Here is a 108,996-nt window from a genome sequence, read left to right on the forward strand (position 1 = left end):
CGGCGGGGTCGGCCGGTAGACCGGGGGCGGCGGAGGCGGCGGAGGCGGCGCGGGCCTGTAGGCCGGCTCGGGCGGCGGCGGCGCATAGGCCGGCTGCGGCATCGGCTCGGGCGGCGGCGCGAAGTCCTGCTGCGGCGCCTCGGCGAACCGGTCGTACGGCCCGGCCCGCTCCAGCTTCACGAACGCCGGATTGGGCACGAGGTCCTGGGTGGCGCCGGTCGAGGAGTCGACGACGACCCCGATCAGGCCGCCGACCAGGACATTGCCGGCCATGCCGGCGGCGCCGGCCTTGGCGGTCTTGTGGGTGACCGAGATGGTGGCCGGCCGGTAGCCCGGCTTGGTCACCGTCGCGACGAACTCGCTCTTGCGCTTCATGCGGATCGCGCAAGGCGTGGCGTCGCATTGGAAGCCGTTGGTGGTCTCGACCCGCGCGCCGATGGGGTCGCTGTTGACCTCCCAGGCGTCGGTCGAGCCGCGCGTCACCGACGCGCAGGCGCTGAGCAGGACGCAAGCCGACACTGTCGCGACCAAACCGAGCTTCATGATCTTCCCCCGCCTGACAGGCTCCCCGGCGTCGCTTATGACGCCTAGGAGTTGAGCAACGGTGAAGGCAGCTCGACCCAGTAGAGCGGGACGGCTATGCAGCCTCCATGACCCAGACCCTTGGCCTGATCGCCGCCCTCGCCTGGCCGCTGCCGATGATCGTGGCGCTGTTGATGACGGTCCGCGAGCGCGGGCTACGATTCCGCGTCATGTGGGCGCTGATGTGCTTCGTCGGGGTCGGCGCCTTCTGGATGCAGGCGTCGACCGGCAAGTGGGGCTTCATCCCCGCCGCGATCAACATCCTGGGTCCCGGCTTCCAGGCCGGGTTCTACAAGGCCACCGTGCCGGCGGGCGCGTTCGTGGTCATCGCCCTGCTGTTGCTGCGGGCCCACAAACGCGCTCAGGCCGGCAAGCAGGCCTAGAACAACACCCGCGGATTCATGATCCGCTTGGGGTCCAGCGCGCCTCGGATCGCGCGCAGGGCCGCGACCTCGATCGGGTCCTTGTAGGTCAGGGCCTCGGCCGTCTTCATCGCCCCCAGGCCGTGCTCGGCGCTGATCGAGCCCGAGAAGCCGGCGGTGATGTCGTGGACGATCTTGGCCCCCTGCTCGCGCATCGCATCATGGGCGTCGTCGTCGGCGCCGACGGGTTTCAGCACATCGTAGTGGACATTGCCGTCGCCGACATGGCCGAAGGCGATGATCCGCACGCCGGGGAAAGCCTCCTCCAGCGCCGCATCGGCCTGCTCGATGAAGGCGGGGATCTTCGAGACCGGCACCGAAATGTCGTGCTTCCACACCGCGCCCTCGGGCTTCTGGCCGGCCGAGTGGCCCTCGCGGATGTGCCAGAAGGTCTTGATCTGGGTTTCGGTCTGGGCGACCGCGGCGTCGGCGATCAGGCCATCGCCCAGGGCCTTGGCCAGCAGCCGCTCCAGCGCCGCCTCGGCCGCGCCCGGCTCGCCGCTGGCGATCTCGATCAGCACGTACCAGGGATGCTCGCTGGGCAACGGATCGCGCAGGCCCGGCACGTTGCGGATGGTGAGAGCGAAGCCCAGCAGGCCCATCAGCTCGAAGGCCTCGACCGCGCCGCCGGTCTCGTCCTTGGCCCGGGCCAGAAGCTGGATGGCGTCGGCCGGCGAGTTCAGGCCCACGACCGCCACGGCCCGCGAGGCCAGAGGCGCATGCAGCTTCAGCGAGGCGGCGGTGACGATCCCCAGCGTGCCCTCGGCGCCGATCAAGAGCTGCTTGAGGTCGTAGCCGGTGTTGTCCTTGCGCAGCCGCTTGAGGCCGTTCCAGATCTCGCCATTGGGCAAGACGGCCTCGATGCCCAGCACCTGCTCGCGCATCATGCCGTAGCGCAGCACGGCCGTGCCGCCGGCGTTGGTCGAGATCAGCCCGCCTATCGTGCACGAGCCTTCCGAGGCCACGCCGACCGTGAAGCGGCGACCCACGCGAGCGGCCTGCTGATGGGCTTCGTAGAGGGTCACGCCCGCCTCCAGCACCATGGCGTCGTCCAGCGGATCGACGTCGCGGACCGCCTTCAGCTTCTGGGTGGAGAGCAGGATTTCGCCGTGCGGGATTTGGCCGGCGACGAGGCCGGTATTGCCGCCTTGAGGCGTGATCGCCACGCCCTCGGCCGCGCAGATGCCGACCACGGCGGCGACCTCGGCGGTCGTGCGCGGCGTCACCAGCAGCGGCGTCTCGCCCCGCCAGCGGCCACGCCATTCGACGAGGTGCGGGGCCAGCACGTCCGGGTCCTGGCTCCAGCCACCCTCGCCGAGCACGGCCTTGATCCGGGAGACGACATCGGCGGGAACGGGCTTGGTCATGGCGTGGGACGATACGCTTCCAAGGGGGCGGCTGTCAGTATATACTGCGGTATATATGGAGGCGCGCATGGGCATCCTGATAAAGAACCCGGAGGCCGAGCGCGCTGTGCGCGAACTGGCCGAGCTGACCGGCGAAAGCCTGACGACGGCGATCGAGATCGCCGTGAAGGAACGACTGGCGGCCAAGCGGCAGGAGAAACCGAAGCATGCGCCGCGCAGTCCCGAGGTCATGAAGGCGCTTACGCGTCACCTCTTCACCCCAAAGGCGCGCGCTGGTCTGATCTCGCCGCCTACACAGGCGGACTACGACGAGATCAACTTCATCCCCGGCCTGGATGACTATAAACCGTGACGGTGGTGGTCGACACCTCGGCGCTGGTGGCCATCGCCCTTGATGAACCGGAATGCGACGCCTTCATCGATGCGCTTGAAAAGGCCGATGAAGCCGTGATGTCGCCGATGACCTACGTCGAACTGGGCATCGTGCTTCTCGGACGCGACCTCATCCTGTCTCGTGACGATCTGGATGACTGGCTCGGCATGTATCGCATCGTGATCGCCAGAAACCCCATCATCGACACCGCCGCGCTCGACGCTTATCTGCGCTACGGCAAGGGCCAGCATCCCGCGCGGCTGAACCTGTCCGACTGCTTCGCCTACGCCCTGGCCAAGACCCTCGACGCGCCCCTGCTCTACAAGGGCGACGACTTCAGCCGCACTGACATCCGCTCGGCGCTAGCCTAGCTCGCCGCCGGGTCGGGGATGCCGCGGATGTCGCGCCAATATTCCTCGCGGACATTGTCGTCGATCACGGCCGGATCGCCCGCGCCCTTGAACAGTCGGTCGGCGCCGTCCTTGCGCGCCCGGGCGATCCAGTAGGGATGGCCGGTGACGCTGTCCTGGAAGTTGGCCTTCAGGCCCGAGTGGCGCAGCGCGAAGAAGGTCTGGCCGGCATAGTGCAGGGTCTCGCCGCTCTTGGACGAGGCGACCAGCCCGATCCGCGCCGGCCCGTTGACGCCCTTGGACTTGTCCTCGACGTACATGATCCGGGACTTGCTCTTCATCGGTCTATCCTACGAAGCCGGCGGCGCGACGCAGCCGGTCATTGATCGCTTCGCCCAGGCCGTCTTCCGGGATCGGCGCGACGGCGATGGCCGAGGGGCGCAGACGGTCGGCGGCGCGCAGGTACGCGAAAAGGTTGGCGGCGGCTTCGGCGAGATCGCCGGCCGGGCTGAGGTTGAAAACGCGCGGACTTTCCGGCCAGGTCCCGAAAGCCAGATAGGCCTCGCCGGCCTCGGGCGTCTTGGCGTTGATCCGCACGGGGGCGTCGGGGGCGTAGTGCAAGGCTAGACGACCCGGCGAGCGCTTGGCGTCGTCCTCGGCTTCGGCCAGCGGCCCGACGATCCGTTGCAGCTGGAAGCGGGTGACGGCGCCGGGCCGCAGCAGGCGCGCTTCACCGCCCAGGACCGAGACCACAGTCGATTCCAGGCCCACGGCGCACGGCCCGCCGTCCAGGGCGGCGGCGGCCTGGTCGCCGGTCTCGGCGATGGCGTCGGCATAGGTGGTCGGGCTGGGCCGGCCCGAGCGGTTGGCCGAGGGCGCGACGACCGCGCCGCCGAACGCCTCCAGCACGGCTCGTGAGACCGGATGGCCCGGCACGCGGATGGCCACGGTGTCGAGGCCGGCGCGGGCCAGGTCGCAGACGGCGGCGCTGTCCTTGATCGGCGCGACGATGGTCAGCGGGCCCGGCCAGAACTCGCGGGCCAGGGCCCAGGCGCGGTCGTCGAAGTCGGCGATCCGCGCGGCGGTCTCCAAATCGGCGACGTGGGCGATCAGCGGGTTGAAGCGCGGACGGCCCTTGGCCTCGAAGATCGCCGCCACGGCCGCCGGGTTCGAGGCGTCGGCCCCGAGCCCATAGACCGTCTCGGTCGGCAGGATGATCAGCCCGCCGGCGCGCAGGGCGCCAGCGGCGGCCTCTACTTCTTCTTGGCGGTCAGGCTGAAGCTGACCTTCACCTTCGCCGCGATTTCGTCCGTCGACGCCCATTCGCCCTGCCCAACTCCAAACGTCGTCCGGTCCAGGGTCGTTACACCCCGCGCGGTCGCCGTGTCGCCGTCGATCTTCAGAGAGAACGGTAGGCTGAGCGGCTTTTTCACGCCGCGCAGGTCCAGGGTCCCGTCGGCGACGAACTTGCCCTCGCCGGTCTTGCGGAACTTCGTGGCGGTGAAGGTCGCCTTCGGATGCTCGGCGGTGTCGAAGAAGTCGCCGCTGGGCAGGCTCTGGTCGCGCTGGGCGTCGCCGGTGTCGACCGAGGCGGTGTCGATGGCCACGGTCAGCTTCGAGCGATCCAGGGCGTCCGGCGAGAACAGGATGTCGGCGGTCCAGGTCTTGAAGCGGCCTTCGATGGCGTTCTCCGACCAGGTGGCGGAGAAGCCCAGGGTCGAGCCCTTCTGGACGGTCCAGGCGACGGGGTCCTTCAGTTCGGCGACCGGCGCGGGAGCCTCGACGGCGGGCGGGGCGGCTTCAGCCGACCGGGCGGCGACGGGGGCTGGCGCTTCGACAGGCGCGGGTTCAGCGGCCGGGGCCGGCGCGGCGGGCTTGGCCTTGGTCGCGGGCATGTAGAGGTAGCCGGCGGCGATCACGGCGACCAGACCGGCGGCGGCGAGCCAGGCGCGCGGCTCCTTCAGGCCCGGCTTGGCGCCGGGGGCCATGTTTCCGAGCACTTCGTCCTTGTCGAGGATCTGGTGCTTGGCGACCGCGCCCAGGTGCAGGGCCAGCAGCAGATAGGTGACCTTGACCAGCACGCCGTGGCCCAGTTCGCCGATCTCGTGCCACAGGTGCTTGGGACCGGCGGCCAGCTCGGGCAGGCCCGGAATGTGCGGCCACGGAATCGCGCCGTAGAGCAGGGTCGGGATCGGCACGCGGCTGGTCGACACCAGGATCCAGCCCGTCAGCGGCAGGCCGATCATGATCACGTAGAAGCCGACATGGACCAGCGTGGACGCCGTCCGCTCCCACTTCGGCTGGCCCTCGGGCGGGGCCGGCGGTTTGTTGAACAGCCGCCAGGCCAGCCGCGCCAGGCTGAGCAGCAGGATGGTGATGCCGATCGACTTGTGCAGCTGGAACAGGGCGTAGGTCGTCGGGCCCTTGGGCCCGTCACCCATCCGCCAGCCCAGGATGATCTGGAAGATGATGGCCGCGGCGATCAGCCAGTGAATGACGATCGCCACCGTCGTGTAGCGCGTACGGCTCGCGGCCATGGACATCTCCCAGATCCCTTGGTGGATTTCTTACTTCTTTTCGAATTCGACTTCGATGTTCAGGGTCACGTCGTCGCCGACCAGCGGCACGTACTTGCTGACGCCGAAGTCCGAACGCTTGATCGTGGTGCTGGCCGAGAAGCCCGTGCGGGTCTGCAGCGGGATCATGCCCGAGCCGACGCCGTTGAAGGTGACGTCCAGGGTGACCGGCTTGGTCACGCCGTGCAGGGTCAGGTCGCCCGTCACCGTGCCGTGCTGGCCGTCGCCGACGTTCACGGCGGTCGAGACGAAGGTCACGGTCGGATACTTGGCGGCTTCCAGCCAGCCGTCGCCGGCCAGTTCCTTGTTGAACTTCAGACCGAAGGCGTCGCCGCCGGTGGCGGTGTCGACCGAGGCCGGATCGATCGTGACGTTGATCTTGGCGGCTTCCGGGGTCTTCGGGTCATAGTGGAACTCGGCGTCCACCTTGGTGAAGCGGAACTGGTAGTTCGAGAAACCCATGTGCTTGAGCTTGGCCACGACCGAGGCGTGGGTCTTGTCCAGCACGTAGTGGCCGGCCGGCAGGTCGGTTGGCTTCACCGACGAGACGCCCGGCGCGGCCAGCGCGGCGGGGGCCGTGAAAAGGGCCACGGCGAGCGCGGCATAGGCGTAGGGACGATACATCGGGGAGGGCTCCAGGAAAGGAATTACAACAGCACTAGTTGCAGTTCCCCGATCTAGGCACTCCAACACGGCTTTAAAGGTCCAGCTGATCACGAGCCCGTGATCTCCCCCACAAAGACGCCTTGGCGACGTTGCGTCACCCCGCCTAAACAGGTCGCCGTCCCTTTGGAGTATCGGCCATGACCTATCGCGCCCCCGTTCGCGACCTCGCCTTCTCGCTGCGACATGCGGCGGATTTCGGGCGGCTGGCCGATGTCTTCCCCGAGGCCGACGCCGACACAGTCGCCGCCGTGCTGGAAGCGGCCGGCGCCTTCGCCGCCGATGTGCTGGCCCCGCTGAACCGCCAGGGCGACCTGGTCGGCGCCAAGCTGGAGAACGGCGTGGTCCGCAGCGCGCCCGGCTTCGCCGACGCCTACAAGCAATTTGCCGAAGGCGGCTGGGCCAGCCTGGCCGCGCCGGTCGAGCACGGCGGCCAGGGCCTGCCCAAGACGCTGGAAGTGGCGGTGCTGGAGATGATCCAGGCCTCCAACATGGCCTTCGGCCTGTGCCCCATGCTGAGCCTGGGGGCGATCGAGGCGCTGGAGCTTTGCGGCTCCGATCATCAGAAGCATGTCTACCTGCCGAAACTGGTGTCCGGCGAATGGACCGGCACTATGAATCTCACTGAACCGCAGGCTGGTTCAGATCTGGCCGCTCTGACCACCATGGCCACCCCCGATGGCGACGGCGGCTGGAAGATCACCGGCCAGAAGATCTTCATCACCTGGGGCGACCACGACGCGACCGACAACATCGTCCACCTGATCCTGGCCCGCACGCCCGACGCGCCTCCCGGCGTGAAGGGCGTCTCGCTGTTCCTGGCGCCGAAGGTGCTGGTCGACGCCGACGGCAAGCTGGGCGAGGCCAACGCCGTGCGCGTCGGCGGGCTGGAGCACAAGCTGGGCATTCACGGCTCGCCCACCTGCGTGATGCTGTTCGAGGGCGCCAAGGCCGAACTGGTCGGCGGTCTGGGCCAGGGCCTGCCCAACATGTTCGTGATGATGAACGCCGCCCGCCTGCAGGTGGGGGCGCAAGGCGTGGCCATCGCCGAGCGCGCCTACCAGCAGGCCCTGAACTTCAGCCAGGAGCGTGTCCAGGGCCGCTCGGCCTGGACCGGCGCCAGCCCGACCCGCATCTTCGACCATCCGGACGTGCGCCGCTCGCTGGTGCTGATGAAGGCCCATATCGAGGCCGCGCGCGGCATCTGCCTGTCGACCGCCGTCGCCGCCGACCTGTCGCGCGCCGCGACGGATGAGGCGACCCGCGCAACCGCCAAGCTGCGCGAGGAGCTGCTGACGCCGATCGCCAAGGCCTGGTCGACCGATGTCGGCGTCTGGGTCGCCTCGCAAGGCGTGCAGATCCACGGCGGCATGGGCTTCATCGAGGAGACCGGCGCGGCCCAGCACTATCGCGACGCCCGTATCGCCCCGATCTACGAAGGCACCAACGGCATCCAGGCGATCGACCTGGTGGGCCGCAAGCTGATGATGGGCGAAGGCCAGGCCATGGCCGACCTGATGGACGACATCCGCGACACCATCGACGCCCTCAACGCCTCGGACCTCAAGGCCGTCGGCCTGCGCCTGGGCGCCGCTCTCGACGCCGCCGCCTCGGCGACGGCCTGGCTGGTCGAGCGCCGCGCCAAGTCGATGCCGGACGCCCTGTCGGGCGCCACGGCCTATTTGAAGCTGCTCGGCGATGTGGTCGGCGGCTGGATGCTGGCCAAGGGCGCTCTGGCGGCTTCGGGCGAGGCCGATGCGGCCTGGGCCGAGAGCAAGCGGGCCCTGGCTCGTGTCTTCGCCGAAAGCGTGCTGGCCCAGGTCCCGGGCGCGGCGGCCGGCGTCATGCTGGGCGCGGCCGACCTGGAGGCGATGACGCCGGAAGTGCTGGGGGCTTAAGGCCCACAAGCTCAAAAACACCTGTCATCCCGGAAGCCTCGCAGAGGCTGTCCGGGACCCAGGGGCCGACGCAGTGCGGTTGACCCTGGGTCCCGGCTCTCCGCTTCGCTACGGCCGGGACGACAAGCTTTGTGTGAGCCTTAGGCCTTGAAGAAGGCCAGCAGGTCGGCGTTGATGATTTCCGGGTGGGTGGACGCCATGCCGTGCGGCAGGCCCGGATAGGTCTTCAGCGTGCCCTTCTTGACCAGCTTGATGGCCAGGTGGGCGCTGTCGGCGATCGGGACGATCTGGTCGTCCTCGCCGTGCATGATCAGGACCGGGACATCGACCTTCTTCAGGTCGTCGGTGAAGTCCGTCTCCGAGAAGGCCGTGACACAGTCGTAGTGGGCCTTGATCGAACCCATCATGCCCTGGCGCCACCAGTTGTCGACCAGGCCCTGGCTGACCTTGGCGCCGGGACGGTTGAAGCCGAAGAACGGCCCGGCGGGGATCTGACGATAGAACTCGGCGCGGTCGGCCAGCAGGGCCGAGCGGAAGCCGTCGAACACCTCGATCGGCAGGCCGCCCGGGTTCTTGGCGGTCTTCAGCATGGTCGGCGGCACGGCGCCGATCAGCACGACCTTGCCCAGCCGGCCCGGCTTGGCGCGGGCGGCGTAGTGGATGGCTTCACCGCCGCCGGTCGAGTGACCGACGTGGATGGCGTTCTTCAGGTCCAGATGGTCGGCCAGGGCGATGACGTCGGCGGCGTAGGTGTCCATCTCGTTGCCGGTGTCGGTCTGGGTCGAGCGGCCGTGGCCGCGGCGGTCGTGGGCGATGACGCGATAGCCCTTCAGCAGGAAGAACATCATCTGGGCGTCCCAGTCGTCGGCGCTGAGCGGCCAGCCGTGGTGGAAGACGATCGGCTGGGCGTCCTTGGGACCCCAGTCCTTGTAGAAGATCTGGACGCCGTCCTGGACGGTGACGAAGCCGCTCTGGGCGCGGTTCGCGGCGTGCGGCGTAGCGGCAGCCTTCGGGGTCGCGGCCTGGGCGCTCTGGCCCAGCGAGGCGGCCGCCACGGCGGCGAGACCGAAGCCGGCGGTCATCACGCCGCGACGGGAAGCTTGGTTCGACTGGCTCATGGATCAACCCTCATTTCCTATTCGCGATAATCATTATCGCGATATGTAGATTGATCTAGGCCGTCGCCGCGACGCTGTCCAGCATTTTATTTATCGCGATATTCTTTTTTGTGATAAGAAGGATCCATGACAACGAAGAGCCCCTCCCCGCACCCGCTGGACCAGCAGATCTGCTTCACGCTGTACGCCACCAGCATGGCGATCACCCGCGCCTACAAGCCCCTGCTGGACGCGCTGGGCCTGACCTATCCGCAGTACCTGGTGCTGAACGTGCTGGGTGAAGCCGGTGAAGGGATCACTATCGGCGGCATCGCCGCGCGACTGGACCTGGAGTCCAGCACCGTGACCCCTCTGGTCAAGCGCCTGGAGGCCGCCGGCCTGGTCGCGCGGCGGCGCGGGCTCGAGGACGAGCGCAAGGTCGATGTGACGCTGACGGAAGCCGGGCGCGCCCTGCTGGGCCGCTCGGGATGCCTGAACGACGCGCTGCTGGAGCGGTCCGGCATGGAAGGCGAGGACCTGGGGGCGCTCAACAAGCGGATCCAGGCGCTGCACGAAGCGATTACTGCTCCCCCCTCTGGGGGAGCTGTCGGCGAAGCCGACTGAGGGGCCATCTGGGCCTAGGCCGAGCTGCCCCCTCCGGCCCTCTGGGCCACCTCCCCCCAGAGGGGGAGGAGACTTCAGAGGAAGCTTAAAGCTGTTCCAGCAGGTACTCGGCCGACGAGACCTTGAACTGGCCGGCTTCCTCGACGTGCAGCTGGGTCACGACGCCGTCCTTGGCGATCAGCGAGTAGCGCTGCGAGCGCGGGCCCATGCCGAACTTCGAACCATCGAAGTCCAGGCCGATGGTCTTGGTGAAGTCGCCGTTGCCGTCGGCCAGCAGCAGCACTTCGCCGTCGATGCCCTGGTCCTTGCCCCAGGCCTTCATCACGAAGACGTCGTTGACCGAGACGCAGGCGATCGTGTCGACACCCTTGGCCTTCAGCTCGCCGGCCTTCTCCTTGAAGCCCGGCAGGTGCTTGGCCGAGCAGGTCGGGGTGAAGGCGCCGGGGACGGCGAACAGGGCGACGGTCTTGCCCTTGAAGATGTCGTCGGTGCTGATCGGCGCCGGCCCTTCGGCCGTGCTGGTCATGAAAGTCGCCGCGGGCAGCGTGTCGCCAACCTTGATCGCCATGGGCGGTGTGTCCTCTGTGCGCATGAATTGCGCCTGCTCGAATATCCCTCGCGGGGGCGGTCGCCAAGCACGCTTTAAAACGTTCTGCGACTTGAAACCGTCACACCTCGCGCCAATGCTCTGATGATGGACAGCACCATCGAAGACGAAGACCCCAACCTTGAAGAGGGGGAGTTCCTGATCGGGCGGCTGCTGGTGGCCATGCCCGGCATCGAGGACCCGCGCTTCGAGCGCACCGTGCTCTATCTGTGCGCCCACGACGAGGAGCAGGCCATGGGCCTGGCCGTCAATCGCCCGGTCGAGGGCCTGACGGTGTTCGAGCTGCTGGAGCGGCTGGGCGTGAAGTCCGAGATCCAGGCGCCCAGCGATCTGGTCCTGCTAGGCGGCCCGCTGGAGCGCGAGCGCGGCTTCGTGCTGCACACCGACGACTTCACCTCGCCGGATTCGACCCTGCCGGTGGCCGACGGCGTCGGCCTGACCGCCACCCGCGACGCGCTGGACGCCATGGCCAGCCTAAACCGCCCGCGCAAGGCGATGCTGGCCCTGGGCTATGCCGGCTGGGGTCCGGGACAGCTGGAGCAGGAGCTGCGCGAGAACGTCTGGCTGATCTGCGACGCCGACGAAGGCCTGCTGTTCGACGAGGACCACGCGCACAAATGGACCCGGGCGCTGGCCAAGCTGGGAATCACCGCCGACCACCTGTCGGCGACGGCGGGCAGAGCTTGATGCTCCCCCTCTGGGGGAGCTGTCACGGAGTGACTGAGGGGGCCATCTCGGCGTAGGCCGCGCTGCCCCCTCCGGCCCTCTGCCCCCCCAAAAAAAGGGAGGATCTTTAGCCGCGCGCCTTCACCGGGGCCGCGCCGTCGACATAGGCCTCGTTCAGATAGACCTCGGCCTCCTGCGGCGACAGCGCCGGCGCGTAGCCGAAGCCCTGGCCGTAGTCGCAGCCCAGCGACTGCAGGGCGTGGGCCATCTCGGCGTTCTCGACGCCCTCGGCCACGACTTCCAGGTCCAGGTCCTGGCCCAGCTTGACGACCGAGCGGACGATCTTGGCCGAGCCGGCGTTGCTGCCCATGGTGCGGACGAAATAGCGGTCGATCTTCAGCGTGTCGAACGGCAGGCGCGTCAGGTACGACAGCGACGAGAAGCCGGTGCCGAAGTCGTCGAGCGCGAGGCCTGCGCCGGCTTCGCGCAGGGTCTTGAGGATCACGGCGGCCCGCTCGGGGTCGCGCATGATGTCGCTTTCGGTGACTTCCAGCTTCAGGGCGCCGCGCGGCAGGCGGTTGACGCGCAGGGTCTCGGCCACGTCGGCCACCAGGCCGGGACGGTCGATCTCGCCGGTCGAGAGGTTCACCGAAACGGTCAGGGCGCCCATCGCCGGGTGCGCGTCGCGCCAGGTGGCCAGCTGCTTGGCGGCGGTGTGCATCATGTGCGCCCCCAGCTCGCTCATCAGCCCCATCTCTTCGATCAGCGGCAGGAACTCGTCGGGCGGCAGCATGCCCCGGCGCGGGTGGATCCAGCGGGCCAGGGCCTCGAAACCCGACAGGGCGCCCGTCGATAGGCGGACGACCGGCTGGAAGTAGGGCTTGATCTCGCCGCGGGCGATGGCGCCGCGCAGGTCGGCTTCCAGGGCCAGGCGCGACAGGCCGTCGGTCTCCATCGAGCGGCCATAGGCGGCGGCTCCGCCACGGCCGGCGGCGGCGGCGGCCTCGACGGCCAGCTCGGCGCGGCGCAGCAGCTCGGCGGCGTCGGGAGCGTCCAGCCCGCCTTCGGCCGAGACCGCGCCGATCGACAGGGTCGGGTGGATGTCGAAGCCGGCCACGCGCAGCGGCTGCTCCAGAGCCTGGCGCAGCAGCTCGGCCGGCTCATAGCCCTTGGGTTCGCACAGCACGGCGAACTCGTCCTCGCCGATGCGGCCCAGGATGGCGTCGGCCGGGAAGGCGGCGGCCAGGCGCGAGCCGAGGGCGGCCAGCACCAGATCGGCGCGCTCGTGGCCCAGGGCCTCGTTCAGGCGGCGCAGGCGATCCAGGTCCGCGACGACCAGTTCGTGCACGCTGTCCTGATGCAGGCGTTCGCGGGCGCGGGCGATAAAGCTGCGGCGATCCAGCAGGCCGGTCAGCTCGCAGCGCTCGGACGCGGTGAACTTGGTCTCGGGGGCGACGACGCCGGCGGCGCGCACGCCCTCCTCCAGCCACACGCCCCGCCACAGGCAGGTCTCGCCGCCACGCACGCGGAAGCGGGCGACGACTTCCGTGCCCGGCTCGCGCATCTTCAGGACTTCCTCGGCCTGGGCGCGGTCCTGCGGCAGGGCCAGGGCCCGGAAGGCGGCGGAAGAACATTCGGGGGCCAGCGGCCCCAGGCCCAGGGCGCGCGCCGCGCCGTTCAGGCGCAAGCGGTCGGCTTCGGGCTCCCAGATCCACAGCGCGACATCGGCTCCGCCCAACGCTTCAAGCGTGGCGGTCGTGTCCCAGATCCGTCGTTCACTCGTCTTGAAAGACATGCCCGTCCCAAAAACTCGTCGGTCGGGCCGCGGCGCCTACTCGGGCGCGACCATGCCGAACAGACGATGATCTCGCCAACCGCCGTTAATTTTCAAATAAGCGGGCGCATATCCTTCCTCAGAAAACCCACATTTCAGTAATAGGGCGGCCGAAGCGGCGTTCTGCGGCATGCACGCGGCTTCAAGTCTGTGGAGGCCCAGACCCATGAAAGCAAAGCGGATCAAGGTCTGGACGGCGTCGCTCATCAAGCCTTGCCGTGTAAAAGGCTGGCCGACCCAGTATCCAATCGATCCGGTCTGAGCGACGCCACGTCGCACGTGGAAAAGTCGCACGGCGCCGACCAGGGCGTCGTCTTCCCGACGGAAAATGAAGAACGGATAGGCCTCGCCCAGCTCAAGTTCGCGGGCATAGGCCCCGAGTCGGGCGCGAAACGCGGCCCGGGTCAGGTCGTGTTCGGGCCAGGTGGGCTCCCAAGGCTCCAGGAACGGACGCGACTTGGCGCGCAGGGCGGCCCAAGCGCGATGGTCCTGCGGGCGCGGCGGCCGCAGATAGACGGCGCGGCCCTCCAGCTGGAGACGAGGGCGGGTCTTCAGGAACGGCAGCAAAGCATTCACGGCCGCATCTTCCGATTTCAGTGCTTGGACGACAACGCTTTGCTGAACGCCTCGCCGGCCTTCAGGGACGACTTGGCGCCGAGCACGGCGGTGGCGGCCTGGCCGCTCAGCAGGCGCTGGCCGAGGCGCGCGACGTCAGCGGGGGTCACCGCGTCGACCTCGGCGGCCAGCTCGGTCGTCGGATAGAGGCGGTCGAACAGCAGCACCTGCCCGGCCCCCTGCTCGGCGCGCGACAGCGGCTGCTCGCGGGCCATGAACATGTGGGCCTTCAGCTGCGCCTTGGCCCGGGCCAGTTCGGCGTCGTCGATGCGCTGGGCCAGCTTGACCAGCTCCTCGGCGCAGACCTTGGCGGTCTCGACCGCGTCGCCGGCCGCGCAGCCGGCATAGATGCCCAGCGCGCCATGGTCGGCATAGGTGTCGGCATAGGCGTCGATGTTGTAGGCGAGGCCGCGCTTTTCGCGGGCTTCCTGGAACAGGCGCGAGGACATGCCGCCGCCCAGGGTCTCGGCGAAGATGCGCAGGGCGAAATAGTCCCGCTCGCGCGCGCCGCAGGCGGGAAGCATGAACACCAGATGGGCCTGCTCCAGCTTGCGGGTCTCGGCCTGCGGGCCGCCGATGAAGGCGGCCGGCTGCGGCACGGCCGCGCCGGGCGTGGCGGGCAGGTCGCCGAAGGCCCGCTCGGCGGCGGCCATCAGCTCGGCCTCATCGACCGCGCCGGTGGCGGCCACCACCAGGCGGTCGGCCGCGTAGAGCTGGCCGCGCCAGTCTGACAATGCCTCGACCGTGGCGGCCTCGACCGTGGCGTCGCTGCCCAGGATCGGACGGCCCACCGGGTGGTCGCCCCAGGCGGCGCGCTGGATCAGGTCGAAGACATAGTCGTCGGGCGCGTCGGCGGCCTCGGCGATCTCCTGCCTCACCACCTGCTTTTCGCGGGTCAGGTCGGCGGGGTCGAAGGTCGGACGGCGCACCAGGTCGGCGATGACGTCCATGCCCAGATCGAGGCCGCCCTTGAGGGCGCGGACCTGGAAGCTGGTGCGCTCATAGCCGGTGGCGGCGTTGATCGAGCCGCCCTGGTTCTCGATGACCTCGACGATATCGCGCGAGGAACGCTCGCCCGCGCCCTTGAACACCATGTGCTCCAGGAGGTGCGACCAGCCCGACCGCGCCGGATCCTCATAGGCCGCTCCACGCCCCGCCACGACGGAAAGAGCGAGGGTTTCGAGGCCCGGCATCGGGTCGCAGACGACGCGGACGCCATTGGGCAGGGTGCGGAGGATCGTGGTCATGAGCCGCGGTATCTAGGCGCTCGCGCGCCTAAACACCAGTGTCGGCTCAGGTATTGGCCGCGAAGGTCCGCACGAAGGCCTTCACCGACGAGCCGTCGGCGGGCAAGCGCTCGAACTTCTCCGGCTTCTTGGAGAGGTCGGGCGTGGCGCGCGGCGTCGAGGGCAGCAGGCCCGTGGCGGCCTGGACCGCTTCGGGGAACTTGGCCGGGTGGGCGGTCGACAGCACCACCACCGGGACCGAGGCCGGCACGTCCACGCCCGTCGCGGCGGCCAGGCCGACGGCGGTGTGGGGGTCGATGACCTCGCCGGTCTCGTTTAGGGTCGAGAGCATGGTCTTGGCGGTGTCGGCCTCGCTGACCGAAGCGCCCCGGAACAGCTCGCGCATCCAGGCGTGGGCGCCCGGCGGGATGTCCAGCAGGCCGGTGTCGGCGAAGGCGCGGAAGGCGCGGCCCGTCTCGGTGCCGTCGCGGCGCACGGCTTCGAAGTACAGACGCTCGAAGTTCGACGCGACCTGGATGTCCATGGCCGGGCTCTGGGTCGCGGCCAGGGACCCGCGCGAATAGCGGCCGGTCTCGATGGCGCGAGCCAGGATGTCGTTGGAATTGGTGGCGGCGGTCACCGAATGGATCGGCAGGCCCAGCTTCTTGGCCACGAAGGCGGCGTAGGCGTCGCCGAAATTGCCGGTCGGGACCACGAAGGCCACTTCGCGGTTCGGCGCGCCCAGGGCGACGGCCGAGGTGAAGTAGTAGACGCTCTGGGCCGCGATCCGCGCCCAGTTGATCGAGTTGACCCCCGACAGGTCCACGGCGTGGCGGAACTGGTCGTCCTGGAAGGCCTGCTTGACGATGTGCTGGCAGTCGTCGAACGAACCCAGCACCGAGATGCAGGCGACATTGGCGTCGGTCGCCGTGGTCATGAACCGGCGCTGCACCTCGCTGATGCGGCCTTCGGGGAAGAGGGCGACGATGCGGGCGTTCTTGCGGCCCCGGAACGCCTCGACGGCCGCGCCGCCGGTGTCGCCCGAGGTGGCGCAGATGATGGTCATCTTCCGCGACTGGCGTTCCAGCACATAGTCGTACAGGCGGCCCAGCAGCTGCATGGCGACGTCCTTGAACGCCAGGGTCGGGCCGTGGAACAGCTCCAGCAGGTAGCGGTTGGCGGTCAGTTGCTTGACCGGGACGACGGCCGTGTGGGCGAAGGTGGCGTAGGCCTCCTCGCACATGTGCAGCAGGTCGTCCTTGGGGATGTCGTCGCCGACGAACTTGCCGACCACGGCTGCGGCGACCTGCGCATAGGACTTGCCCGCGAAGCCCGCGATCTCGGCGGCCGAGAAGCTGGGCCACTCGCTGGGCACATACAGGCCGCCGTCGGGGGCCAGGCCGGCCAGCACCGCATCCAGGAAGCCGATCGGTGCGGACTGGCCGCGGGTCGACACATAGCGCATCAGGGTCTCAATCTCCGCCAGAGCATGGCGGCATAGATAAACAGCAGGGTTACGGCAAGACCGAACCACGTAAGAGCGTATTCCATGTGCCGATTGGAAATTTCTGCCGGCAGCGGGGCAGGCGCGATTCCGGCGGGCGCGGGGGCTTCGCGCTCGGCCATCAGCACCAGCGGCGCGGGCTTGCGGCCGGGATAGCGCTTGAGCACCTCGGCGCGGTCGCCGCCCAGCTGCTTGATCGGCGTCAGCACGCCGACGACCTGACGCGGCGCCTCGAAGCTCTTGGCCGGAGCCGAGACCTGGCCGGTCAGGCTGGGGACGACGCCCCGGTCGATCAGGATCATGTCGTAGGGGCCGGCGGCGATCCCGCAGGCCGTCTGGGCGCGCCAGACCATGTCGCCGTCGCGAACGCCATAGACCAGTGGCAAGGGCTGGCCGGGGACATCGACACAGGTCGTGCTGACGCGCTCCCACGCCAGGTCCTCGGGCTTGGCCCCAGCGGTCAACACGCTGGTCAGCGGGACGGCGGGCGCGGTCTTCAGCCTCTCGATCCGCGCCAGCAGGTCTTCCTTCCAGTGCAGGCGCTGGAGCTGCCAGGTCCCCAGGCCGCAGAGGATGGCGAACGAGATCGCCGTGGCGATCGTCAGGCCGATCGGAAAGCCGGGCTTCTTCGGGGCGGGTTCAGACATGGTCGCGACCGGCCTCCGAGGCCTTGTGGGCGATCTGCGCGGCGACCATCAGGCCCTTGGCCGGACGCATCAGGCCCAGGGTGAGGACCAGCACCGCCGGCAGCCAGATGATCAGCAGCAGCCACACCGGCCAGTTCCAGGCGAACATCGAGAACAGCGCCCCGAACGCGCAGACCGCGCCAGCGATCAGGATCACGAAGGTCGCCGCCCCGTCGCCGGTCTCGAACTTGCCGAGATCGAAGCCGCAGGCCTCGCAGGAGCGGGCCACCTTCAGGAAGCCCTCGAACAGATGGCCCTCGCCGCAGTTGGGGCAGAGGCCGCGCGCGCCGGCGGCGTAGGGATTGGTCTTGGTCATAGGCTAAGCCTTGAAACGAAAAAGGCCCGGAACGCTGCGTGCGTTCCGGGCCCCTTGGATCCTTGGGATCTTAGTGGGGCGAGGCCCCGAAGATCACGTAGATGAACGCGAACAGGAACAGCCAGACCACGTCCACGAAGTGCCAGTACCAGGCGGCCGCTTCGAAGCCGAAGTGCTGCTTGGGCGTGAAGGCGCCGTTCAGCAGGCGGATCAGGCAGACGATCAGGAACAGGGTGCCGACGAACACGTGGAAGCCGTGGAAGCCGGTGGCCAGGAAGAAGGTCGAACCGTACAGACCCGAGTTCACGGCGGCTTCCGAGTAGAACAGCTGCTCGTGGTTGATGTGGCTGTACTCGTAGATCTGGATGGTCGTGAACAGCGCGCCCAGCAGCACGGTCAGGATCAGACCCCACTTGGCGCCCTTGCGGTCACCGACCTGCAGCGCGTGGTGAGCCCAGGTGACGGTGGTGCCCGAGAGCAGCAGGGTCAGGGTGTTGACCAGCGGCAGGTGCCACGGCGAGACGGTCTCGACGCCGGCGGGCGGCCAGGTGGCCCAGGCGGTGCGGACTTCCTCGATCGCCGACAGGGTGCGGTGATGATGGAACAGGGCCATCTCGAAGAAGATCCAGAACCACGCCACGAAGAACATGACTTCCGAGGCGATGAACAGGATCATGCCGTAGCGCAGGCCGATCGAGACGACCGGGGTGTGGTCGCCGGCCTTGGCTTCCTTGGCCACGTCCGACCACCAGCCGAACATGGTGTAGAGCACGCCCGCGAAGCCGGCGGCGAAAATGGCCCAGTTGCCCTTTTCGATGCCGAAGACGCCACCCTTGATCCAGCCGATCAGGCCAATGGCCATGACGGTGGCTGCGGCCGAGCCCACGAAGGGCCACGGGCTGGGCGGAAGGATGTGGTAGTCGTGTTTGACGGCGCCGGCCATGTTGCTGCTAACCCTTATATCCCTCTGATCACGTCGCCGGTTCCCCCCGCGACATGGTCGTTGTGAACGCTATAGCCCTCTCGACGGTGCGCCGCCAAGGGGTTCCACGATACGAGGCGGCGCCGAAGCGGCCACTTTATTGCTCTTGCCGTCATCGACGGCGGGGAAGAACGTATAGCTGAGCGTGATCTCGTTCTTCCCGACGGTCTCGGGATCCTTCACGTAGGCGGGATCCACGAAGTAGACGACCGGGAATTCCACCGTCTGGTGAGGCTGGATCGTCTGGCTGGAGAAGCAGAAGCACTCCAGCTTCTGGAAGTACGGACCCGCCGATTCCGGCACCACGTTGTAGAGCGCCCGGCCGGTCTGCGGCTTGTCGGTGGGGTTGGTGACCTTGAAGAAGGCCAGGCCCGTCTCGCCGATGCGGATGTCCTGGCTGGCCTGCAGGGTCTGGAACCGCCACGGCAGCTCGCGGATGTTGGCGTCGAAGCGGATCGTGACCTTTCGGTCCAGGATCTTGTCCGGCTTGGCCTCGGCCTTGCGGACCGTGCCGTCGAAGCCGGTCGCCTGGCAGAACAGCTTGTACAGCGGCACGGCGGCATAGGCCGCGCCGACCATGCCGAAGAAGGCGGCCGCGCAGATCAGCGCCACCTTGCCGTTGCGGCGGGCGGCCTGCTCTTGCGGGGTGAGGTCCTTACGGGTGGGGGTGGGCGACATTGGCGCCGAGCCTCACGAGGGTGACCACGAACACCAGGACCACGAAGGCCACCAGGCCCAGGCCCAGCGCGATGTTGCGACCGTTGCGGGCCTTCTGGGCCGCGTCCCTCGTCGCTTGGGTGTCTACGGGTTCATTCACTTGAGCAGCTCCAGGGCGTGGACGCCCGACACGGCTTCGCCCAGCAGGGCGGCGAACATCGCGAAGAGATAGAGGATCGAGAACGCGAACAGGTTACGCGCGGCTTTCGCGCCGGCGGCCTTCTCGTCCTCGGTGACGTCGTAGAGGGCTCGGTCGGCCACGCGCGGGTCGGAGGCGTCGCCGGCCTTGCTGGCGAACACCCGCCAGGCCAGGATCAGGAACACCACGCCGCCCAGGCCGGCCACGGCCAGGTAGATCGGGCCGCCCAGGCCCGTCAGCACCGGCGACAGGCAGATCGGGATCAGCAGCAGGCTGTAGAGCAGGATCTGCTTGCGGGTCTCCTTGGCGCCCTTGACCACCGGCAGCATCGGCACGCCAGCCTTGGCGTAGTCGGTGGTGACATACAGCGACAGCGCCCAGAAGTGCGGCGGGGTCCAGAAGAAGATGATGGCGACCATCAGCCAGGCGTTCAGCGGAGCCGAACCCGTGGCCGCGGCCCAGCCGATGGCGGGCGGCAAGGCGCCGGCCAAGCCGCCGATGACGATGTTCTGCGCCGTCCAGCGCTTGAGCCACATCGTGTAGACGACGGCGTAGAAGACGATGGTGAAGGCCAGCAGGGCGGCCGCGAACCAGTTGATCGCGAAGCCGAGGAACATCACCGACAGGATCGAGAGCACCACGCCCAGCGAAGCGGCCTCCTCGCCCTTGACCTTGCCGGCCGGGACGGGGCGGCCACGCGTGCGGCGCATCTGCTGGTCGATGTCGGCGTCGTACCACATGTTCAGCGCGCCCGAGGCGCCGGCCCCGACGGCGATGCACAGCACCGCGATCGCGCCCAGCACGGGGTGGATCGGGGCGCGCGCGGCCAAGAGGCCCGTCAGGCCGGTGAAGACCACCAGCGACATGACGCGCGGCTTCATCAGCTGGAAATAGTCCTTCCAGCTGGCGGTCTGCGTCGTATCCGGCTGAGCCGTTTCCGAGGTCATGGCGAGGGTCTTCGACATCCAGGAGAATATATCGGTCTTGAATGGGCGAAGGGCGCGGCCTGGACCCTTAAGGATCCCGGCCGCGCCCCCGCTTTAGGTCCGGTTACGGACGACAGCTACCTAGTGGTGGCTGTCTTCCTTGATCACCGGCGGTTCGCTGAACTGGTGGAACGGCGGCGGCGAGGACAGCGTCCATTCCAGCGTCGTGGCGCCTTCGCCCCACGGGTTGGCTTCCGCCGGACGGCGACGGATCGCGGCTTCCAGCAGCAGGATCAGGAACACGCCCACGCCAGCGGCGGTGATCATGTAGCCGACCGACGACACGTGGTTCCACTTCGCGAAGGCTTCCGGATAGTCGACGTAGCGACGCGGCATGCCTTGCAGGCCCAGGAAGTGCTGCGGGAAGAACACCAGGTTCACGCCGACGAACATGATCCAGAACTGCAGGCAGCCCAGGAACTCGTTGTACTTCACGCCCCACATCTTCTCGAACCAGTAGAAGAAGCCGGCGAAGATCGCGAACACGGCGCCCAGCGACAGCACGTAGTGGAAGTGGGCGACGACGTAGTAGGTGTCGTGCAGGCTGTAGTCGATGCCGGCGTTCGACAGGACCACGCCGGTCACGCCGCCGACGGTGAACAGGAAGATGAAGCCGATCGCCCACAGCATGGGCGTCTTGAAGCTGAGCGAACCGCCCCACATCGTGGCGATCCACGAGAAGATCTTCACGCCCGTCGGGACGGCGATGATCATCGTCGCGGCCACGAAGTAGGCGCGCAGGTTGATGCTCATGCCGACGGTGTACATGTGGTGAGCCCACACGACGAAGCCGACGAAGCCGATGGCGACCATGGCGTAGGCCATCGCTAGATAGCCGAAGACCGGCTTCTTGGAGAAGGTCGAGACGATGTGGCTGATGATGCCGAACCCGGGCAGGATCAGGATGTACACTTCCGGGTGACCGAAGAACCAGAACAGGTGCTGGAACATGACGGGGTCGCCGCCGGCGGCCGGGTCGAAGAAGTGGGTGCCGAAGTTACGGTCGGTCAGCAGCATGGTGATGGCGCCGGCCAGGACGGGCAGCGACAGCAGCAGCAGGAAGGCGGTGATCAGCACCGACCAGGCGAACAGCGGCATGCGGTGCAGGGTCATGCCCGGCGCGCGCATGTTGAAGATCGTGGTGATGAAGTTGATCGCGCCCAGGATCGACGAAGCGCCGGCCAGGTGGAGGGCCAGGATGGCCAGGTCCATGGCCGGACCCTTGTGACCGATGGTCGAGAGCGGCGGATAGATCGTCCAGCCGCCGCCGAAGCCTTGGCCCGGGCCGCCGCCGACGAACATCGAGCTGACCAGCAGGACCCAGGCGGCCATCAGCAGCCAGAACGAGATGTTGTTCATCCGCGGGAAGGCCATGTCCGGCGCGCCGATCATGATCGGAACGAACCAGTTGCCGAAGCCGCCGATCATCGCCGGCATGACCATGAAGAAGATCATGATCAGGGCGTGGGCGGTGACGACGGCGTTGTAGCCGTGCTTGCTCTGCTCGACGAGGCCCAGCAGGTGGACCGACGAGTTCGGCGTGAAAATCTGGATGCCGGGCTCCATCAGCTCCCAGCGGATCAGGCCCGACAGGGCGCCGCCGACGATGCCCGCCATGATGGCGAACAGGATGTAGAGCGTGCCGATGTCCTTGTGGTTCGTGGAGAAGAACCAGCGGGCGATGAAGGGCGGCTTGTGGTCGGCGTCGTCGTGACCGCCGTGCGCGTCGTGAGTGTCTGCGGCGTGAGCCATCGGACTTCTATCCTACGATCGTATCTTAGGCCGCCGGCGCGGCGGGAGCCGCGGCCGGAGCGGAAGCGGGGGCGGCGGCAGGAGCCGAGGCGGGGGTCGCGGCGGCTTCAGCCGGAGCAGCCGGAGCGGCGGCCGGCGGAGCGACCTTTTCCTTGACCCAGGCGTCGAACTCGCCTTGCGAGACCACGTGGATCTCGATCGGCATGTTCGAGTGGTCGACGCCGCAGAGTTCCGAGCACTGGCCGTAGTACACGCCGATCTTCTCGGCCTTGAACCAGGTTTCGTTCAGGCGGCCCGGGATGGCGTCGATCTTCAGACCGAAGGCCGGCAGGGCGAAGGCGTGGATGACGTCGGCGCCGGTGACCTGGACGCGGACGACCTGGTTCACGGGAACGACCATCGCCTTGTCGGCCGCCAGCAGGTACGGGACCTTCTTGGCGTCGGCCTGTTCCTTGGTGAGCGGCAGCGAGACGATTTCGCTGATCTTCTGGTCCGGGTACTCGTAGCCCCAGTACCACTGATAGCCCGTGGCCTTCACGGTCATGTAGGGCTTGGGCATGTTGTTGTAGGCGAACAGCAGGCGGAACGAGAAGATCGCGATCAGCATCAGGATCAGCACCGGGACGACCGTCCAGATGATCTCGACCGTGGTGTTGTGGCTGAACTTCGCCGGAACCGGGTTCGCTTTCTTATTGTAGCGAACGACGATCCAGATCAGCAGGCCCAGAACCAGCAGCGTGATGGCCGTGATGATCGGCATCAGGATCAGGTTGTGGAAGCGGATCGCGTCGTGCTTCAGCACCGAGGCGGCCGGCTGCAGATCGATCGCGCCAGGCGTCGGTTGCCCCAGCAGATCCTCGGCGAGGGCGTTCCCCGCGAACATCATCGTGGCGGCGAGGGCGGACGCGCCCGTCATGAACCGCTTAATCCCCGAAAATTGCGCCTTCATATCCCTCACGGCCCGTTTCGGCGGCGGTTTGAGCCCGATCAAGGCCGCCCCGCGCCGACTTGCACATTACGATCCCGGCGCGTCCGCAATCGACTTCGCGCTCATAGAATCGCGCATCGACGGCAGCCCGCCCCAAGGACCGGTCCGGAGGCTGCATACGCGCATCCCCAGCGGTTGCCAAGCACCAGAGACCACGCTGGCGGCATGGGATTGCCCGTTATCCCCGGCCTGGGGCGCTCCAGTCGCGAACCGTTCTCATCAAGCCCCAAAACGTCCGTCCGCATCATTACGTATCGTTCATGAGTAGGTACCTTGCGTTACTCAGTACCTGGCGATAGAAGAGAGCATCAACGGAGGCAAGGACGCCGTGCCGGAAACGATTGAAATCCAACTGAAGAAAGGCGTGCTGGCGTTGTGCGTGCTGGCCCTGCTCTCGCACGCCGACAGCTACGCCTACGAGATCGCCAGCAGGCTGACGAAGGACATCGATATGGGGGAAGGGACGATCTATCCGCTGATGCGCCGCATGCAGTCGGATGGGCTGGTCGAGACCTATCTGGTGGAGAGCCAGAGTGGTCCGCCGCGCAAATACTACCGCCTGACGGCCGCTGGCCGTCGCAGCTTCGAGCAGCAGAAGACCGAATGGTCGACGTTCTCGAACGCGGTCAACGCCATCGTGGGAGCCGCCGCATGACCCGCGCCGAGTTCATCACCCGCCTGCGCCGGGGCCTCGCCGGCCTGCCGGTGACCACCATCGCCGACATCGTCGCCGATCACGAGGCCCACTTCGCCGACGCCGCCGCCGCCGGTCGCAGCGAGGCCGAGACGGCGGCCGCCCTGGGCGATCCCGATCGCCTGGCCCGCGAGATGCGCGCCGAGGCCGGCCTGAAGCAGTGGGAGGAACGCAAGAACCCCTCCAACGCCATGGGCGCGGTCCTGGCCCTGCTGGGCCTGGGGGCCCTGGACGTGATGTTCCTGCTGCCCCTGCTGATGGGCGTGCTGGGGGCGCTGTTCGGGATCCTGGTCGCCGTGGTGACCATCTTCGTGGCGGGCGGCTTCGTCTTCGCCGCCGGACCTCTGACCGGACCGCCCGGCGGCCCGATCACCGCCTTCCTGGCGGGCCTGGGCCTGATGGGCCTGGCCACCTGCCTCGGCGCCCTGCTGACGCTGGCCACCGTCGGGGTCTTCAACGCGGTCGTCTGGTACGCCCGTCTTCACTTCCGGCTGTTGAAGCCGGCCATGGACCAAGCCTGAGCGGCATTAGGAGGGGACAATGTTGATCCGCAATACGCTCATCGTCGCCGGGGCCAGCTTCGTGCTCGCGATCGGCTGCTTCGCCGGGGTGGCCGCGCTGGCCGGCCCCGACATCCTGAAGAACGGCTGGACCCTGCCGCTGGACCATGACGAGACCATCGTCATCCGCGACAACGGCAAGGTCATCCGCACCGGACGCCACTTCGTCCAGGGCCGGCAGTCCGAGCCCAGCGTCGACCGCACCTTCAACTGGTCCGGCAAGGACCAGCTGATCATCGACCTGCCGGTCGACGTGGTCTTCGTCCAGGGCGCCGAGGCCAAGATCGTCGCCTCGGGTCCCAAGAGCTATATCGACCGCCTGCGCGTCGATGGCGGCCACATCACCCTGGCCGACAATGACGGCGTCGACCACGACAGCATCACGATCAACGCGTTCGGCGTGCATGTCGAAAGCGACTCCGATCGGATGAAGATCACGGTCATCGCCCCGGACGTCACCAAGTTCGACGTGCGCGGCTCGGGCGACCTGCAGATCCGCCGCTTCGACCACCCGGCCTTCGCCGTGCAGGTCAGCGGCAGCGGCGACGTCGAGGCCGCCGGCCGGGTCGACAGCATCGCGGTCGACAATTCGGGCTCGGGCTACGTCAACCTGACCGAGCTGAAGGCCAAGGACGCCGTCTTCGACGTCTCCGGCAGCGGTGGCGGCGCGGTGTTCGCCACCAACAAGGCCAAGATCGACATCTCCGGCAGCGGCGACGTCGAGCTGCGCACCGAACCCAAGACGGTCAGCAGCGAGATCACCGGCTCGGGCGAGATCCGCCGCGAGTACTGATCCCGACACAGACCAAAGCGCCTGTGACAAAGGGGGCGGGGTGACGGACGCGTTCGGAAAGCCTACCTGTAGGCCCATGAACGCTCCCATCTCCGCCCCTTCCCTTCTGGACGCCGCCGGCGTCGATCGTGACCGCGCCCAGTCGATCCTCGGCGAAGCCCTAGCGGGCGCCGACGATGGCGAACTGTTCCTCGAGCGCTCCGAGAGCGAGGCCTTCGTCTTCGACGACGGACGCCTCAAGAGCGCCTCCTACGACAGCGGCGAAGGCTTCGGCCTCCGCGTCGTGGCCGGCGAGACGGCGGGCTACGCCCACGCCGCCGAGATTTCCGAAGCCGCCATCGGCCGCGCCGCCGATTCGGCCAAGCTGGCCAAGCGCGGCTATGCCGGCGTCTCGGCCGAGGGCCCGCGCTCCACGAACGAACGGCTCTATGGCGAGGACAACCCCGTCAGCGCCCCCGACTTCTCCGACAAGGTCAGCCTCCTCCAGGAGATCGACGCCTTCGCCCGCGCCCGCGATCCGCGCGTCGTGCAGGTGATGGCCTCGCTGGCCGGCGAGCGCCGCGTGGTCGAGATCCTGCGCGCCGACGGCAAGCTGATCCGCGACGTGCGCCCGCTGGTGCGGGTCAATGTCCAGGTCACCGTCGAGAAGGACGGCCGCCGCGAGAGCGGGTCGTCCGGCGCCGGCGGCCGCGCCGGCTTCGCCGCGTGGATCAGCCCCGACAAGTGGCAGGACCAGGTCGACGAGGCCCTGCGCATGGCCATGGTCAATCTGGACGCCGTCGCCTGCCCGGCCGGCGAGATGGACGTGGTCCTGGGCCCGGGCTGGAACGGCGTGCTGCTGCACGAAGCCGTCGGCCACGGCCTGGAAGGCGACTTCAACCGCAAGGGCATCAGCGCCTTCTCGGGCCGCATCGGCGAGCGCGTGGCGGCCAAGGGCGTCACCGTGTTCGACGACGGCTCGCTGCCGGGCCGCCGAGGCTCGCTCACCATCGACGACGAAGGCACGCCCACCGAGCGCACCATCCTGATCGAGGACGGCATCCTGGTCGGCTACATGCACGACCGCATGAGCGCGCGCCTGATGGGCATGAAGGCCACCGGCAACGGTCGCCGCCAGTCCTACGCCCACATGCCGATGCCGCGCATGACCAACACCGGCATGCTGGCCGGCAATGACGATCCGCAGGAGATGATCGCCTCGCTGAAGCGCGGCCTCTACTGCGCCAATTTCGGCGGCGGCCAGGTCGACATCACCAACGGCAAGTTCGTCTTCCAGTGCACCGAGGCCTACCTCGTCGAGGACGGCAAGATCACCGCCCCCGTGAAGGGCGCGACCCTGATCGGCGACGGCCCCTCGGCCCTGACCCGGGTGACGATGATCGGCAACGACTTCGACTTCGACCCCGGCATCGGCGTCTGCGGCAAGGCCGGCCAGGGCGTGCCTGTGGGCGTGGGCCAGCCGTCGCTCAAGATTACGGGGCTGACCGTGGGCGGGACGGCGGTCTAGAGCCTAGCCTCAAAGCCAACCAACCTTGTCATCCCGGAAGCGCCGTAGGCGCTGTCCGGGACCCAGGGGGTGCGTGAACTCAGTGCCGGCCGCCCCTGGGTCCCGGCTCTACGCTACGCTTCGGCCGGGATGACAAGGATTTGGGAGCACTGAGGGGGCGCTAGAGCACCCGCTCCAGATACGTCACCGTCTTCTTCCCCCCGTGGATCTCGGCGCTACCGACCTCCACGAACCCCAGCGCCGCGTGGAACTTGTCCGACGCCGGGTTCGGCGGGTCGGAATTGACCTCGCACACGATCCGCTGATGGCCCGCCGCCCGCGCGGCCGCGAACAGGTCGTCATAGAGCGCCCGCGCCAGGCCCCTGCCCCGCGCGCTGTCGGCGACCACCACGCGGTCGACATAGACGAAGGCGCCGTAGCGCTCGCGGAACCACAGGTAGTTGACGCTGTCGTAGTCGGCCGCCTGATCGAAGGTCAGCAGCAACGCGTCGGCCACGCCCACGCGGCGCGCCACGAAGGCCTGATCCACCAGATGCGCCAACCGCTCTGGCTCCAGCCAGGACAGCTCGACGGCGTGGTCATTGTTCAGGGCCAGCAGGGCCTCGCCGTCCACGCCGGTCAGATCGTCGGTCGTCAGCGGCTTCACGAGATCGGTCATCAGGGCCCCTCCGTCAGGAGCCCCGCACCTAGGGTGGCAGGCGATCCCGCGCAACCTTTCAAAGGTTTAATGCACCTGTCGCGCTTGTAACTTCCCCCGAAGGCCCGCCAACGGCACCGTGCGAGGCAGGTTTTACCAATCGCTTCGGGTAGGAGCGGAAAGCGGTCTGCGGGGTTTGAGCCACCGCGCAGACCGTTCCCACCCGTTAGGCGAGGCGCGGCCCCTCCGCGCCTCGTTGAAGGGCCCCAGTTCGCGCTGGGGCCCTTCTTTCGTTTCGACCTAGGCCTGGCCGGTGACGGTGGAGTCGGCGATCGGCTGGTCGGTGGTCTCGTCGGCGCCGTGCGACCACTTCTTCAGAACCGGCGACAGAGCCAGGAACACCACGCCCAGGCCGATGGCGGCCAGGCCGATGATCTTGAAGACCAGCAGGGACTGGGCCATGGCCGCGCCCGGGTCCAGGACCTGGCCGGCGACGGTCTCGGTCGAGGCGATGGCCGCGATCCAGCTGCCGAACAGGTTGGCCATGGCCAGGGCCATGTACCAGACGGCCATCACGAACGAGACCATCTGCACGGGCGACAGCTTGGTCATCTGCGACAGGCCGACCGGCGACATGCACATCTCGCCGGTGGTGTGCAGCATGTACATCAGCACCAGGAAGATCAGCGGGATCTTGAAAGCCCCGTCGGCGAACTGCGCCCCGACCAGCAGGATCAGGAAGCCCGCGCCGACCTGGATCAGCGACAGGCCGAACTTGATCATCGGGTTGGGGTTCATCTTGCGCGCGGTCAGCACCGTCCACAGGGCGGCGAAGACCGGGGCGAAGATCAGGATCCAGCCGGCGTTGATGGCCTGGGTCTGGGCGGCGTTGAAGGCCGTGTTGACCCAGAACTTGCCCTCGGTCGAGATGCCGGCCTTGGCCAGCTGCTCGGGATCGCCCAGCACCACCGAACCGCCGAACCACTCGACCGGCTTGGACAGCAGGCGCAGGTCGATATTGGTCGCCGCGAACAGGTTCAGCGACGAGCCGGCCTGCTCGAACAGGGTCCAGAACACCACCGCGCCCAGCACCAGCACCGTGGCCAGCAGCAGGCGTTCGCGATCGACTTTGTCGCATTTCACGAAGGCGAACCACAGGATGTAGCCCAGCGAGCCGAACATGCCGGCCAGCAGGGTGACATTGACGACCGGGGTGTGCTGCACGACCAGGAACACCGCCAGCACGGCCAGCATCGACACGCCGTAGATCACCACCTCGCGGGTGATCGGACCGGCGACCTTCTCCTTCAGCTTGGCGTCCTCCGGCGGCTCGCCACGACCCAGCAGCCAGGGCTTGCCGAGCACGAAGACGATGAAGCCGGCCAGCATCCCCAGGCCAGCCGCGCCGAAGCCGGCCCACCAGCCGACGTTCACACCCAGGATGCCGCACAGGATCGAGGCCCAGAACGAGCCCAGGTTGATGCCGAAATAGTAGAGGGTGAAGCCCGGGTCGCGGCGCGGATCGCCCTGCGGATAGAGCTGGCCGACCAGGGCGGCGACGTTCGACTTCATGAAGCCCACGCCGACGATGATCAGCGACAGGGCCAGCCAGAAGATGTTGAGGTACATCGGGTCACGACCCTCGACGTCCAGCTTGTACTGGCCCTTGGGCATGACGGCGGGCAGGCCGGCGTCAGCCGGCAGGTTCTTGACCTCCAGGTCGCCCTTCTCGCTGGCGGTGACGTCGTACGGCTTGCCGGCCACGATCAGCTTGGCGACGCGCTGCTCGCCACGGCCGTCGGACTGGAAGGTGTAGACGTGGTCGCCATAGGTCAGGGTCTGGACGGCCGGCTTGCCCTCGACCGCCATGGCCAGGTGGCCGGCGACCAGCAGGATGGCGCCGAACGCCACGGCCTTGCGGGTGCCCAGATAGCGGTCGGCCAGGAAGCCGCCCAGCAGAGGCACGATATAGACCAGCGAGGTGTAGGAGCCGTAGTGGCCGCTGGCGACCTTGGGATCGAACAGGAAATGCTGGGTCAGGTAGAAGATCAGCAGGCCCCGCATGCCGTAGTAGGAGAAGCGCTCCCACATCTCGGCCAGGAAGCAGATGATCAGGCCGCGCGGGTGGCCCCGCAGCAGCTGGACCAGGACGGGAATGCCGGTCACGAGCGTGACCAGGATGCCCGCGGCGATAACGATATTCATACGCTAGCCTTGAAACGTGACGAGAGGCGGACCCTGACCCCCCGGTCAAATCATCCCCGCCGACCCCAATTTGGCGGGGAGAAGATCACGCGGCCGAACGTTTCACAAGCAACGGCTTGCCGCTGACGTAAACGGACCCATGTTTGCTTCGGGGAGCCTCGCGGGCGCCCCGCGCGTTTACCTAGCGAACCCTTTTTACGGACGGGAGCCCGACATGAAGATCCCCGACGCAAACCACCCGATCACCCTCGAGCGCGCGCCGACCACGGTGCGGGTGCTCTTCGAGGGCCACGAGATCGCCGACAGCGACGATGTGCTGGTCCTCAAGGAGGCCAGCTATCCGCCGGTCTACTACTTCCCGCGCGAAGACGTGCAGATGCTGTTCCTGCGCCGGACCGACAAGGTGACGCACTGCCCCTACAAGGGCGACGCCAGCTATTTCACGCTCTATCGCGACGCCAAGGTGGTCGAGAACGCTGTCTGGACCTACGAGGACCCGTATCCCTCGGTCGGCCAGATCGGCAACCGCGTGGCCTTCTATCCCGAGCATGTCGAGTTCCAGCTGGGCGCGCCTACGGCAGCCCTGACGGAAAGCGCGGATATCGCCGAGGTGGTCCGCCACACCGACAGCGGCTCCGGCCGCAGCCAGGCCGAGCACTGGCCGCCGAACGTGGACATCCCCGAATCCGCCACCGACCAGCCCTACAAGGGCGCGGGTGCGTTGTAATGCCGCTGCGACCTTAAGCCAGCGTTAACCATTGGGAGCGTGAGCATAGGGTTCATAGCTCCCGTCAGAGGGGCGTGGAGGAAACCATGGCCTACATCTCCTATAACACCGCCGTTCACGCGACCAACCCCACCCGCCGCCTCGCCTGGGGCAGGCTCCTGGCCATCGCCGGGACCGTCGGCCTGTGGGTCGGCATCATCGCCAGCGTGCGCGCGATTTTCTAAGGCGCGACAGCCAGAAGTGGACGCCGGTTTCGGCGTCCGTCGCGCGACAAATATCAAAGCGCCGCCGCGGCGGCCTCGCATGAGGCCTTCGGCAGCGCGAAGCGCGGATCGGCGACGAAGCGGTCGTCGGTCAGGGTGCGCAGGAACGCCGCGAGGTCCTCGACCTCGCCGTCCTTCAGCCGCGTGGCGTCGCGGTGCCGGCGGATCGCGCCGGACAGGGTGCGCGCCGAGCCGTCGTGTAGATACGGCGCGCTGATCGCCACGTTGCGCAGCGATGGCGTGCGGAAGCGGCCATTGTCGCCGGCCTTGCCTGTGATCTCGCCCAGCCCCTGATCACCGGAGAACGGCAGGTCGATGCGGTGGAAAGCATCAGGGCGGGTCGCGTCCGTGAAGTCCGGGGCCGCGTGGCAGCTGGCGCAGGCCGCTTTGCCGAAAAAGAGCTTCTCACCCCGCAGCGCCGCGATCGACGTCTCCACGGCCTCGCCCCGCTTCTTGCGGTCATAGGGCGCGTCGCGTGACACCATGGTCCGCTGGAACGCGGCCAAGGCCTTGGTGATGGTCGCCATGCTGACGGCTTCGCCCGGAAACGCGGCGGCGAACAGCTTGCGATAGCAGGCGCGACCGCCGATGCGGTCTTCCAACACCTTCTCCTGGCCGCCGAAGCCCATCTCGACCGGGGTCTTGCCGGCGATCGGGATCAGGGCCTGTTCCTCCAGCCGGGTCACGCGCGGATCGCCCCAGGTCAGGCTGGCGAAGGTCCCGACATTGGCCAGGGTCTGGATGTTGCGCCGGCCCGGATCACCGTGGACGCCGGGACGCGTGGCGTTGCCGTCGGTGAAGCCGTGATGCTGCTCATGGCAGGTGGCGCAGGCCATGGTCCCGTCGATCGACAGGTCAGCGTCGTAGAACAACCGCCGGCCCAGCTCGACGCGGACGTCGGAGGCCGGCCGCTCGGCCAGGCCCGGCGTGAAGGCGGCGGCCAGATACAGGGCCGCGATGGCCCCCAGCACCTTGCTCGCCGCCCCCAGGTTCATCTTAGGGCTTGGGCGCGATCATGATCGGCAGGGTCGGCTCGGCATTGGCCGAGATCTGCACGACATAGCGGCCCGGCTGCAGGTCGAAGGTCACCATCTTGCGCAGCGTGGTGCAGGCCGCCCCCCGGCCATGGCCGGTCGAGCGCTGGGCGGCGTCGCCCTTCAAGAGATCGATCCAGGCGCCGGTCCCCAGGGCGATCACGTAGGAGCCCGCCGTGGCGATATCGACCGCGAAGATTCCGCCCTTGCTGACGGTGCCGCCCGGCTTCTCAGGCTGGACGACATAGGTCACGTCCGGCGTTGCGGCCAAGGTCGCGACATAAGCCTGACCGGGGACCAGCAGCGCCTTGTCGAGACCCGACACGCCGGTGGCGGCGGCCAGCTCGGTCTTCTTGGGCCAGCCAGCCAGTTCGGCCGGCAGGGCCTCGTCCATGGCGGCGCAGGCCGGCGCCGGCGTGGCGGCCGGGGCCATCTGGGCGTGGGCGGCGACCGGCAGGGCCAGGGCGGCGAGGAGAACGGGCAGACGCATGACGGACGCTCCTAGAACTTGACCCGCAGGTCGGTGCGGAAGCTGCGGCCTTCCTCGGGGAAACCATCGACCAGCTGGTACTTCTGGTCCAGCAGGTTACGCGCCCCGACGATGACGTCGATCTTCGGCGTCACCTCGACCCGCGCCGTCAGCCCGACCAGGACGTAGGCGCCGGTGCGATAGTAGCGGATCGGCGTGATCAGGCTGCTCGAGGTCACCGTCCAGCGCTTGGACGCGGCCTCGACGCTGGGCGTCAGGGTCAGGCGGTCCACGACCCGCCAGTCGGCATAGGCGAAGACCTTGTGGGTCGGCACGCCCTGCGGCCGGAACGCGGCGTTGGTCGGGTCGGTGAAGTCGCGGTGCAGATAGGTGTAGTTACCGCCCAGGGTCAGCCCCGACGTGATCTTGGCCGTCACCGAGGCCTCGGCCCCGTAATATTCGCCGTCGCCGACATTGCGGGTCTGGCTGACCGTGCCGAACGGCGCGCCCAGGGCGACCGGAATCGAGATCAGGGCGTCGCGGACGTCGCTGTAGAACACCGCCCCCTCGACCGAGACGGCCGGCGTGACATCGAAACGGCCGCCGACCTCGTAGTTCACCGCCCGCTCGGGGCCGATGTTCGGATTGGGGATCGCCGTCCCGAACCGCGAGGAGAAGCGCTCGAACAGGGTCGGGAAGCGCATCCGCGACGAGACGCTGGCGTGCAGCTGGCTGGTCGCGGTCGGCCGCCAGATCAGCGCCGCCTGGCCGTTCCAGGCGCTGTCGCTGGTCAGCGGATAGGACACCAGGACATTGGTGTTGAAGTCCTGGGCCATCGACAGGTCGCGATGGTCGCGCGAGACGCCGACCACTAGGTCAACGTTCGGACCGAACCGCTGGGTGTCCTCGATGGCGATCGAGGTGGTGTCCTCGGTCGTGGTCTGCTTCGGCTCGGTCAGCGGCGGGGCGTAGCTGGTCTGCCACTCGACATGCTCGTCGCGACGATAGAAGGCCGAGGCCTTCAGGGTGTTGCTGGCGTTCAGCTCGAAGCCCAGCTCGACGTTCCCGCCATAGGCGACGTCATCGTAATAGGACCGGAAGGCCCGCCCGAGGGTCTGGGTGTTCTGGCGGGCGTTGTCCCACGAGAACAGGCCGTTCTCGAAGGTGTTCCGGTAGAAGCGGGTCTTTAAGTAAGCGTGCTCGGCGATCTGGGTGCGGGTCAGCAGGGCGATGCTGTCGATGTTCCAATAGGGCCAGGTCCAGTAGCGGGTGCTGGCCGTGTCGGTGACGTGGAACGGCGCGTTCTTCGAACCCTCCTGGCGGGTGAAGGTCAGCGAATAGTCGTCGCCCTCGCGCGGCGTGAAGCCGACCTTGGCGTTGACCCGCCAGTCCTCGCTGTCGGAGTGATCGCGATAGCCGCCGTTCTCCAGCGTGGTGGGGCGATAGCCGTCCGGCAGCGCCCAGTGGGTACGCTCGTTCCGCGCGCCGGACAGCTGGGCGTAGAAGTGCTCGGTCCGCCCGCCGATCCGGCCCGAGACCGACGTGCTGTTCAGCGAACCGTCGGCGTCGAAGCCGCCGCCCAGCCGCACCTCGCCCTCGAACGGGGCCGAGGGCGTGCGGGTCACGAGGTTGATCGCCCCGCCGATGCCGCCCGGGCCGTCCAGCACCGAGACATAGCCCTTCGACACCTGCACTTCGGACAGATCGGCGGTGAGGAAACGCGCGAAGTCGATGCGGTTGTCGGCCGGCAGGAACACCCGCACGCCGTCGATCGACAGGGTGGTCTGGAAGCGGTCGAAGCCCCGGATGAACACCAGGCGCTCGTTGCGCGAGCCGCCGCTGTTGCCGGCGTTTGCGCCGGGGATCAGGTCCAGCGCCTGGTCGACGCTGACCTTGTCGAACTTGCGCAGGTCCTCGCCCTTGACCACCGCCCCGCCGACCAGGCCGCCGTCGCTGGTCCGCGCCGTGACCCGCACCTCGCCCAGCGCGTAGACGTCATTGTCGCTGGCGGAAGCTTGGGCATGGGCGACGCCGGCCAGGAGAGAACCGGCCAGCAGCATGGATCGGAACAGCATTCGAAACCCCGTTATGTATGCCAGCTACATAACGGGGAGGGTTGGCCAGGGCGAGGTTTTTCCAGACCCTTGGGTTGAAACGCTCTATTCCGCTAAATGAGCGTTCAGTAGGCGCAGTCGGTGAAAACGCGGCTGATGTCGCCTTGCCATTCGCCGTTGTACAGCGACAGCAGCTTCTCGGCCGGGGTGATCCCGCTGTCGGCGATCTGCTCCAGTTCGCCGAGATAGATGGTCTCGTCCAGGAAGCCGCCGTTCAGATGGGCGCGGTTCTTCAGGCCCGACTTGGCGATGGCCACGAAGTCCTTGGCGACGTCCTGGACGGACCGGCCAGCGACCTGGGCCTTCAGGCCCAGCTTCGGCACGTCGCGGCGCAGGCCTTCGCGGTCCTCGAGCGACCAGTCCTTGCAGAGGTCCCAGGCGGCCGCCAGCGCGGCGTCGTCATAGAACACGCCGGTCCACAGCGCCGGCAGGGCGCAGAGACGGCTCCAGGGCCCGGCGTCGGCGCCGCGCATTTCCAGATAGGTCTTCAGACGCACCTCCGGGAAGGCGGTCGTCGTATGGTCGGCGAAGTCCTTGATCGTGGCGATCTCGCCCGGCAGCTCGGGCAGCTTGCCTTCGATGAAGTCGCGGAACGACCGGCCGGCGACGTCGATATATTTGTCGCCGCGCTTGACGAAATACATCGGCACGTCGAGCGAATAGCGGGCGTAGCGCTCGAAGTCGAAGCCGTCCTCGAACACGAAATCCAGCAGGCCCGTACGGTTCGGGTCGGTGTCGGTCCAGACATTGGCCCGCGCCGACAGGAAGCCGTTCGGCTTGCCTTCCGTGAACGGAGAATTGGCGAACAGCGCCGTGGCGATCGGCTGCAGGGCCAGGCTCATGCGGAACTTGGCGACCATGTCGGCTTCGCTGGAGAAGTCGAGATTGGCCTGCACCGTGCAGGTGCGCAGCATCATGTCCAGGCCCAGGCCGCCGACCTTGGGCATGTAGTTGCGCATGATCACGTACCGGCCCTTGGGCATGACCGGCACCTCCTCGCGCTTCCACAGCGGCGAGAAGCCCAGGCCCACGAAACCCAGGCCCAGCTCGTCGGCGACGGTCTTGACCTCGTCCAGGTGCTGGCCGGTCTCCTCGCAGATGTCGTGCATGGTCGCCAGCGGCGCGCCCGACAGCTCGAACTGACCGCCCGGCTCCAGGCTGACATTGGCGCCGTTACGCTCCAGGCCGATGATCACCTCGCCTTCCATGACGGGCTTCCAGCCGAAGCGCTGCAGGCCGGTCAACAGGGCGTGGACGCCCTTGTCGCCCTCGTACGGAACAGGCGTGTTCGCGCCGAGATAGAAGCCGAACTTTTCGTGCTCGGCGCCGACGCGGAACGCTTCCTTGGGCTTGCTGCCCTTGGCGAAATAGTCGGTCAGGTCAGCGAGCGTCAGTTGACGCTCTTGGACGCTAGCGGTGTCGGCCATGCAAGCCGCCCCTCCCCAGGGAATGATGCTGCGGAAGGAGAGAGACTCAAAACCTCTCCGACGACGGCGATACTAATCGGTCACGCCCAGTTGGGCGTTTTCTTTGCGAACCTCAAGGGGTCACCTTGAGCATAAATGTTCTAGCGCCAATCCCCAACGGCGGCCTGCCACAGCGTCATGGCCGAGATCGCCGCCGTGTCAGCCCGCAGGATGCGCGGGCCGAGAGACACCGGCGTGACGAAGGAAAGCCCGCGCAGGCGCTCGCGTTCCTCGGGGGCGAAGCCGCCTTCCGGGCCGATCAGGATGGCGGCCGGACCGCCCGTTCCCGCCAGCGCCTCGATCGCGGGCTTGGCGTCGCCGCCCTCGTCGCAGAACACCAGGCGCCGCGCCGGGTCCCAGGCGTCGAGGATCTTGTCCAGCTTCTCCGGGTCAGCGACCTCGGGCACGTCCAGGCGGCCAGTCTGTTCGGCGGCCTCCATGGCGATGGCGTCCAGACGGCCCAGCTTGACGAAATCGACGTTCGTGCGGCGGGTCATGGTCAGCCGCACCCGGCGCGCGCCCAGCTCGGCGGCCTTCTCGACGATGGTCTCGACCCGGCTGCGCTTGACCATGGCGATGATGAGATCAAGGTCGGGGCCGAACGCCATCGGCCGGACCTGTTCTTCCGTCTTCAACAGGCAGCCGCGCTTGGTCGACTCGATGATGGTCGTCCGCCACTCGCCGTCGCGGCCGTTGAACAGGAAGAGCTCGGCTCCGACGCCCAGGCGCATGACCTGGGTCAGGTAGCGCGACTGGTCGACGGTGGGCACGACGCCGGCGCCGGCGGAGAGGTCGTTGGGGACGAAGAGACGGATCATGTCGTCCTTCTAGCGCAACTCGCATTTCCGGGGGTAGGCTCGGCTTATGAGCAAGTCAGACGACTACGACAACGAACTGATGCAGCTTCAGCTGGCGCTGATCGAACTGCAGAAGAAGGCCATCAAGAACGGCGACAAGATCCTGGTCGTGTTCGAGGGCCGCGACAGCGCCGGCAAGGACGGCACGATCGCCCGGGTCACCGAGCACCTGTCCAAGCGCGCCACCACGGTCGTCGCCCTGCCCAAGCCCAGCGAGCGCGAACGCACCGAGTGGTACTTCCAGCGCTATGTCGACTATCTGCCGGCGGCCGGCGAGGCGGTGATCTTCAACCGCTCCTGGTACAACCGGGCCGGGGTCGAGCGGGTGATGGGCTTCTCGACGCCCGAGCAGCAGGAGCAGTTCCTGAAGGACGTCCCCGCCTTCGAGCGGATGCTGGTCGAGAACGGCCTGCGCTACGTCAAGTTCTGGCTCGACATCGGCCGCGAGGAGCAGGCCGAGCGCCTGAAGGCCCGCCGCGACGATCCGCTGAAGGCCTTCAAGACCAGCGATCTCGACAAGGTCGCCCAGGACAAGTGGGACGACTACACCAAGGCCCGCGACGAGATGTTCATGCGCACCCACAGCGACGTCTCGCCATGGATCTGCGTCCGAGCCGACCACAAGAAGGCCGCCCGCCTCAACGTCATCCGCTGGCTGCTGCACGCGGCCGGCGACAAGAAGCTGGTCAAGGGCGTGGCCAGGCCCGATCCCAGCGTGATCTTCTCGTTCGAACCGGCGGCGCTGGAGGACGGGCGGCTGGCGCGCTAGACCCGTCGCGCACGCCTGGCGAAGGCGACGAAGGCCGCAAGGCCCGCCGACGGCAGCCGCTGGCGGGGATAATAGAGGACAAGCCCGGCGAACGGCGGGGTCCAGTCCTCCAGCACCGGAACCAGCCGCCCGGCGGCGAGATCCGCCTCCACCTCCCGGCGCACGACATAGGCCACGCTGGCGCCGGCCAGGGCCGCCCGCACGGCCAGGACCGGGGTCCCGACGCTCAACCGCCCCGGCGGATCCAGGCGGGAGACCTCGCCATGCCGCTCGAACTCCCAGGTCCATAGCGCGCCGCTGGGCAGTCGCACCCGGGCGCAGTCGTGGCGCAACAGATCGGCGGGCGCCTGGGGCGCGCCATGCCGGCTCCAATAGTCCGGACTGGCGACGACCAGGAACTGTTCCTCTTCGCCCAACGGCAGGGCGACCATGTCCTGGGGAACCGCCTCGGCCAGGCGCAGGCCCGCGTCGAAGCCGTCGGCCACGATATCGACCAGCCGCCCCTCGGTGACCAGGTCCACCCGCATGTCCGGATAGGCGGCCATGAAGTCCAGGACGATGGGCATGATCCGCTCGGCGCCGTCCGCCGAGGCGTTGATCCGCAGCAGCCCCGCGGGCGTATCCCGGAAACGGTTCACGCCCTCGACCGCCTGGGCGATCTCGCGCAGGGCCGGACCGACCCTGGCCAGGAACTGCTCGCCCGCCTCGGTCAACGCGACGCTGCGGGTGGTGCGGTTGAAGAGCCGCACGCCCAGCCGGCGCTCCAGCCCGGCGATGGCGTGACTGAGCGCCGAGGGCGAGACGCCCAGATCGTCCGCCGCCGCGCGGAAGCTGCGCCGCTCAGCCACGGCCTTCAGCAGGGTCAGATCATGTAGCGACGGTATTGATGAGCTCATGCTCATTACTTCATGCCAATCATAGCGGATTATCGCAACATCCGCCGCGGCCTAAATCCTGGTCATCAACCCAGGAGACACTCCCATGACCACCAAGACCGTCCTGATCACCGGCTGCTCGACCGGCTTCGGCGCCGCGCTCACCCGGCTGTTCGCCGAACGCGGCTGGAACGTCGTCGCCACCATGCGTACTCCGGCCGCCGGCGCGGACCTGGCCAAGCTCGACAACGTGCTGGTCACGCGCCTGGACGTGCAGGACCGGGCCAGCATCGACACGGCCATCGCCGCCGGGATCAACCGCTTCGGCCGCATCGACGCCCTGATCAACAACGCCGGCTTTGGCCTCTTCGGCGTGTTCGAGACCACCCCGCGCGACAAGGTGCTGGAACAGTTCGAGGTCAATGTCTTCGGCGTGATGGACGTGACCCGCGCCCTGCTGCCCCACTTCCGCGCCAATCGCTCGGGCGCGATCGTCAACATCAGCTCGGGCGCCGGCGCCTTCGCCCTGCCGACCATGTCGCTCTACAGCGCCAGCAAGTTCGCGCTGGAGGGCTTCTCGGAATCCCTCTGGTACGAACTGAGGGGCCTGGGCGTCGCCGTGAAGATCGTCGAGCCGGGCGGCGTGATGGAGACCGACTTCAGCAAGCGCATGGCCTCCGAAGCCGGCGGCGAGGTCATCGCCGACTACGGCCCGTTCCTGGCCGAAGCCGGAGAGATCTTCGCGGGCCTGAGCACGGCGCCCAACATGCGGACCACGCGCGACGTGGCCGAGGTCATCTTCGACGCGACGACGGATGGGCGTGACCAGCTGCGCTACCTGGCGGCCGACGACGTCCTGCCTTTGATCAAGGCGCGGCGCGAGACCTCGGAGGAACGGTACATGGCCTTCATGCGCGAGCGCTTCGCCCGCTAGCGCTTGCGGCGGCTCGCCCTCTCGGCCGCGATCTCCAGGTTGCGCGCCACGCAGTGCGAGACGATGTCGTGGATCAGGTCCGGCGGCAGCGGGGCGTCCGGCTGGAAGCGGATCGTGCCCTTGGCGGTCTCGAAGCCCGCCAGCCGGTCGGCGAACTGGCTGACCACTGCGCCCGGATAGAAGGCGCAGTGTTTGGCTGCCGCGCCGAAGTGCACGAGGTTGCCGCTGAGCTTGAAGGTCGGCAGGCCGTAGCTGATCGCCTCTTCGACTTGCGGGACCACCGCGCGGATCTGGCCTCGGAGGGTCTCCAGGGCCACCCGCTGGTCGGCGGGCAGCTTGGAGAGGTAGTCGTCGATGGACGCGGCGGGAGGCTTCATCATCGGTCGTTCCTCGCTCGAATGAACCGAGGACGTCCGGGACGGCCTCCCGCCGACATCGTGGTCTGTTATTTCGCGCCGTACAGCGCCATGACGTCCTTGCGGAACGCGGCGCCGCTGTCGGGGCGGCTGTAGAACATGTGGCCGCCCGGATAGTTGGACAGCGTCACGCGGCCGCCCGCCGTCGCCGGGATGGCGTCGACGATCAGGCGCGAGGCGAAGAACGGGCACGACAGGTCGTTGTAGCCGTGCACGATCAGCACCTTCAGCTTCGGGTCGACCGAGACGACCTTGCGCAGGTCGGTGACCGACTCGGTGTCCTGGCCGCGACCGCGATCCCACAGGCGGTTGACGCTGTTCGAAAGCGCTTCGTAGCGCGCCTCGGGCTTCCAACCGACGATGCGGGTGGTGAAGTCGACGATGGCGCTGGTCGTCGGCGCGATGATCGCGTCGAGGATCGGGTCGTTGACCTCCTGCTCCGGCGCGTTGGGGAAGGGGTCCAGCGAGGTGACGTTGCTGTCGTAGCGGCTGCCCAGGCGGCCCTTGTCACGGAACACCTCACGCAGGAACGACTGGGTCTCCAGGCGGCCGCCGGCCCGACGGACATAGTCCGGCGACAGGCCGGTCATGGCCGAGACCTTGGTCGTCAGGCGCTCCAGGGCGGCGGGGTCGGAACCCTTCATCAGGTCGACCATGTATTCGCCGCGCGTATAGTCCTCGACGGCCTTCATGTTGTCGGCCGACAGCTTGCCGTCGCGCTCCAGCTTGGCGGCGGCGATGGACGGCAAGGTCCACATGGCCGGCAGGGGCGAGACCTCCTGGCTGGCGCGGCCGGCGCTGGACAGCAGCGGCGAGACCAGCACGACGCCCTTCACGGCGACGCCGAGGTCCGTCTGCAGCTCATAGGCCAGGCGCGGGCCGCGGAAACCGCCGTAGCTTTCGCCGACCAGGTACTTGGGCGAGGCCAGGCGCTCGGTCTTGACCAGGTAGTCGAAGACGATGCGCGACAGGTAGTCGATGTCCTGCTTCACGCCATAGAAGCGCTTCTTGGTCTCCTCCTCGCTGACCAGCGAGCGCGAGAAGCCGGTGCCGACCGGGTCGATGAACACCATGTCGGTGAAGTCCAGCCAGCTGGACGGATTGTCTTCCAGCTTGGTGAAGGACGAGGGGCTGTCGCCTTCGGCGCCGAACTGCACGCGCTTGGGGCCCAGGGCGAAGTTCAGATAGACGCTGGCCGCGCCGGGGCCGCCGTTGAAGGCCACCGTGATCGGACGGTTCGGATCGCGCGGGCCGTTGACGATGTACGAGGTGTAGACCACCTCGGCGACCTTCTTGCCCTTTTCGTCACGCACCGGCAGCACGCCGACGGTCGCGGTGTAGTTGACGACCTTGCCGCCGATCGTCGCCGACTGCTGCACCGACTTGTCGGCCGGCAGCGGCGGCAGGTCGGACTTGGCCTCGGCGGCCGGCTTCTCGCCCCCGCCATTGGGGCCCTTTTCCTGCGCCAGGGCCGGGACGCCGCTCAGCGTCGCCGCGAAAATGAGAGCCGCAACGCTGGCCCGGATAAGCTGTTTCATTACTACCCCTCCAAAGAGGGTGAAATTGCTAAGCCAAGCGGGGAAGCTTCACAACCACATGCGGGCGTGATGCTGTACCCGCGACTGGGGGAGACGCCGATGAGCACGACCGACGCCACGACGGCCCGCAAGACGGCCGCGACGCGCCTGGCCATCGGCCTGGCCCAGGGCATCGCGCTGTTCCTGCTGCAGAAGGCCGACGAGTCCAAGGCCTGGCCGGCGACGCAGCCGATGCTCTACGCGCCGCTGCTGGTCTGCGCCCTGATGGTCCCGCTGCTGCCGCTGGCGGCGCTGTCGGCCATGCGGCGCGGGTCGCTGATCGCCTGGACCGCCGTCGCGGCCGCCCTGGCGGCGATCCTGGCCGTCCACGCCGCCTGGACCGGGGCCGAGCCCGACCGCCTGGGCGCGGGGCCGCTGTCGCCGCCGACCTTCATCGCCGTGGCGGCCCTGCTGTTCATCGCCCACCACCTGGTCCAGCCGGCCGATGCGGCCCGGAGGCCCGTCGCGCCCTATGCCGACTATTTCGACCTGGCCTTCACCAACCTGATCCGGCTGTTCCTGTCGCTGGCCTTCACCGGCGCGTTCTGGCTGCTGCTGTTCCTGGCCGGGGCGCTGTTCAAGCTGATCGGGATCGAGGCGATCCAGAAGCTGATCGGCGAGACCGCCTTCGCCTTCCCGGCCACCGGCCTGATGTTCGCCGTCGCCGTCCACACCGCCGTGCAGCTGACCGAGGCCCGCGCCGGCCTGGTGCGCGGCGTCCGCACCGTCGGCCTGACCCTGCTGGCCTGGCTGTCGCCGCTGATGGTGGTGATCGCCGGCGGCTTCCTGGCCACCCTGCCCTTCACGGGCCTGGCCCCGCTGTGGGGCACCAAGGCCGCCACCGCGCTGCTGCTGGCCGCCGCCGCCGCCCTGATCATCCTGGTCAACGCCGCCTATCAGGATGGCGTCGAGCCGCCGCACGCCGTGCCCCGCCTGGCCGCCCGCGCGGCGGGTCTGCTGCTGATCCCGATCGTCATCCTGGCCGCCTACGCCCTGTGGCTGCGGGTGGATCAGTACGGCCTGACGCCGGATCGGGTGTTCGCCAGCGCCTACCTCGTCGTCGCGATCGGCTTCACCATCGGCTACGCGCTCGCCGCCTTTAAGCCGGGCCCGTGGATGAAGCCGCTGGAGCCGACCAACCTGATCATGGCGGCGGTGTCGGTCCTGCTGCTGATCGCTCTGTTCACCCCGATCGCCGACCCGGCGCGGCTGTCGGTGAGCAGCCAGGTCAAGCGCCTGGAGGCGGGCAAGGTCACGGCGGAAAAGTTCGACTTCCAGTTCCTGCGCTTCGACAGCGGGCGCTATGGCCGCGATGCGCTGGAGCGGCTGAAGGTCAGCGCCCACAAAGGCGTGGCGCGACGAGCACGCGAAGCGATCGCCGCCAAGGACAAGGCTCCAGTCTTCGCTCGATCGGGTCCGGATCTATCGAAGGTGCCGGTCTATCCGGTCGGCAAGGCCTTGCCTGAGAGTTTCCTGAGCCAGAATCCAACGTCACATGACAGCGGCTCGGTCTGCGCCTTCGCGGAAACCAACTGCTCGATCCTTCTGCTGGACGTCGACGGGGACGGCCAGGACGAAGTAATGCTGACCACGGGCGCGACGTTCGATGTGATGAAGCTGAAGGACGGCCGCTGGCGCAGGATCGCGATGGCGACCCCTTCCTGCGGAAACGTCGATATCGGCGCTGCGCTGAAATCCGGCTCGGTGCGGATGGACGCGCCTACCCCGCGCCAGGACTTGATGGTCGGCGATCAACGCTTGCTGATGCGCCCCTCGGATGGCGACTGCACCACCACGGCGCCGCCGTTGACGGCCGGGATCGTCACCCTGGACAAGAAGTAGCCCTAGACCACGCCCGCGCTGATCGCGTTCAGCCGGGCATAGACCCCGCCGGCCGCGGTCAGCTCGGCATGGCGGCCTTCCTCGACGACACGACCCTTCTGGAACACCAGGATGCGGTCGGCGCCGCGCACGGTCGACAGACGGTGGGCGATGACGATCGTGGTCCGCCCCTCCATCAGCGCCTCGGCGGCTTCCTGGACCTGGCCTTCGGTCTCGACGTCCAGCGACGAGGTCGCTTCGTCCAGCACCAGGATCGGTGCGTCGGTCAGGAAGGCGCGGGCGATGGCCACGCGCTGGCGTTCGCCGCCCGACAGCTTGATGCCCCGCTCGCCGACCAGGGTGTCGTAGCCCTTGGGCAGGCGCAGGATGAAGTCGTGGGCGCGCGCCTTCCTGGCCGCCGCCTCGACCTCCTCGCGGGTCGCGCCGGGCTTGCCGTAGGCGATGTTCTCATAGAGCGAGCGGTGGAACAGGGCCGGGTCCTGCGGCACCACCGCGATGGCGCGGCGCAGGGACGCCTGGGTGACCTCCGAGACGTCCTGGCCGTCGATGACGATCGCCCCGTCCTGCAGGTCGTGCAGCCGCTGGACCAGCTTGACGAAGGTCGATTTGCCCGAGCCCGTCGGCCCGACCAGCGCCACCCGCTCGCCGGGCGAGATCTTCAGCGAGAAGTGGTCGTAAAGCGGCGCGCCGGCCGCCTTGTAGCGGAAGGTCACGTCCTTGAACTCGATCGAACCCGCGCGCCCCTTCTCGGTATTGGGCTGGAAGTCCGGCGCGCCGGGCGCGTCGGCGATCTGCGGGGCCAGGGTGGTCCAGGCCGCGACGTCCTCGGTGTCGTCGATGCCCTTCTGCAGCATGCGGATGTTCTCGCCCAGGTTCCGCAGGTAGCCGCTCATCAGCATGAAGGCGGTGATGGCGAAGGCGACGTCGCCAGGCGTGGCCGTGCCCTGTGCCCAGCCCCAGACCATCGAGCCGGTCAGGCCCGCTTGCAGCAGGACGAGCAGCAGGTTCTGGCCCAGCCACACGTCGGTGAAGCGGTTCCAGGTGACCATGACCGCGTCGCGCCAGGCGGCGGTGACCTGCGCCAGCCGCGCGGCCTCGCGCTGCTCGGCGCCGAAGCTTTTCACGGTCGGGTTCGAGGTCACCGCATCGGCCAAGGCCCCGCCGATCTGCGAGTCCAGGGCGTTGGAGCGCAGGTTGCTGGGACGGACGTAGCGCTCGGTGACCCACAGGTTCACCGACAGATAGGCCACCACCACGACCAGCGACACCGCGCCGGCCAGGGGCTGACGCAACAGCATGGCGATGGACAGCCCGACCAGCACGATGATCCCCGGCCCCAGCCAGATGGTCACCGCGTCGGTGACGCTGTCATAGCCCCACATGGCCCGGGTCAGCTTGCGCACCGTCGCGCCGGCGAAGCTGTCGGCGTGCCAGTCCGACGAGAAGGCCTGCACTTTCGCGAAACCCTCGTTGGTCATCTCCTCCATGTTCCGGGCCGCCAGCGGGATCCAGAACCGGTGGGCGATGTTGCGGATCACCGAGAAGGCCAGATAGACGCCGATGAACATCGCCAGCGCCTGCCAGGCGCCGACATCGCCGCGCGGCTTGCTGGTGACGGTGTCCACGAGGTGGCCCGAGGCGTAGGGCAAGGCCAGGTCGAAGGCGATCGCCACCAGGGTCAGGCCGACCCCGAAGCCGAACAGCACCGGCCGCCGCTTCCAGAACCGGGCCACGAAGCCCAGCACCTGGCGGTTCGACAGCGCGCGCTTGCGGGCGCCGATCTCGTCTTCATCCTCGAAAGCGTCGGTCATGGCGACGGGTAGATAGGGATTTTCGGCCCTCGCGTCAGCCCCGCTTCGAGCCCCCTTGGCGCCGCTTGCGCCCGCCGCCGAACGGCCGCCAGCGCAGGAACCAGCGGATCGCCGGCCCGACCACCGGCACGCGCAGCATCGGCCTCACGGCGTGGGGGCGGGTCTTCAGGAAGCACAGCACAGCGCCGATCCAGAACACCGTGGTCGGCATCCCCGGCGTGACGATGCCCACCGCCCCGGTCGCCAGCAGCGCGCCGCCCAGCCCGTCCAGCGCCCAGCGCTCGAAGCGGGTCAGCTTGCGGCGCGGCTTGCGGACGGGTTCTGAACTCATGCGGCGACGCTAGCGCGCCTGCGAGCGGGTCGCAAAGGCCCCATTGGCGTTTCTAGAAGGCTTCCGCCACCCCGCCGACACGACGCGGCGGACGGGTGTTCAGCCCCCGCCGGATCTTCGGCCCGAACTTGGTGGCCGAGGTCAGGCGCGCGACCATGCCGTGGTCGCCGGACAGGGCGAACAGCTTGCCGGCGGCGGTCCACAGACGGGTGGTCACCGGGTGCGGCAGGACGATCCCGGCCCCGACGCCGGCGATCAGCAGGCTCCAGCCGGAGAGACGAATGGCGGCGGTGGTCATGACGGTCGCTCCTGCGAATGGCTTGCAGGAAGACCTTGACTGCTCAGGCCCCACAAATCCAATTGATCGTTTTTCTCGACAGGATCGATCTTCCCTATAGGACGCCTTTCGCCTCGCGGGTTAAGCCTCGCCGCATGACCGCCACGACCATCCTCCCCGACGCCGTCGCCACCAACTGGGTCGACCGCCATGCGCCCGAGCGCCTGCGGCCATGGCTGAAGCTGGGCCGGTTCGACCGGCCGGCGGGGATCTGGCTGCTGATGCTGCCCGGCTGGCAAGGCATAGCTCTCGCCGCCGCCGAGCAGGGCCGCTGGCCCAATCCGCTGCTGCTGCTGGCGGTGTTCGTCGGCGCGGCCCTGATGCGGGCGGCCGGCTGCGCGTTCAACGACATCGTCGACCGCGACTTCGACGCCCAGGTCGCGCGCACCGCCATGCGCCCGATCCCGGCCGGGCTGATCACCGTCAAGCAGGCCTGGCTGTTCCTGGTCGTCTGCAGCCTGGTCAGCCTGCTGATCCTGCTGTGCCTGGGCTGGATGGCGATCGGGCTGGGCGTGCTGTCGCTGGGCCTGGTGGCCGGCTATCCGTTCATGAAGCGGATCACCTGGTGGCCGCAGGCGTGGCTGGGCCTGACCTTCAACTGGGGCGCCCTGCTGGGCTACGCCGCCGCCACGGGTCACCTGTCGTGGTCGGCCGCCCTGCTCTACGCGGCGGGGATTTTCTGGACCCTGGGCTACGACACGATCTACGCGATCCAGGACATCGAGGACGACGCCCTGGCCGGCATCAAGTCCTCGACCCGCCGCCTGGGCGACCACGTCCAGATCGGCGTGGCGGGGTTCTATCTGGCCAGCTTCGCCTGCGTGGTCGCGGCCGGCTGGGTCGGCAATATCGGGCCGCTGTTCCTGCCGCTGGCGGCGTTCTTCGCCCTGCACCTGTCGCGCCAGGCGGCCGCCGTCCGCATCGACGACGGCCCCGGCGCGCTGAAGCTCTTCAAGTCCAACGCCATCGCCGGACTGATCGTCTTCGCGGGGCTGGTGGCGGGGCTGTGGAAGCCGGGCGTGCGCTTCTAGAACGGACCCTGGCTGTAGACGCGGTCCATCACCGTGTTCAACTGGCGGATGCGATTGTCGTAGCTGCGCGTCAGGCACGCTTGGTTGCCACCGCAGTTCTTACGCGCCTGTAGCCATGCGCGCTGGTCATCCATGATCGCGCCGCGACCGCCCATCGGCACCAGGTGACGGGTGATGCCGTACAGCTGGTCCATCCGCACATCCTGGTCGTTGAGGTCCCGGTTGGCGCAGATCGCCTTCTCGTCCGAGCTCCGGGCCTTGCGGCAGTCGAAGCTGGCGGCGGCGGCCGGCATCGCGGCAGCGGCGCAGACGGCGGTCAGAACGAGAGCGGGGATCAGTCGGCGCATGGGCGGCCTCCAAATGTGACGTCGGGTCATCCTGTCAGCCCTAAGCTGAATGTGCGATGATCGTTCCATGGCCGTAGCCCCCCGCGTCAAACCGCAGGACCTGTTCACGCCCGACGAGTGGACGAAGATTTCCGCCCGCTCGTCCTGGCGCGGCATTGCGATGGTGGCCCACGCCTGGGCGGTGATCATCGCCGCCGGGGCGCTGTTCGTCGTCTTCCCGAACCCGCTGACCTATCTCCTCGCTGTTATGCTAATCGGCGCGCGGCAGCTGGGCCTGGCGATCCTGATGCACGAGGCCGCGCACGGGGGCTTGCATCCGAACCTCAAGGTCAATGACTGGATCGGCGAATGGCTGTGCGCCGCCCCGACGGGCGCGTCGCTGGCCAGCTATCGGCCCTATCACCTGACCCACCACAAATACGCCCAGCAGGCCGAGGACCCGGACCTGGTCCTGTCGGCGCCGTTCCCGACCACGCGGGCTTCGCTGCGACGGAAGATCATCCGAGACCTGACCGGGCAGACCTTCTTCAAGCAGCGCTTCGGGCCGCTGCTGGGCAAGATGAAGGGCTCGAAGTCCATTGGGCAGCCGAAAGGCGCGATCTTCGTCGGCGAAATCGCGCGGCAGAAGCCGTTCCTGCTGTGGAACCTGGGCATCCTGGTCGTGCTGTCGGCGCTGGGCCTGTGGTGGGCTTGGCTGGCGCTGTGGATCGTGCCGATGGCGACCTGGTTCCCGCTGGTCACCCGCCTGCGCAACATCGCCGAGCACGCCCTGGTCGCCCGCGACGAGCCCGACCCGTTCCGCCACGCCCGCACGACGAACGCCAACTGGATCGAGCGCGCCCTGATCGCGCCCTACCACGTCAATTTCCACGCCGAGCACCACATGTTCATGCACACCCCGTGCTGGAACCTGCCGATGGCCCACCGGCTGCTGGAGCAGAAGGGCCTGACGTCCGGCATGCTGACCGCGCCGGGCTATCTGACCGTGCTGAAGGCCGCGTCGAGCAAACCGGTCGCCGCCTGACGAGCCGCGTGGTCTAAGGCGGCCATGATCGTCCAGACCCTCGAAGGCCGCCGGGCCTTCATCCGCGACAACACGCGCTTCCAGCCGACGCCGCACGCGCCGGAACTGTCGCTGCATCTGGCAGACGAGATCACGCCGATCTGGAAACTGACCGAGGAAGCGCTGGAGGCCATCGGCCTGCCGCCGCCGTTCTGGGCCTTCGCCTGGGCCGGCGGCCAGGCCCTGGCGCGCTACATCCTCGACAACCCGCAGACCGTCGCCGGCAAGCGGGTGATCGACTTCGCCACCGGCTCGGGCATCGTCGCCATCGCGGCCATGAAGGCCGGCGCGGCCAGCGTACTGGCGGCCGACATCGACGTGTTCTGCGAGGCCGCCGTCGGCCTGAACGCCGAGGCCAACGGCGTTGAGGTCGCCTTCACCGACATCAACCTGCTGGACGCCCCGCCGCCCAGCGCCGACGTCCTGCTGGCCGGCGACATCTGCTACGAGAAGCCCATGGCCGAGGCGGTGATGGACTGGCTGCGGCAGGGTCGGGCCGCCGGCGCCAGCGTGTTCATCGGCGATCCGGGCCGCACCTATTTCCGCAAGGACGACCTGGTGAAGCTGGCCGAATACCAGGTCGAGACCACCCGCGAGCTCGAGGATTTCGCCGTCAAGCGCACGAGCGTCTGGACTCTGCCGTGAGCGCCAACTAGAACATTTGCAGAACATAGTTATCGGAGACCGCCATGCGCGAGGACGGCAAGATCGACTACATCGAGTGGCCGGGCGGCGACCTGCCGGCGACCAAGAGCTTCTATTCGGCCGCCTTCGGCTGGAGCTTCGTCGATTACGGTCCCGACTACGTCGCCTTCGAAGGCCAGGGCGCGGACGGCGGTTTCACCAAGCCGCAGGAGGGCGCGACCGACCGCCCGCTGGTCATCCTCTACGCCAATGACCTGGAAGCCATGCTGGACAAGGTGACCAAGGCCGGCGGCGTCATCACCGCCCCGATCTTCAGCTTCCCCGGCGGCCGCCGCTTCCACTTCACCGACCCGTCGGGCAACGAGCTGGGCGTCTGGAGCGCGACGGGGGTCGAATAGGACCCCATCAAACCGTCACACACCGTCGGCAACCTCCGCCTCCTGACGATTGAGCCAATTCGGACGGGGCGGATGGGCGACAGGAGCTGCGGCGGCTGTGGCATGTGCTGCAAGCTGATGGGCGTGGAGGCTTTGCAGAAGCCGCCGCACGCCTGGTGCGACCATTTCAAGAAGGGCGCGGGCTGCGCGATCTACATCGAGCGCCCGACCGCCTGCGCCGACTTCGCCTGCTACTGGCTGAAGAGCGAAGGCCTGGGCGAAGACTGGCGGCCCGACCGGGCGCGCTTCATCCTGCACCGTGAAGACCAGGGCCGGCGGATGGTGGTCGAGGTCGATCCGGCCAGCCCCGAGGCCTGGCGCAAGGCGCCCTACCACGCCACCCTGCGAGCCTGGGCCGCGCGGGGCGCCGCCGACGGCCTGACCCTGAACGTGCTGGTCGGCCAGCGCGGCTATGAAATCCTGCCCGATCGCGACATCGACCTTGGCCTGGTCCGGACCTTCGCCGCATGACCGAGACAGCGCTCTACGCCCAGGCCGCGCCCGGCAAGACCTGCGGGTCGTGCGGCCTGTGCTGCAAGGTGCTGGCCATCGAGGCCCTGGACAAGGCCGACGGCGTCTGGTGCTCCCACTTCCGGAAGGGCGGCGGCTGCGGGAACTACGAACTGCGCCCCACGGCCTGTCGGGGCTTCATGTGCCTGTGGATCACGTCCGAGAAGCTGGGCGACGCCTGGCGGCCCGACAAGGCCGGCTTCGTGATGTACACCGACCGCGACGGCAAGCGCCTGAACGTGGTGGTCGACGCCGGCAAGCCGGCCAGTTGGCGACGCGAGCCGTACTATTCCTACATCAAGAACATGTCGCGCCGGGCCCTGGACGGCTACGAGCTGGTGATCTGCATCGGCGACCGCCGCATCGTGGTGTTCCCGACCGAGGAGATCGACCTGGGCGTCCTGGCGCCCGACCGCAAGCTGGTCAGCGGCTATGCCGAGCGCGACGGCGGCCTGGTGCCGTTCGCCATGGTGTTGGCCGACGCGGACTAGAAGCCGCCCCCCCGTGTCATCCCGGAAAGTCCGCAGGGCTTGTCCGGGACCCAGGCGCCAAGCCCAGTGCGGTTGCCCCTGGGTCCCGGCTCTCCGCTGCGCTGCGGCCGGGATGACCAGAATTAGGTGCGTTGGAAGTTTGGCCTGAACGCCCGCGGCTTCCACCCGAAGTCGCGCATCGCCGCCGAGCTGTCGAAGGTCAGGTCCTGGCCCATTCGCGCGCCCATGGCCACGGTCGCGCCGGGATAGAACGGCTTGGCCAGGCGCATGATCAGGCCAAACAGCCAGGTCGGCATCGCCAGGCTGCGCGGAGCCTTGCCTAGCCCCTCGAACACCCGGTCGACCATGACCCGGTAGGTCACGGTCTCGCCGCCGACCAGGTCGTAGGCCTGATTGCGGGTGGCCGGCGCATGAGCCGCCGCCAGCGCCCCGGCGGCGAGATCGGCGGCATGGACCGGCTGGCGCAGGCCCTCGCCAGCGCCCGACAGCGGCATGACGTGGAAGCGGCGGATCAGGCGGGCGATGCGGCTGACGTTCTCGTCGTGGCCCTCGTCATAGATCAGGGTCGGCCGCAGGATGGTCCAAGCGACGCCGTGCTCGGCGCACCAGCGCTCGACGGCGTCCTCGGCGGTCGCCAGCTCCAGCGCCACGGCCCGCTCGCCGGCGTCCGGGGAGTCGGTCTTGGTGAAGCGGCTGGTCGAGGAGAAGGCGATCAGCCGCTCCATGCCCCGGGCCTTCAAGCTCGGCAGCACCGACGGCAGCAGCCAGATCGGCGACAGCGAGAACACGGTCGCGGCCACCGGCAGGCGCTCGTCAAGGTCGGCGTCCTTCAGGTCGCCGCCGATCCAGCAGGTCTCCTCGGTCGGCGGCCGGCGACTGAACGCCGTCGGGTCTAGGTCCTCGGCCTTGAGCAGGGCCAGCAGGTGGCCGCCGATCAGGCTGGTCGCGCCCAGCACGAGAACCGGCGTCTTCAGGGTGTTCTCAGCGTCCATAGCCAACATATAGTCGTGCTTACGGGAGGTTGCCCATGACTTACGAAGACGTGAGAAGCTTCGCCTTTCGCCTGCCCGGCGTCGAGGACGGGACCGCCTACGGCCGGCCCTGCCTGAAGGCGCACGGCAAGTTCCTGACCCGCCTGTTCGAGGACGGCGAGAGCCTGGTCTGCCCGGCCGTGCCGTTCGACGAGCGCGAGATGCTGATCGAGGCCGAGCCGGACGTCTTCCACTTCACCGATCACTTCCGGAACTATCCCTACGTCCTGGTCCGCCTGCCCCACGCCCACCCCGGCACGGTCGAGCGGCTCGTCACTCGTCAGTGGCGCGCGACCGCGCCGAAGAAGATCCTGAAAGCCTGGGACGAGACACACGCATGAAAGCTTGGCGCATCCTGATCGCCGCCCTCGCCTGCCTGGGCCCCGCCCTGCAATACGGCCTGATGGTCTACGACGAGACCCTGGTCTCGGCCGCCGTGAAGTCGGTCGAGTTCTTCAGCTACTTCACGATCCTGTCGAACATGCTGGCGGCCGCCGCGCTCACCGCGCCGCTGGTCGCGCCCGCCAGCCGGTTCGCCATCTGGGCCGAGCAGAGCGGCCCGCGCGCCTCGATCGCCACCTATCTGACCATCACCGCCGTGGTCTACCACACCCTGCTGGCCTGGCAGTGGAACCCGCAAGGCCTGCGCTATGTCTCCAACGCCATCCTGCACACGGTCACGCCGCTGGCCTATCTGGCCGACGTCGCCCTGCGCGGCGGCCAGGGCCCGGCGCGGTGGATCGCGGCGGCCAAGGCCATGGCCTTCCCGGCCCTGTTCGGCGCCTGGACCCTGGTCCACGGCGCGCTGTCAGGCTTCTATCCGTACCCGTTCATGAACGTCGCCAAGCGCGGCTATCCCGCCGTGATCCTGACCATGGTCGAGATGAGCCTGGCCTTTGCCGTGGTCGCCGTGGTCTTCGTGTGGCTCTTACGCGTTCGCACCAAGGTGGCGCTGGCTAGGCCCACCCCCATATCCGCCTGATCGCTATTTCCGGAGTCCCCATGTCCAAGCTCGTTCCCGCCATCCGCTCGGGCGACGTCCTGATGCCCGCCCTCGGTTTCGGCACCTGGCAGCTGGAGAACGGCACGGCCGTCCCGCTGGTCGAGAAGGCGCTGGAGGTCGGCTACCGCCACATCGACACCGCCCAGATCTACGGCAACGAGCGCGACGTCGGCGCCGCCATCAAGAACAGCGCCGTCAAGCGCGACGAGATCTTCCTGACCACCAAGGTCTGGATCGACCAGTTCCACGACGGCGACCTGCAGCGCTCGGCCGAGAAGAGCCTGGAGAAGCTGGGCGTCGACCATGTCGACCTGCTCCTCCTGCACTGGCCCAAGCCCGACGTGCCGCTGGCGCAGACCCTGAAGGCCTTGAACGAGGTCCAGGCCAAGGGCCTGACCCGCGCCATCGGCCTCTCCAACTTTCCCTCGACCCTGCTGGCCGAGGCCGCCGAACTGTCGGACGCCCCGATCGCCAACGACCAGGTCGAGTATCACCCCTACCTGTCGCTGAAGACCCTGAAGGCCAAGGCCGACGCGCTCGGGACCTCGATCACCGCCTGGTCGCCGCTGGCCCAGGGCAAGGTCGCCGACGACGCGACCCTGGTCGAGATCGGCCGCGCCCACGGCAAGACCCCGGGCCAGGTCACCCTCCGCTGGATCATCCAGCAGGGGATCATCGCCATCCCGCGCACCAAGAACCCGGAGCGTATCGAGGAGAACTTCGACATCCTCGACTTCGAGCTGTCGGCCGACGAGATGGCCCAGATCCACGCCCTGGCGCGTCCGGACGGCCGCCTGGGCGACTGGCTGGACAAGAAGTACGCCTGGGACGCGGAATAGGACGACCTCAGCTCCGGCCGGCGATCGCCACGGCGTCCTCGCCGGCCGGGGTGATGATCGGGCAGGCGGGATCGGTCGCCGCCCGCCACACCGCCTCGGCCACGTCGCGCGAGTGGGTGACCTCGGTCGACTGCGCCCAGCCGGCGAAGACGCTCTGGGCCAGCTCGGCATAGGCCTCGTGGAAGCCGTTCGGGAGGCGCGAGCGGGCGTTCTCGCCGAAGGCGGTTTCCGGCGCTCGGCCTGGCAGCACGACCCGCACCCGGATGCCGAACGGCTCCAGCTCCAAAGCCAGCGAGGTCGAGAAGGCGTTCACCGCCGCCTTGCTGCCCGTATAGACCGACAGCAGGTGCAGCGGCTTCTGGGTGACGCTGGACGAGACGTTGACGATCACGCCAGCGCGACGGGCGCGGAACTGCGGCAGCACCGCCTGGGTCATGGCGATGACGCCCAGGGTGTTGGTCTCGAACACCGAGCGGGCGTCCTCCATCGACACGCCTTCCAAGGCGTTCAGCAGGCCGATGCCGGCGTTGTTGACCAGCACGTCGATCGGACCAGCCGCCTCGACGGCTTGGCGGATGCTGTCGGCGTCGGTGACGTCCAGCGCCAGCACCTTCAGGCGATCGGAGGCCGGCAGCAGGTCGGCGCGCGGCGTGCGCATGGTGGCCACGACGTTCCAGCCGCGCTCCAGAAAGTCGCGGGCGATCTCCAGGCCGAAGCCGGACGAGCAGCCGGTGATGAGGACGGTTTGCATGGGAAGGCTCCTGCCTGTCGTTTGCGATGACCGGTAGCTAGGCGTCCGCATCCGGACCCGCTACGATCGAAAGTCCACATAACATCAGCGAAAGTCCGGATGTGACCGACCCGCTCGCCATCGACCCCTTGGCCGAGGTGGTGACCCTGCTGAAACCCGGCGCGCCGTTCGCCAAGGTGGTCGGGGCCGCCGGCCGCTGGCGGGTGCGCCGCGAGGACACCGGCCGCCCCTCCTACCGCGTCGTGCTGGAGGGCAGCTGCGAGCTGACACTGGACGGCGAGGCGCCCATCCTGCTGCAGGCCGGCGACTTCGTGCTGATCCCGGCCACCTATCACCACACCACCACCAGCCTGGAACCGCCGCCGGCCGGCGCGCATGACGCCTGGCCCGAGATCCAGCCCGACGGGACGTTCAAGATCGGGGACGGCCCGCCGACCGTGCGGATGCTGATCGGCTATTGCGAGTTCGGCTCGCCCGACGCGGCCCTCCTGGTGTCGCTTCTGCCCAAGCTGATCCTGATCCGGGGTGAGGCGCGGCTGGCGATGCTGGTGCAGTTGGTCGGCGACGAGGCCCGCACCCGGCGTCCGGCGCGGGACCTGGTCGTCCAGCGCCTGCTGGAGGTGCTGCTGATCGAGGCCCTGCGCTCGACCAGCGCGGCCGGCCCCGCGACAGGCCTGGTGCGCGGCCTCGCCGACGACCGGCTGGCCATCGCCCTGCGCCTGATGCACCAGGATCCAGCCCGGCCGTGGTCGGTCGTCGAGCTGGCCCGGCGCACGGCCCTGTCGCGTTCAGTCTTCTTCGATCGGTTCAAGCGCGCCGTCGGCGTCACGCCGATGGACTACCTGCTCACGTGGCGCATGGCCCTGGCCAAGGACCTGCTGCGCGGCGGGGACCTGTCCCTGGCCCAGATCGCCCAGCGCGTCGGCTATGGCTCGGCCGGCGCCTTCAGCATGGCGTTCTCGCGCCATACCGGCGTGTCTCCCGGCCGCTACGCCCGAACGCCGCCTTCGCCGGCGCCCGAACCAGACGCGACAGGGTCGCCGATGATGCCGAATTAGTCGAGATCGGCGACGCCCTGGCGCGTCCGGCCGGGCGACTAGCTGGACAAGAAATACGCCTGGGACGCGGAATAGGGACGAGCTCAGCTCCGGCCGGCGATCGCCACAGCGTCCGCGCCGGCCGGGGTTTCTCCAATTCAGTTATTTGAAAGCCCTTCGAATAGCCGTTGAAGGTGCTTTGACGACCCTCTCGACAATGGCGAAGCTGAAGGGCAGCGTTCGAGCCTCGCAGCAGAGGGCGAACAATGGCGCGACACACCGGTATCTTACGCTTTTTCGGTGATACGGAGGCGGCGCCGCCGATAGCTCTCAGTCAACTCGCCGAGGTCGAAGCTCGGACGAAGACGCTGCTGGGACTGGTCCCTTCCGCCCTTGGCGCAACGGCCGAGATTGCAGGTGACTTCAAGATCGAAGCGACGCCGCGCCAAGCGTGCTTAGAAATCCCTCTGCTTTTCGATCTGTCCACACAGCTAGTACTCAGAGAGCCACAGTTTGAACAGGGCCTGTTCGAAACGGCCAAAACGCTCCATGAGCTCCTGAAGGAGTACAAGGACGATGTCGGCCTTCTCCTTACCCTCCTGTTTGGAAAATACGGCATCCTATCAATGCTGAAGCGTCGGGGTCAGAAGGCTCAGGACGACAGTCCACAGACGGTCAGGGCCGACGAGCTGATCCTCCAGTTGTCTCAAAGCGCGCTGGAAAATCCACACGTGGTCGCCGGAGTTCGCCGGGTCACCGAGGCAGCGGCCGCTACGGGCGCCCGAAAGGTCACGATCCAGGTTGACCAACATCCGGAGATTTCGCTTTACGATCGGGCAGATCGCCAGCGACGCGGCGTCATAGGATCAACTAGCAACGTTCCTCCGAGCGAGCTGCAGGCTCCTAGCGAAAGCGGCATGCGGACATTTCATCAGGAGATCGCCGACGTGATCCAGGTCGAATACGACGGGATCGTGTCGCGCGCCTTTATCGCGGAAATCGACCAATCCCGATGCATCGTGATCTGGGGGTCGAAACAAGAACCACCTTCATTCCATCCCATCCGTGTCCTAGGGCGCTGGGTCGACCGAAACCAGGTGACCCCCATAGATGCCGCCCCCTTAACCTGGGACGCATTCGGCAACGTCTTTCTCGTGGAAGGCGTCGTTACGGTGACTTAGTCGGCGGTAGCTGGGACCAGCTTGAAGAGCTCCGGCGGCGCAGACTGCAGGGCTCTTTTATTCACGCTTGAGGATTGTTGCGGCGCACCGTGTGAAGCCGAGACTTCATAGCCACCGCCAGGCTTACCCAGACAAACTCCATCCGTTTTCAGACGAACCCAGTTTCATCCTGCCCTGAAAGCGCCTAGGTAAGCCTCAACCTGAGCATAACTTACCAGGGAACCAGGGTGATGGACGACGCGGGCGCCAGCTTGCAGGCGATCATGGCGGGGATGGGCCGGACGGCCCGCGAGGGCGCGCATGCGCTTCGTCTCGCCACGCCAGAGCAGCGCACCGCCGCCATCCAGGCCATGGCCGCCGCGATCCGTGAAGACGCCGCCGCCATCCTTGCCGCCAACGCCAAGGACCTGGCCCGCGCCGGCGCCAACGGCCTGACCGCCCCGATGCAGGAGCGGCTGCTGCTGGACGAGGCGCGGCTGGAAGGCGTCGCCGCCGGCGTCGAGGCCGTCGCGGCGATTCCCGATCCGATCGGCGTGGCCACCTCGCGCTGGACCCGGCCCAACGGCCTGGACATCAGCCGCGTGCGCACCCCGATCGGCGTCATAGCCATGATCTATGAGAGCCGCCCGAACGTGACCGCCGACGCGGCGGCGCTGTGCGTGCGCTCGGGCAATGCGGTGATCCTGCGCGGCGGGTCGGAGTGCATCCACTCCAACCTGGCCATCCACGCGTCGATTGAACGCGGATTGAAGGCCGCGGGCCTTCCCGCCGCCGCCGTCCAGATCGTCAAGACCACCGACCGCGCCGCCGTCGGCGCCATCCTCCAGGGTCTCGACAAGGCCATCGACCTGATCATCCCGCGCGGCGGCAAGAGCCTGGTGGCCCGCGTCCAGGCCGAGGCCCGCGCCCCGGTGCTGGGCCACCTGGAAGGCCTCAACCACGTCTTCGTCCACGCGGCCGCCGACGTGAAGAAGGCCGTCGACATCGTCGTCAACGCCAAGCTGCGCCGGGTGTCGGTCTGCGGTTCGGCCGAGACCCTGCTGGTCGACAGAGCCGCCGCCGAACGCTTGCTCCCGCCGATCGCCGACGCCCTGATCCGGGCCGGCTGCGAGCTGCGCGGCGACGCCGCCGCTCGCGCCATCGAGCCGACGATGAAGAAGGCGACGACCGAGGACTGGACCACCGAATACCTGGCCCCGATCCTGGCCGTGGCCGTGGTCGACGGCGTGGCCGGCGCGGCCAGGCATATCGGCGCCTATGGCTCGGGCCACACCGACGCGATCGTCACCGAGGACGCCTCGGCCGCCGACGCCTTCGTGGCCGAGGTCGACAGCGCCATCGTGCTGGTCAACGCCTCGACCCAGTTCGCCGACGGCGGCGAATTCGGCTTCGGGGCCGAGATCGGCATCGCCACCGACAAGCTTCATGCCCGCGGCCCGGTTGGGGCCGAGCAACTGACGACGTTCAAATATGTGGTTCGCGGGACCGGCCAGACTCGTCCCTGAGGCCGGCCGGCCCAACGCGCAGCGTCTCGGGTTCCACCTGGAACCGGGGATGCGCGTGGGCCTGTTCGGCGGCAGCTTCAACCCGGCGCACGAGGGCCATGCCCACGTGGCCGAGACGGCCATGCGCCGCCTGGAGCTGGACCGTGTCATCTGGCTGGTCTCGCCGCAGAACCCGCTGAAGTCGTCGCACGAGACCCGTCCCGTGGCCGAGCGGATGGCCAACGCCCGCCGTTGGGCGCGCGGCTCGGGGATGATCGTCTCCGACGCCGAGACCCGCCTGGGCTCGCGCTACACGATCGACACCCTGCGGGTCTTGAGGGCCCGCTATCCCGGCGTGAAGTTCGTCTGGGTGATGGGCGCCGACAGCCTGGCCACCTTCCACCGGTGGCGCGGCTGGACCCAGATCATGCGCGAGGTGCCGGTGGCGGTGATCTCCCGCCCGTGGATCGCGCTGAAGGCCCGCACCGCGCCGGCCGCCCGCCGTTTCGCTTTCGCCCGCTGGCCCGCCAGCGCCGCCGCCAAGCTTCCTGACGCCAAGTCGCCGGCCTGGGTCTACCTGACGGGACCGCTGAATTTCGCCTCCTCGACGGCCATGCGCGCGCGGCAAAAAGGCGTGAAGCAGGGCTGACGGCCCCGCTTCCAGGCGTTGCGCGAAGGCCTCAGGACCGCTGGCGAATCAGCGTTCGGCCATCAACCCCTCACTTCCGGCTCAATTCCGTGCTATGAGGGCTATCCACAGCGACCCCATAAGGAGCAATCCGCTGCGTAGCGACCCCGCGCTTAATGCGCATGAAGGCCCGGCCGGCGCCGAGTCCTCGACTGAATCCCCGGGCCTGAGTCTGCCCCTCGATCTGAAGGCGCTGGAGCGCCTGATCCTGGAACGTCTCGACGACGACAAGGCCCAGGAGATCGTCCACATCGACCTGGCGGACAAGAGCTCGGTCGCCGACAGCCTGATCGTGGCGTCGGGCCGTTCGCACCGTCACGTCGGCGCTCTGGCCGACCACCTGCTGCGCACGCTGAAGGAAAACGGCTACGGCAAGGCGCGGGTCGAAGGCCTGCCGCACTGCGACTGGGTGCTGATCGACGCCGGTGACGTCGTCGTCCACCTGTTCCGCCCCGAAGTGCGCAGCTTCTACAACATCGAGAAGATCTGGGCGGTCGACGCCCCGCACCGCACCGCGGCGAACTGATCGATCTAGCGACCTCGTCCTTCGACAAGCTCAGGATGAGGTCTACTGAGAGCGCATTTGAGATCCTCATCCTGAGCTTGTCGAAGGACGAGGATCTCAACGCACCTTTCCCATGAAAATCACCATCCTCACCGTCGGGAAGCTCGGCCGCATGGTCGAGGCGCAGCTGGCCGTGGACTATGCGTCCCGCGCCACCGCGTCGGGCCGCGCCCTGGCCCTGGGCCCGGTCGAGATCCTCGAGGTCGAGGCCAGGAAGCCCGGCAAGGCCGCCGAGGCCGAGGTGCTGCGCCCGCACCTGGAGGGCGCCTATGTCATCGCCTGCGACGAGCACGGCAAGGCCTGGAAGAGCCGCGCCTTCGCCGACCACCTGGCCCGGCTGCGCGATGACGGCAACCGGCGCGTCGTCTTCCTGATCGGCGGGGCCGACGGCCTGGACGCCTCGATCCTGTCCTCGGCCAACGAGACCATGGCCTTCGGCGTCCAGACCTGGCCGCACGCCATGGCTAGGGCGATGCTGGCCGAGCAGGTCTATCGCGCCGCCACCATCCTGTCGGGCTCGCCCTATCACCGCGATTAGCGGTAAAGATCAGGGGATGTCCCGCTCGCGACTCGTCATCGCCGTTTGCGCCCTGGTCCTCGCCGTCCCGACGGCCGTGGTCGGCTGGCAACGCGCCGATCGCGCCGTCGAAGAGCAGCGGGCCAAGGACCGCCAGACGGCCATCGACACCCGCCGCGAAATCCAGGACCTGCGGACCGAGCTGGACCGCCTGGACCACGCCCGTATCGCCGCCGGCGGCGATGTCGACGCCAAGCGGGCCCGGTTGGAATCGCTGAATGCCCGCGAGAACGCCATCCTGGCCAATCTGGGCGCCAACCGGCAGCGGCTGTCGCTGCTGCTGTCGGCCTTGCAGCTGTTCCGCCGCGATCCGCCGCCGGCCCTGCTGGTGGCGCCGGGCGACGCCCGTGACGCCGTGCGGGCCGCCATCCTGATCCGCGCCATGACCCCGGAGCTGCAACGCCGCGCCGAGGCCTATGGCCGCCAGGCCGTGGCCGTCGGGACCCTGCGCCGCGAGGCCGCCGCCGCCTCGGCCGAGCTGTTCACCGCCGAGAGCGTGGTCGCCGACCGCAAGGGCGAGATCGAGCGGCTGATCATCGAGAAGACCCGCCTGGAACGCGCCTTCGCCCAGGAAGCCCTGACCCAGCAGAACGAGCTGCGCACCCTGGGGGCCCTGACCGACGGCCTGGGCCGGGTCGAGCCCAGCGGCCCGCTGGTGCTGCGCCAGCCGGCCGCCGGCGACGTCGTCCGACGCTTTGGCCAGGAGATGCCGGCCGGCGGCAAGTCGCCCGGCCTGACCCTGCGCACCGAGAAGGGCGCGAGCGTGAATGCGCCCACAGCCGGAACCGTCGAATACGCCGGCGCGCTGAATGGCTGGGGCGCGGTGCTGATCCTGCGCACCCAGGGCGCCTATCACGTCGTGCTGGGCGGCCTGGACCAGATAACGGCGTCACCCGGACAATCTGTCGCGGCGGGCGCCCCCATCGGGAAGATGCCGGATCATGTATCTTCTGAGCCGGAACTCTATCTGGAGGTCCGTGAGAACGGCGCCCCGGCCGATCCGGAGCGTTGGCTCAAACAGGAGTCGCGGTAGACGGCTTTTTCAGTAATGTTGGCCGTAATTATACCTCCGGCCTCTGACAGTGGTTGGGTAGGACTACAATCGGTTTGCGACGCCGCGCGTCGCCAGGGAGCCTTCTGGGCCTAATGCGCAAGTATCTGCTCATCGGAGTTTCGGCCTTCGTCCTCGGCGCTGGGGCCATGGCTTACGTCAGCCCCATCGCCCAGGCGAACAACGCCCCCAAGACCAAGACCTACAAGATGCTGGAGCTCTTCGGCGACGTGCTGGGCACGGTCGAGGACCAGTACGTCACCGAGGTCGACGACAAGAAGCTGATCGAGGCGGCTCTCGACGGCATGCTGACCAGCCTCGACCCGCACTCGGGCTATCTGGCGCCCGACGCCTACGAGGACATGCAGGACACCACCCGCGGTGAATACGGGGGCCTCGGCCTGGAAGTGACCAGCGAAGACGGCGTCGTGAAGGTGATCTCGCCGATGGACGGCACGCCCGCCGCCCGCGCCGGCGTGCAGGCCGGCGACTACATCACCGCCGTCAATGGCCAGAGCGTGCTGGGCCTGACCGTCAACGAGGCGGTCAAGCAGATGCGCGGCACGGCCGGCGAGGCGGTCACCCTGACCATCGCCCGCGACAAGACCGACCCGTTCGACGTCAAGCTGGTCCGCGAGGTGATCAAGCCCAAGGCCGCCATCGCCCGCATGGAAGGCGACTACGGCTATGTCCGCCTGCCCGGCTTCAACGAGAAGGCCACCGACGCCCTGACCGCGTCGATCAACGAGCTGAAGACCAAGAACCCGCAGATGAAGGGCCTGATCCTTGACCTGCGCAACAACCCCGGCGGTCTGCTGGACCAGGCGGTCGGCGTGGCCGACGTGTTCCTGGACGGCGGCGAGGTGGTCAGCCAGCGCGGCCGCGATCCGCGCAACATCCAGCGCTACAACGCCCGTCCGGGCGACCTGCTGAACGGCATGAAGATGGTCGTCCTGATCAACCAGGGCTCGGCCTCGGCGGCGGAGATCGTCGCCGGCGCCCTGCAGGACCGTCACCGCGCCGAGCTGGTCGGCATCACCAGCTTCGGCAAGGGCTCGGTGCAGACCGTGATCCCGCTGCGCGGCGGGGCCGACGGCGCCCTGAAGCTGACCACGGCCAAGTACTTCACGCCGTCGGGCCGCTCGATCCAGAAGACCGGCATCACCCCGGACCTCGAGGTCGCCCAGACCCGCGACCAGGCCCAGGACATCGCCAACCGCGTCTGGTTCAGCGAAGCCAGCTTCAAGAACGCGCTGAACGCCGACGAGGGCAAGAGCCGCGCGGGCGTCCACACCCCGGCCGAAGCGCCGCCCACGGCCTTCGACGACAAGAAGGGCGACTTCCAGCTGCAACGCGCCATCGCCGTGCTGAACGCCGGCGGCGTCGCCAATACGCCGAAGCTGCCCAAGCCGGCCGCCAAGGTCGCGGAAGTCACCGCCAAGGCGGCCGCCGCGGCGGGCGGCAAGCCGGTGACCGAGAACAAGTAAGGCTCTTTCGAGCTCAACAAGATCAGCGCCGCTCCGGGCAACCGGGGCGGCGCTTTTCGTTGGGCGACTTCTCAAGGTTCAAAGCCAAAAGCCTTGTCATCCCGGAAGCCTCGCAGAGGCTGTCCGGGACCCAGGGGCCAAGCCCAATGCGGTTGCCCCTGGGTCCCGGCTCTCCGCTTCGCTGCGGCCGGGATGACAAGCTTTGGAGCGATTGGAGTTCGAGCTCTAGGCCGCCTTCGCCGCCTCGGCCGCGCGCAGCAGCCGCAGGACGTTGCCGCCCCAGATCTTGGCCAGGTCGTCGCGGGTATAGCCCTCGGCCAGCAGGCGCTCGCTGATCTTCCAATAGTCCGAAGCGTCGTTCAGGCCGGTCACCCCGCCGCCGCCGTCGAAGTCGATGCCGATCCCGACATGGTCGACGCCGGCCACCTTCAGCGCGTGGTTGAGGTGGTTCATGAAGTCCTCGAAGGTCGCCTTCGGCACCGGGTACTTGGCGTCGATCGCCTTCATCTCGGCCATGAAGCCCGCGCGCTCGGCCTCGGTCATCTTGGCCCGCGCCCCGGCCTTGGCCCGCAGCGCCGCCACGGCGGCGTCGCGCTCGGCGTTCTTCGGCGTCTCGATCAGGTAGCTGGAATAGGCGTCGACCTGGATCACGCCGCCGCTCGCCGCCAGGGCCTTGATCCTCGTGTCGTCGACATTGCGCGGATGGTTGAACACCGTCTTGCAGCCCGAGTGGGTCAGGATCACCGGGGTCTTGGACAGCGCGATCAGCTGGTCCAGCACCTCGTCGGAAGAGTGCGAGCCGTCCAGCACCACGCCCAGCCGGTTGGCCTCGGCCACGAACTGCTTCCCCAGCGGCGACAGGCCATGCCACTCGGGCGTGTCCGTCGAGCTGTCAGCCATGTCGTTGTTCTTGAAGTGGGCCAGGCCCGAGATGCGGACGCCCAGCGCGTAGAAGGTCGAGAGCAAGGTCACGTCGCCATCCATCGGATAGCTGTTCTCGACGCTGACGAAGACCACGCGCTTGCCCTGGGCGGCGATGCGCTCGGCGTCGTCGGCCTTCAGGGCCAGGCCGAACTTGTCGCCGTGCTTGGCGACCATCTCGTGGATCTCGACGCCGCGGATGATCGCCGCGTCGCGGGCGGCGCGGGTGGCTTCCGGGGTGCGCGGCCCCTGGTTGGTGAAGATGGCGAAGAAGCCTCCATCCAGGCCGCCCTCGACCATGCGCGGATAGTCGATCTGCGAGCCGTCCTTGGCCGCGTCGTGGCGGTCGAGGATGTCCCAGCCCGGCCGGCCGAAATTGGCGGGCGTGTCCAGGTGGGTGTCGAGGGTCAGCAGGCTCTCGTGCAGCTTGCGCGCGGCGGCCGGATCGGCGGCGTGCGCCGAGCCGGCGGCCAGGGCCAGCACAGCGGTCGTGGCGAGGAGGAAACGGGTCATGGGTACGCTCGAAAAAGTCCGGCCGGCCGTTGCAGCGACCGACCGGACAGCGGGGATCAGAAGTCGGCGGAGATCGTGAACTGGATCGTGCGCGGCGGGGCCGGCCGGAAGCTGGCGGGCGTGTTCACCGTGGTGCTGATCGTGCCCAGATAGTCCTTGTCCAGCAGGTTATCGATGTTGACCCGCGCCTTGACCTGGCTGAACGGCCCGGCCGCGAAGCCGTCGCCGATGTCGATATAGGCGTTGAGGATCGTGTACGCGCCGACCTTCTCGTTGTTGACGAAGTTGGTGAAGCGGCTCTCCAGGTGGCGAGCCGAGACGTTCATCAGCAGGCCGTCGAACGGCTCCAGCGTCACGCCGCCCTGGAACACCCAGTCGGGGAAGTCCGGCACCTTCTTGCCGGCGACGGCCAGGGTGATCGGGGCTGCCGTGGCGCTGGCGCGGTAGTTCAGGACGTCGTCCTGGAACTTGGCGTCGTTGTACGAGACGTTGGCGTTGAAATAGGCCTTGCCGGCGAAGATCTCCGGCTTCCACTGGCCGCTGAACTCGACGCCCTTGGCCTTCACCGCCCCGACATTCTGGTAGAAGGTCTCCGTCGTGCCGCCACCGCCGGGCACCAGCGAGGCGAAGGCCTGCAGGCGGTTCTTGAACTCGGTCTGGTAGGCCACGATCGAGGCGTTGAACGTCTTGTGGTTGGCGCGGTAGCCCAGCTCCCAGTTGGTCGAGGTCTCGGGATCGGGACCGGCGACGGTCGGGCTGGCGGCCGAGAAGATGTCGTCGGCGCCGCGCGGCAGGGCCATGTTCTCGGAATACGAGGCGAACAGCTGGTCGCGGCCGGTCAGGCTGTAGACCGCGCCGACCTGGGGCAGGAAGCTGTCCTTCCAGTTGTCCTTCAGCAGCGGACGGCGGCTCAGGATGTAGTCGTTCGGATTGCGGTAGCCCGAGATCTTGTAGTCGATGTCGGTGGCCTTGAAGCCCAGCTCCACCTTCAGCTTGGCCTCCAGCAGGGTGAGCGTGTCCTTGACGAAGAACTGCTTGGTCTCGCGCAGCGACTTGTAGTCCCGCTGGGCGTGGACCCGCTCGTTGAACAGCGGCGCGCCGTCGGGATTGCCGTTCTCGACGTTGTAGCGGTTCTGGGTGCGGTGATAGTCGTCGTTCTCCAGCCAGAGGCCGGCCTCGATCTTGTTGAAGCCGATGTGCCAGGCGACCTTGCCGGTGATTCCCTTGCGGATGCCGTCGATGCCCGACAGGCCGTACTGGATGCCGCGCGGGGCGACGATGCCGGCCACGATGCCCTTCTCGGCGTTGTAGCTGGTCAGCGAGGTGGCATAGGCCTCGGGCGAGACGCCGTAGCCGCCCTTGTCCTCGTAATAGGCCGTGGTGGTCAGGTCGAAATTGTCGGTGATCGGGGTGTTCAGCGTCAGGCCGTACAGGTGGTCCTTCCGCTTGTTGACCGCGAACTTGTAGTACTGGGCGTAGTTGGCGTTGGAGTACGGCACCCCCGCCACGGCCTCGGGCAGGCTGCCGGTCGGGATCGTCAGCGGCGAGCCGAACGGCGTCGAGAGCGGCACCGCGCCCAGGTACGAGAAGTAGCGCCCCTTGCGGCCGAACACGTCGCCAGCCGTGCCCGCGTACTGGGCCAGGGTGATCGACGGGCTGTCATAGTCGAAATAGTCGTTGTGGACGGTCTGGAAGCTGATGTCGCCGCCGTTGGGCAGGTCGTACTTCAGCTTGCCCTCGTAGTGCTTGCGATCGATCGTGCCCGGGCCGCGCCACAGGTCGCCCTTGATCCACGAACCGCTGACATAGCCCGACAGCGGACCGACCTTGCCCGACTCCAGCCGCAGGAAGGTGCGGCGCAGGCTGTCGCTGCCGAAGGTCTGGCTGATCGCGCCGCCGGCTTCTTCCGACGGGGCCTGGGTGAAGTAGTCGACGATCGGGCCCAGCGAGGCGTAGCTGGGCAGGGCGACGTCCCCTGCCCCGGCCGAGGCGGTCACCCGCAGCAGGTTTTCGTTGTCGACATAGCGATAGATCGGGCTGCCGCCGAACTGGTCGCTGCGCCCCATCGGGATGCCGTCCAGCAGGAAGCCGATCTGCTGGAAGTTGAAGGCCCGCACCGAGACCGAATTGCCGAACTCGTACATGCCCAGGGCGTCATTGGCCTGGACGTTGAAGCCCGGCAGGCTCTCCAGCATCTTCAGGCCGGTAATGCCGGCGGGCGCCGACAGCAGGGCCTCGCGGGTGATCGAGACGGTGGCCGTGGCATGGTCGGTGCCGATGGCGACGCTGGCTTCCGACAGGCGCTTGCCGGTGACGACGACCGTTTCCACGTCGGTGGTCTTGTCGGCTTCCTGGGCCAAAGCGGGCGCCGTCCACAGCACGGTGGCGGCCAACAGCGAGGCCTTCAGCCCCCGCCTCGCGATCCGAGACATTCCGATGTTCATGACGATCCCCTGCTTTTCAGATGGGGACACCATTGGCGCACGAACCTTGCCTAGGAAGGGCGGGAAAGCCGCATGGAGAGCAATTTTATGCCAAGATCAAAGCTTAAACATTTGTGATTGTTTTATAAACACAGGGTTTTTTGGATTATTTCTCTAAAACGCCCCGCGCACGAAAGTCCGAGGACGATCGCGTCGAGTCAGGCCGGCCTTTTCGGATGGCGGGAACGGGGATTTCGCGGGTTCTAGGCCATGGACGGGTCACAGGTGTCTTGGGCGCGCCACCACGGCTCGCCTTCGCACCCCCGCTGTCCTTGGGCCTGAGAGATTCAGCGCCCCGTCTCTGATGGACGGGCGGTCGCCTTGCTCCTTCGGCGAGGGCGCATGCCCTGCTTTCCAGCGTTTAACGTCTCGCGCGGTCCTTCTGCTTGAGCGTTTCCGGGGCGGTTTCGCCTTCAGCGCCGGGCCGGGGCCCGGTCTCTCCCGCGAGAGGCCTCCAGGGGATGGGCCGCGCCCGCGCCCGTCAACCGATCAGGCCGCCAGCGAACGCCCTGATCGTTCAGCGCCTGCGACGGTTGCAGAAAACGCCAATTTCAGCGGCGCCCGCGTCGCCGCGCCGCAGCCAGAACGCCCTCCGGCCACATCTCGTTAACCATATGTTCGGCCTCGCCGCCTAGCCTGAGCGGGTCATGGCCGTCTCCTTCTCGCGCAAGCCCGCCTATGCCGCCGCCGCGCCCGCTCCGGGCGGGTCCGGGGACCTGCGCGCCAAGCTGATGGCCGCGGCCAGCAATCCCTTCATCGGCGCCAGCGGCGCGGCGCTGCTGTTCCTGATCTCGCTGACGACGCTGGTCCTGATCACCAGCGACCCGCACGCCGGCTCGCCCGTGATTCGCCTGGAGCTGACCAAGATCGGCGCCACCAAGAACGCGCCCGAAGGCTGGCGCGAAGGTCTTGGCGGCGAGGATGCGCACGGGGCCGAACTGGTGCCTGGCCAGCTGGGCCTGTCGGCCAACCCCTTCGCCCCGGTCAAGCCCGAGGAGGGCGAAGCGCCCGCCGCCGAGGGCCTCCAGAACCTGCCGCCGATCCAGCAGGGCCCGGGCCTGGCCCAGGCCCCGATCGCCGGCCTGACCGCGCCAGGTCCTGGCGGCGGTCCGCTGCCGATCATCGGCGCCGACGGCCGCACGGCGGCCGAGGCCTATGCTCGTCCGTTCACGCCCAACGGCCGGCCGAAGGTGTCGGTGGTCATCGGGGGCCTGGGCCTCAACGCCCAGACCACCCGCGCGGCGATCGAGACCCTGCCCGGCGAGATCACCTTGTCCTTCGCGCCCTATGCCGAGGGCCTGCAGGGCTGGATCGACCTGGCCCGCGCCCACGGCCACGAGGTCCTGCTCGAGACGCCGATGGAGCCGACCGACTATCCGGCCAACGATCCGGGCCCCTACACCCTGATCGCCGCCAATCGTCCGGAAGACACCGTGCGCAAGCTGGAATGGCTGATGTCGCGCGCCACAGGCTATTTCGGCCTGTCGAACTATCTGGGCGCCCGCTTCGTCGAGAGCGACGCGGCGATGGGGACCTTCAACGGCGTGCTCAAGGCCCGCGGCCTGGCGTTCATCGACGACGGCCTGGCCGCGCGTCGCGCCGGCCCGATCCCGCGCGCCTCGGCCGACCGGGTCATCGACGACGAGCTGTCGGCCGGCGCCATCGACACCCAGCTGAAGGCGCTGGAGACCGGCGCCACCGGTCGCGGCCAGTCGCTGGGTTCTGGCTTCGCCTATCCGGTGACGATCAACCAGGTCCGCGTCTGGGCCGCCGGCCTGCAAGGGCGCGGTATCCAGCTGGCCCCCGCCTCGGCGCTCGCCCACCGCTAGAAATCGTGGAACAAGGCTCGGCATGACCGAGCTCGACTATCCCAAGCACCGCCCCAATGTCGGCGTCGTCCTGTTCCACCCGGACGGCCGCGTCTGGCTGGGTCGTCGCAACAAGCAGTCCGCGCCCTACAACTGGCAGTTCCCGCAAGGCGGGGTCGACGAGGGCGAGGACCTGGAGGCGGCCGCCCGTCGCGAGCTGGCCGAGGAGACCGGCGTCACCTCCGTCGAACTGCTCGGTCGGACCGAGGGGTGGATCACGTACGACTTCCCGCCCGAGGTGCTGGCCAACGAGAAGCGCTCGCGCGGCTGGCTCGGTCAAAAGCAGGTCTGGTTCGCCTATCGCTTCATCGGCGACGACGCCGAGATCGATCTGGAGGCGGATGAACATGTCGAGTTCGACGCCTGGAAATGGGGCAGGCTCGACGAAGCACCCGAACTGATCGTACCCTTCAAGCGCGAGGTCTACGAAGCCGTGGTCACCGCATTCACAGGGTTCGCGCGCGGCGTCTGACTCTATCGTCCGTCGCGCTGGGGAGTACGGGATGGCGGACACGGTTCTGTTGATTCACGGCTATGGGTGCGCGGGGGACGTCTGGGGTCCCGTCGTCGCGCGCCTGAGGGCCGAAGGGTATCGCGTGGAGGCGCCGACCATCCGGTCGGCGGTGCGCACGGTCGAGGGTCCGCGCGCGGGCCTGGCCGGCCTGTCGCTGGCCGATTACGTCGCCGAGATGAGCGCGCTCGCCCAGACCCTGGCCAAGGAGACCGGCAAGAAGCCGCTGATCTTCGGCCACTCCATGGGCGGGCTGATCGCCCAGAAGATCGCCGAGGCCGGCCATGCCGACGCCCTGGTGCTGTTCGCCCCCGCCTCGCCGGCCGACGCGCGCGGCAAGCCCAAGCTCTCGCCGGTCTTCACCTTCCTCAACATGGCGCTGCAATCCAAGCCCGAGACGAAGGCCGGCAAGATGTGGAAGCCCGGCTTCAAGTTCGGCGTCATGAACGCCGTGCCGGCCGAGCGTCACGACGCGCTCTACGCCACCATGGTCCATGACAGCGGCCAGGTGCTGGCCGACCTGGCCTGGCCGCACAAGGACGTCAACAAAGCGGCCTATGTCGATGAAACCAAGGTCACCGTGCCCATCCTGGTCAATGCCGGGGCCCTGGACCGTACGACGCCCCTAGAAGACGTCCGACGTATCGGCCAGAAGTATGCGACGGCCGACATCAAGATCTATCCCAACAACGCCCATTACCTCATAGACGAGCCCAACACGATGAAGATCCTCGACGACGTGATCGCCTGGCTGACGGGCAAGAACAAAACCCCGGCCGCCACGGCTGCCCCGGCTCCGGCTCCCACGCCGGCGCCTGCTCCGGCCCCCAAGGCTCCCGAGCCCGCGCCAGTGAAGGCGGCGGAACCCGCTCCGGCTCCTGCCCCGACGCCCGCACCGGCGCCGACGCCTGCGCCGACCCCGGCTCCGGCTCCGGCTCCGGTGGCTGAAGCGGCTCCGGCGCCTGCCCCGGCGGCCGCCAAGCCCGTCGCCGCGCCGAAGAAGGCCGCCGCACCGAAGGCTCCGGCCAAGCCGAAGGCTGAAGCCGCGCCGAAGGCCGAAGCCAAGCCCAAGGCCCCGGCCAAGGCCGCGCCCGCCAAGGCCGAGGCTGCTCCGAAGCCCGCCGTGAAGGCTGCCCCGGCCGCCAAGGCTCCGGCCAAGGCCGCCGCCGCGCCGAAGCCTGCCGCTGCGAAGCCCGCCGCCAAGGCTGCTCCGGCTCCGAAGGCCGCGCCGGCTGCCAAGGCTGCTCCGGCCGCCAAGCCCAAGGCCCCGGCCAAGCCGAAGGCCGAGGCCGCTCCGGCGCCCGCCAAGACCGCCGCGCCGAAGGCTGCTCCGAAGGCTCCGGCCGCGAAGCCGGCCGCCGCCAAGGCCGCGCCCAAGGCTGCCGCCCCCAAGGCCGCCGCTGCGCCGAAAGCCGCCCCGAAGGCTGCGGCTCCGAAAGCGGCCGCGGCTCCGAAGGCCGCCGCCCCGAAGACCGCCCCCGCCAAGGCCCCTGCGACAAAGGCGCCCGCCAAAACCTCGCCCAAGGCGAAGTAGAGCGTGTAGGCTGATCCCCGCCGGCTGCTTCGCCGGCGGGGTTTCTTAGGGCGTTCATGCGCGCACCCGTGATCATGGTCCACGGCGCCTTTTGTGGCGGTTGGACCTTCGACGCTTTCCGCGCGCCGTTCGAGGCCGCCGGCCATCGCGTCCTTGCTCCCGATCTCATCGGCCACGACGGCCAGAGCAGCGCCGCCGGCGTCTCGATGAGCGACTACGCCCGTCAGATCGTACGCCTGATCGAGGCCTGCGAGACGCCGCCGATCCTGATCGGCCACTCGATGGGCGGCCTGGTCGCCCAGATGGCCGCGAGCCGCGCCAAGGTTTCCAAGCTGATCCTGCTGGCCCCCTCCGCCCCCTGGGGCGTGCAGGGCGCGAGCCTGGAGGAGGCGGCCTCGGCCATGAGCCTCTACACCTTCGGTCCCTATTGGCTGCAGGCCATCCAGCCCGACTACGGCGTCGTGCGCCGCTACAGCGTCGACAAGCTGGCCCGCCCCGAGCGCAAGGCGATCTTCGCCCGCATGACGCCCGAGAGCGGCCGGGCGCTGTGGGAGACGCTGAACTGGTGGCTGGACCCGTTCATGACCACCTCGGTCTCGGCGCCCGGCTGTCCGATGCTGGCCATCGCCGGCGGCCAGGACGTCATCCATCCGCCGGCCACGGTCCGCCAGACCGCCGCGCGCCTGGGCGGCAGCGTCGAGGTGTTCCCCGAGATGAGCCACTGGCTTCCCGGGGAACCTGGCTGGGAGGCGGTTGCGGAGCGGTGCTTGGCGTTCATCGCCAACGAAGGCCGGGCGGCGGCCTGAGCCAACCCAATCCTTGTCATCCCGGAAAGCCCGCAGGGCTTGTCCGGGACCCAGGGGCCGGCGCACTGCGGCTGCCCCTGGGTCCCGGCTCTCCGCTTCGCTGCGGCCGGGATGACAAGCTTTTTGGGCTTTGAAGAACTAGGCCGCCGGCGAAAATACCTTCAGCCCCAGGATGCCGGCCACGATCAGGCCCAGGCAGACGAGCCGCGCCGCCGTCGCCGGCTCCTTGAACAGCACGATGCCGACGATGGCCGTGCCGACCGCGCCCACGCCCGTCCAGACGGCATAGGCCGTGCCCAGCGGCAGGGTCTTCACGGCCCAGCCCAGCAGGCCCATGGACGCCACCAGGCTGACGGCGGTCAGCGCGATCGGGATCGGCTTGGTGAAGCCCTCGGTGAACTTCAGGCCCACGGCCCAGCCGATTTCGAACAGTCCAGCGATGAAGAGAATGATCCAGGCCATGACGAGCCCCTTTTCAGGTGGGGTCGTCCCCGGACTTACGGCTTTCGCGAAAAGCAAAAGGCGCGGGGGTCGTCCCCCGCGCCTCGCTTAGATAGGACCCATGCCCCTAGGGGGCAAGTCAGCCTTAGCGGCTGGTGGTGCTGTACAGGATCTGGGCGCGCTCGAAGTTCTTGCCGACCGAGGTCTCGTCGGTCTTCTTCAGGCGCATGAACACCAGACCGGCGTGACCGCCGGCCCAGGCGTCGTCCCACGACACGGTGAAGCGGCGGAAGTCGCTGCCGACCGTCTGGTCGTTGCGGATCAGGCGCAGCTGCGGGCTGTTTTCCCAGGTGGCGTAGTCGTGCAGGGCGTTGGCCAGTTCCTGGGCCTGCTCGGGGGTCTGCGCGTAGTCGATGGTGATCGTGCAGACGTTCTTGTTCGAGCCCGGGTTATCCAGGGTGATGTTGTAGGGCTTGCCCAGATCGAAGAACCACTGCTCCTTCTTCTTCTTGAAGCCGTAGTCCTTGACCAGCTGGGCGAAGTCGCCGCCGGCGACCGACGGCTTGCAGACCTTGTCCAGCACGTCCATCAGGCGGACCGACAGCGGGTCGGTCGTGCGCGGGCCACGGACCGGCGCGGTGTAGGTTTCAGCCGGCGCGGCGCCAGCGGCCGGCGCGGCGACAGGCGGAGCGGCTTGGTCGGCCGGAGCGGCCGGGGCGGTCTGATCGGCGGGCGCCGGGGCGGCGGCCGGAGCAGGAGCGGCGGCGGGAGCAGTGGTTTGCTCCTGAGCGACGGCGACGGTCGAGATCGCGCCGAAGGCGATCAGGCTGGCGAGCGCAAGGCGCATAGGCTGGATATCCCCAACAAGACGAGAGGTCGGCATTAAAACCGACGGACGGTCCCTCGCAACCCTTATGGCTACGGATTAAGACCAAGATTAGGCCACAAGTGTAATTTTTCCACTCGTGACACGACGCATGGTTGCTCCGGACACGAAAACGCCCCCGATCCGGGGGACCGAGGGCGTTTCGAGTACGTACATGCGAACGGCTTAGGCCGCTTCGACGGCGTGTTCGGCCAGGATCGTCAGGCCGTCCGGACCGACGTCGGCGAAACCGCCTTGGATGTCGAACACCTTGGTCGTCGCGCCGTCCTTCACGGTCACCTTGCCTTCGCGCAGGGTGGTCATGAACGGGGCGTGGCCGGCCAGGACGCCGAAGTCGCCTTCCGTGCCCGGAGCCTGGACCAGGTCCACGTCGCCGGAGAACAGTTCGCGCTCGGGGGCGACCAGAGAGAAGTGCAGCTTGGCCATCAGTTGAAGGTCTCCTCGACGTCGCCCAGGGCGGCCTCGATGTCTTCGTCGGTCTGAATCTCGGTCCCGCAGAACGGGCAGAAGTGGATCGTGGCCAGCATCAAGCCGGTCTCGCCCTCTTCTTCCCGCTCGCCGAGATTCAGCAGGATCAGGCCGCTGTCATGCTCGATGAGACCGGCGTTGGTGTCCGGAGACACCGCTTCCGCCAGTTCCTCGCAGCAGAATTGGCCCAGATCGGCGTCTTCGGTCATTAGGCTTCCGCCGCCATCTTTTCGGCCTTGGCCACGGCTTCCTCGATGGCGCCGACCATGTAGAAGGCGCCTTCCGGCAGGTGGTCGTACTCACCGTCCACGATGCCCTTGAACGAGCGGATCGTGTCCTTCAGCTGGACGAAGGCGCCCGGCGTGTTGGTGAACTGCTCGGCGACGTGGAACGGCTGGCTCAGGAAGCGCGAGATCTTGCGAGCGCGCGACACGACCAGCTTGTCGTCTTCCGACAGCTCGTCCATGCCCAGGATGGCGATGATGTCCTTCAGCGACTTGTACTGCTGCAGGACTTCCTGGACCGAGCGGGCGACGTTGTAGTGCTCTTCGCCGATGACCAGCGGGTCCATGATCCGCGAGGTCGAGTCCAGCGGATCGACGGCCGGGAAGATGGCCTGGGCCGCGATGTCACGCGACAGAACGGTGGTGGCGTCCAAGTGGGCGAACGAGGCGGCGGGCGCCGGGTCGGTCAAGTCATCGGCCGGGACGTAAATGGCCTGGACCGAGGTGATCGAACCCTTGTTCGTCGAGGTGATGCGCTCCTGCAGGTTGCCCATCTCGGTGGCCAGGGTGGGCTGATAGCCCACGGCCGAGGGGATGCGGCCCAGCAGAGCCGACACTTCGGCGCCGGCTTGGGTGAAGCGGAAGATGTTGTCGACGAACAGCAGCACGTCCTTGCCTTCTTCGTCACGGAAGTATTCCGCGATCGACAGGCCGGTCAGGGCGACGCGGGCGCGGGCGCCCGGGGGTTCGTTCATCTGGCCGTAGACCAGGGCGCAGCGCGAGCCTTCGGTCGAGCCGTTGTTGGCCTTCGGGTCGACGTTGACGTTCGACTCGATCATCTCGTGATAGAGGTCGTTGCCTTCGCGGGTGCGTTCACCCACGCCGGCCAGAACCGAGTAACCGCCGTAAGCCTTGGCGATGTTGTTGATCAGTTCCTGCATCGTCACGGTCTTGCCGACGCCGGCGCCGCCGAACAGGCCGATCTTGCCGCCCTTGGTGTAGGGGCACATCAGGTCGATGACCTTGATGCCCGTGACCAGCACTTCAGCGGTGTTGGTCTGCTCGGCGAAGGTCGGGGCGTCGCGGTGGATCGGGCGCGACAGGTCCGACTGGATCGGGCCCTGCTCGTCGATCGGCTCGCCGATGACGTTCATGATGCGGCCCAGCGTGCCCGGACCGACCGGAACGCGGATCGACTCGCCGGTGTCACGGACGGGCTGGCCACGGACCAGACCTTCGGTGGCGTCCATGGCGATGGCGCGGACGGTGTTCTGGCCCAGGTGCTGGGCGACTTCGAACACCAGGCGCTGGCCGGTGGCGGTGTTGGTGGTCTCGACGGCGTTCAGGATCGCCGGCAGAGCGCCGTCGAACTCGATGTCGACGACGGCGCCGATGATCTGGACGAGGCGGCCGGTGGCGCCTTCCAGGTTGGTGGTCGGAGCCTTGGGCGCGGCGGCCTTGGGGGCAGCCGGCTTCTTGGCGGCCGGAGCCTTGGGAGCGGCAGCGGCGGCGGCGGGAGCCTTGGTCGCGGCGGCAGCCTTCGGAGCAGCGGCGGCCTTGGGGGCGGCGGGCTTCTTGGCGGCGGCGGCGGCCGGCTTTTCAGCGGGGGTCTTGGCCATGGCGTGCGGGTCTTTCGATCTCTGCGTGCTTGTGTCGTTAGGCTAGATCAGACGGCTTCTGCGCCGGAGATGATCTCGATCAGCTCTTTGGTGATCTGGGCCTGGCGGGAACGGTTATACTCGAGGGTGTAGCGCTTGATCATGTCGCCGGCGTTGCGCGTGGCGTTGTCCATGGCGGTCATCTGGCTGGCGTAGAAGCCGGCCATGTTGTCCAGCAGGGCAGACAGGATCTGAACCGTCAGGTTGCGCGGCAACAGGGTCTCGAGGATGGCCTCTTCCGAGGGCTCGTACTCGTAGACCGCCGTCGGACCGGTCGGGGCTTCGACGCCTTCGACGGTCGCCGGAATCAGCTGCAGCGCCGTCGGGGTCTGGATGACCACCGACTTGAAGCGGCTGTAGAACAGCGTGACCACGTCGATGTCGCCGGCCTCGTAGAGGCGCGTGACGACGTCGGCGATCGGCTGGGCGACCGACAGGGTGAACTGGCGGTAGGCCGACAGGTCGAAGTTCTCGACAACCTTGTCGCCGTACGGGCGACGCAGCTGCGAGGAGACCTTCTTGCCGACGCAGACGATCTTGACGTCCTTGCCCTGGGCGATCAGGCCGTCGATGTGCTGGCGCGCGGCCCGCACGATCGACGAGGTGAAGCCGCCGGCAAGGCCGCGATCGGCCGCCGCGACGACGATCAGGTGGCGGTCGTCGCGACCGGTGCCGGTCAGCAGGGCCGGAGCCCCGTCGCCCGACACGCCGGCCGCGAGATTGGCGATGACCGAAGCCAGGCGCCGAGCATAGGGACGGGCGGCTTCAGCCGCGTCCTGGCTCCGGCGCAGCTTGGCGGCTGCCACCATCTGCATCGCTTTCGTGATCTTTTGCGTCGCTTTGACGCTCGAGATCCGATTGCGCATTTCCTTCAAGCTGGCCATTCGGCGCTACTCTCTCCGAGCGGTTCCGAGGGACTTAGGCGAAGGTCGCCGAGAAGCTGTCGAGCGCGCTCTTCAGCGTGTTCTCCAGGTCCTTGTCGAGGGCCTTCTTGGTGCGGATGCCGTCCAGCAGGTCCTTGTGAGCGCTGTGGAGGCGAGCCAGCAGCTCGGTCTCGAAGCGACGGACCGACGAGGTCGGGATCTTGTCCAGATAGCCGCGCGTGCCGGCGTAGATCACGCAGACCTGCTCTTCGACCGATTGCGGCGAATATTGCGGCTGCTTCAGCAGCTCGGTCAGGCGCTCGCCGCGAGCCAGCATCTTCTGGGTCGAGGCGTCCAGGTCCGAGCCGAACTTCGCGAAGGCGGCCATTTCACGATACTGGGCCAGTTCGCCCTTAATCGGACCGGCGACTTGCTTCATGGCCTTGATCTGGGCCGACGAACCGACGCGCGACACCGAGATGCCGACGTTCACGGCCGGGCGGATGCCCTGGTAGAACAGGTCGGTTTCCAGGAAGATCTGACCGTCGGTGATCGAGATCACGTTGGTCGGGATGTAGGCCGACACGTCGTTGGCCTGGGTTTCGATGATCGGCAGCGCCGTCAGCGAGCCCGAACCGTTGTCTTCGTTCAGCTTCGCGGCGCGTTCCAGCAGGCGCGAGTGCAGGTAGAACACGTCGCCCGGATAGGCTTCGCGGCCCGGCGGGCGGCGCAGCAGCAGCGACATCTGGCGGTAGGCGACGGCTTGCTTGGACAGATCGTCATAGATGATCAGGCCGTGCAGGCCGTTGTCGCGGAACCACTCGCCCATGGCGCAGCCCGAGAACGGCGCGATGTATTGCAGCGGGGCCGGCTCCGAGGCCGAGGCGACGACCACGATCGTGTATTCCAGGGCGCCGTGCTCTTCCAGGGTCTTGACGATCTGGGCGACGGTCGAGCGCTTCTGGCCGATGGCGACGTAGACGCAGTAGAGCTTGGCGCTCTCGTCCTTGCCGGCGTTGACGGCCTTCTGGTTCAGGATGGTGTCGATGGCGACGGCGGTCTTGCCGGTCTGACGGTCACCGATGATCAGCTCGCGCTGGCCACGGCCGACCGGGATCAGGGTGTCGATCGACTTCAGGCCGGTCTGCACGGGCTCGTGCACCGACTTGCGCGGGATGATGCCCGGAGCCTTCACGTCGACGCGGCGACGCTCGGTGTATTGGATCGGGCCCTTGCCGTCGATCGGCTCGCCCAGCGGGTTGACGACGCGGCCCAGCAGGCCACGGCCGACCGGCACGTCGACGATCTCGCCGAGGCGACGGACTTCGTCGCCTTCCTTGATCTCGGCGTCAGCGCCGAAGATCACGGCGCCGACATTGTCGCGCTCGAGGTTCAGGGCCATGCCCTTCACGCCGGCCTTCGGGAATTCCAGCATCTCGCCGGCTTGGACGTTGTCCAGGCCGTAGATGCGGGCGATGCCGTCACCGACGGACAGCACCTGGCCGACGTCCGAGACGGCGGCTTCTTCGCCGAAGTTGGCGATCTGCGACTTGAGGATGGCCGAAATTTCGGCGGCGCGGATGTCCATGGTTTCTGGGCTCTCTGCGATCTAATTTTTTTCGAGGCGCTTAATTAAAGGCTTAAGCGCGCTTCAGGGCGAATTTCAGGGAATCGAGCTTCGAACGGAGCGAAGCGTCGAAGAGACGCGAACCGACGCGCACCTTCAGACCGCCCAGCAGGGACGGATCGACGCGCGTGGAAACTTCGGGGGTCTTGCCGAGCGCTTCAGCCAGGGCGGTTTGCACGCCCTTCAGCTGGGCAGCCGACAGGGCGGTCGCCGAGACGACCTCGGCGGTGACGACGCCGCGGTGCTTGGCCGACAGTTCGGAGAAGGCCGAGATGGCGCCCATCAGGTCGCCGGTGCGGCCGTTCGAGGCCACCAGGCCCAGGAACTTCGTGGTCAGCATGTCGAACTTGGCCTTGACGGCCACGGCGACGAGACCCTTGCCCTTGTCCTCGGCCGAGAAAGCGGGCGAGGCGATCAGGCGGCGCAGGTCGGCGCTGTCGGCGACCATCGCCTTCAGGCTCTTAAGGTCGGCCTCGACCTTGGCCAGATTGCCGTTCTCGATCGTCAGTTCGAAGAGGGACTGCGCATAGCGCTGACCCGCATCCGTCGCCTTGGTTTCGTCCGCCACTTGGTATCCGCCCGGTGCGTTGCAATGGCCGCGAATAGGAAGGTTACCCCTTATCGCGACTTAAAGGCTTGAGCGCGCTTATGAAAAGCACATGGACGGCCGACGCGTCCGCGCCGCCCTGTCCGAAGCCGCGCGCCTGATAACACGGGCCTTTCGCAGTCGCAACCAAAGGGGCGCGGCAGGTTCGAACGATCAGTCCGCGGCGCGACGGAACACGGCCGACGCCGAAGCCGCCAAAGCGCCGTCGGCGCGCCGCAGTTCGCCCTGGGCGAACACCAGGCTGCGGGTGGCCCGCTCGACCCAGCCCTTGGGCTCCAGGGCCGCGTCGCCGGCCTCGCCGGCATAGTCCACGGTCATCGAGGCCAGGGCCGTCCCCTCGCCCGCGGCCTTGCGCAGAACGGTTTCCAGCTGGGCGGCCAAGCTCGTGTCCATATCCGTCAACTAATCACGGTTCCGGAAAAGAAAAGGGGCGGCGGAGGGTTTCCGCCGCCCTTCAAGGCGAATGCTCGAGGAAACAGCCAGACCGGGCCGGAGAAACGGCGACCCACAACGCGTCTGGTACTCAGATAAAGCGCAGTACGTGTTCTTACTTAGCCGAGGCCAGGGACGAACCGCCCTTGGCCGAGGCGTTGCAGCGGGTCAGGTCATCGGCGTCCAGCGACTTGGTTTCGCCGCCGAAGGCCGCGACGCGACCCACTTCCTTGGCGAGCGCCTTGCAGGCGACCGCGGTGAGTGCCCGCGAGGGGGCTTGGGTCGAGACGCACTCGGCGCCCTCGCAGACGAAAACGGCGCCGCCGGCCACGACCTTGGTCTTGGCGGCCACGGGGGCGTCGAGGGCGGCGGCGATGCGGCCGTCGGCGAAGGCCGAACCCGCGAACATGACGGTGGTGAGGGCGGCGACGGCCGCCAGGGAACGGAGCTTCATGCGAAAGCCCTCCGGCATTGGGGAAGTTGCGGTCAGATCGTTGATCGGTGAGACGCGGTACTGGCCGCCCGGACCTTGCCAACCCCTCTGGGTCACCCCAGCTAAGGTTGGTCGCGCCGGTATCCCCACCGGTGCTTCGGGTCCGAACTAAGCATTGCTTAGATATCAGTGATAAGAAATTGCGCAAGCGGAATTTCGCACGCGCACCGATTTTTCGGAAAACGGGGTTTCCTGACGAAACGCGGCGAGGCCGGCGCGGAAACGGCGAGGTCCGGCTTCACGGACGCGGCGATTTGCGGGACGGTGCGCGGCCGACGCAACCGGGAGCCCGACCATGGCCAAGCTCGTCTTCGGGATGATGCAATCGCTCGACGGCTATGTGGACGGCGTCGAGGGCGGACCGCAAATCGCGATGCCCGGCCCCGCCCTGCACCAGCACTTCAACGACCATGTCCGCGGCCTGGCCGGCTGCCTCTACGGCCGCCGCATCTACGAGATGATGCGCTACTGGGAGGAGGATAAGCCCGACTGGAACGACATCGCCCGCGACTATGCCGATGCCTGGCGGGCCCAGCCCAAATGGGTGGTGTCGACCACGCTGAAGGCGGTCGGTCCGAACGCGACGCTGGTCTCCGATGATGTCGGGAGCTTCGTCCGCCGCCTGAAGGCCGAGCACGAGGGCGAGATCGACGTCGCCGGCCCGGAGCTGGCCGCGAGCCTCACCGATCTTGGCCTGCTGGACGAGTACCGGCTCTATCTCCGCCCCTTCGTCCTCGGCGGCGGCAAGCCCTACTTCGCCCGGACGCGGCCGCCGCTACGGCTGATCGCCAGCGAGGCGGTCCCGGAGGACGCCTTTAGGCTGACCTACGTTCCGGCTTGAATGCTTAAAGCCCCAGGATTTGGTCGATCCGGCTTTCGGCCTTGGCGTGGATGGCGCGGTCCTCGACCATGCCCTGGGCGCGGGCGTAGCGGCCGTCCTTGCCGACGCGACGCTCGATGCCTTCGGCGCTGAACACCGTGACCGTCTTGGGATCGGTGAAGGCGCCCAGCACCGCGGCCACCACCGAACCGATGACGGCGGCGGCGATCGGGCCGGCCGCATCGATCCAGGTTTCGCCGAAGATCGCCTCGACGCGCATGACCAGCACCTCGCGGTTGGTCTGGTGCTCCATGACCCCGAGGGCCCAGCGGGCCCCACCCTCGACCAGCACGGCCAGGGCGATCGGCAGGAGCACGCCCAGCCACCGCGGCCGGACGAACAGTCCGAGCGCGGCCCCGATGATCGCGAAGGCGGCCATGGTGATCATGGCGGAAACCCTAGTCTCGGTCCGGTCAAAGAGCGGTTAAAGTTCGTTCCGCAGGGGCACGGTTGGCTGCGACCCGTCGCCGCGCTTTAGTGCTTCAAAACCATAAGATGAGCGCGAGGGAGGCTTGGCCATGGACTTCCAACTGCCGCAGGCGTTGACCGCCTATCTGGGCGAGCTCGACGCCTTCATCGATCGCGAAATCGCGCCCTTGCAGGCGCGCGACGACAACGAGCGCTTCTTTGACCACCGCCGCGAATGGGCCCGCACCGACTGGGACGGCGGCGGCCTGCCCAAGCACGAGTGGGAAGAGCTGCTGGCCAAGGCCCGCAAGCTGGCCGACCAGGCCGGCCACTACCGCTTCGCCCTGCCGAAAGAATATGGCGGCCAGGACGGCTCCAACCTCTGGATGGCGGTGATCCGCGAACACCTGGCGTCCAAGGGCCTGGGCCTGTTCAACGACCTGCAGAACGAGCACTCGATCGTCGGCAACAATCCGTTCGTGCTGATGATCCGCGACTTCGGCCGGCCCGACCAGCAGCACCTGATCACCGACATGCTGGACAAGGGCGCCTTCCGCCCGACCTTCGGCCTGACGGAGCCCGAGCATGGGTCGGACGCCACCTTCATGGAAACCCGCGCCGTCCGCGAGGAGCACAAGGGCGAGGCCGGCTGGCGGATCAACGGCGAGAAGATGTGGACCACCGGCATGCACGCGGCCACGCATTGCTGCCTGTTCGCCCGCACCAGCGGCGAGGACGGCGACGCGCGCGGCATCACCGCCCTGCTGGTCCCGGCCCATGCCCCCGGCGTGAAGATCGAGGAGTACCTCTGGACCTTCAACATGCCGACCGACCACCCTCGGGTCAGCTTCACCAATGTCTGGGTGCCGGAGAGCGCGATGTTCGGCCCCGAGGGCGGCGGCCTGGCCCTGGCCCAGCACTTCGTGCACGAGAACCGCATCCGCCAGGCGGCCTCCAGCCTGGGCGCGGCGGTGTTCTGCATAGAAGAAAGCATCGCGTACGCACGCGCGCGCAAGCCGTTCGGCAAGGCTCTGGCCGAGAACCAGGCCATCCAGTTCCCGATCGTCGAGCTGTCCACCCAGGCCGAGATGCTGCGCCTGCTGATCCGCAAGACCGCCTGGGACATGGACCAGATGTCCAAGGTCGAGGTCGAGAAGCGCCTCTCCGACAAAGTGTCGATGTGCAACTACTGGGCTAACCGGCTGTGCTGCGAGGCCGCCGACCGGGCCATGCAGATCCACGGCGGCATCGGCTATTCCCGCCACAAGCCGTTCGAGCACATCTACCGCCACCACCGCCGCTATCGGATCACCGAGGGCAGCGAGGAAATCCAGATGCGCAAGGTCGCCGCCTGGCTGTTCGGCTACATGGGGCCGCGCAAGAAGGCCTTCGCCGACATGGACAAGGTTTAACCTGTCGCCCTCTCGCGTGTAACGCTAGGCTCGCTATCTAACAGCGATACGCGAGCATACATGTTCGCATTTTTGCTTGGACGAGCCTGCTGATCCGCTTCTTACGAAGCGGGCAGGCTCTCGTGGAGGGATGCCTTGAACCGTTTCGTCCGCAACGCTGCCCGCGTGGCCCTGATCGTCGCCATCCCCGCGACCCTGGCCGGCTGCGGGATCAACACCATCCCCACCCAGGACGAGGCCACGAAGGCCGCCTGGGCCGAGGTGCAGAACCAGTACCAGCGCCGCGCCGACCTGATCCCGAACCTGGTGGCCACGGTGAAGGGCTACGCCGCCCAGGAAAAGAGCGTGCTGGTCGAGGTCACCCAGGCCCGCGCCAGCGCCACCCAGGTCAAGGTCGACGCCTCGACCATCGCCGACCCGGCCCAGTTCCAGCAATACGCCGCCGCCCAGGACAAGCTGTCGGGCGTGCTGGGCCGCCTGATGATGATCCAGGAGCAGTATCCGGACCTGAAGTCGAACCAGAACTTCCTGGCCCTGCAGAGCCAGCTGGAAGGCACCGAGAACCGCATCACCATCGCGCGCCGCGACTACAACGGGGCGGCCCAGACCTACAACACCACCCTGCGGACCTTCCCCAGCGTGTTCTGGGCCAAGACGATGTACAGCGGCCAGAAGCCGGCCCAGCTGTTCCAGGCCACGGCCGCCGCCCAGAGCGCTCCGACGGTGGACTTCAGCGCGCCTCCCACGGCCACGCCGCCGAAGGTCCAGTAACTTGTCCCCATTCCGCTCATCCCCGCGAAAGCGGGGACCCAAGCCGAGCCTGACGGTTTCGCGCGGCGTCGCCGTTGCCAAATCCGCTTGGGTTCCCGCTTTCGCGGGAATGAGCGGGTTCTTGGTGGCTCTGGTCCTGGCGATGACGGTGGCTTTCCCCGCCTTCGCCGCGCCGAAGTTCCCGCCCCTGACCGGGCGGGTGGTCGATGACGCCCAGATCCTGTCACCGGACGTCGAGCGCGACCTGACGGCCAAGCTGGAAAACCTCGAGACCACGACCGGCCGCCAGCTGGTCGTGGCCACGGTCCCGAGCCTGGATGGCTATCCAATCGAGGACTACGGCTACCAGCTGGGCCGGACCTGGGGCATCGGCGAGAAGGACAAGAACACCGGCGCGATCCTGCTGGTCGCGCCCAACGACCGGAAGGTGCGGATCGAGGTCGGCTATGGCCTGGAACCCGTCCTGACCGACGCCCTGTCCAGCGTCATCATCCAGAGCGCCATCCTGCCGAAGTTCCGCGACGGCGACATGGAAGGCGGCATCGTCGCGGGAACCAACGCCCTGGTCGAGCAGCTCAGCCTGCCCGCCGACCAGGCCAAGGTCCGCATCGCGCAGGCCAGTCAGCCTCAGCGGGAGCAGGGACCAGGCTCGCTGATCACCGGCGCCCTGATCCTGATGTTCATCGTCTTCGTGCTCGGCGGCATGCTCCAGGGCCGGCGCAATCGCCGTGGCGGCCTGGGCGAGGCGCTGCCGTGGATCATCCTGGGCGCGCTGAACAACAGCGGCCGGGGCGGGGGCGGCTGGAGCGGCGGCGGCGACTCAGGCGGAGGCGGCGGCTTCTCCGGCGGCGGCGGATCGTTCGGCGGCGGCGGCAGTTCGGGGAGCTGGTGAGATGGCGCAACGCATGACCCCGCAGGACCTCGACCGCATCGCCGGCGCGGTGGCCCAGGCCGAGAAGACCACCGCCGGCGAGATCTTCTGCGTCCTGGCGCCGGAGGTGTCGGACTATCGCGAGACGCCCTTGGCCTGGGCGGCGCTCGCGGCCCTGGTGCTGCCGGCCGGCGCGCTGCTGGCGGGCTTCCGGCCCGAGATGCTGACCCACCTGTTCGGCGGTTGGAGCATCGGCCACCACGCCGCCCTGGACGGGGCGATCCTGTCGGCGCTCTCGACCTATATCGCCCTGCAGCTGGTGGTGTTCGTGGCGGCGGCCCTGGTCGCCTCGATCCCGCCGATCCGTCGCGCCCTGACCCCCAATTCGCTGAAGAAGGCCCGGGTGCGCCGCGCGGCCATGGAGCAGTTCCTCAGCCACGGCCTGCACGTCACCCGTGATCGCACGGGCGTCTTGATCTTCGCCGCCCTGGCCGAGCACCGGGTCGAGGTCATCGCCGACGAGGGCATCTACGCCGCCGCGCCCAACACGGCCTGGGACGAGGTCGTCGCCGACCTGGTCGCCGGCCTCAAGGCCGGCCGCATCGCCGACGGCTTCGTCGCCGCCGTGGCCCGGACCGGAACCATCCTGGCCGCCCACGTCCCGCCTCGCCCCGACGACCGCAACGAACTGCCCGATGGCCTCACCATCCTGACGAAGCACTGATGCAGTTCCTGGCCGAGCTCATGATGGAGATCACGGTCGAGGCCCTCGCTTACTTCGCCGAGGAGGGCCTCACCGCCCTCTTCAGGCGGCGATCAGGCCCGACCTGAGATGGCGCGTGATCGGCGGAGGGTCCTGGCGCCTTTCGCGCTTCGTCGCCGGGAAACCTAAGCCGCCTCGCGCGCTTTTCCATGGTGAAGCCGGAGAGCCGCCATGACTGATTTCGACACCTTCCTGGACATCCGTCGCCAGGCCGCCCAGGCCTATGTGAACGGTCAGGCCGGGCCGCTGGATCAGCTGGCCGCCACCGCCTGCCCCGCCAGCTTCTTCCCGCCGCGCGGCGGGCACGAGGTCGGCGCCGAGTGGGTGGCCAACATCTATGGCCGCGACGCCGAAGCGTTCGGCGAGGGCGGCGAGACGACGCTGGAGATCCTGCACAGCGACAGCGCCGGCGACCTCGGCTACTGGACCGGCCTGCAGCACGCCAAGGTCCGGCTGAGCGGCCAGGACGAGCCGGTCGAGATGCACCTGCGGATCACCGAACTGTTCCGCCACGAGGACGGCGCCTGGCGGCTGATCCACCGCCATGCCGACCCGCTGGTGAAGCCGCCGGTGGAGTAGCTACTCCGCCGCCAGGGCCATCGGGGCGGCCTGCGCCCCACGCACAAGCCGCCCTGGCAACGCTCCCGTCGGCTCGCCATCGCGCTGGGTGACGACGCCCGCGACGATGGTGGCGACATAGCCGTGCGCCCTCTGCACCAACCGCCGCCCGCCGGCCGGCAGGTCGTAGGCCACGCGCGGAGCCTCCAGGCGCAGGCCCGCATAGTCGATGACGTTGAGGTCGGCGCGATAGCCGGGCGCGATCAGACCGCGATCCAGCAGGCCGACGGCGGCGGCCGTGTCGCGGGTCTGGCGGGCGATCATGGTCTCCAGCGCGATCTTCGGCCCGCGCGTGCGGTCGCGGGTCCAGTGGACCAGGTTGCTGGTCGGGAAGCTGCCGTCGCAGATCATGCCGACATGCGCCCCGCCGTCCGACAGGCCCGGCACGGTGTCGCGGTGGGTCAGCATGTGGAAGCTGGGGCCCAGCGAGCCGTCGGCATAGTTCAGGAACGGGTGGTAGAGCATGCCGCGCCCGTCGTTCGCCAGCAGGGCGTCCAGCGCCACCACGGCCGGCTCACGGCCCTCGCGCGCGGCGATCGCGGCCACCGTCCTGTCGGCCGTCGGCTCGTAGTCCGGGTCCGCGCCCATCGGGAAGAGGTTGTCCCAGGCTCGCAGGGCGCTGCCGGCGAACGGGCCCTTGGCGGCCTCGTCGTGGGCGAAGAGGCGGGCGCGGATGTCGGGATCACCCAAGGCCGCGACCTTCTCCGCCAGCGGCCGGTCCTTGAGCTCGGCGAAGACCGGGTTCTGGCTGAAGGGGTTGAGCGTCAGCTCCAGGCCGAACAGCACCCCGACCGGACGGCCGCAGACCTGGGCCTTCATCGGCAGGCCGGCGTCGACGGCGGCCGACAGGCCCGCCAGCATCGCCTTCCAGCCCTCGGGCGCCTTGGGGCTCTGGACCAGCGAGAACGACAGCGGCCGGCCCGAGCGCTCGACGATCCGGCGCAGCATGGCCAGCTCCGCCGCGCCGTCCGCGAAGTCCGAGACCAGTTGCAGCACGCCCTTGCCCGCGGCGGCCAACCCTAAGGCGATGCCGGTCAGCTCGTCCTCGCCGGCCGTCAGGGTCGGGGTCGGCTGGCCGTCGCTGGTCCGGTGATTGAGGGTGCGCGAGGTCGAGAAGCCCAGCGCCCCGGCCTCGGCCGCCCGCTGGGCGATGGCGGCCATGGCGGCGATGTCGGCCTGCGTGGCCGGCTCGCGGTTCGCGCCGCGCTCGCCCATCACATAGACCCGCAAGGCCGCGTGCGGCAGCTGGGCGCCGATATCGACGTCGAAGGCGCGGCCGCCGAGAAAGTCGAGATAGTCGGGGAAGCTCTCCCAGGCCCAGGGCAGGCCCTCGGTCAGCACCGGGAACGGGATGTCCTCGACGCCCTCCATCAGCCGGATCAGGCGGTCGTGGTCCTGCGGCCGACACGGCGCGAAGCCGACGCCGCAATTGCCCATGACCACCGTGGTGACGCCATGGCCCGAGCTGGGCGTCATCGCCGAGCCCCAGGTCGCCTGGCCGTCATAGTGGGTGTGGATATCGACGAAGCCCGGGGTGACGATCCGGCCTCGGGCATCGATCTCCTCGACCCCGGCCGCCAGGTTCGGACCGATGGCGACGATCAGGCCGTCCTTGACCCCGACGTCGGCGACAAAGCCCGGCCCGCCGGTCCCGTCGAAGACCGTTCCTCCACGCAGAACCATGTCATAGGCGCGCTGGGCCATGACGTTCCTCCCGTGAGTTATCGTTGTTCACGAGGGTCCGCCCGGGCCGATGCAGCGTCAAGTCACCGTAACGGAAAGGGCGGCCGCCGCAGCGACCGCCCTCCGGAGATCTAGAACGACTTCCTGACCGTCACGCCCATGGTGCGCGGCTGGCCCACCGAATAGCCCAGGCGCGCCCGACCGCCGCGTTCGCGGTCGAAGGACAGCAGGGCGTTCTCGTCGAAGATGTTGTTGACGTAGGCGACCAGATCGACCCCGTCGGCCATCTCCAGCCCGACGCTGAGATTGACGATCTTGTAGCTGGGCAGCTTCAGGTTCACGACCGTCGGGACCGCGCCCGTGGCGCCGCCGAACGCCAGGCCCGAGACGAACGAGCGCGGGTTGCTCTCCTGGTCGCTGGCCTGCGTGAAACGACTGCCGACGTGCTGAACCGAGGCCGTGACATAGGCCTTCATGTCGTCGTTGATCTGCTTGTTGTAGGTGATGTCGGCCGAGATCTGGAACTTCGGCACCGACGGCAGGCGGTTGCCGTCGCGGATGCCGCCCAGGATCGCGCCCGTGCCGTCCTTCACGCTGCTATCGAACTCGGCCTCCACCAGGCTGCCCGACAGGCCGAGATCGAGACCCGAGGCCAGGCGGGCCCGGAACTCGCCCTCGACGCCCTTGGTGTGGGCCTTGGCGACGTTGAACACCACGCGCGAGCTGCACGATCCGGCGTCCAGCGTGGTCTGCAGGTTGCTGATGTCGGTGTAGAAGGCCGCGCCGTTGAAGGTGACCCGGCCGAAGCGCGACTTCACCCCGCCCTCGTAGTTCCAGAGCGTCTCGTCCTTGTAGGTCTGGTAGCCGCCGAAGATCACCTTGTCCGAGGCCGAGCACAGCGGCAGGTTCAGCGGGTCGTTGACCCCGCCCAGGCGGAAGCCCTTCGAGGCCTGGGCGTTGAAGGTGACGTTGTCGCTGGCCTCGTAGCTCAGCAGGAAGCGCGGCGTGAAGCCGTCCGACGAGGTCTTGTCGGTGCGGTTGTCGCCATTGGCGAACAGACCGCCCGACTTGAACTGGCGGGTTTCGCTGAAGTCGTAATAGCGGCCGCCGGCCGTCGCGGTCAGCTTGCCCAGCGTGTAGTTCAGCTCGCCGAACACGGCCTTCTGCTTGATGTCGTAGGGCAGGTAGGCGTTGTAGGGCGAGTTGGCCGAGAAGCCGTTGCGCACCGCCGCCGAGGTGCCCGCGCCCAGCACCGCGTCGGTATAGGCGTCGTAGCCGGGGGTCGGCAGGGTCTGGTTGTAGACGCGGTCGACCTTCGAATAGAAGCCGCCGATCACCCACTGCAGCGGCCCCTCGCCGCTGGAGGCCAGGCGCAGTTCCTGGGTGTACTGCTCCAGGTCCGTCGTATCGACCAGCCTGGACGGCAGCATCACCGCCGCGGCGGGGAAGCCCAGGTCGACCGAGACGCTGCCCGACAGGGCGCTGGCGTCGCGGTTCACGGCGATGTCGCGGCTGATGTAGCTGCTGACCGAGGTCAGGGTCGCCGCGCCCAGGTCGATATTGGCCGTGAAGTCGGCGATCAGGGTGTTGTCGGCGAAGCTCTCGTCCAGCAGCAGGTACTGCTCGCGCTCGTCGAAGGTGATCTTCGGCCGGGTCGTGGTGTTAGGGTTGGCGTAGAGGTTGTAGACCTCCTCGCGATTGAAGCCGTGGGCGCGGATCTCCTGATAGACCACGCGCGGGGTCAGGGTGACGGTGTCGGTGGGCTTGATCACGAACGACAGGCGGCCGCCGCGACGCGTGCCGTCATTGACGTTCTTCTTCAGCGAACCGCCCTCGCCGCGCGCATTGATGAAGCCGCCGTACTGGGTCAGGTAGCCGACCGCGCGCATGGCGACCTTGTCGCCGATCGGCACGTTGAACATGCCCTTCACATGGCCGCCGAAGTCGTCGCCGCCGACCAGGTTGGCGTTGGCTTCGAACAGGCCTTCCGACACGCCCAGCTTCGGCTGGTTGGTGATGTAGCGGATCGTGCCGCCGACCGAGCCCGAGCCGAACAGCGTGCCTTGCGGCCCGCGCAGGGTCTCGACGCGGTTCAGGTCGAAGAGGTCGACGTCCGGCGTGAACAGCGACAGCGAGATCACGGATTCGTCGAGATAGACCCCCACCTGTTCCTTGACGCCCGGCTGGTCGCGCACGACCTGGCCGGCCGAGACGCCGCGCACCGACACCTGGCTCTGGCCGGGACCCAGGTTCTGGATCGTCAGGCCTGCGACGTTGCGCGACAGGTCCTCCAGGGTCACCGCGCCCGAGCGCTGGATGTCCTTTTCGGTCTGGGCGTTGATCGAGAACGGAATGTCCTGGATCGAGGCGTCCCGCTTGGTGGCGGTGACGATGATCTCGTCGATGGCGGTGTTGTCGGTCTGCTGAGCGGCCGCGATGGCGGGCGCCGCGAGAATGGTGGCAAGCGCGCTGACGCCCAGCAGCGCGCGACGCGCCGAACGGCGCGGCGTAGCGATGGTCATTGAAGTCCTCCCGTATGTTTTTGGCGCGGGAAGTCGAGCCTCCGACGCAACCCCAGCGTTTCTCCTGGAATCAGCGAAAGTCAACGCCAAACGAAGCTGTGAGAAATCAGCATTTTAGACACCGGTGTCCGGACATTTAGAAACAACCGTATGAAAAGTGGGCTGAGATGACGTTGACGCATACGTGACCTTTCGCATTGCAAAAAGCCGGTCTAGGGTGGACCCAAATTCAAACTAACGTTTAACGGGGAGTACGCCTCTATGCGTGAAGCGGTCATCGTCTCTTACGCCCGCACCGGCCTGGCCAAGTCAGTTCGTGGCGGCTTCAACAACACCCATGGCGCGGCCATGGCCGGCCACGCCATCCAGCACGCCGTGTCGCGCGCCGGCCTGGAAGGGGCCGAGGTCGAGGACGTGGTGCTGGGCTGCGGCGGCCCCGAAGGCGCCACCGGCATGAACGTCGCCCGCAACGCCGCGATGTGGGCCGGCCTGCCGGTCACCACCTCGGGCCAGACGGTCAACCGCTTCTGCTCGTCGGGCCTGCAAGCCATCGCCACGGCCGCCAACTATGTCCGCAACGACGGCGCGCCGGTCGCGGTCGGCGGCGGCGTGGAGTCGATCTCGTTGGTTAATGCCGGCGGCCACATGAACCGCTTCCACATCACCGAAGAGAAGCTGCTCAAGACCCACCCGGCCCTGTGGATGGCGATGATCGACACCGCCGACATCGTCGCCAAGCGCTACAACATCAGCCGCGAATACCAGGACGAGTACTCGCTCCGCAGCCAGCAGCGCATCGCCGCCGCCCAGGCCGCCGGCCTGTTCGACGACGAGATCGTGCCGATGGCCACCAAGATGAAGGTGGTCAACAAGGAGACCAAGGAAGAGAGCCTGGTCGACTACGTGGTGACGAAGGACGAGTGCAATCGCCCCGACACCACGCTGGAAGGCCTGGCCAAGCTGGAGCCGGTCAAGGGTCCGGGCAACTTCGTCACCGCCGGCAACGCCAGCCAGCTGTCGGACGGCGCGGCCGCCGTGGTGGTGATGGAGCGCAAGGAAGCCGAGAAGCGCGGCCTGGAGCCGCTGGGCCTGTTCCGCGGCTTCGCGATCGCCGGCTGCGAGCCCGACGAGATGGGCATCGGTCCGGTCTTCGCCGTGCCGCGCCTCCTGGAACGCCACGGCCTGAAGGTCGACGACATCGACCTGTGGGAGCTGAACGAAGCCTTCGCCTCGCAGTGCCTCTACAGCCGTGACCGCCTGGGCATCGATCCGGAGAAGTACAACGTCAACGGCGGCTCGATCGCCATCGGCCACCCCTTCGGCATGACCGGCGCCCGCTGCGCCGGCCACCTGCTGCTGGAAGGCAAGCGCCGCAAGGCCAAGCTGGGCGTCGTGACCATGTGCATCGGCGGCGGTATGGGGGCCGCCGGCCTGTTCGAGATCTTCTAATTTCGTTCCCGATTTCGTAGCGCATCGGGTCAAAAAAGGCCGGGAACCCTCAAGCCGGTTTCCGGCCTTTCCTATTGGATCACGACGTTCGGGGACCTTAGAGACCCGGGCCTTGAACCCGCCGGACGCGGGGCCATCTAGGCTCTCGTCGGCGTACCGCGAATTGTCGCTTCAAGACGCCAGACCCGAGATAGGACCATGGCCAAGGCCTTCTTCACCGTCGCTCTGCTGATCGCCGCCGCGATCGGTCTCGCCCTGCCGACGCCGAACCCCAGCCACGGCCCCCAGACCACCAAGTCGTCGTTCGAGACGATCGCGCTGAACCGCGGCTAAACGCGAACGGGCTCCCCGGTCACCCGGAGAGCCCGCTGAAAGCGTCGATCGCTCAGGCGATCAGAACTCTTCCCAATCCTCGCTGACCGCAACGGCGGCCGAACCGCGGCCCGGACGCGCCGAGACCGTCGGGCGCTGCGGCGCTGGCCGGGCTTGAGGCGCCGGCGGACGATAGGTCGTCTGGGCCGGACGCGACTTGGCGACCGCCGAGCCTTCGCCGACGCGGAAGCGACCGACCAGCTCCATCAGCGCCTTGGCCTCGTTCTTCAGCGAGTGCGAGGCGGCGGTGGCTTCCTCGACCATGGCGGCGTTCTGCTGGACGACCTGGTCCATCTGGTTCACCGCGCCATTGACCTCGTTCAGGCCGGTGGCCTGTTCGGTGGTCGAGGCCGAGATCTCTTTCATCAGGGCGTCGATCGAGGCGACCTGCTCGACGATGCGGCTCAGCGCCTCGCCGGTCTGGCCGACCAGGTCCACGCCGGCCTCGACCTGCTGGGTCGAGGTCGAGATCAGGGTCTTGATCTCCTTGGCGGCGTCGGCCGAGCGCTGGGCCAGGGCCCGCACTTCTTGAGCGACGACCGCGAAACCACGGCCGGCTTCACCCGCACGGGCGGCCTCGACGCCGGCGTTCAGGGCCAGCAGGTTGGTCTGGAAGGCGATCTCGTCGATGACGCCGATGATCTGGCTGACCTGGTTGGACGAGGTCTCGATCTCGGTCATGGCCGCGACGGCCTGGCCGACGATGCGGCCCGAGCGTTCGGCGTCCGAGCGGGCATTGGCCACGACCTGCGAGGCTTCCTTGGCGCCCGAGGCGGTCTTGCGGACCGTCGCGGTGATCTCGTCCAGGGCGGCGGCGGTCTCTTCCAGGCTGGCGGCCTGCTGTTCCGTGCGACGCGACAGGTTGTCGGAGGCGTCGGCGATCTCGTCGGCGCCGCTGTTGACGCCGCCGGTGGCCGAGTTGATCGACTGGATCGCCTGCTGCATGCGGTCGGCGGCGGCGTTGAAGTTGGCCTTCAGGCTCTCGACCTTCGGGGCGAACGGCGTGGTGATCCGGTGGGTCAGGTCGCCGCCGGCCATGTGGTCCAGCGCCTCGTTCAGCGCGGTGATGGCGACGGCGTCGTTACGGGCGATCTCGGCCTTCTCCGCCTCGTTGGCGACGCGCTCGCCGTCGGCCGCGGCGCGGTCGTTGGCGGCGGCCAGCTCGACGCGGATCTTCTCCAGCGCGGAGTCCTTGAAGTAGGCCACGGCCGAAGCCATGTGGCCGATCTCGTCCTTGCGGCCCTCGGCCGGCACGGCCACGGCGTTGTCGCCCGAGGCCAGGCGGCGCATGGCGTTGGTCATGGCGGTCACCGGCGCGGCGATGGCGCCGGTCAGCAGCAGGCCGCCGCCGATGGCGATGCCGGCCGTGATCAGGATGCCGATGGCCAGGGCCAGGGTCGACTCCGTCGAAGCCTTCTTCTGGGCGGCCGCTTCGGCGGTCAGTTCGGCCTCGGCGTTCTTGGAGATGGCCTCGATGGCGTCCTCGACCGGCGTCACGGCCTTGTCGGCGACGCCATCGTGCTTGACCAGCTCGACCGCCTGCGGACGGGTGGCCGCATCGGCGCCCAGGGTTTCGCCCGGCTCGATGGCCAGCTTGCGATAGTCGGCATAGGCGGCGTCGACGGCGGCGATGCGGGCCAGGTCTTCCTGGTCGCCGTCGGCCAGCTTGCGCAGTTCGTCCAGCGCGGCCAGGAACTTGGGCTTGTGGGCCTCTTCCAGGCGCTTGACGTAGTAGTTGTCGCCCGAGAGCAGGAAGCCGCGCAGCGAGTTCTCCTGGCGGGTCAGGCGGAACGCCGCCGTGTCCGCCTGGCGCAGCATCTCATAGGCCCGCTCGGTGCGTTCCACGGAGTGACCGTAGCCCACCTTGTTGGCGTAGAGCGACGCACCCATCAGGACGATGGTGGTCAGCATGACAGCGAACACCGCCATCAGTTTCTGCGGAATTTTCAGATCGCCAAAAGACACCGGCCGGGGCTCCTCAAAATGGGGGGCGGCGACCGCTAAACCTTGGATAACGCTACTCTTTAAACTGGTACTACGGTTCGCGGGCGTCACAGACAGCAGTGGGCCTCGAAGGGTTGCCGGGGCATTAACCGTGACGTGGCGGAATGTCGCACAACGGGCATTTCCCGCTATTTTTTTGATCAGTGGGCCTCATCCCAGTTGAGTGCGGCCCGCGCCTCGACCGTGAGCGGCACACTGAGCGCCACCGCCGGCTCGGCCGCTTTCTCCATCACCGTGCGGATCACCGCACAGGCGCGGTCGGCCTCGGCTGCCGGCGCCTCGAACACCAGTTCATCGTGCACCTGCAGCAGCATACGGGCCTCAAGGCCCGCGGCTTCGAGCGCGGCCGGCATCCGGACCATGGCCCGGCGCATGACGTCGGCGGCCGCGCCCTGGATCGGAGCGTTGATCGCCGCGCGCTCGGCGAACTGCCGCTGGCCGACCGACTTGGACTGGATCTCCGGGATGTTGATCTTCCGCCCGAAGATGGTCGAGACATAGCCGTGCTCGCGCACGAAGGCCTTGGTCGCGTCCATATAGGCCTGGATGCCCGGGAAGCGCTCGAAATAGGTCTTGATATAGGCCCCGGCCTCGCCCTGGCCGATGCCCAGCTGGTTGGCCAGGCCGAACGCCGAGATGCCATAGACGATGCCGAAATTAATGGCCTTGGCTCGGCGGCGGATCATCGGGTCCATGCCCTCGATCGGCGTGTCGAACATTTCCGAGGCCGTCATGGCGTGAATGTCCAGGCCCTCCTGGAACGCCTTCTTCAGCTGCGGGATGTCGCCGATATGGGCCAGCAGGCGCAGCTCGATCTGGCTGTAGTCGGCGCTGATCAGCACCTTGCCCGCCGGCGCGATGAAGGCCTTGCGGATCTTGCGGCCTTCCTCGGTGCGGATCGGAATGTTCTGCAGGTTCGGGTCCGACGACGACAGCCGTCCCGTCGTCGTCGCGGCCAGGGCGTAGGAGGTGTGGACCCGGCCCGTGCGCTCGGCGATCGCGGCGATCAGGTTCTCGGTGTAGGTGCCCTTCAGCTTGGACAGCTGACGCCAGTCCAGCAGCACGCGCGGCAGCTCGTGCTCCAGGGCTAGGCTCTCCAGCACGTCGCTGTCGGTCGACCACTGGCCGGTGGCGGTCTTTTTGCCGCCCTTCATGTTCATCTCGCCGAACAGCACGTCGCCGATCTGCTTGGGGCTGCCCAGGTTGAAGGGCCGGCCGACCAGCTCCTGGGCGCGCTCCTCGAACTTGGCCATGCGCAGCGAAAACTCGTTGGAGAGCAGGCGCAGGGCCTCGGGGTTGACCATGACCCCCTCGTTCTCCATCGCCGCCAGCACGGCTGGCATCGGCCGCTCCAGGGTCTCGTAGACCGTCGACAGGCCGGCCCGCGCCAGGCGGGGCTTGAGGATTTCCCACAGGCGCAGGGTGACGTCGGCGTCCTCGGCGGCATAGGCAGTCGCCTCGGGCAGAGCCACGTGCTTGAAGCTGATCTGGCCCTTGCCGGTGCCGCACACCTGCTTGAACGGGATCGGCTTGTGGCCCAGGTGCAGCTCGGACAACTCGTCCATGCCGTGACCGTGCTCGCCGGCCTCCAGCACGTAGGAGATCAGCATGGTGTCGTCGATCGGCGCGACGTCGATGCCGTGACGGGCCAGGACGGCGATGTCGTACTTGGCATTCTGGGCCACCTTCAGCACCGCCGGGTCTTCCAGCAGCGGCTTCAGCGTGGCGGTGACGTCGGCCAGGGCGATCTGCTCGATGTCGGCGGGGGCCTCGAAGGCCAGGCCGTCGGCCTTCTCGCAGTGGCTGATCGGGATGTAGCAGGCCTCGCCCGCCGCGATCGCCAGCGACACGCCGCACAGGCCGGCATTGGCCGAGGACAGGGCGTCGGTCTCGGTGTCGAAGGCGACGACGCCCTTGGCCGTGGCCTTGGCGACCCAGGCGCGCAGGGTTTCAAGGTCGCGGACGCAGGCATAGGCGGCGTGGTCGATGGTGACCGGCTCGGCCACCGGATTGGCGGCGGCGCGGGCGGCGGCGCCCATGTACGAGACGGTGCTGACCGGAGCCTTCGGCGTGCTGGGCGCGCGGTCGCTGCCGCCCGACAGACCTAGCGTACCCGGCGCCATCGCGGCCGAACCGTCGCCGACCCGGCGGGCCAGGGTGCGGAACTCCATCTGCTCCAGGAAGGCGGCCAGCACCGCCTTGTCCGGCTCGCGCACGGTCAACTCGTCCAGCGGCTGGGGCAGCGGGGTGTCGCAGTCCAGCTTCACCAGGGCCCGCGACAGGCGGATCTGGTCGGCGAATTCGATCAGGGTCTCGCGGCGCTTGGGCTGCTTGATCTCGCCGGCCCGGGCCAGCAGCGTGTCGAGGTCGCCATATTCGGTGATCAGCTGGGCGGCGGTCTTGATGCCGATGCCGGGCGCGCCGGGGACGTTGTCGACGCTGTCGCCGCACAGGGCTTGGACGTCGACGACCTTGTCGGGATAGACGCCGAACTTCTCGAACACCTGCTCGCGCTCGATACGCAGGCCCTTCATCGGGTCGAACATCGAGACGCCGTCGCCGACCAGCTGCATCAGGTCCTTGTCCGACGAGACGATCACCGCCTCGCCGCCCATCTCACGAGCCTTGCAGGCATAGGCGGCGATCAGGTCGTCGGCCTCGTAGCCCGGCAGCTCGATGGCCGGCACGCCGAACGCCAGGGTCGCCTCGCGCACCAGCGCGAACTGCGGGATCAGGTCCTCGGGCGGCGGCGGACGGTGGGCCTTGTACTGGTCGTAGAGCTTGTTGCGGAACGTCTTCTCCGAGTGGTCCCAGATCACCGCCAGGTGCGTGGGCGCGTCGCCCTGCATGTCGCGGATCAGCTTCCACAGCATGTTGCAGAAGCCCTGGACGGCGCCCACCGGCAGGCCGTCGCTCTTGCGGGTCAGCGGCGGCAGCGCGTGATAGGCGCGGAACAGATAGGCCGAGCCATCCACAAGAAAGAGCCGGACGGCGGGACCGTCCTGGGTTGGTTCGGAAGCGTTCGGAGGCGGGGGCGCGGCGGCGTCGGTCATGGCCGGCAACATAGGGGGAGCCGGGTGTGTCGGGAACCCTCTGGCGGCGCGCAAATCGATCGCCTAATCTCCACCTTAGGTCGTGTCGCCAGGGGGCCGCGCGCCGCCTTTCACGGGGTCTCGTCTTGTCGCGTCAATTCCTGCTGGCCTTGCTCGTGGCCGGCTTCTGTGTCGCCACGGCCCATGCCGACGATGATGACGACAAGACGCCGGGCTGGGCCCCGGCCTGGACGGCGCGGGCGCCGCGCGAGAAGGCCAAGGCGCTGTTTCCGAAAGGCGCGACGGAGAGCGGCCGCGTCGTCCTCGACTGCGCGGTCGCGGCGGACGGCAAGCTGGCCGACTGCAAGACCATCAGGGAAACGCCGGCCGGTCAGGGCTTTGGCGCGGCGGCGCTAAGCCTGGCCGCCTACGAGCGGGTCAAGACCAAGGACCAGGCCGGCGCCTCGACCGTGGGCCGCCGGGTGCGCACCGGCTTCGACATCCTGGCGCCGGGCGACGCCGAGCCCGATTGGCTGAAAAAGCCCACGGCCTTCGATCTGGCCGGCGTCTTCCCGGTCAAGGCCATCAACGCCGGACGCGTCGGGCGCGCCTCGATCAACTGCAAGATCACCGTCGAGGGCTTCCTGGAGGCCTGCAAGGTGCGCGACGAGGACCCCGTCGGCCTCGACTTCGGCCTGGCCGCCCTGCAACTGGCGCCGCAGCTGCGCATGACGCCGCGCATCCGGGGCGGCAAGGCGGTCCCCGGCGGCGAGGTCACCATCCCGATCGTCTGGGCCGGCGTGCCCTCGCCCGAACTGGGCAGCTCCAGCGTCGTGCTGGACCCGCCGTGGGTCCAGGCGCCCACCCAGGCCCAGGTCAACGCCGCTTGGCCCAAGGAAGCCGCCGGCCTGCCGTCGGGCCAGGCCGCCCTGCGCTGCGAGCTCGACGACACGGGCGGGCTGCACAACTGCGACACCATTTCCGAAAGCCCGAACGGCAAGGGCTTCGGCAAGGCCGCCAAGGCGCTGTCGAAGTCGTTCAAGGTGACCGTCGAGTCCAAGCTGTCCCGGAAGTACGCGATCGACATCCCGTTCCGCTTCCGCGACCCGGCCGCGCCGGACATGCGCAAGCTGACCAAGCCGCGCTGGATCGAGACCCTGACGGCCGACGGCATGGCCTCCGTCTATCCCGAGGCGGCGACGAAGGCCGGCGTGAAGTCCGGTTCGGCGGCGGTGCGATGCCTCATCACCCCGACCGGCGCGCTGGCCGACTGCCAGGCCGTGCGCGAGGCCCCGACCGGCCTCGACTTCGGCGCGGCGGCGATCAAGGCGGTCTCGCTGATGCGCATGAACCCCTGGACCAAGGAGGGCGACACGGTGGACGGCCTGACCATCACCATCCCGATCACCTTCTCGATGGCGGATGATGCTCCGGCCGCGCCGGCGGCGCCGAAGACGGGCGGCCAGCCTTAAGCTGATCACTCCGCCAGCTTTCCTCGCCTTGCGCGCGGGGGGCGGGAGGCGTACGGGAACCACGCTCCGCGCGGTACGCGGACACTATTTCAGGAGAGCGCGATGGGTTACCGGGTCGCCGTGGTCGGCGCCACGGGCAATGTGGGCCGCGAGATGTTCAACATCCTCGAGGAAGTCAAATTCCCCGTGGACAAGATGCACGCCATCGCCAGCCGCAAATCCATCGGCGTCGAAGTCTCGTTCGGCAACAAGATCCTGCACTGCGAGGACCTTGAGCAGTTCGACTTCTCGACCGTCGACATCGTGCTGATGAGCGCCGGCGGCGCCATCTCCAAGGCCTGGGGCGAGAAGATCGGCGCGGCCGGTCCGATCGTCATCGACAACAGCAGCCACTTCCGCATGGACCCGGACGTGCCGCTGGTGGTGCCGGAAGTGAACCCGAACGCCGTCGACAAGCTGCCCAAGAACATCATCGCCAACCCCAACTGCTCGACCGCGCAGCTGGTGGTGGTGCTGGCCCCGCTGCACGCCGAAGCCAAGATCAAGCGCGTCGTCGTCTCGACCTACCAGTCGGTGTCGGGCGCCGGCAAAGAGGGCATGGACGAGCTGTGGGACCAGACCAAGGGCGTCTTCGTCCTGGGCTCGCCGCCGCCCAAGAAGTTCACCAAGCAGATCGCCTTCAACGTCATCCCGCACATCGATGTGTTCATGGAGGACGGCTACACGAAGGAAGAGTGGAAGATGATGATGGAGACCAAGAAGATCTTGGATCCGTCGATCAAGCTGACCGCCACCGCCGTGCGCGTGCCGGTCATGGTCGGCCACGCCGAAGCGGTGAACATCGAGTTCGAGACCCCGCTGGACGAGGAAGACGTCCGCGAGATCCTGCGCGAGGCCGACGGCGTGGAAGTCATCGATAAGCGCGAGGACGGCGGCTACATGACGCCGAAGGAAGCCGCCGGCGAGTTCCCGGTCTATGTCTCGCGCATCCGCACCGACCCGACCGTCGAGAACGGCATCGCCCTGTGGTGCGTGGCCGACAACCTGCGCAAGGGCGCGGCGCTGAACGCGGTGCAGATTGCTCAGCTGCTCCATGACAAGGGCCTGATCAAGTCCAAGGCGGCGGCTTAACTTCATCCCGTCTCCCCGGCGAAAGCCGGGGCCCAGATGGAAGGGCGCTAGGGCTGACGCTATGAGCTCAGCGCCCTTCCCGTCAGCCCAAGCGCCTTGAGATCTGGGTCCCGGCTTTCGCCGGGAAGATCGGGTTTGGGAAAGCTCCGCAAGTTTCGGGCGGACAGTGATCCTTCCACCTGAGAAACGCTCCGAGCCATGCCGCCTAGCTCCAGCCCCGCCACCGATAGCCGTCCCGCCTATGCCGCCGGGGTCGGCTGCTACGTGCTGTGGGGCTTCCTGCCGCTCTATTTCCACCTGCTGTCCAACCTGGGCGCGACGTCTTGGGAGATGATCGCCCACCGCTCGCTGTGGTCGGTGCTGTGGGCCGGCGGCCTGGTGCTGATCGCCAGGCAGGGCGGCCAGGTCGCGCAGGTGCTGCGCCAGCCCCGCACGCTGGGCATGCTGCTGCTGTCGACGGCGGCGATCTTCAGCAACTGGACGATCTACGTCTTCGCGGTGAACGCCGGCCACGTGATCGAGGCCAGCCTCGGCTATTACATCAACCCGCTGATGAACATGGCGGCCGGAGCGCTGCTGTTCCGCGAGCGCATGACCACCGAGGGCAAGGTCGCCATCGGTTTCGCGGCCGTCGGCGTGGCCATCCAGACCATCGCCCTGGGCCACCTGCCTATCGTCTCGCTGGGCCTGGCCGCCACCTTCTGCGCCTACGCCATCCTGAGGAAGCGCGTGAAGGCCGACGCCCAGACCGGGCTCTTCATCGAGTGCGCCTATCTGGCCCTGCCCGGCCTCTTCTATGTGATGCATCTGCAGTCGACGGGTCAGGGCCACTTCGGCCACGGCGGCGCGGTGACCGCGCTGCTGGCCATCGCCGGTCCGGCCACGGTCGTGCCGCTGGCCCTATTTGCCTGGTCGGCCCGCCGCCTGCCGCTGAGCGCCGTGGGCTTCCTGCAGTTCATCGCCCCCACCATCCAGTTCCTGCTGGGCGTGGCGTTCGGCGAGGCGTTCACGCCGCTGCGGGCGCTGTCGTTCGTGTTCATCTGGCTGGGCGTGGCGACCTTCGCCTACGGGGCCTGGAAGAAGACCAAGGTGCTAGCGCCCGCCTGAGGTCCGGGCCATGGTCGCGGCCATGGCGGATGAGCAGACGATCTCCAAGGGACGCGGCCGGCTGATCCTGGCCGCGACGGTGCTGGGCTCCAGCCTGGCCTTCATCGACGGCTCGGTGGTCAATGTCGCCCTGCCCGCCATCCGGACGGCGCTGAAGGCGCAGCCGGCCCAGATCCAGTGGATCGTCAACGCCTACCTGCTGCTGCTTGGCTCGTTGGTTTTGATCGGCGGCTCGGCCGGCGACCGCTACGGACGACGTAAGGTGTTCGTGGTCGGCGTCGCGCTCTTCGCCCTGGCGTCCCTGGCCTGCGCGATCGCGCCCAATGTCGAGCTACTGATCGCCGCCCGCGCCGTGCAGGGCATCGCCGCCGCCTTCGTGGTCCCCGCCAGCCTGGCGATCCTCGGCGCGGCCTTCGACGAGGAGGCGCGCGGGCCGATGATCGGGGCTTGGGCCGGGTTTGGCGCGGTCACCGCCGCCATCGGGCCGGTGCTGGGCGGCTGGTTGGTCGATGCGGTGTCGTGGCGGGCCATCTTCCTGATCAACCTGCCGATCGCCGCCGCCACGGTCTGGCTGACCCTGAAGGCGGTCCCCGAGAGCCGCGACCCGGACGTGCAGCACCTGGACTGGCGCGGAGCGGTGCTGGCCGCCACGGGCCTGGGCGCCCTGACCTGGGGCCTGACCGCGGCCGGCGAGCGCGGCTGGGCCAGTCCCGCCGTGTGGAGCGCCCTCCTCGCCGGCGCGGCGATCCTGGTCGGCTTCGTGGTGCTGCAAGGCCGCGAGGCGCATCCGATGATGCCGCTGTCGCTCTACCGCTCGACCACCTTCAGCGGCGCCAACCTGCTGACCCTGGCGCTCTATTTCGGCCTGACGGGCGCGCTGTTCTTCCTGCCCTACGAGCTGATCGCCCGGCATGGCTACAAGGCCGCCCAGGCCGGGGCGACGTTGTTGCCGCTATCGCTGGTGATGGGGACACTGTCGGGCGTGGCGGGTCGCGTGGCCAACAAGGTCGGGGCGCGGGCCATGCTGACGGTCGGACCGATCACCGCCGGCGTCGGCTTTGGCCTGCTGGCCGGACCGTGGATCGGCGGCGGCTTCTGGACCGGCGTCCTGCCCGCCCTGCTGATCCTGGCGCTGGGGATGACGATCAGCGTCGCGCCGCTGACCAGCACGGTGATGACCGCTGTGCCGTCGAGCCACTCGGGCGTGGCCTCAGGGATCAACAACGCCGTCGCCCGCGTCGCCGGCCTGCTGGCCGTGGCGGTGCTGGGCCTCGTCTATTTCGCGCCCGAAGGCGGCGGCTATCCGTGGGTGATGGGGATCAGCGCCGTGGCGGCGATCGTGGCGGGCCTGGTCGGGGCAGCGACCATCAGAACCGATGCGCCAACCCGAACACCAGCTCCAGGTCCGGAGTCTGTCGGTTGAGCCCGGCATAGACCGAGGCGTCCAGCTGGACGTCCTTCAGCGACTTCGGCGTCCAGGCGGCGGTCAGGTCGAAGCTGGCCTGGGTGACGTGGCCCGACGGATCGTCGTCGCGATCGACCCACAGCTCCGCGCCCAGGTTCACCGGCCCGACCGCGCGACCAACGCCGCCGGCCAGGGCATAGCCGGCGTGACGGCCCGAGCCCGAAGCGTTCTCGCGCGCCTCGACCTGTGGCGACAGGCTCAGCGACCAGTCGGCGTTGAGCGGGATCGAGACCGGGACGATTACCCCGCCTTGCCAGAGATCGGAACCGATCCCGTGCGAACCGGTCGGGGCGGTGACGAACGGCTGCACGGCGATCGAGACGCCGTCACCGGCTGGGTTCTTTAACGACCACCGCAAGGCCGCGCCGAGGTCGCCAGCGCCCGAGACGACGTCGACCACGCCGTGGTCCTTGGTCCGCACCCGCTCGTGGGCGGTCCAGCTCAGCTGGCCTTCGAGAGTGGAGGTCAGGCCCAGCCGCAGCTCCAGCCCGCCGTACGAGACGTCATCGACCGAAACCCCGCCGCCCCGGCTGAACGCGGCGTCGACGCCACCGACCTCGGCCTGGAAGCGCCCGGCGTCCAGCACGCACGGCGGCGAGCCCTTGCCGGGCCGGTCAGCGCAGAAGTCGCGCTCTTCGGCGTGGGCCACGTTGGCGGCGGCCAGAACGATGAAAGCGATCGAGGCGGTGCGGATCATGCGGCTCTCCTTGCCCGCATCCCTAACGCCAAAGCTTCAACAGCGTTCTAAAGCGAGGCGTAAGCCGCTTCGATCAGGCGCACGGCGCGCGGGTCGCCGATCAGGGCGTTGCCCTGCTTGTTCATCACGTACGACCCCGACACGCCCCGCGACGGATCGGCGAAGGCGCACGAGCCGCCCCAGCCCGAATGGCCGAACGCGTCGGTCGTCGGGCCATAGAACATGTTCGGCTCATTGCGCATGAAGCCCGCGCCCCAGCTGATCACATAGGGCAGGACCAGATCCTGGCCGACGATGCGCTGGGTGGTGGCGGCCTTGATGCCGGCCGGGGTGATGATCGAGCGGCCGCCCAGGGTCCCGTCGGTGGCCAGGGCCCCCATCAGGCGCGCCAGGGACTCGGCGGTGGCGTGGCCGTTGGCCGAGGGGATCTCGACCCGCCGCCACTCGGCCGCGCCCTTGCCGCCGGGCGAGGACCACGGCTTGAGGAAGGCGGCCTGCACGGCGTCATTCAGCTCGCCGAACTTCGGCAGGGCCGTCGGGCGCATCAGCTCGGAGACCCGGCCATGCTCGCTGTCGGGCAGGCCGATCCAGATATCCAGGCCCAGCGGCGCGCAGATGTCTTCCCGCAGCGCCGTGCCCAGGGTCCGGCCGTCGACGCGGCGGAAAATCTCGCCGGCCAGGTAGCCGAAGGTCACCGGGTGATAGCCGCTGGCCGAGCCGATCGGGAACAGCGGGGCCATGGCCGCCAGCTTGGCGCAGGTGGCGTCCCAGTCGAACCACAGGGCGGGGTCGGTCTCGTCCGGGAAACCCGACAGGCCGGCCTGGTGCGACAGGGCCTGCTCGACCGTGACCTCGCCCTTGCCGTTCTGGGCGAACTCCGGCCAGACGTCGGCGACGGGCTGGTCGTAGGCCAGGCGGCCCTCGTCGACGAGGCGCGCGACCATCAGGGCCGCCACCGCCTTGGTGGTCGAGAACAGGGCCGTCAGGGTGTCGGGACCGAAGGCGACCTCGCGCTTGCGGTCGGCATGGCCGCCCATCAGGTCGACGACGATCTCGCCGTCGATGGCGAACGCGAACCGCGCGCCCAGTTCACCCTCGGCGAAATTGGCTTCGAACGCCTCGCGCACGCGGGCGAAGCGGTCGGGGCAGAGGCCGGTGATGTCGGTCATGTCTAGGCCAGGCGCTCGATACGGACGGTCGGGGAGGTCTGCTTGATCCGCGCGCCCATGGCCACGATCGGCAGCTCGGGCGCGTTCCAGACATTGGCGGCGGTGACCGTCTCGGCCACCCCGCCCACGGCGCGGGCCAGGCCGTACGAGAAGGTCTGCCCCTCCAGGATCGAGGCGGCGTAGAGGGCGGTCAGCAGATCGCCGGTGCCGTTGGGCGAGCGCTCGGCCTTGGCGTGGGCGGCGAGCCAGGCTTCCTTCTTGTCGGCCAGGACGGCGCCGATCTCGGCCCCGCGATGGACGGACGAAACCAGCGTGATCTTGCCCAGCAGCCGGGCGGCGCGCATGGCGTTCTGCGGGTCGCGGGTGTCGGTGCCGGTCAGCTTCTGCAGCTCCCAGCTGTTGCAGGCCACGACGTCGGCGCGCGGGATCAGGTCGGCGATGATGGCGTCGGCGGTGTCGGCCGGGATGTAGAGGCCCTTGCCCGCATCGCCCATGGTCGGGTCGACGATGACGGTCGGCCGACGGGTGGCCGCGCCGTTGGGACGGGGCGACTCGCGCACCGCGTCGATCACCCGGGCGGCGGCCCGCACCTGGGCGGCGGTGGCGAAGTAGCCGGTGATGACCAGATCGACGAGGCCGAACAGGCCGTTGGCCTCGATGCCGTCCATCATGCCCTCGAACACCTCGATCGGCACCGGCGCCCCGCCGGGGATGCCCCAGCCGGGATGACGGCCGTACAGCACGGTCGGCACGACCATCGAGTCGATGCGGAACTGCGCCAGGGCGGTGGCCTGCGCCGTCGCGCCCACCTGGCTGCCGGCGACATGGCTGGAGATGATCAAGGCTAGCGGCATGCCAAAGCGATTAGCCGAGCAATTCAGACTTGAATAGGGCGCGTATGCGCTTGGCGCAAAAAGAAAAGGCCCGCCGTCGCCGGCGAGCCTTTCCTCTTGGATTCAAACGATTTCCGCTGCGGAAAGCGTCGCTATTAGTAGCGATAGTGGTCCGGCTTGAACGGACCGGCTTCCGGCACGCCGATGTAGTCGGCCTGATCCTTGCGCAGGGTCGAAAGCTTGGCGCCCAGCTTCTCCAGGTGGAGGAAGGCGACCTTTTCGTCCAGGTGCTTGGGCAGGGTGTAGACTTGGTTCTGGTAGGCGTCCTTGTTCGTCCAGAGTTCGATCTGGGCCAGCGTCTGGTTGGTGAACGAGGCCGACATCACGAACGAGGGGTGGCCCGTGGCGTTGCCCAGGTTCACCAGGCGGCCTTCCGACAGCAGGATGATCTTCTTGCCGTCCGGGAATTCCACGTGGTGGACCTGCGGCTTGATCTCGTCCCACTTGAAGTTCTTCAGGCCGGCGACCTGGATCTCCGAGTCGAAGTGGCCGATGTTGCAGACGATGGCGTTGTTACGCATCTGCCGCATGTGATCGACGGTGATGACGTCCTTGTTGCCCGTGGCGGTGACGAAGATGTCGGCGCGGCCGGCCACGTCGTCCAGGGTCTGGACCTCATAGCCTTCCATCGCCGCCTGCAGGGCGCAGATCGGGTCGATTTCGGTGACGATCACGCGGGCGCCGCCCTGGCGCAGCGAAGCGGCCGAGCCCTTGCCCACGTCGCCGTAGCCGCAGACCACCGCGACCTTGCCCGACAGCATGACGTCGGTGCCGCGACGGATCGCGTCGACCAGCGATTCACGGCAGCCGTACAGGTTGTCGAACTTCGACTTGGTGACGCTGTCGTTGACGTTGATGGCCGGGAACGGCAGGTCGCCCTTGGCGGCCATCTGGTACAGGCGGTGGACACCCGTGGTGGTCTCTTCCGACACGCCGCCGATGGCCGCGCGGATGGCCGAGTAGAAGCCCGGCTTTTCGGCCAGGTACTTCTTCATCACGGCGAACAGGGCTTCTTCTTCCTCGTTCTGCGGGTTGTTCAGGATCGACGGATCCTTCTCGGCCTTCGGGCCCAGCACGCAGAGCAGGGTGGCGTCGCCGCCATCGTCCAGGATCAGGTTCGGGTAGCCGCCGTCGTGCCACTCGAAGATCTTGTGGGCGTATTCCCAGTACTCGACCAGGTTCTCGCCCTTGAAGGCGAACACCGGCACGCCCGAGGCGGCGATGGCGGCCGCGGCGTGGTCCTGGGTCGAGAAGATGTTGCACGAAGCCCAGCGGACCTCGGCGCCCAGGGCCGTCAGCGTCTCGATCAGCACGCCGGTCTGGATGGTCATGTGCAGGCTGCCGGCGATGCGGGCGCCCTTCAGGATCTGCTGCGGACCGTATTCGGCGCGCGTGGCCATCAGGCCCGGCATTTCGGTCTCGGCGATAGCCAGTTCCTTGCGGCCGAAATCGGCGAGCGAGATGTCCTTGACGATATAGTCGGCCACGGTCGGGCTCCTGCGGTCGGGTGGGATCTTGGCGAGGCTTATAGCGCGCTCGATCCTTCCTAGCAATTAACGCATAAAGATATCTTTATGTCCGACGTCAGCGGGAGCGGAAGGTCGTCACCCAGTAATCGTCCGTAAGCCCACGACAGACCGAAAGCTCGGTGCGATCGACCAGGGCGAAGGCCTTGCCGGTCCAGGCATAGGTCGCCGCGATCCCGCAGTCGGCGATCCCCCGGCCCTTGGCGTAGCTGGAGAGCCTCTGCTTGTCGGTGTCGAAATCGGCGTTGGTGGCCATGGCCCGCTGTTCGGCGTCGCCCTCCCCGCCAAGGTCCGCCAGACGCGCGTGACCGCCCTGCTCGTCGGCCAGAACCAGGATCGAGGAGATCTGATAGGCGCCGACCCAGCAGGGGACCACCCACAGCACCACGCCCGGGGCCAGGCGGTTGGAGGTCGGCTCCTCGGGCGGGTGGGCTTCGCAATCCAGGGGCTTGAGCCGGGCCATCACGGCGGGCGGCGGAACCGAGCCCAATCCCGTCTGCGCGACCGGCTTGGCGGCGCGGATGACAGGCAAGGGCGGCGGCGCGGGCACGGCCGAAACCGGGGCCGGTCCCTTGGCGACCAGGGCGGTGACGCCGCCGGCGCGCTTCTGCTGGTCGTCGATCCAGCGCAGGGCGGCCGAGGCGCCGGAGAGGGAAACCGTCGCCACCGTGCGCCCGCCGGCCTTCAGGTCCAGCGCCTGGCCCTGGGCGATCGCGGCCAGCAGCGCCGGCGTCCGCGCCTGGACCACATCCCATTCGCGCAACTCGTCGTCGCCGCCCTCCGGCGGACCGGTGCGGGCCACGACCTTGCCGTCGAGGACGAGGTCCAGGGGACCCGCGACGCCCTTGCTGTCCTCGGCGTTGATCCCGACGTCCACCGAGGGAACGGCGCCAGCCTCGGCGTCGCGGCGCACGCGCAGGACCACCGCCTCGCCGTCGTCGGCCGGAAAGCCATAGGCGACGCAGACCCGGACGTTGTCGCAGGCCGCCCACCAGTCCTTGAAGGTCTTGTGGCTCTCGTCGGCGCGCGCGGAGCCGGCCAGCAGCAGCCCCGCCGCGAGGACCGCCGCGCGCAGCACTAGAAGCTCAGTTCCGGCTGCATGGCGCCGGGCTGCTGGGTCTCGGGGAGGTGACAGGTGAAGGTCGAGCCGGCGCCAGGCTCGCTCTCCAGGGCCACCCAGCCGCCGTGCAGCTCGACCAGCGCCTTGACCAAGGCCAGGCCCAGGCCCGGACCGCCGCGATCGCGACCGACGAAACGGTCGAAGATGTGGGCCTGGACGTGGAATGGCACGCCCCGGCCGGTGTCGGAGACGTCCAGCCGCACTTCGCCCAGGGCCCGGCGCGCCGACAGGGTGACGCGGCCGCCCGGCGGGGTCTGGCGCAGGGCGTTCTCGACCAGGTGGTCCAGGGTCTGGGCCAGGCGCTTGCCGTCACCGCGGATCAGGCCGACGTCCTCCTCGCACTCGACCGCCAGGGTGACGGCGCCCAGCTGGGCGTCCTTCAGGGCGTGTTCCTGGGCGTTGAGCAGCAGGTCGGTGACGCGGATGTCCTCGATCTCCAGCGCCATTTCGCCGGCGTCGATCTGGGCCATGTCCAGCACGTCGTCGATCGAGCGGGCCAGCTGGGTGGCGGCGGCGCGGACGGCGGCCACGTGGTTGCGGCCCCGCTCCGAAATCCCGTCGGCGCGCTCCAGCAGCTCGGAATAGCCGATGATCGTCGTCAGCGGCGTGCGCAGCTCGTAGGAGACGTTGCCCACGAAGTCGCGTTTCAGGCGCTCGGCCTCGGCCAGGGCGGCGGAGCGATCCGACAGCGCGTTCTGCAGATCGCGGGTGTCGGTGACGTCGGCGAAGGCGATCAGGGTCGCGCCGTCCGGCAGCGGCCGGCTCTGATAGACCACGATGCGATCGTCCGAGGTGCGGACCTCGCCCGAGGTCGGGGCGCGCATCTGCGGATCGGGATCGGCCACCCGCCCCTTCAGCTCGCGCCAGAAGGCCAGGTCGTGCAGGCGCGGCACGCACAGCTCGACCACGCCCTCGAAGTCGCCGGCCGCCTCCAGGGCGAAGGCGCTGACGTTCCAGAAGGTCTCGAACGCCTCGTTGTGCAGGCGCAGGCGGCCGTCCGAGCCGAACACGGCGACGGCGTCGTTCAGCTTGTCCAGCGTCGCCTGCTGCACCTGGATCAGGGCGTTGTACTGGGCCTTCAGGCGCAGCTCGCCGGTGATGTCGGAATAGATCAGCAGCATGCCGCCCAGCGGGTGCGGCTGGCGGACGACCTTCAGGGTGCGGCCATCGGGCAGGTGCCACAGGTCGTCGGCCTGGGGCCCCAGGTCCTCGTAGCGGGCCAGCTCGGCGGCCTTCCAGCCCGAATAGTCGATGCTCTCGGGCAGGCGGCGGCGCTGGCGCAGGCGGTCCAGGATCTCGCCATGGGTCGGACGGTCGCTCAGCCAGGCCGGCTCCAGGCCCCACAGCTCGGCGAACGAGGTGTTGTAGTAGGACAGGCGCCGCGTCTGACTGAAGATCGCCACGGCCTCGGCGATGTGGTTCAGGGTCTCGTCGTGGGCCTCGACGTGCTTCTTGAAGGCGTCGCGGACGTCCTCGATCTCGGTGACGTCCGCGCAGAACACGCCCACCCCGCCGCCTTCCAACGGCTGGGCCGACAGCCGGAACGCGCGGCGGCGGCCTTCCAGATTGATCCAGCGCACGGCCTCGCGGCGCTCGCCCTTCTCGACGGCCTCGACGACCAGGGCGTCGGCGGCGCGATCGAAGCTCTTGCCGGCCAGGGCGCCGGCCGAGGCCGAAACGGCGCCGACGGCGCGGAGGAAGGCGGTGTTGCCCCAGACGGCCTGGCCGTCGGCGCCGGCGACCCAGGCGGGTTCGGCCACGCTGTCGACGAAGGCGGCGAAGCGGGCCGCAGACGGCAGGCCGGAATCGCCGCCGCTGCCGGCCATCAGGCGCAGCCACGCCAGCGCGCCGGCCGCGCGGCCCTCGACCGAGATCCAGCCGCCCGCCCCGCGCGCTTCGAACGCGCAGGACTCACCGCGCTCGAACAGCGCCGTCAGCTTGTGAGCATGGTCGGGATCGGCCCCGCCCAGGGCGGCGATCACCGTATCGACCCGGGCCTCGACGCCCAGCACCTGGGCGCAGGCGGCCAGGCCCTCGGCCCCGGCGGCGAGATCGGCGCGGCCGCCCTCGACGGCGATCACGGCGGTGTCGAAGGCCTCGACCCAGGCGGGCGCGTCCAGCGTGTCGCCGCCTTGCAGGCCAAGGCGCGCGCGCAGAGCGGCGATACGGGTCTCATAGCCGCGGCGCTGGCCCAGCGACCACAGGGTGACGCAAATGGCGAGACAAACCGCGCCGGCTACCGCCGCGAGGATCAGGTCGTACGAAGTCATCAGGCGCGTCGCTTACCCCAGCGGGTCGTCGAATCAGAATCCCAGATTAGTCGGGCCATGACCAGAGCGCGATCTCGGGGAAGCGTGGCCATGCGTCGCGATTTCGTCGGGACACCAGGTGGCTTAACGCTCCAATCGCTCTATTTGGAGGCTCATGACCTGGTCCGACCGCCTCGCCCCGTCGCTCGACGACTTCGCCGCCCTGGCCCGGCAGGCCTTCGACGCCCTGCCCGACGACTTTCGCAAGCTCTCGGGCGAGGTGGTGATCCGCGTCGATGACTTCCCGGCCGAGGACGTCCTGGACAGCCTGGGCATCGAGGACCCGTTCGAGCTGACCGGCCTCTACCAGGGCGTGGACCTCGGCCACCGCTCGGTGCTGGACTACGGGACCGAGCCCTCGCGGGTGTTCCTCTATCGCCGCCCGATCCTGGACGAATGGGCCGAGCGCGGCGACGTCAGCCTCGGCGACCTGATCGCCCATGTGCTGGTCCACGAGATCGGCCACCATTTCGGCCTGTCGGACGACGACATCCACCGCATCGAGGACGAGGCATGAGCCTGTTTGACGTAGAGGCCTGGCGCGAGCGCATGGACGAGCGCTGGTTCGACACCGGCGCGGCCATGGCCGAAGCCGGCGCCGTCGATCTGGTGGCCATCGAGGACGAGAAGGTCACCGCCCACGTCACCGGCAGCGTCGGCGACCTGTATGTCGTGCAGCTGTGGGCCCCGGCCGGCGCGGGTTCGTGCACCTGTCCCGGCTTCGAGAAGTTCGGCGCCTGCAAGCACCAGGCGGCCGTGGTCACGGCGGCGAACGGGGCCGACCTGGCCAAGGTCCGCGAACGGATGGCCAAGCTGCGCGACGGTCTCGCGCTCGACAGCAAGGACGCCCTCATCGAACGCCTGGCCGAACTGGCGCGGGTCCAGCCGGCGGTGCTGGCGGCGCTGGAAGGCGCGCGGGACTAGTCCAGCGTCATGCCCGGCGGCGGCGGCGAGCGGGTCTGGGGACAGGTCGGCGAGCCATCGAAATGCACCCTGTATTCCGCGAAGGTCTGGGCGAACCCCATCGCCTTTCGCCGCTGGTCGACATTGGCGGGGTCCTCCATCGGATAGGGCCGCCACTTGCCGCCGTCGCAACGGAACTGCGAGCCATAGCGCTGGGGCCGGTCCTCGGAAATGGCCACGCGGTCGAACATCATGCCGTAGTTCTGCCCGTCGAATTCACCGGCCGGAACCAGGGTCTCGAGCGTCGGCAGGAAACGCTTCTGCGTCTGGAGGTCGGCATGCTGAACGATGTGGAAGGCCGTCCGCGCGGCCTTGCCGTACTTGCTGGTCAGGAACCACCCTTCCGGCGGGACCATCGTCAGCAAGGCCTTGAGGTTCTCATCATCCACGGCCTCGATGCGGGTCGAGGCGGCGTTCAGGGCCGCCCCGCGATCGGCCTCGGGAATCCGCGCGAAGTCGAACGTCGTGATGATCCGGCGCGGCGCCTGGTCCAGCTCGTTCAAGCGCTGGAGACGTTCGACATCCGTCCTTGCCGGCGGCAGGGCCGCGTTCTGCTCGCGGGCCTTGGCGATGGACTGCTCGATCGCCGTGACCAGTTCGCGCCCTTCCGGCGACGTC

The 108,996-nt window shown here is 68.2% G+C and carries 109 protein-coding genes, 4 pseudogenes and 1 riboswitch (1 of these 114 only partly in view); of the genes and pseudogenes, 50 read left to right on the forward strand and 63 right to left on the reverse strand.

Going from position 1 to position 108,996, the window contains the following annotated elements; all coding sequences use genetic code 11:
- Positions 1 to 543 (reverse strand): hypothetical protein (locus AC07YH_RS11395; protein ID WP_494747107.1); only part of this gene is annotated, 543 nt, incomplete at its 3' end.
- Positions 544 to 650: 107 nt separating this feature from the next.
- On the opposite strand from AC07YH_RS11395, the gene AC07YH_RS11400 reads away from it, so the two are divergent.
- Positions 651 to 965, forward strand: a complete 315-nt coding sequence (locus tag AC07YH_RS11400) for a hypothetical protein (RefSeq protein WP_494747108.1) — start codon at positions 651 to 653, stop codon at positions 963 to 965.
- On the opposite strand, the gene AC07YH_RS11405 is transcribed toward AC07YH_RS11400, so the two are convergent.
- Complete coding sequence (locus AC07YH_RS11405; RefSeq protein ID WP_494747109.1) at positions 962 to 2,371, reverse strand: FAD-binding oxidoreductase; 1,410 nt, start codon at positions 2,369 to 2,371, stop codon at positions 962 to 964. The genes AC07YH_RS11400 and AC07YH_RS11405 overlap by 4 nt on opposite strands.
- A gap of 67 nt (positions 2,372 to 2,438) precedes the next feature.
- On the opposite strand from AC07YH_RS11405, the gene AC07YH_RS11410 reads away from it, so the two are divergent.
- Positions 2,439 to 2,723 carry a type II toxin-antitoxin system VapB family antitoxin gene (locus tag AC07YH_RS11410; RefSeq protein WP_494747110.1) on the forward strand — a complete coding sequence of 95 codons (285 nt, stop codon included), beginning with the start codon at positions 2,439 to 2,441 and terminating at the stop codon, positions 2,721 to 2,723.
- The gene (locus tag AC07YH_RS11415; protein ID WP_494747111.1) at positions 2,720 to 3,115 is read left to right on the forward strand and encodes a type II toxin-antitoxin system VapC family toxin; all 396 of its coding nucleotides are present in this window, start codon (positions 2,720 to 2,722) and stop codon (positions 3,113 to 3,115) included. The genes AC07YH_RS11410 and AC07YH_RS11415 overlap by 4 nt, the downstream gene beginning before the upstream one ends.
- Here AC07YH_RS11415 and AC07YH_RS11420 read toward each other — a convergent pair.
- From AC07YH_RS11420 to AC07YH_RS11435, 4 genes are read right to left on the reverse strand one after another with little or no spacing between them, the layout of a single operon-like run.
- On the reverse strand, positions 3,112 to 3,435 hold the full coding sequence (locus AC07YH_RS11420) for a 1-deoxy-D-xylulose-5-phosphate synthase (RefSeq protein ID WP_494747112.1): 324 nt from the start codon (positions 3,433 to 3,435) through the stop codon (positions 3,112 to 3,114). The two genes, AC07YH_RS11415 and AC07YH_RS11420, sit on opposite strands and share 4 nt — an antisense overlap.
- A gap of 4 nt (positions 3,436 to 3,439) precedes the next feature.
- Positions 3,440 to 4,417, reverse strand: a complete 978-nt coding sequence (locus AC07YH_RS11425) for an L-threonylcarbamoyladenylate synthase (protein ID WP_494747113.1) — start codon at positions 4,415 to 4,417, stop codon at positions 3,440 to 3,442.
- Positions 4,348 to 5,631 carry a YceI family protein gene (locus AC07YH_RS11430; RefSeq protein WP_494747114.1) on the reverse strand — a complete coding sequence of 428 codons (1,284 nt, stop codon included), beginning with the start codon at positions 5,629 to 5,631 and terminating at the stop codon, positions 4,348 to 4,350. The genes AC07YH_RS11425 and AC07YH_RS11430 overlap by 70 nt, the downstream gene beginning before the upstream one ends.
- Before the next feature lie 30 nt (positions 5,632 to 5,661).
- Entirely contained in the window at positions 5,662 to 6,294 is a 633-nt protein-coding gene (locus AC07YH_RS11435) for a YceI family protein (protein WP_494747115.1), read from the reverse strand.
- A 179-nt stretch (positions 6,295 to 6,473) separates the two neighbouring features.
- Between AC07YH_RS11435 and AC07YH_RS11440 the strand changes: the two genes are divergently transcribed.
- The gene (locus AC07YH_RS11440; protein ID WP_494747116.1) at positions 6,474 to 8,231 is read left to right on the forward strand and encodes an acyl-CoA dehydrogenase family protein; all 1,758 of its coding nucleotides are present in this window, start codon (positions 6,474 to 6,476) and stop codon (positions 8,229 to 8,231) included.
- A 140-nt stretch (positions 8,232 to 8,371) separates the two neighbouring features.
- Here AC07YH_RS11440 and AC07YH_RS11445 read toward each other — a convergent pair whose 3' ends face one another.
- The gene (locus AC07YH_RS11445) at positions 8,372 to 9,349 is read right to left on the reverse strand and encodes an alpha/beta fold hydrolase (RefSeq protein WP_494747117.1); all 978 of its coding nucleotides are present in this window, start codon (positions 9,347 to 9,349) and stop codon (positions 8,372 to 8,374) included.
- Positions 9,350 to 9,475: 126 nt separating this feature from the next.
- Between AC07YH_RS11445 and AC07YH_RS11450 the strand changes: the two genes are divergently transcribed.
- A complete protein-coding gene (locus AC07YH_RS11450; protein ID WP_494747118.1) occupies positions 9,476 to 9,952 on the forward strand; it encodes a MarR family winged helix-turn-helix transcriptional regulator in 477 nt (158 codons plus the stop codon).
- A gap of 85 nt (positions 9,953 to 10,037) precedes the next feature.
- Here the strand turns inward: AC07YH_RS11450 and AC07YH_RS11455 are convergent, their stop codons facing one another.
- Positions 10,038 to 10,520 (reverse strand): peroxiredoxin, encoded by a 483-nt coding sequence (locus tag AC07YH_RS11455; RefSeq protein ID WP_494747119.1) that lies wholly within the window; start codon positions 10,518 to 10,520, stop codon positions 10,038 to 10,040.
- Between the two features lie 126 nt (positions 10,521 to 10,646).
- Here AC07YH_RS11455 and AC07YH_RS11460 point away from each other — a divergent pair, with 126 nt between their 5' ends.
- The gene (locus AC07YH_RS11460) at positions 10,647 to 11,246 is read left to right on the forward strand and encodes a YqgE/AlgH family protein (protein WP_494747120.1); all 600 of its coding nucleotides are present in this window, start codon (positions 10,647 to 10,649) and stop codon (positions 11,244 to 11,246) included.
- A gap of 106 nt (positions 11,247 to 11,352) precedes the next feature.
- Here AC07YH_RS11460 and AC07YH_RS11465 read toward each other — a convergent pair whose 3' ends face one another.
- The 12 genes from AC07YH_RS11465 to coxB form a co-directional block, all read right to left on the reverse strand.
- Complete coding sequence (locus tag AC07YH_RS11465; RefSeq protein ID WP_494747121.1) at positions 11,353 to 13,020, reverse strand: putative bifunctional diguanylate cyclase/phosphodiesterase; 1,668 nt, start codon at positions 13,018 to 13,020, stop codon at positions 11,353 to 11,355.
- A 36-nt stretch (positions 13,021 to 13,056) separates the two neighbouring features.
- On the reverse strand, positions 13,057 to 13,635 hold the full coding sequence (locus tag AC07YH_RS11470) for a GNAT family N-acetyltransferase (RefSeq protein WP_494747122.1): 579 nt from the start codon (positions 13,633 to 13,635) through the stop codon (positions 13,057 to 13,059).
- 17 nt (positions 13,636 to 13,652) lie between these two features.
- Entirely contained in the window at positions 13,653 to 14,921 is a 1,269-nt protein-coding gene (locus AC07YH_RS11475) for a M16 family metallopeptidase (protein WP_494747123.1), read from the reverse strand.
- 46 nt (positions 14,922 to 14,967) lie between these two features.
- A complete protein-coding gene (gene thrC / locus AC07YH_RS11480; protein WP_494747124.1) occupies positions 14,968 to 16,365 on the reverse strand; it encodes a threonine synthase in 1,398 nt (465 codons plus the stop codon).
- Positions 16,365 to 17,051, reverse strand: a complete 687-nt coding sequence (locus AC07YH_RS11485) for an SURF1 family protein (protein ID WP_494747125.1) — start codon at positions 17,049 to 17,051, stop codon at positions 16,365 to 16,367. Before AC07YH_RS11485 ends, thrC begins: the two co-directional genes overlap by 1 nt.
- Positions 17,044 to 17,406, reverse strand: coding sequence for a DUF983 domain-containing protein (locus AC07YH_RS11490; RefSeq protein WP_494623063.1), 363 nt, complete (start codon positions 17,404 to 17,406; stop codon positions 17,044 to 17,046). The genes AC07YH_RS11485 and AC07YH_RS11490 overlap by 8 nt, the downstream gene beginning before the upstream one ends.
- A gap of 70 nt (positions 17,407 to 17,476) precedes the next feature.
- The gene (locus AC07YH_RS11495; RefSeq protein WP_494747126.1) at positions 17,477 to 18,349 is read right to left on the reverse strand and encodes a cytochrome c oxidase subunit 3; all 873 of its coding nucleotides are present in this window, start codon (positions 18,347 to 18,349) and stop codon (positions 17,477 to 17,479) included.
- Positions 18,350 to 18,418: 69 nt separating this feature from the next.
- Positions 18,419 to 19,066, reverse strand: coding sequence for a cytochrome c oxidase assembly protein (locus AC07YH_RS11500; protein WP_494747127.1), 648 nt, complete (start codon positions 19,064 to 19,066; stop codon positions 18,419 to 18,421).
- The gene (locus tag AC07YH_RS11505) at positions 19,044 to 19,205 is read right to left on the reverse strand and encodes a cytochrome c oxidase system small membrane protein (RefSeq protein ID WP_494747128.1); all 162 of its coding nucleotides are present in this window, start codon (positions 19,203 to 19,205) and stop codon (positions 19,044 to 19,046) included. Before AC07YH_RS11505 ends, AC07YH_RS11500 begins: the two co-directional genes overlap by 23 nt.
- Entirely contained in the window at positions 19,202 to 20,209 is a 1,008-nt protein-coding gene (gene cyoE, locus AC07YH_RS11510) for a heme o synthase (RefSeq protein WP_494747129.1), read from the reverse strand. The genes AC07YH_RS11505 and cyoE overlap by 4 nt, the downstream gene beginning before the upstream one ends.
- Before the next feature lie 102 nt (positions 20,210 to 20,311).
- Positions 20,312 to 21,982, reverse strand: a complete 1,671-nt coding sequence (gene ctaD, locus AC07YH_RS11515; protein WP_494747130.1) for a cytochrome c oxidase subunit I — start codon at positions 21,980 to 21,982, stop codon at positions 20,312 to 20,314.
- A gap of 25 nt (positions 21,983 to 22,007) precedes the next feature.
- Positions 22,008 to 22,931, reverse strand: coding sequence for a cytochrome c oxidase subunit II (gene coxB, locus AC07YH_RS11520; protein WP_494747131.1), 924 nt, complete (start codon positions 22,929 to 22,931; stop codon positions 22,008 to 22,010).
- A 367-nt stretch (positions 22,932 to 23,298) separates the two neighbouring features.
- Between coxB and AC07YH_RS11525 the strand changes: the two genes are divergently transcribed.
- The 4 genes from AC07YH_RS11525 (at position 23,299) to tldD (ending at position 26,524) form a co-directional block, all read left to right on the forward strand.
- Positions 23,299 to 23,625, forward strand: coding sequence for a PadR family transcriptional regulator (locus AC07YH_RS11525; protein ID WP_494747132.1), 327 nt, complete (start codon positions 23,299 to 23,301; stop codon positions 23,623 to 23,625).
- Complete coding sequence (locus AC07YH_RS11530; RefSeq protein ID WP_494747133.1) at positions 23,622 to 24,185, forward strand: DUF1700 domain-containing protein; 564 nt, start codon at positions 23,622 to 23,624, stop codon at positions 24,183 to 24,185. Before AC07YH_RS11525 ends, AC07YH_RS11530 begins: the two co-directional genes overlap by 4 nt.
- Positions 24,186 to 24,204: 19 nt before the next feature.
- Positions 24,205 to 25,017, forward strand: coding sequence for a GIN domain-containing protein (locus tag AC07YH_RS11535; protein WP_494747134.1), 813 nt, complete (start codon positions 24,205 to 24,207; stop codon positions 25,015 to 25,017).
- 76 nt (positions 25,018 to 25,093) lie between these two features.
- A complete protein-coding gene (gene tldD, locus AC07YH_RS11540) occupies positions 25,094 to 26,524 on the forward strand; it encodes a metalloprotease TldD (RefSeq protein WP_494747135.1) in 1,431 nt (476 codons plus the stop codon).
- A 160-nt stretch (positions 26,525 to 26,684) separates the two neighbouring features.
- Here the strand turns inward: tldD and AC07YH_RS11545 are convergent, their stop codons facing one another.
- The gene (locus AC07YH_RS11545) at positions 26,685 to 27,182 is read right to left on the reverse strand and encodes a GNAT family N-acetyltransferase (RefSeq protein WP_494747136.1); all 498 of its coding nucleotides are present in this window, start codon (positions 27,180 to 27,182) and stop codon (positions 26,685 to 26,687) included.
- A 279-nt stretch (positions 27,183 to 27,461) separates the two neighbouring features.
- Complete coding sequence (locus tag AC07YH_RS11550; RefSeq protein WP_494747137.1) at positions 27,462 to 29,366, reverse strand: peptide MFS transporter; 1,905 nt, start codon at positions 29,364 to 29,366, stop codon at positions 27,462 to 27,464.
- Between the two features lie 214 nt (positions 29,367 to 29,580).
- On the opposite strand from AC07YH_RS11550, the gene AC07YH_RS11555 reads away from it, so the two are divergent.
- Both AC07YH_RS11555 and AC07YH_RS11560 read left to right on the forward strand, forming a co-directional pair.
- A complete protein-coding gene (locus AC07YH_RS11555; RefSeq protein ID WP_494747138.1) occupies positions 29,581 to 30,093 on the forward strand; it encodes a DUF427 domain-containing protein in 513 nt (170 codons plus the stop codon).
- Between the two features lie 86 nt (positions 30,094 to 30,179).
- Positions 30,180 to 30,317, forward strand: a complete 138-nt coding sequence (locus AC07YH_RS11560) for a hypothetical protein (protein ID WP_494747139.1) — start codon at positions 30,180 to 30,182, stop codon at positions 30,315 to 30,317.
- 53 nt (positions 30,318 to 30,370) lie between these two features.
- On the opposite strand, the gene AC07YH_RS11565 is transcribed toward AC07YH_RS11560, so the two are convergent.
- The 5 genes from AC07YH_RS11565 to AC07YH_RS11585 all read right to left on the reverse strand — a co-directional run bounded on the left by AC07YH_RS11565 (position 30,371) and on the right by AC07YH_RS11585 (position 36,257).
- Complete coding sequence (locus tag AC07YH_RS11565) at positions 30,371 to 31,351, reverse strand: cytochrome-c peroxidase (RefSeq protein ID WP_494747140.1); 981 nt, start codon at positions 31,349 to 31,351, stop codon at positions 30,371 to 30,373.
- Between the two features lies 1 nt (position 31,352).
- Positions 31,353 to 31,880, reverse strand: coding sequence for a homogentisate 1,2-dioxygenase (locus AC07YH_RS11570; RefSeq protein WP_494747141.1), 528 nt, complete (start codon positions 31,878 to 31,880; stop codon positions 31,353 to 31,355).
- Positions 31,881 to 31,891: 11 nt separating this feature from the next.
- Positions 31,892 to 33,934: a TonB-dependent receptor plug domain-containing protein gene (locus AC07YH_RS11575; protein WP_494747142.1), complete on the reverse strand. Its 2,043-nt coding sequence runs from the start codon at positions 33,932 to 33,934 to the stop codon at positions 31,892 to 31,894.
- Positions 33,935 to 34,038: 104 nt separating this feature from the next.
- Complete coding sequence (locus AC07YH_RS11580; protein ID WP_494747143.1) at positions 34,039 to 35,400, reverse strand: glutamate--cysteine ligase; 1,362 nt, start codon at positions 35,398 to 35,400, stop codon at positions 34,039 to 34,041.
- A 140-nt stretch (positions 35,401 to 35,540) separates the two neighbouring features.
- Positions 35,541 to 36,257 carry a 16S rRNA (uracil(1498)-N(3))-methyltransferase gene (locus AC07YH_RS11585; protein ID WP_494747144.1) on the reverse strand — a complete coding sequence of 239 codons (717 nt, stop codon included), beginning with the start codon at positions 36,255 to 36,257 and terminating at the stop codon, positions 35,541 to 35,543.
- A 46-nt stretch (positions 36,258 to 36,303) separates the two neighbouring features.
- Between AC07YH_RS11585 and ppk2 the strand changes: the two genes are divergently transcribed.
- Positions 36,304 to 37,065: a polyphosphate kinase 2 gene (ppk2, locus tag AC07YH_RS11590; RefSeq protein WP_494747145.1), complete on the forward strand. Its 762-nt coding sequence runs from the start codon at positions 36,304 to 36,306 to the stop codon at positions 37,063 to 37,065.
- Here ppk2 and AC07YH_RS11595 read toward each other — a convergent pair.
- A complete protein-coding gene (locus tag AC07YH_RS11595) occupies positions 37,062 to 37,961 on the reverse strand; it encodes a LysR family transcriptional regulator (RefSeq protein ID WP_494747146.1) in 900 nt (299 codons plus the stop codon). The two genes, ppk2 and AC07YH_RS11595, sit on opposite strands and share 4 nt — an antisense overlap.
- An 85-nt stretch (positions 37,962 to 38,046) precedes the next feature.
- On the opposite strand from AC07YH_RS11595, the gene AC07YH_RS11600 reads away from it, so the two are divergent.
- Entirely contained in the window at positions 38,047 to 38,874 is an 828-nt protein-coding gene (locus AC07YH_RS11600; RefSeq protein WP_494747147.1) for an SDR family oxidoreductase, read from the forward strand.
- On the opposite strand, the gene AC07YH_RS11605 is transcribed toward AC07YH_RS11600, so the two are convergent.
- Together AC07YH_RS11605 and AC07YH_RS11610 are read right to left on the reverse strand one after the other, a co-directional pair.
- A complete protein-coding gene (locus AC07YH_RS11605; protein ID WP_494747148.1) occupies positions 38,871 to 39,254 on the reverse strand; it encodes an iron chaperone in 384 nt (127 codons plus the stop codon). The two genes, AC07YH_RS11600 and AC07YH_RS11605, sit on opposite strands and share 4 nt — an antisense overlap.
- Before the next feature lie 65 nt (positions 39,255 to 39,319).
- Complete coding sequence (locus tag AC07YH_RS11610) at positions 39,320 to 40,828, reverse strand: S10 family peptidase (RefSeq protein WP_494747149.1); 1,509 nt, start codon at positions 40,826 to 40,828, stop codon at positions 39,320 to 39,322.
- Between the two features lie 99 nt (positions 40,829 to 40,927).
- Between AC07YH_RS11610 and AC07YH_RS11615 the strand changes: the two genes are divergently transcribed.
- Positions 40,928 to 42,709: a DUF4153 domain-containing protein gene (locus AC07YH_RS11615; protein WP_494747150.1), complete on the forward strand. Its 1,782-nt coding sequence runs from the start codon at positions 40,928 to 40,930 to the stop codon at positions 42,707 to 42,709.
- A 2-nt stretch (positions 42,710 to 42,711) separates the two neighbouring features.
- Here AC07YH_RS11615 and AC07YH_RS11620 read toward each other — a convergent pair whose 3' ends face one another.
- From AC07YH_RS11620 to AC07YH_RS11630, 3 genes are read right to left on the reverse strand one after another with little or no spacing between them, the layout of a single operon-like run.
- The gene (locus AC07YH_RS11620; RefSeq protein WP_494747151.1) at positions 42,712 to 44,520 is read right to left on the reverse strand and encodes an ABC transporter ATP-binding protein; all 1,809 of its coding nucleotides are present in this window, start codon (positions 44,518 to 44,520) and stop codon (positions 42,712 to 42,714) included.
- 34 nt (positions 44,521 to 44,554) lie between these two features.
- On the reverse strand, positions 44,555 to 44,851 hold the full coding sequence (locus tag AC07YH_RS11625; protein ID WP_494747152.1) for a DUF454 family protein: 297 nt from the start codon (positions 44,849 to 44,851) through the stop codon (positions 44,555 to 44,557).
- 52 nt (positions 44,852 to 44,903) lie between these two features.
- The gene (locus AC07YH_RS11630) at positions 44,904 to 45,149 is read right to left on the reverse strand and encodes a hypothetical protein (protein WP_494623115.1); all 246 of its coding nucleotides are present in this window, start codon (positions 45,147 to 45,149) and stop codon (positions 44,904 to 44,906) included.
- Between the two features lie 134 nt (positions 45,150 to 45,283).
- Between AC07YH_RS11630 and ubiA the strand changes: the two genes are divergently transcribed.
- Positions 45,284 to 46,219: a 4-hydroxybenzoate octaprenyltransferase gene (gene ubiA, locus AC07YH_RS11635; RefSeq protein ID WP_494747153.1), complete on the forward strand. Its 936-nt coding sequence runs from the start codon at positions 45,284 to 45,286 to the stop codon at positions 46,217 to 46,219.
- Here the strand turns inward: ubiA and AC07YH_RS11640 are convergent.
- Positions 46,216 to 46,566 (reverse strand): lysozyme inhibitor LprI family protein, encoded by a 351-nt coding sequence (locus tag AC07YH_RS11640; RefSeq protein ID WP_494747154.1) that lies wholly within the window; start codon positions 46,564 to 46,566, stop codon positions 46,216 to 46,218. The genes ubiA and AC07YH_RS11640 overlap by 4 nt on opposite strands.
- A gap of 67 nt (positions 46,567 to 46,633) precedes the next feature.
- Here AC07YH_RS11640 and AC07YH_RS11645 point away from each other — a divergent pair, with 67 nt between their 5' ends.
- From AC07YH_RS11645 to AC07YH_RS11665, 5 genes are all read left to right on the forward strand, one after another.
- Positions 46,634 to 47,590 carry a fatty acid desaturase family protein gene (locus AC07YH_RS11645; protein ID WP_494747155.1) on the forward strand — a complete coding sequence of 319 codons (957 nt, stop codon included), beginning with the start codon at positions 46,634 to 46,636 and terminating at the stop codon, positions 47,588 to 47,590.
- Positions 47,591 to 47,614: 24 nt separating this feature from the next.
- Complete coding sequence (locus AC07YH_RS11650; RefSeq protein WP_494747156.1) at positions 47,615 to 48,274, forward strand: class I SAM-dependent methyltransferase; 660 nt, start codon at positions 47,615 to 47,617, stop codon at positions 48,272 to 48,274.
- A 44-nt stretch (positions 48,275 to 48,318) separates the two neighbouring features.
- On the forward strand, positions 48,319 to 48,672 hold the full coding sequence (locus tag AC07YH_RS11655; RefSeq protein ID WP_454713766.1) for a VOC family protein: 354 nt from the start codon (positions 48,319 to 48,321) through the stop codon (positions 48,670 to 48,672).
- A 72-nt stretch (positions 48,673 to 48,744) separates the two neighbouring features.
- Complete coding sequence (locus AC07YH_RS11660) at positions 48,745 to 49,182, forward strand: YkgJ family cysteine cluster protein (protein WP_494747157.1); 438 nt, start codon at positions 48,745 to 48,747, stop codon at positions 49,180 to 49,182.
- The gene (locus AC07YH_RS11665; RefSeq protein ID WP_494747158.1) at positions 49,179 to 49,712 is read left to right on the forward strand and encodes a CxxCxxCC domain-containing protein; all 534 of its coding nucleotides are present in this window, start codon (positions 49,179 to 49,181) and stop codon (positions 49,710 to 49,712) included. The genes AC07YH_RS11660 and AC07YH_RS11665 overlap by 4 nt, the downstream gene beginning before the upstream one ends.
- 12 nt (positions 49,713 to 49,724) lie before the next feature.
- On the opposite strand, the pseudogene AC07YH_RS11670 reads toward AC07YH_RS11665, so the two are convergent.
- Together AC07YH_RS11670 and AC07YH_RS11675 are read right to left on the reverse strand one after the other, a co-directional pair.
- A pseudogene (locus tag AC07YH_RS11670) lies at positions 49,725 to 49,827 on the reverse strand (hypothetical protein); the annotation flags it as partial.
- 7 nt (positions 49,828 to 49,834) lie between these two features.
- Positions 49,835 to 50,704, reverse strand: coding sequence for an NAD-dependent epimerase/dehydratase family protein (locus AC07YH_RS11675; protein WP_494747273.1), 870 nt, complete (start codon positions 50,702 to 50,704; stop codon positions 49,835 to 49,837).
- Positions 50,705 to 50,733: 29 nt separating this feature from the next.
- Here AC07YH_RS11675 and AC07YH_RS11680 point away from each other — a divergent pair, with 29 nt between their 5' ends.
- The 3 genes from AC07YH_RS11680 to AC07YH_RS11690 are packed head-to-tail and all read left to right on the forward strand — an operon-like array spanning position 50,734 to position 52,585.
- A complete protein-coding gene (locus AC07YH_RS11680; protein WP_494747159.1) occupies positions 50,734 to 51,084 on the forward strand; it encodes an MmcQ/YjbR family DNA-binding protein in 351 nt (116 codons plus the stop codon).
- Complete coding sequence (locus AC07YH_RS11685; protein ID WP_494747160.1) at positions 51,081 to 51,725, forward strand: Pr6Pr family membrane protein; 645 nt, start codon at positions 51,081 to 51,083, stop codon at positions 51,723 to 51,725. Before AC07YH_RS11680 ends, AC07YH_RS11685 begins: the two co-directional genes overlap by 4 nt.
- Positions 51,726 to 51,745: 20 nt before the next feature.
- On the forward strand, positions 51,746 to 52,585 hold the full coding sequence (locus AC07YH_RS11690) for an aldo/keto reductase (protein ID WP_494747161.1): 840 nt from the start codon (positions 51,746 to 51,748) through the stop codon (positions 52,583 to 52,585).
- 7 nt (positions 52,586 to 52,592) lie between these two features.
- On the opposite strand, the gene AC07YH_RS11695 is transcribed toward AC07YH_RS11690, so the two are convergent.
- Entirely contained in the window at positions 52,593 to 53,336 is a 744-nt protein-coding gene (locus AC07YH_RS11695; protein WP_494747162.1) for an SDR family oxidoreductase, read from the reverse strand.
- Positions 53,337 to 53,437: 101 nt separating this feature from the next.
- Here AC07YH_RS11695 and AC07YH_RS11700 point away from each other — a divergent pair, with 101 nt between their 5' ends.
- The 5 genes from AC07YH_RS11700 (at position 53,438) to rsfS (ending at position 58,252) form a co-directional block, all read left to right on the forward strand.
- Complete coding sequence (locus AC07YH_RS11700) at positions 53,438 to 54,394, forward strand: AraC family transcriptional regulator (RefSeq protein ID WP_494747163.1); 957 nt, start codon at positions 53,438 to 53,440, stop codon at positions 54,392 to 54,394.
- 245 nt (positions 54,395 to 54,639) lie between these two features.
- Entirely contained in the window at positions 54,640 to 55,554 is a 915-nt protein-coding gene (locus AC07YH_RS11705) for a hypothetical protein (protein ID WP_494747164.1), read from the forward strand.
- Positions 55,555 to 55,784: 230 nt separating this feature from the next.
- Positions 55,785 to 57,059 carry a glutamate-5-semialdehyde dehydrogenase gene (locus AC07YH_RS11710; protein WP_494747165.1) on the forward strand — a complete coding sequence of 425 codons (1,275 nt, stop codon included), beginning with the start codon at positions 55,785 to 55,787 and terminating at the stop codon, positions 57,057 to 57,059.
- Entirely contained in the window at positions 57,025 to 57,687 is a 663-nt protein-coding gene (locus AC07YH_RS11715; protein ID WP_494747166.1) for a nicotinate-nucleotide adenylyltransferase, read from the forward strand. Before AC07YH_RS11710 ends, AC07YH_RS11715 begins: the two co-directional genes overlap by 35 nt.
- A 133-nt stretch (positions 57,688 to 57,820) precedes the next feature.
- Positions 57,821 to 58,252, forward strand: a complete 432-nt coding sequence (gene rsfS, locus AC07YH_RS11720) for a ribosome silencing factor (RefSeq protein WP_494747274.1) — start codon at positions 57,821 to 57,823, stop codon at positions 58,250 to 58,252.
- A gap of 8 nt (positions 58,253 to 58,260) precedes the next feature.
- On the opposite strand, the pseudogene AC07YH_RS11725 reads toward rsfS, so the two are convergent.
- Positions 58,261 to 58,347 (reverse strand): annotated as a pseudogene (locus tag AC07YH_RS11725) (hypothetical protein); the annotation flags it as partial.
- Positions 58,348 to 58,364: 17 nt separating this feature from the next.
- Here AC07YH_RS11725 and rlmH point away from each other — a divergent pair.
- The 3 genes from rlmH to AC07YH_RS11740 all read left to right on the forward strand — a co-directional run bounded on the left by rlmH (position 58,365) and on the right by AC07YH_RS11740 (position 61,406).
- Positions 58,365 to 58,829, forward strand: a complete 465-nt coding sequence (rlmH, locus tag AC07YH_RS11730) for a 23S rRNA (pseudouridine(1915)-N(3))-methyltransferase RlmH (RefSeq protein WP_494747167.1) — start codon at positions 58,365 to 58,367, stop codon at positions 58,827 to 58,829.
- Positions 58,830 to 58,845: 16 nt separating this feature from the next.
- The gene (locus AC07YH_RS11735) at positions 58,846 to 59,901 is read left to right on the forward strand and encodes a murein hydrolase activator EnvC family protein (protein ID WP_494747168.1); all 1,056 of its coding nucleotides are present in this window, start codon (positions 58,846 to 58,848) and stop codon (positions 59,899 to 59,901) included.
- A gap of 113 nt (positions 59,902 to 60,014) precedes the next feature.
- Complete coding sequence (locus tag AC07YH_RS11740; RefSeq protein ID WP_494747169.1) at positions 60,015 to 61,406, forward strand: S41 family peptidase; 1,392 nt, start codon at positions 60,015 to 60,017, stop codon at positions 61,404 to 61,406.
- Between the two features lie 225 nt (positions 61,407 to 61,631).
- Here AC07YH_RS11740 and AC07YH_RS11745 read toward each other — a convergent pair whose 3' ends face one another.
- Complete coding sequence (locus AC07YH_RS11745; protein WP_494747170.1) at positions 61,632 to 62,840, reverse strand: dipeptidase; 1,209 nt, start codon at positions 62,838 to 62,840, stop codon at positions 61,632 to 61,634.
- Positions 62,841 to 62,896: 56 nt separating this feature from the next.
- Positions 62,897 to 65,284 (reverse strand): TonB-dependent receptor, encoded by a 2,388-nt coding sequence (locus AC07YH_RS11750; RefSeq protein WP_494747171.1) that lies wholly within the window; start codon positions 65,282 to 65,284, stop codon positions 62,897 to 62,899.
- Between the two features lie 295 nt (positions 65,285 to 65,579).
- A riboswitch (glycine riboswitch) is annotated at positions 65,580 to 65,691 on the reverse strand.
- 279 nt (positions 65,692 to 65,970) lie between these two features.
- Between AC07YH_RS11750 and AC07YH_RS11755 the strand changes: the two genes are divergently transcribed.
- From AC07YH_RS11755 to AC07YH_RS11770, 4 genes and pseudogenes are all read left to right on the forward strand, one after another.
- Entirely contained in the window at positions 65,971 to 67,152 is a 1,182-nt protein-coding gene (locus AC07YH_RS11755; protein ID WP_494747172.1) for a divergent polysaccharide deacetylase family protein, read from the forward strand.
- Between the two features lie 22 nt (positions 67,153 to 67,174).
- Positions 67,175 to 67,663, forward strand: coding sequence for an RNA pyrophosphohydrolase (locus AC07YH_RS11760; protein ID WP_494747173.1), 489 nt, complete (start codon positions 67,175 to 67,177; stop codon positions 67,661 to 67,663).
- A 31-nt stretch (positions 67,664 to 67,694) separates the two neighbouring features.
- A pseudogene (locus AC07YH_RS11765) lies at positions 67,695 to 68,990 on the forward strand (alpha/beta hydrolase); the annotation flags it as partial.
- Between the two features lie 302 nt (positions 68,991 to 69,292).
- Positions 69,293 to 70,042 (forward strand): alpha/beta fold hydrolase, encoded by a 750-nt coding sequence (locus AC07YH_RS11770; RefSeq protein WP_494747174.1) that lies wholly within the window; start codon positions 69,293 to 69,295, stop codon positions 70,040 to 70,042.
- 15 nt (positions 70,043 to 70,057) lie between these two features.
- Here the strand turns inward: AC07YH_RS11770 and AC07YH_RS11775 are convergent.
- From AC07YH_RS11775 to AC07YH_RS11825, 11 genes and pseudogenes are all read right to left on the reverse strand, one after another.
- Positions 70,058 to 70,180: pseudogene (locus AC07YH_RS11775) on the reverse strand (hypothetical protein); the annotation flags it as partial.
- The gene (gene sugE, locus AC07YH_RS11780) at positions 70,181 to 70,504 is read right to left on the reverse strand and encodes a quaternary ammonium compound efflux SMR transporter SugE (protein WP_494747175.1); all 324 of its coding nucleotides are present in this window, start codon (positions 70,502 to 70,504) and stop codon (positions 70,181 to 70,183) included. It abuts the pseudogene before it with no gap.
- A gap of 124 nt (positions 70,505 to 70,628) precedes the next feature.
- Positions 70,629 to 71,366, reverse strand: a complete 738-nt coding sequence (locus AC07YH_RS11785; protein ID WP_494747176.1) for a hypothetical protein — start codon at positions 71,364 to 71,366, stop codon at positions 70,629 to 70,631.
- Between the two features lie 168 nt (positions 71,367 to 71,534).
- Positions 71,535 to 71,795: an ATP synthase F1 subunit epsilon gene (locus AC07YH_RS11790; protein ID WP_047412005.1), complete on the reverse strand. Its 261-nt coding sequence runs from the start codon at positions 71,793 to 71,795 to the stop codon at positions 71,535 to 71,537.
- Positions 71,795 to 72,046 (reverse strand): hypothetical protein, encoded by a 252-nt coding sequence (locus tag AC07YH_RS11795; RefSeq protein WP_494623164.1) that lies wholly within the window; start codon positions 72,044 to 72,046, stop codon positions 71,795 to 71,797. Before AC07YH_RS11795 ends, AC07YH_RS11790 begins: the two co-directional genes overlap by 1 nt.
- Entirely contained in the window at positions 72,046 to 73,680 is a 1,635-nt protein-coding gene (gene atpD / locus AC07YH_RS11800; protein WP_494747177.1) for a F0F1 ATP synthase subunit beta, read from the reverse strand. Before atpD ends, AC07YH_RS11795 begins: the two co-directional genes overlap by 1 nt.
- A 47-nt stretch (positions 73,681 to 73,727) precedes the next feature.
- Positions 73,728 to 74,603, reverse strand: a complete 876-nt coding sequence (locus AC07YH_RS11805) for a F0F1 ATP synthase subunit gamma (RefSeq protein ID WP_494747178.1) — start codon at positions 74,601 to 74,603, stop codon at positions 73,728 to 73,730.
- 34 nt (positions 74,604 to 74,637) lie between these two features.
- Positions 74,638 to 76,170, reverse strand: coding sequence for a F0F1 ATP synthase subunit alpha (gene atpA / locus AC07YH_RS11810; RefSeq protein ID WP_494623170.1), 1,533 nt, complete (start codon positions 76,168 to 76,170; stop codon positions 74,638 to 74,640).
- Positions 76,171 to 76,222: 52 nt separating this feature from the next.
- Positions 76,223 to 76,777, reverse strand: coding sequence for a F0F1 ATP synthase subunit delta (locus AC07YH_RS11815; protein WP_494747179.1), 555 nt, complete (start codon positions 76,775 to 76,777; stop codon positions 76,223 to 76,225).
- 192 nt (positions 76,778 to 76,969) lie between these two features.
- Positions 76,970 to 77,209, reverse strand: a complete 240-nt coding sequence (locus tag AC07YH_RS11820; RefSeq protein WP_494747180.1) for a hotdog family protein — start codon at positions 77,207 to 77,209, stop codon at positions 76,970 to 76,972.
- A 154-nt stretch (positions 77,210 to 77,363) separates the two neighbouring features.
- Positions 77,364 to 77,702, reverse strand: a complete 339-nt coding sequence (locus AC07YH_RS11825; protein ID WP_494747181.1) for a DUF8200 family protein — start codon at positions 77,700 to 77,702, stop codon at positions 77,364 to 77,366.
- A gap of 334 nt (positions 77,703 to 78,036) precedes the next feature.
- Between AC07YH_RS11825 and AC07YH_RS11830 the strand changes: the two genes are divergently transcribed.
- Positions 78,037 to 78,582, forward strand: coding sequence for a dihydrofolate reductase family protein (locus tag AC07YH_RS11830; RefSeq protein WP_494747182.1), 546 nt, complete (start codon positions 78,037 to 78,039; stop codon positions 78,580 to 78,582).
- 4 nt (positions 78,583 to 78,586) lie between these two features.
- Here AC07YH_RS11830 and AC07YH_RS11835 read toward each other — a convergent pair whose 3' ends face one another.
- Complete coding sequence (locus AC07YH_RS11835) at positions 78,587 to 79,009, reverse strand: hypothetical protein (RefSeq protein WP_494747183.1); 423 nt, start codon at positions 79,007 to 79,009, stop codon at positions 78,587 to 78,589.
- A gap of 124 nt (positions 79,010 to 79,133) precedes the next feature.
- On the opposite strand from AC07YH_RS11835, the gene AC07YH_RS11840 reads away from it, so the two are divergent.
- The 5 genes from AC07YH_RS11840 (at position 79,134) to AC07YH_RS11860 (ending at position 83,425) form a co-directional block, all read left to right on the forward strand.
- On the forward strand, positions 79,134 to 80,441 hold the full coding sequence (locus AC07YH_RS11840) for an acyl-CoA dehydrogenase family protein (RefSeq protein WP_494747184.1): 1,308 nt from the start codon (positions 79,134 to 79,136) through the stop codon (positions 80,439 to 80,441).
- A 135-nt stretch (positions 80,442 to 80,576) separates the two neighbouring features.
- On the forward strand, positions 80,577 to 81,212 hold the full coding sequence (locus AC07YH_RS11845; RefSeq protein ID WP_494747185.1) for a LemA family protein: 636 nt from the start codon (positions 80,577 to 80,579) through the stop codon (positions 81,210 to 81,212).
- Positions 81,213 to 81,321: 109 nt separating this feature from the next.
- Entirely contained in the window at positions 81,322 to 82,104 is a 783-nt protein-coding gene (locus tag AC07YH_RS11850) for a TPM domain-containing protein (RefSeq protein ID WP_494747186.1), read from the forward strand.
- Between the two features lies 1 nt (position 82,105).
- Positions 82,106 to 82,807, forward strand: coding sequence for a TPM domain-containing protein (locus tag AC07YH_RS11855; protein WP_494747187.1), 702 nt, complete (start codon positions 82,106 to 82,108; stop codon positions 82,805 to 82,807).
- 210 nt (positions 82,808 to 83,017) lie between these two features.
- Entirely contained in the window at positions 83,018 to 83,425 is a 408-nt protein-coding gene (locus AC07YH_RS11860) for a YybH family protein (RefSeq protein ID WP_494747188.1), read from the forward strand.
- Here AC07YH_RS11860 and AC07YH_RS11865 read toward each other — a convergent pair whose 3' ends face one another.
- Together AC07YH_RS11865 and AC07YH_RS11870 are read right to left on the reverse strand one after the other, a co-directional pair.
- Positions 83,426 to 85,168: an N-acyl-D-amino-acid deacylase family protein gene (locus tag AC07YH_RS11865; protein WP_494747189.1), complete on the reverse strand. Its 1,743-nt coding sequence runs from the start codon at positions 85,166 to 85,168 to the stop codon at positions 83,426 to 83,428.
- A 110-nt stretch (positions 85,169 to 85,278) separates the two neighbouring features.
- Positions 85,279 to 87,669, reverse strand: a complete 2,391-nt coding sequence (locus AC07YH_RS11870; RefSeq protein ID WP_494747190.1) for a TonB-dependent receptor — start codon at positions 87,667 to 87,669, stop codon at positions 85,279 to 85,281.
- Positions 87,670 to 87,930: 261 nt separating this feature from the next.
- On the opposite strand from AC07YH_RS11870, the gene AC07YH_RS11875 reads away from it, so the two are divergent.
- The gene (locus AC07YH_RS11875; RefSeq protein WP_494747191.1) at positions 87,931 to 89,118 is read left to right on the forward strand and encodes an acetyl-CoA C-acyltransferase; all 1,188 of its coding nucleotides are present in this window, start codon (positions 87,931 to 87,933) and stop codon (positions 89,116 to 89,118) included.
- A gap of 198 nt (positions 89,119 to 89,316) precedes the next feature.
- The gene (locus AC07YH_RS11880; protein WP_494747192.1) at positions 89,317 to 89,451 is read left to right on the forward strand and encodes a hypothetical protein; all 135 of its coding nucleotides are present in this window, start codon (positions 89,317 to 89,319) and stop codon (positions 89,449 to 89,451) included.
- Positions 89,452 to 89,511: 60 nt separating this feature from the next.
- On the opposite strand, the gene AC07YH_RS11885 is transcribed toward AC07YH_RS11880, so the two are convergent.
- Both AC07YH_RS11885 and polA read right to left on the reverse strand, forming a co-directional pair.
- Positions 89,512 to 91,455: a methyl-accepting chemotaxis protein gene (locus AC07YH_RS11885; RefSeq protein WP_494747193.1), complete on the reverse strand. Its 1,944-nt coding sequence runs from the start codon at positions 91,453 to 91,455 to the stop codon at positions 89,512 to 89,514.
- A 179-nt stretch (positions 91,456 to 91,634) separates the two neighbouring features.
- On the reverse strand, positions 91,635 to 94,547 hold the full coding sequence (gene polA / locus AC07YH_RS11890; RefSeq protein ID WP_494747194.1) for a DNA polymerase I: 2,913 nt from the start codon (positions 94,545 to 94,547) through the stop codon (positions 91,635 to 91,637).
- Positions 94,548 to 94,672: 125 nt separating this feature from the next.
- On the opposite strand from polA, the gene AC07YH_RS11895 reads away from it, so the two are divergent.
- The 4 genes from AC07YH_RS11895 to AC07YH_RS11910 all read left to right on the forward strand — a co-directional run bounded on the left by AC07YH_RS11895 (position 94,673) and on the right by AC07YH_RS11910 (position 99,659).
- Positions 94,673 to 95,998 carry an energy transducer TonB gene (locus AC07YH_RS11895; RefSeq protein WP_494747195.1) on the forward strand — a complete coding sequence of 442 codons (1,326 nt, stop codon included), beginning with the start codon at positions 94,673 to 94,675 and terminating at the stop codon, positions 95,996 to 95,998.
- Positions 95,999 to 96,100: 102 nt separating this feature from the next.
- Entirely contained in the window at positions 96,101 to 97,129 is a 1,029-nt protein-coding gene (locus tag AC07YH_RS11900) for an aspartate-semialdehyde dehydrogenase (RefSeq protein WP_494747196.1), read from the forward strand.
- 198 nt (positions 97,130 to 97,327) lie between these two features.
- On the forward strand, positions 97,328 to 98,236 hold the full coding sequence (rarD, locus tag AC07YH_RS11905; RefSeq protein WP_494747197.1) for an EamA family transporter RarD: 909 nt from the start codon (positions 97,328 to 97,330) through the stop codon (positions 98,234 to 98,236).
- Positions 98,237 to 98,246: 10 nt separating this feature from the next.
- A complete protein-coding gene (locus AC07YH_RS11910) occupies positions 98,247 to 99,659 on the forward strand; it encodes a DHA2 family efflux MFS transporter permease subunit (protein ID WP_494747198.1) in 1,413 nt (470 codons plus the stop codon).
- Here the strand turns inward: AC07YH_RS11910 and AC07YH_RS11915 are convergent.
- The 6 genes from AC07YH_RS11915 to divL all read right to left on the reverse strand — a co-directional run bounded on the left by AC07YH_RS11915 (position 99,604) and on the right by divL (position 107,376).
- A complete protein-coding gene (locus tag AC07YH_RS11915) occupies positions 99,604 to 100,398 on the reverse strand; it encodes a transporter (protein ID WP_494747199.1) in 795 nt (264 codons plus the stop codon). The genes AC07YH_RS11910 and AC07YH_RS11915 overlap by 56 nt on opposite strands.
- A 47-nt stretch (positions 100,399 to 100,445) precedes the next feature.
- Positions 100,446 to 101,567 (reverse strand): serine hydrolase domain-containing protein, encoded by a 1,122-nt coding sequence (locus AC07YH_RS11920; protein WP_494747200.1) that lies wholly within the window; start codon positions 101,565 to 101,567, stop codon positions 100,446 to 100,448.
- Positions 101,568 to 101,569: 2 nt separating this feature from the next.
- Positions 101,570 to 102,421: a bifunctional hydroxymethylpyrimidine kinase/phosphomethylpyrimidine kinase gene (locus AC07YH_RS11925; RefSeq protein ID WP_494747201.1), complete on the reverse strand. Its 852-nt coding sequence runs from the start codon at positions 102,419 to 102,421 to the stop codon at positions 101,570 to 101,572.
- 134 nt (positions 102,422 to 102,555) lie between these two features.
- Entirely contained in the window at positions 102,556 to 103,947 is a 1,392-nt protein-coding gene (gene ahcY, locus AC07YH_RS11930) for an adenosylhomocysteinase (RefSeq protein ID WP_494747202.1), read from the reverse strand.
- Between the two features lie 97 nt (positions 103,948 to 104,044).
- Positions 104,045 to 105,064, reverse strand: coding sequence for a DUF1176 domain-containing protein (locus AC07YH_RS11935; RefSeq protein WP_494747203.1), 1,020 nt, complete (start codon positions 105,062 to 105,064; stop codon positions 104,045 to 104,047).
- Positions 105,064 to 107,376, reverse strand: a complete 2,313-nt coding sequence (divL, locus tag AC07YH_RS11940; RefSeq protein ID WP_494747204.1) for a cell cycle protein kinase DivL — start codon at positions 107,374 to 107,376, stop codon at positions 105,064 to 105,066. The genes AC07YH_RS11935 and divL overlap by 1 nt, the downstream gene beginning before the upstream one ends.
- 154 nt (positions 107,377 to 107,530) lie before the next feature.
- Between divL and AC07YH_RS11945 the strand changes: the two genes are divergently transcribed.
- Positions 107,531 to 107,932 carry a metallopeptidase family protein gene (locus AC07YH_RS11945; protein ID WP_494747205.1) on the forward strand — a complete coding sequence of 134 codons (402 nt, stop codon included), beginning with the start codon at positions 107,531 to 107,533 and terminating at the stop codon, positions 107,930 to 107,932.
- Complete coding sequence (locus tag AC07YH_RS11950) at positions 107,929 to 108,339, forward strand: SWIM zinc finger family protein (RefSeq protein WP_494747206.1); 411 nt, start codon at positions 107,929 to 107,931, stop codon at positions 108,337 to 108,339. The genes AC07YH_RS11945 and AC07YH_RS11950 overlap by 4 nt, the downstream gene beginning before the upstream one ends.
- Here the strand turns inward: AC07YH_RS11950 and AC07YH_RS11955 are convergent.
- A protein-coding gene (locus tag AC07YH_RS11955) for a DUF6624 domain-containing protein (RefSeq protein ID WP_494747207.1) crosses the window boundary here: on the reverse strand, positions 108,336 to 108,996 show its 3' portion. The gene runs 44 nt beyond the window's last position; the window shows 661 of its 705 coding nt (coding positions 45–705); its start codon lies beyond the right edge, outside the window — the gene reads right to left on this strand; its stop codon occupies positions 108,336 to 108,338. The two genes, AC07YH_RS11950 and AC07YH_RS11955, sit on opposite strands and share 4 nt — an antisense overlap.

The organism is Caulobacter sp. GW456-12-1-14-TSB4, from assembly GCF_059424195.1.

What these genes read in the sequence shown, in the direction of transcription:
- AC07YH_RS11400 (WP_494747108.1), top strand. Translation starts at nt 651, where the DNA reads ATGACCCAGACCCTTGGCCTGATCGCCGCCCTCGCCTGGCCGCTGCCG.
- AC07YH_RS11405 (WP_494747109.1), bottom strand. Translation starts at nt 2,371, where the DNA reads ATGACCAAGCCCGTTCCCGCCGATGTCGTCTCCCGGATCAAGGCCGTG.
- AC07YH_RS11410 (WP_494747110.1), top strand. Translation starts at nt 2,439, where the DNA reads ATGGGCATCCTGATAAAGAACCCGGAGGCCGAGCGCGCTGTGCGCGAA.
- AC07YH_RS11420 (WP_494747112.1), bottom strand. Translation starts at nt 3,435, where the DNA reads ATGAAGAGCAAGTCCCGGATCATGTACGTCGAGGACAAGTCCAAGGGC.
- AC07YH_RS11425 (WP_494747113.1), bottom strand. Translation starts at nt 4,417, where the DNA reads ATGGGCGTCGACGGACGAAATCGCGGCGAAGGTGAAGGTCAGCTTCAG.
- AC07YH_RS11430 (WP_494747114.1), bottom strand. Translation starts at nt 5,631, where the DNA reads ATGGCCGCGAGCCGTACGCGCTACACGACGGTGGCGATCGTCATTCAC.
- AC07YH_RS11435 (WP_494747115.1), bottom strand. Translation starts at nt 6,294, where the DNA reads ATGTATCGTCCCTACGCCTATGCCGCGCTCGCCGTGGCCCTTTTCACG.
- AC07YH_RS11440 (WP_494747116.1), top strand. Translation starts at nt 6,474, where the DNA reads ATGACCTATCGCGCCCCCGTTCGCGACCTCGCCTTCTCGCTGCGACAT.
- AC07YH_RS11445 (WP_494747117.1), bottom strand. Translation starts at nt 9,349, where the DNA reads ATGAGCCAGTCGAACCAAGCTTCCCGTCGCGGCGTGATGACCGCCGGC.
- AC07YH_RS11450 (WP_494747118.1), top strand. Translation starts at nt 9,476, where the DNA reads ATGACAACGAAGAGCCCCTCCCCGCACCCGCTGGACCAGCAGATCTGC.
- AC07YH_RS11455 (WP_494747119.1), bottom strand. Translation starts at nt 10,520, where the DNA reads ATGGCGATCAAGGTTGGCGACACGCTGCCCGCGGCGACTTTCATGACC.
- AC07YH_RS11460 (WP_494747120.1), top strand. Translation starts at nt 10,647, where the DNA reads ATGGACAGCACCATCGAAGACGAAGACCCCAACCTTGAAGAGGGGGAG.
- AC07YH_RS11465 (WP_494747121.1), bottom strand. Translation starts at nt 13,020, where the DNA reads ATGTCTTTCAAGACGAGTGAACGACGGATCTGGGACACGACCGCCACG.
- AC07YH_RS11475 (WP_494747123.1), bottom strand. Translation starts at nt 14,921, where the DNA reads ATGACCACGATCCTCCGCACCCTGCCCAATGGCGTCCGCGTCGTCTGC.
- thrC (WP_494747124.1), bottom strand. Translation starts at nt 16,365, where the DNA reads ATGCGCTATGTGTCGACCCGCGGCCAGTCCGCACCGATCGGCTTCCTG.
- AC07YH_RS11485 (WP_494747125.1), bottom strand. Translation starts at nt 17,051, where the DNA reads ATGTCTGAACCCGCCCCGAAGAAGCCCGGCTTTCCGATCGGCCTGACG.
- AC07YH_RS11490 (WP_494623063.1), bottom strand. Translation starts at nt 17,406, where the DNA reads ATGACCAAGACCAATCCCTACGCCGCCGGCGCGCGCGGCCTCTGCCCC.
- AC07YH_RS11495 (WP_494747126.1), bottom strand. Translation starts at nt 18,349, where the DNA reads ATGGCCGGCGCCGTCAAACACGACTACCACATCCTTCCGCCCAGCCCG.
- AC07YH_RS11500 (WP_494747127.1), bottom strand. Translation starts at nt 19,066, where the DNA reads ATGTCGCCCACCCCCACCCGTAAGGACCTCACCCCGCAAGAGCAGGCC.
- cyoE (WP_494747129.1), bottom strand. Translation starts at nt 20,209, where the DNA reads ATGTCGAAGACCCTCGCCATGACCTCGGAAACGGCTCAGCCGGATACG.
- ctaD (WP_494747130.1), bottom strand. Translation starts at nt 21,982, where the DNA reads ATGGCTCACGCCGCAGACACTCACGACGCGCACGGCGGTCACGACGAC.
- coxB (WP_494747131.1), bottom strand. Translation starts at nt 22,931, where the DNA reads ATGAAGGCGCAATTTTCGGGGATTAAGCGGTTCATGACGGGCGCGTCC.
- AC07YH_RS11530 (WP_494747133.1), top strand. Translation starts at nt 23,622, where the DNA reads ATGACCCGCGCCGAGTTCATCACCCGCCTGCGCCGGGGCCTCGCCGGC.
- AC07YH_RS11535 (WP_494747134.1), top strand. Translation starts at nt 24,205, where the DNA reads ATGTTGATCCGCAATACGCTCATCGTCGCCGGGGCCAGCTTCGTGCTC.
- tldD (WP_494747135.1), top strand. Translation starts at nt 25,094, where the DNA reads ATGAACGCTCCCATCTCCGCCCCTTCCCTTCTGGACGCCGCCGGCGTC.
- AC07YH_RS11545 (WP_494747136.1), bottom strand. Translation starts at nt 27,182, where the DNA reads ATGACCGATCTCGTGAAGCCGCTGACGACCGACGATCTGACCGGCGTG.
- AC07YH_RS11550 (WP_494747137.1), bottom strand. Translation starts at nt 29,366, where the DNA reads ATGAATATCGTTATCGCCGCGGGCATCCTGGTCACGCTCGTGACCGGC.
- AC07YH_RS11555 (WP_494747138.1), top strand. Translation starts at nt 29,581, where the DNA reads ATGAAGATCCCCGACGCAAACCACCCGATCACCCTCGAGCGCGCGCCG.
- AC07YH_RS11560 (WP_494747139.1), top strand. Translation starts at nt 30,180, where the DNA reads ATGGCCTACATCTCCTATAACACCGCCGTTCACGCGACCAACCCCACC.
- AC07YH_RS11565 (WP_494747140.1), bottom strand. Translation starts at nt 31,351, where the DNA reads ATGAACCTGGGGGCGGCGAGCAAGGTGCTGGGGGCCATCGCGGCCCTG.
- AC07YH_RS11570 (WP_494747141.1), bottom strand. Translation starts at nt 31,880, where the DNA reads ATGCGTCTGCCCGTTCTCCTCGCCGCCCTGGCCCTGCCGGTCGCCGCC.
- AC07YH_RS11575 (WP_494747142.1), bottom strand. Translation starts at nt 33,934, where the DNA reads ATGCTGTTCCGATCCATGCTGCTGGCCGGTTCTCTCCTGGCCGGCGTC.
- AC07YH_RS11580 (WP_494747143.1), bottom strand. Translation starts at nt 35,400, where the DNA reads ATGGCCGACACCGCTAGCGTCCAAGAGCGTCAACTGACGCTCGCTGAC.
- AC07YH_RS11585 (WP_494747144.1), bottom strand. Translation starts at nt 36,257, where the DNA reads ATGATCCGTCTCTTCGTCCCCAACGACCTCTCCGCCGGCGCCGGCGTC.
- ppk2 (WP_494747145.1), top strand. Translation starts at nt 36,304, where the DNA reads ATGAGCAAGTCAGACGACTACGACAACGAACTGATGCAGCTTCAGCTG.
- AC07YH_RS11595 (WP_494747146.1), bottom strand. Translation starts at nt 37,961, where the DNA reads ATGAGCTCATCAATACCGTCGCTACATGATCTGACCCTGCTGAAGGCC.
- AC07YH_RS11600 (WP_494747147.1), top strand. Translation starts at nt 38,047, where the DNA reads ATGACCACCAAGACCGTCCTGATCACCGGCTGCTCGACCGGCTTCGGC.
- AC07YH_RS11605 (WP_494747148.1), bottom strand. Translation starts at nt 39,254, where the DNA reads ATGATGAAGCCTCCCGCCGCGTCCATCGACGACTACCTCTCCAAGCTG.
- AC07YH_RS11610 (WP_494747149.1), bottom strand. Translation starts at nt 40,828, where the DNA reads ATGAAACAGCTTATCCGGGCCAGCGTTGCGGCTCTCATTTTCGCGGCG.
- AC07YH_RS11615 (WP_494747150.1), top strand. Translation starts at nt 40,928, where the DNA reads ATGAGCACGACCGACGCCACGACGGCCCGCAAGACGGCCGCGACGCGC.
- AC07YH_RS11620 (WP_494747151.1), bottom strand. Translation starts at nt 44,520, where the DNA reads ATGACCGACGCTTTCGAGGATGAAGACGAGATCGGCGCCCGCAAGCGC.
- AC07YH_RS11625 (WP_494747152.1), bottom strand. Translation starts at nt 44,851, where the DNA reads ATGAGTTCAGAACCCGTCCGCAAGCCGCGCCGCAAGCTGACCCGCTTC.
- AC07YH_RS11630 (WP_494623115.1), bottom strand. Translation starts at nt 45,149, where the DNA reads ATGACCACCGCCGCCATTCGTCTCTCCGGCTGGAGCCTGCTGATCGCC.
- ubiA (WP_494747153.1), top strand. Translation starts at nt 45,284, where the DNA reads ATGACCGCCACGACCATCCTCCCCGACGCCGTCGCCACCAACTGGGTC.
- AC07YH_RS11640 (WP_494747154.1), bottom strand. Translation starts at nt 46,566, where the DNA reads ATGCGCCGACTGATCCCCGCTCTCGTTCTGACCGCCGTCTGCGCCGCT.
- AC07YH_RS11645 (WP_494747155.1), top strand. Translation starts at nt 46,634, where the DNA reads ATGGCCGTAGCCCCCCGCGTCAAACCGCAGGACCTGTTCACGCCCGAC.
- AC07YH_RS11650 (WP_494747156.1), top strand. Translation starts at nt 47,615, where the DNA reads ATGATCGTCCAGACCCTCGAAGGCCGCCGGGCCTTCATCCGCGACAAC.
- AC07YH_RS11655 (WP_454713766.1), top strand. Translation starts at nt 48,319, where the DNA reads ATGCGCGAGGACGGCAAGATCGACTACATCGAGTGGCCGGGCGGCGAC.
- AC07YH_RS11660 (WP_494747157.1), top strand. Translation starts at nt 48,745, where the DNA reads ATGGGCGACAGGAGCTGCGGCGGCTGTGGCATGTGCTGCAAGCTGATG.
- AC07YH_RS11665 (WP_494747158.1), top strand. Translation starts at nt 49,179, where the DNA reads ATGACCGAGACAGCGCTCTACGCCCAGGCCGCGCCCGGCAAGACCTGC.
- AC07YH_RS11675 (WP_494747273.1), bottom strand. Translation starts at nt 50,704, where the DNA reads ATGGACGCTGAGAACACCCTGAAGACGCCGGTTCTCGTGCTGGGCGCG.
- AC07YH_RS11685 (WP_494747160.1), top strand. Translation starts at nt 51,081, where the DNA reads ATGAAAGCTTGGCGCATCCTGATCGCCGCCCTCGCCTGCCTGGGCCCC.
- AC07YH_RS11690 (WP_494747161.1), top strand. Translation starts at nt 51,746, where the DNA reads ATGTCCAAGCTCGTTCCCGCCATCCGCTCGGGCGACGTCCTGATGCCC.
- AC07YH_RS11695 (WP_494747162.1), bottom strand. Translation starts at nt 53,336, where the DNA reads ATGCAAACCGTCCTCATCACCGGCTGCTCGTCCGGCTTCGGCCTGGAG.
- AC07YH_RS11705 (WP_494747164.1), top strand. Translation starts at nt 54,640, where the DNA reads ATGGCGCGACACACCGGTATCTTACGCTTTTTCGGTGATACGGAGGCG.
- AC07YH_RS11710 (WP_494747165.1), top strand. Translation starts at nt 55,785, where the DNA reads ATGGACGACGCGGGCGCCAGCTTGCAGGCGATCATGGCGGGGATGGGC.
- AC07YH_RS11715 (WP_494747166.1), top strand. Translation starts at nt 57,025, where the DNA reads ATGTGGTTCGCGGGACCGGCCAGACTCGTCCCTGAGGCCGGCCGGCCC.
- rlmH (WP_494747167.1), top strand. Translation starts at nt 58,365, where the DNA reads ATGAAAATCACCATCCTCACCGTCGGGAAGCTCGGCCGCATGGTCGAG.
- AC07YH_RS11735 (WP_494747168.1), top strand. Translation starts at nt 58,846, where the DNA reads ATGTCCCGCTCGCGACTCGTCATCGCCGTTTGCGCCCTGGTCCTCGCC.
- AC07YH_RS11740 (WP_494747169.1), top strand. Translation starts at nt 60,015, where the DNA reads ATGCGCAAGTATCTGCTCATCGGAGTTTCGGCCTTCGTCCTCGGCGCT.
- AC07YH_RS11745 (WP_494747170.1), bottom strand. Translation starts at nt 62,840, where the DNA reads ATGACCCGTTTCCTCCTCGCCACGACCGCTGTGCTGGCCCTGGCCGCC.
- AC07YH_RS11750 (WP_494747171.1), bottom strand. Translation starts at nt 65,284, where the DNA reads ATGAACATCGGAATGTCTCGGATCGCGAGGCGGGGGCTGAAGGCCTCG.
- AC07YH_RS11755 (WP_494747172.1), top strand. Translation starts at nt 65,971, where the DNA reads ATGGCCGTCTCCTTCTCGCGCAAGCCCGCCTATGCCGCCGCCGCGCCC.
- AC07YH_RS11760 (WP_494747173.1), top strand. Translation starts at nt 67,175, where the DNA reads ATGACCGAGCTCGACTATCCCAAGCACCGCCCCAATGTCGGCGTCGTC.
- AC07YH_RS11770 (WP_494747174.1), top strand. Translation starts at nt 69,293, where the DNA reads ATGCGCGCACCCGTGATCATGGTCCACGGCGCCTTTTGTGGCGGTTGG.
- sugE (WP_494747175.1), bottom strand. Translation starts at nt 70,504, where the DNA reads ATGGCCTGGATCATTCTCTTCATCGCTGGACTGTTCGAAATCGGCTGG.
- AC07YH_RS11785 (WP_494747176.1), bottom strand. Translation starts at nt 71,366, where the DNA reads ATGCCGACCTCTCGTCTTGTTGGGGATATCCAGCCTATGCGCCTTGCG.
- AC07YH_RS11790 (WP_047412005.1), bottom strand. Translation starts at nt 71,795, where the DNA reads ATGGCCAAGCTGCACTTCTCTCTGGTCGCCCCCGAGCGCGAACTGTTC.
- AC07YH_RS11795 (WP_494623164.1), bottom strand. Translation starts at nt 72,046, where the DNA reads ATGACCGAAGACGCCGATCTGGGCCAATTCTGCTGCGAGGAACTGGCG.
- atpD (WP_494747177.1), bottom strand. Translation starts at nt 73,680, where the DNA reads ATGGCCAAGACCCCCGCTGAAAAGCCGGCCGCCGCCGCCGCCAAGAAG.
- AC07YH_RS11805 (WP_494747178.1), bottom strand. Translation starts at nt 74,603, where the DNA reads ATGGCCAGCTTGAAGGAAATGCGCAATCGGATCTCGAGCGTCAAAGCG.
- atpA (WP_494623170.1), bottom strand. Translation starts at nt 76,170, where the DNA reads ATGGACATCCGCGCCGCCGAAATTTCGGCCATCCTCAAGTCGCAGATC.
- AC07YH_RS11820 (WP_494747180.1), bottom strand. Translation starts at nt 77,209, where the DNA reads ATGGACACGAGCTTGGCCGCCCAGCTGGAAACCGTTCTGCGCAAGGCC.
- AC07YH_RS11825 (WP_494747181.1), bottom strand. Translation starts at nt 77,702, where the DNA reads ATGAAGCTCCGTTCCCTGGCGGCCGTCGCCGCCCTCACCACCGTCATG.
- AC07YH_RS11830 (WP_494747182.1), top strand. Translation starts at nt 78,037, where the DNA reads ATGGCCAAGCTCGTCTTCGGGATGATGCAATCGCTCGACGGCTATGTG.
- AC07YH_RS11835 (WP_494747183.1), bottom strand. Translation starts at nt 79,009, where the DNA reads ATGATCACCATGGCCGCCTTCGCGATCATCGGGGCCGCGCTCGGACTG.
- AC07YH_RS11850 (WP_494747186.1), top strand. Translation starts at nt 81,322, where the DNA reads ATGAGCGGGTTCTTGGTGGCTCTGGTCCTGGCGATGACGGTGGCTTTC.
- AC07YH_RS11855 (WP_494747187.1), top strand. Translation starts at nt 82,106, where the DNA reads ATGGCGCAACGCATGACCCCGCAGGACCTCGACCGCATCGCCGGCGCG.
- AC07YH_RS11860 (WP_494747188.1), top strand. Translation starts at nt 83,018, where the DNA reads ATGACTGATTTCGACACCTTCCTGGACATCCGTCGCCAGGCCGCCCAG.
- AC07YH_RS11865 (WP_494747189.1), bottom strand. Translation starts at nt 85,168, where the DNA reads ATGGCCCAGCGCGCCTATGACATGGTTCTGCGTGGAGGAACGGTCTTC.
- AC07YH_RS11870 (WP_494747190.1), bottom strand. Translation starts at nt 87,669, where the DNA reads ATGACCATCGCTACGCCGCGCCGTTCGGCGCGTCGCGCGCTGCTGGGC.
- AC07YH_RS11875 (WP_494747191.1), top strand. Translation starts at nt 87,931, where the DNA reads ATGCGTGAAGCGGTCATCGTCTCTTACGCCCGCACCGGCCTGGCCAAG.
- AC07YH_RS11880 (WP_494747192.1), top strand. Translation starts at nt 89,317, where the DNA reads ATGGCCAAGGCCTTCTTCACCGTCGCTCTGCTGATCGCCGCCGCGATC.
- polA (WP_494747194.1), bottom strand. Translation starts at nt 94,547, where the DNA reads ATGACCGACGCCGCCGCGCCCCCGCCTCCGAACGCTTCCGAACCAACC.
- AC07YH_RS11900 (WP_494747196.1), top strand. Translation starts at nt 96,101, where the DNA reads ATGGGTTACCGGGTCGCCGTGGTCGGCGCCACGGGCAATGTGGGCCGC.
- rarD (WP_494747197.1), top strand. Translation starts at nt 97,328, where the DNA reads ATGCCGCCTAGCTCCAGCCCCGCCACCGATAGCCGTCCCGCCTATGCC.
- AC07YH_RS11910 (WP_494747198.1), top strand. Translation starts at nt 98,247, where the DNA reads ATGGTCGCGGCCATGGCGGATGAGCAGACGATCTCCAAGGGACGCGGC.
- AC07YH_RS11915 (WP_494747199.1), bottom strand. Translation starts at nt 100,398, where the DNA reads ATGATCCGCACCGCCTCGATCGCTTTCATCGTTCTGGCCGCCGCCAAC.
- AC07YH_RS11920 (WP_494747200.1), bottom strand. Translation starts at nt 101,567, where the DNA reads ATGACCGACATCACCGGCCTCTGCCCCGACCGCTTCGCCCGCGTGCGC.
- AC07YH_RS11925 (WP_494747201.1), bottom strand. Translation starts at nt 102,421, where the DNA reads ATGCCGCTAGCCTTGATCATCTCCAGCCATGTCGCCGGCAGCCAGGTG.
- divL (WP_494747204.1), bottom strand. Translation starts at nt 107,376, where the DNA reads ATGACTTCGTACGACCTGATCCTCGCGGCGGTAGCCGGCGCGGTTTGT.
- AC07YH_RS11945 (WP_494747205.1), top strand. Translation starts at nt 107,531, where the DNA reads ATGACCTGGTCCGACCGCCTCGCCCCGTCGCTCGACGACTTCGCCGCC.
- AC07YH_RS11950 (WP_494747206.1), top strand. Translation starts at nt 107,929, where the DNA reads ATGAGCCTGTTTGACGTAGAGGCCTGGCGCGAGCGCATGGACGAGCGC.